At 71.6% G+C, this 109,922-nt stretch carries 112 protein-coding genes and 1 pseudogene (1 of these 113 running past the window's edge); 87 read left to right on the forward strand and 26 right to left on the reverse strand.

The window, feature by feature from the left end; genetic code table 11:
* Window positions 1–213, forward strand: the end of a protein-coding gene (gene fusA, locus ACFYOV_RS12080; RefSeq protein WP_389086114.1) for an elongation factor G. 1,914 nt of this gene lie to the left of the window's left edge; only the last 213 of its 2,127 coding nucleotides appear in the window; its start codon lies beyond the left edge, outside the window; the stop codon is at window positions 211–213.
* A gap of 170 nt (window positions 214–383) precedes the next feature.
* Window positions 384–1,577, forward strand: a complete 1,194-nt coding sequence (tuf, locus tag ACFYOV_RS12085) for an elongation factor Tu (RefSeq protein WP_389086117.1) — start codon at window positions 384–386, stop codon at window positions 1,575–1,577.
* Window positions 1,578–1,797: 220 nt separating this feature from the next.
* Here the strand turns inward: tuf and ACFYOV_RS12090 are convergent, their stop codons facing one another.
* Both ACFYOV_RS12090 and ACFYOV_RS12095 read right to left on the reverse strand, forming a co-directional pair.
* A complete protein-coding gene (locus ACFYOV_RS12090) occupies window positions 1,798–2,988 on the reverse strand; it encodes a carbohydrate-binding protein (protein ID WP_389086119.1) in 1,191 nt (396 codons plus the stop codon).
* A 306-nt stretch (window positions 2,989–3,294) separates the two neighbouring features.
* The gene (locus ACFYOV_RS12095) at window positions 3,295–4,332 is read right to left on the reverse strand and encodes a LysR substrate-binding domain-containing protein (protein ID WP_389086122.1); all 1,038 of its coding nucleotides are present in this window, start codon (window positions 4,330–4,332) and stop codon (window positions 3,295–3,297) included.
* A 207-nt stretch (window positions 4,333–4,539) separates the two neighbouring features.
* Here ACFYOV_RS12095 and ACFYOV_RS12100 point away from each other — a divergent pair.
* A pseudogene (locus tag ACFYOV_RS12100) lies at window positions 4,540–4,884 on the forward strand (endo-1,4-beta-xylanase); the annotation flags it as partial.
* Between the two features lie 295 nt (window positions 4,885–5,179).
* On the opposite strand, the gene ACFYOV_RS12105 reads toward ACFYOV_RS12100, so the two are convergent.
* Window positions 5,180–5,980, reverse strand: coding sequence for an SAM-dependent methyltransferase (locus ACFYOV_RS12105; protein ID WP_389087063.1), 801 nt, complete (start codon window positions 5,978–5,980; stop codon window positions 5,180–5,182).
* Between the two features lie 138 nt (window positions 5,981–6,118).
* Here ACFYOV_RS12105 and ACFYOV_RS12110 point away from each other — a divergent pair, with 138 nt between their 5' ends.
* The gene (locus ACFYOV_RS12110; RefSeq protein WP_389086124.1) at window positions 6,119–6,283 is read left to right on the forward strand and encodes a hypothetical protein; all 165 of its coding nucleotides are present in this window, start codon (window positions 6,119–6,121) and stop codon (window positions 6,281–6,283) included.
* Window positions 6,284–6,509: 226 nt separating this feature from the next.
* Window positions 6,510–7,868 carry an NADP-specific glutamate dehydrogenase gene (gdhA, locus tag ACFYOV_RS12115; protein WP_389086127.1) on the forward strand — a complete coding sequence of 453 codons (1,359 nt, stop codon included), beginning with the start codon at window positions 6,510–6,512 and terminating at the stop codon, window positions 7,866–7,868.
* 204 nt (window positions 7,869–8,072) lie between these two features.
* On the opposite strand, the gene ACFYOV_RS12120 is transcribed toward gdhA, so the two are convergent.
* Window positions 8,073–8,831 carry a YqjF family protein gene (locus ACFYOV_RS12120; protein ID WP_389086129.1) on the reverse strand — a complete coding sequence of 253 codons (759 nt, stop codon included), beginning with the start codon at window positions 8,829–8,831 and terminating at the stop codon, window positions 8,073–8,075.
* A 353-nt stretch (window positions 8,832–9,184) separates the two neighbouring features.
* On the opposite strand from ACFYOV_RS12120, the gene ACFYOV_RS12125 reads away from it, so the two are divergent.
* The 33 genes from ACFYOV_RS12125 to truA all read left to right on the forward strand — a co-directional run bounded on the left by ACFYOV_RS12125 (window position 9,185) and on the right by truA (window position 28,416).
* A complete protein-coding gene (locus tag ACFYOV_RS12125) occupies window positions 9,185–9,514 on the forward strand; it encodes a cupin domain-containing protein (RefSeq protein WP_389086131.1) in 330 nt (109 codons plus the stop codon).
* Between the two features lie 164 nt (window positions 9,515–9,678).
* The gene (locus ACFYOV_RS12130; protein ID WP_389086133.1) at window positions 9,679–10,653 is read left to right on the forward strand and encodes an SUKH-3 domain-containing protein; all 975 of its coding nucleotides are present in this window, start codon (window positions 9,679–9,681) and stop codon (window positions 10,651–10,653) included.
* Window positions 10,654–11,081: 428 nt separating this feature from the next.
* Window positions 11,082–11,390 (forward strand): 30S ribosomal protein S10, encoded by a 309-nt coding sequence (rpsJ, locus tag ACFYOV_RS12135; RefSeq protein ID WP_003948644.1) that lies wholly within the window; start codon window positions 11,082–11,084, stop codon window positions 11,388–11,390.
* 18 nt (window positions 11,391–11,408) lie between these two features.
* Window positions 11,409–12,053, forward strand: a complete 645-nt coding sequence (gene rplC / locus ACFYOV_RS12140) for a 50S ribosomal protein L3 (protein WP_030571197.1) — start codon at window positions 11,409–11,411, stop codon at window positions 12,051–12,053.
* Window positions 12,054–12,061: 8 nt separating this feature from the next.
* On the forward strand, window positions 12,062–12,721 hold the full coding sequence (gene rplD / locus ACFYOV_RS12145) for a 50S ribosomal protein L4 (RefSeq protein ID WP_149551596.1): 660 nt from the start codon (window positions 12,062–12,064) through the stop codon (window positions 12,719–12,721).
* The gene (gene rplW / locus ACFYOV_RS12150) at window positions 12,721–13,140 is read left to right on the forward strand and encodes a 50S ribosomal protein L23 (protein ID WP_389086137.1); all 420 of its coding nucleotides are present in this window, start codon (window positions 12,721–12,723) and stop codon (window positions 13,138–13,140) included. Before rplD ends, rplW begins: the two co-directional genes overlap by 1 nt.
* Before the next feature lie 38 nt (window positions 13,141–13,178).
* Entirely contained in the window at window positions 13,179–14,015 is an 837-nt protein-coding gene (rplB, locus tag ACFYOV_RS12155) for a 50S ribosomal protein L2 (RefSeq protein WP_006130778.1), read from the forward strand.
* A gap of 12 nt (window positions 14,016–14,027) precedes the next feature.
* On the forward strand, window positions 14,028–14,309 hold the full coding sequence (gene rpsS / locus ACFYOV_RS12160; protein WP_108954814.1) for a 30S ribosomal protein S19: 282 nt from the start codon (window positions 14,028–14,030) through the stop codon (window positions 14,307–14,309).
* A 44-nt stretch (window positions 14,310–14,353) separates the two neighbouring features.
* Window positions 14,354–14,701, forward strand: coding sequence for a 50S ribosomal protein L22 (gene rplV / locus ACFYOV_RS12165; RefSeq protein WP_006130776.1), 348 nt, complete (start codon window positions 14,354–14,356; stop codon window positions 14,699–14,701).
* Window positions 14,701–15,522, forward strand: a complete 822-nt coding sequence (rpsC, locus tag ACFYOV_RS12170; RefSeq protein ID WP_043443029.1) for a 30S ribosomal protein S3 — start codon at window positions 14,701–14,703, stop codon at window positions 15,520–15,522. The genes rplV and rpsC overlap by 1 nt, the downstream gene beginning before the upstream one ends.
* 5 nt (window positions 15,523–15,527) lie before the next feature.
* Window positions 15,528–15,947: a 50S ribosomal protein L16 gene (gene rplP, locus ACFYOV_RS12175; RefSeq protein WP_009190136.1), complete on the forward strand. Its 420-nt coding sequence runs from the start codon at window positions 15,528–15,530 to the stop codon at window positions 15,945–15,947.
* Window positions 15,947–16,171: a 50S ribosomal protein L29 gene (gene rpmC, locus ACFYOV_RS12180; RefSeq protein ID WP_007494763.1), complete on the forward strand. Its 225-nt coding sequence runs from the start codon at window positions 15,947–15,949 to the stop codon at window positions 16,169–16,171. Before rplP ends, rpmC begins: the two co-directional genes overlap by 1 nt.
* Window positions 16,171–16,458, forward strand: a complete 288-nt coding sequence (rpsQ, locus tag ACFYOV_RS12185; protein ID WP_006130775.1) for a 30S ribosomal protein S17 — start codon at window positions 16,171–16,173, stop codon at window positions 16,456–16,458. The genes rpmC and rpsQ overlap by 1 nt, the downstream gene beginning before the upstream one ends.
* Window positions 16,459–16,552: 94 nt before the next feature.
* Window positions 16,553–16,921: a 50S ribosomal protein L14 gene (gene rplN / locus ACFYOV_RS12190; protein WP_003998823.1), complete on the forward strand. Its 369-nt coding sequence runs from the start codon at window positions 16,553–16,555 to the stop codon at window positions 16,919–16,921.
* 2 nt (window positions 16,922–16,923) lie between these two features.
* Window positions 16,924–17,247 carry a 50S ribosomal protein L24 gene (gene rplX / locus ACFYOV_RS12195; RefSeq protein WP_009327082.1) on the forward strand — a complete coding sequence of 108 codons (324 nt, stop codon included), beginning with the start codon at window positions 16,924–16,926 and terminating at the stop codon, window positions 17,245–17,247.
* Window positions 17,247–17,804, forward strand: coding sequence for a 50S ribosomal protein L5 (rplE, locus tag ACFYOV_RS12200; RefSeq protein WP_389086142.1), 558 nt, complete (start codon window positions 17,247–17,249; stop codon window positions 17,802–17,804). The genes rplX and rplE overlap by 1 nt, the downstream gene beginning before the upstream one ends.
* 5 nt (window positions 17,805–17,809) lie before the next feature.
* Entirely contained in the window at window positions 17,810–17,995 is a 186-nt protein-coding gene (locus ACFYOV_RS12205; RefSeq protein WP_003956452.1) for a type Z 30S ribosomal protein S14, read from the forward strand.
* A gap of 212 nt (window positions 17,996–18,207) precedes the next feature.
* Window positions 18,208–18,606 carry a 30S ribosomal protein S8 gene (gene rpsH / locus ACFYOV_RS12210; protein ID WP_014674378.1) on the forward strand — a complete coding sequence of 133 codons (399 nt, stop codon included), beginning with the start codon at window positions 18,208–18,210 and terminating at the stop codon, window positions 18,604–18,606.
* A gap of 24 nt (window positions 18,607–18,630) precedes the next feature.
* Window positions 18,631–19,170: a 50S ribosomal protein L6 gene (rplF, locus tag ACFYOV_RS12215; RefSeq protein WP_389086145.1), complete on the forward strand. Its 540-nt coding sequence runs from the start codon at window positions 18,631–18,633 to the stop codon at window positions 19,168–19,170.
* A 3-nt stretch (window positions 19,171–19,173) separates the two neighbouring features.
* Complete coding sequence (rplR, locus tag ACFYOV_RS12220) at window positions 19,174–19,557, forward strand: 50S ribosomal protein L18 (protein ID WP_389086147.1); 384 nt, start codon at window positions 19,174–19,176, stop codon at window positions 19,555–19,557.
* A 43-nt stretch (window positions 19,558–19,600) separates the two neighbouring features.
* On the forward strand, window positions 19,601–20,206 hold the full coding sequence (gene rpsE / locus ACFYOV_RS12225) for a 30S ribosomal protein S5 (protein WP_019753099.1): 606 nt from the start codon (window positions 19,601–19,603) through the stop codon (window positions 20,204–20,206).
* Window positions 20,207–20,209: 3 nt separating this feature from the next.
* On the forward strand, window positions 20,210–20,392 hold the full coding sequence (gene rpmD, locus ACFYOV_RS12230) for a 50S ribosomal protein L30 (RefSeq protein ID WP_004984515.1): 183 nt from the start codon (window positions 20,210–20,212) through the stop codon (window positions 20,390–20,392).
* 2 nt (window positions 20,393–20,394) lie between these two features.
* A complete protein-coding gene (gene rplO / locus ACFYOV_RS12235) occupies window positions 20,395–20,850 on the forward strand; it encodes a 50S ribosomal protein L15 (RefSeq protein WP_110629829.1) in 456 nt (151 codons plus the stop codon).
* Window positions 20,851–21,093: 243 nt separating this feature from the next.
* Entirely contained in the window at window positions 21,094–22,407 is a 1,314-nt protein-coding gene (secY, locus tag ACFYOV_RS12240) for a preprotein translocase subunit SecY (RefSeq protein WP_389086150.1), read from the forward strand.
* Window positions 22,407–23,060 (forward strand): adenylate kinase, encoded by a 654-nt coding sequence (locus ACFYOV_RS12245; protein WP_389086153.1) that lies wholly within the window; start codon window positions 22,407–22,409, stop codon window positions 23,058–23,060. The genes secY and ACFYOV_RS12245 overlap by 1 nt, the downstream gene beginning before the upstream one ends.
* 123 nt (window positions 23,061–23,183) lie before the next feature.
* Window positions 23,184–24,020, forward strand: a complete 837-nt coding sequence (map, locus tag ACFYOV_RS12250) for a type I methionyl aminopeptidase (RefSeq protein WP_389086155.1) — start codon at window positions 23,184–23,186, stop codon at window positions 24,018–24,020.
* Between the two features lie 153 nt (window positions 24,021–24,173).
* Window positions 24,174–24,395, forward strand: a complete 222-nt coding sequence (gene infA / locus ACFYOV_RS12255; protein WP_003948620.1) for a translation initiation factor IF-1 — start codon at window positions 24,174–24,176, stop codon at window positions 24,393–24,395.
* Between the two features lie 62 nt (window positions 24,396–24,457).
* Window positions 24,458–24,571: a 50S ribosomal protein L36 gene (rpmJ, locus tag ACFYOV_RS12260; protein ID WP_003998809.1), complete on the forward strand. Its 114-nt coding sequence runs from the start codon at window positions 24,458–24,460 to the stop codon at window positions 24,569–24,571.
* A 191-nt stretch (window positions 24,572–24,762) separates the two neighbouring features.
* The gene (rpsM, locus tag ACFYOV_RS12265) at window positions 24,763–25,143 is read left to right on the forward strand and encodes a 30S ribosomal protein S13 (protein WP_004984507.1); all 381 of its coding nucleotides are present in this window, start codon (window positions 24,763–24,765) and stop codon (window positions 25,141–25,143) included.
* Window positions 25,144–25,207: 64 nt separating this feature from the next.
* Window positions 25,208–25,612: a 30S ribosomal protein S11 gene (rpsK, locus tag ACFYOV_RS12270; RefSeq protein ID WP_003956432.1), complete on the forward strand. Its 405-nt coding sequence runs from the start codon at window positions 25,208–25,210 to the stop codon at window positions 25,610–25,612.
* A gap of 154 nt (window positions 25,613–25,766) precedes the next feature.
* Window positions 25,767–26,789, forward strand: coding sequence for a DNA-directed RNA polymerase subunit alpha (locus ACFYOV_RS12275; protein ID WP_003966937.1), 1,023 nt, complete (start codon window positions 25,767–25,769; stop codon window positions 26,787–26,789).
* A 181-nt stretch (window positions 26,790–26,970) separates the two neighbouring features.
* Window positions 26,971–27,483 carry a 50S ribosomal protein L17 gene (rplQ, locus tag ACFYOV_RS12280; RefSeq protein WP_389086158.1) on the forward strand — a complete coding sequence of 171 codons (513 nt, stop codon included), beginning with the start codon at window positions 26,971–26,973 and terminating at the stop codon, window positions 27,481–27,483.
* 75 nt (window positions 27,484–27,558) lie between these two features.
* Complete coding sequence (truA, locus tag ACFYOV_RS12285) at window positions 27,559–28,416, forward strand: tRNA pseudouridine(38-40) synthase TruA (protein ID WP_389086160.1); 858 nt, start codon at window positions 27,559–27,561, stop codon at window positions 28,414–28,416.
* A 43-nt stretch (window positions 28,417–28,459) separates the two neighbouring features.
* Here truA and ACFYOV_RS12290 read toward each other — a convergent pair whose 3' ends face one another.
* A complete protein-coding gene (locus ACFYOV_RS12290) occupies window positions 28,460–29,341 on the reverse strand; it encodes a hypothetical protein (protein WP_389086162.1) in 882 nt (293 codons plus the stop codon).
* A 539-nt stretch (window positions 29,342–29,880) separates the two neighbouring features.
* Between ACFYOV_RS12290 and rplM the strand changes: the two genes are divergently transcribed.
* From rplM to glmM, 3 genes are all read left to right on the forward strand, one after another.
* Window positions 29,881–30,324, forward strand: coding sequence for a 50S ribosomal protein L13 (gene rplM / locus ACFYOV_RS12295; RefSeq protein ID WP_019526965.1), 444 nt, complete (start codon window positions 29,881–29,883; stop codon window positions 30,322–30,324).
* A gap of 42 nt (window positions 30,325–30,366) precedes the next feature.
* A complete protein-coding gene (gene rpsI / locus ACFYOV_RS12300) occupies window positions 30,367–30,879 on the forward strand; it encodes a 30S ribosomal protein S9 (protein ID WP_164335014.1) in 513 nt (170 codons plus the stop codon).
* 309 nt (window positions 30,880–31,188) lie between these two features.
* Window positions 31,189–32,547, forward strand: coding sequence for a phosphoglucosamine mutase (gene glmM / locus ACFYOV_RS12305; RefSeq protein WP_389086165.1), 1,359 nt, complete (start codon window positions 31,189–31,191; stop codon window positions 32,545–32,547).
* A 451-nt stretch (window positions 32,548–32,998) separates the two neighbouring features.
* On the opposite strand, the gene ACFYOV_RS12310 is transcribed toward glmM, so the two are convergent.
* Both ACFYOV_RS12310 and coaA read right to left on the reverse strand, forming a co-directional pair.
* The gene (locus ACFYOV_RS12310; RefSeq protein WP_389086167.1) at window positions 32,999–33,946 is read right to left on the reverse strand and encodes a DUF389 domain-containing protein; all 948 of its coding nucleotides are present in this window, start codon (window positions 33,944–33,946) and stop codon (window positions 32,999–33,001) included.
* 16 nt (window positions 33,947–33,962) lie between these two features.
* Window positions 33,963–34,952, reverse strand: coding sequence for a type I pantothenate kinase (coaA, locus tag ACFYOV_RS12315; RefSeq protein WP_389086169.1), 990 nt, complete (start codon window positions 34,950–34,952; stop codon window positions 33,963–33,965).
* A gap of 212 nt (window positions 34,953–35,164) precedes the next feature.
* Here coaA and ACFYOV_RS12320 point away from each other — a divergent pair, with 212 nt between their 5' ends.
* From ACFYOV_RS12320 to ACFYOV_RS12345, 6 genes are all read left to right on the forward strand, one after another.
* Window positions 35,165–35,956, forward strand: a complete 792-nt coding sequence (locus ACFYOV_RS12320; protein WP_389086171.1) for a hypothetical protein — start codon at window positions 35,165–35,167, stop codon at window positions 35,954–35,956.
* Window positions 35,957–36,074: 118 nt separating this feature from the next.
* A complete protein-coding gene (glmS, locus tag ACFYOV_RS12325) occupies window positions 36,075–37,922 on the forward strand; it encodes a glutamine--fructose-6-phosphate transaminase (isomerizing) (RefSeq protein ID WP_389086173.1) in 1,848 nt (615 codons plus the stop codon).
* 129 nt (window positions 37,923–38,051) lie between these two features.
* A complete protein-coding gene (locus ACFYOV_RS12330) occupies window positions 38,052–38,222 on the forward strand; it encodes a hydrophobic protein (RefSeq protein WP_201834524.1) in 171 nt (56 codons plus the stop codon).
* 116 nt (window positions 38,223–38,338) lie between these two features.
* A complete protein-coding gene (locus ACFYOV_RS12335; protein ID WP_389086176.1) occupies window positions 38,339–38,710 on the forward strand; it encodes a holo-ACP synthase in 372 nt (123 codons plus the stop codon).
* Between the two features lie 38 nt (window positions 38,711–38,748).
* Window positions 38,749–38,883 (forward strand): hypothetical protein, encoded by a 135-nt coding sequence (locus ACFYOV_RS12340; protein ID WP_389086178.1) that lies wholly within the window; start codon window positions 38,749–38,751, stop codon window positions 38,881–38,883.
* 105 nt (window positions 38,884–38,988) lie between these two features.
* Window positions 38,989–39,825 (forward strand): RNA polymerase sigma factor SigF, encoded by an 837-nt coding sequence (locus tag ACFYOV_RS12345; protein WP_389087065.1) that lies wholly within the window; start codon window positions 38,989–38,991, stop codon window positions 39,823–39,825.
* Between the two features lie 596 nt (window positions 39,826–40,421).
* Here ACFYOV_RS12345 and ACFYOV_RS12350 read toward each other — a convergent pair.
* Window positions 40,422–40,691, reverse strand: a complete 270-nt coding sequence (locus tag ACFYOV_RS12350) for a hypothetical protein (protein ID WP_389087113.1) — start codon at window positions 40,689–40,691, stop codon at window positions 40,422–40,424.
* 161 nt (window positions 40,692–40,852) lie between these two features.
* Between ACFYOV_RS12350 and ACFYOV_RS12355 the strand changes: the two genes are divergently transcribed.
* The 5 genes from ACFYOV_RS12355 to ACFYOV_RS12375 all read left to right on the forward strand — a co-directional run bounded on the left by ACFYOV_RS12355 (window position 40,853) and on the right by ACFYOV_RS12375 (window position 46,903).
* Entirely contained in the window at window positions 40,853–42,409 is a 1,557-nt protein-coding gene (locus ACFYOV_RS12355) for an NAD(P)H-hydrate dehydratase (RefSeq protein WP_389086180.1), read from the forward strand.
* A gap of 996 nt (window positions 42,410–43,405) precedes the next feature.
* Complete coding sequence (gene alr / locus ACFYOV_RS12360; protein WP_389086183.1) at window positions 43,406–44,602, forward strand: alanine racemase; 1,197 nt, start codon at window positions 43,406–43,408, stop codon at window positions 44,600–44,602.
* Between the two features lie 109 nt (window positions 44,603–44,711).
* Window positions 44,712–45,965: an alpha/beta fold hydrolase gene (locus ACFYOV_RS12365; protein ID WP_389086186.1), complete on the forward strand. Its 1,254-nt coding sequence runs from the start codon at window positions 44,712–44,714 to the stop codon at window positions 45,963–45,965.
* Window positions 45,931–46,464 (forward strand): tRNA (adenosine(37)-N6)-threonylcarbamoyltransferase complex ATPase subunit type 1 TsaE, encoded by a 534-nt coding sequence (gene tsaE / locus ACFYOV_RS12370; RefSeq protein WP_389086189.1) that lies wholly within the window; start codon window positions 45,931–45,933, stop codon window positions 46,462–46,464. The genes ACFYOV_RS12365 and tsaE overlap by 35 nt, the downstream gene beginning before the upstream one ends.
* Before the next feature lie 262 nt (window positions 46,465–46,726).
* Window positions 46,727–46,903, forward strand: coding sequence for a hypothetical protein (locus tag ACFYOV_RS12375; RefSeq protein ID WP_389086191.1), 177 nt, complete (start codon window positions 46,727–46,729; stop codon window positions 46,901–46,903).
* A gap of 80 nt (window positions 46,904–46,983) precedes the next feature.
* Here the strand turns inward: ACFYOV_RS12375 and ACFYOV_RS12380 are convergent, their stop codons facing one another.
* Entirely contained in the window at window positions 46,984–47,532 is a 549-nt protein-coding gene (locus ACFYOV_RS12380) for a hypothetical protein (protein ID WP_389086193.1), read from the reverse strand.
* Between the two features lie 119 nt (window positions 47,533–47,651).
* On the opposite strand from ACFYOV_RS12380, the gene tsaB reads away from it, so the two are divergent.
* The 7 genes from tsaB to ACFYOV_RS12415 all read left to right on the forward strand — a co-directional run bounded on the left by tsaB (window position 47,652) and on the right by ACFYOV_RS12415 (window position 53,308).
* Entirely contained in the window at window positions 47,652–48,305 is a 654-nt protein-coding gene (tsaB, locus tag ACFYOV_RS12385; RefSeq protein WP_389086195.1) for a tRNA (adenosine(37)-N6)-threonylcarbamoyltransferase complex dimerization subunit type 1 TsaB, read from the forward strand.
* 35 nt (window positions 48,306–48,340) lie between these two features.
* Window positions 48,341–48,850 carry a ribosomal protein S18-alanine N-acetyltransferase gene (gene rimI, locus ACFYOV_RS12390; RefSeq protein ID WP_389087068.1) on the forward strand — a complete coding sequence of 170 codons (510 nt, stop codon included), beginning with the start codon at window positions 48,341–48,343 and terminating at the stop codon, window positions 48,848–48,850.
* The gene (gene tsaD, locus ACFYOV_RS12395; RefSeq protein ID WP_389086197.1) at window positions 48,843–49,928 is read left to right on the forward strand and encodes a tRNA (adenosine(37)-N6)-threonylcarbamoyltransferase complex transferase subunit TsaD; all 1,086 of its coding nucleotides are present in this window, start codon (window positions 48,843–48,845) and stop codon (window positions 49,926–49,928) included. The genes rimI and tsaD overlap by 8 nt, the downstream gene beginning before the upstream one ends.
* On the forward strand, window positions 49,925–50,188 hold the full coding sequence (locus tag ACFYOV_RS12400; RefSeq protein ID WP_389086200.1) for a hypothetical protein: 264 nt from the start codon (window positions 49,925–49,927) through the stop codon (window positions 50,186–50,188). The genes tsaD and ACFYOV_RS12400 overlap by 4 nt, the downstream gene beginning before the upstream one ends.
* A gap of 108 nt (window positions 50,189–50,296) precedes the next feature.
* Window positions 50,297–51,349, forward strand: coding sequence for a LacI family DNA-binding transcriptional regulator (locus ACFYOV_RS12405; protein ID WP_389086202.1), 1,053 nt, complete (start codon window positions 50,297–50,299; stop codon window positions 51,347–51,349).
* A gap of 168 nt (window positions 51,350–51,517) precedes the next feature.
* On the forward strand, window positions 51,518–51,874 hold the full coding sequence (locus ACFYOV_RS12410) for a YciI family protein (RefSeq protein ID WP_389086205.1): 357 nt from the start codon (window positions 51,518–51,520) through the stop codon (window positions 51,872–51,874).
* 63 nt (window positions 51,875–51,937) lie between these two features.
* Window positions 51,938–53,308, forward strand: a complete 1,371-nt coding sequence (locus ACFYOV_RS12415; RefSeq protein ID WP_389086206.1) for an RNA polymerase sigma factor — start codon at window positions 51,938–51,940, stop codon at window positions 53,306–53,308.
* Window positions 53,309–53,540: 232 nt separating this feature from the next.
* Here ACFYOV_RS12415 and ACFYOV_RS12420 read toward each other — a convergent pair whose 3' ends face one another.
* Window positions 53,541–54,722, reverse strand: a complete 1,182-nt coding sequence (locus ACFYOV_RS12420) for a methyltransferase domain-containing protein (RefSeq protein WP_389086209.1) — start codon at window positions 54,720–54,722, stop codon at window positions 53,541–53,543.
* 110 nt (window positions 54,723–54,832) lie between these two features.
* On the opposite strand from ACFYOV_RS12420, the gene ACFYOV_RS12425 reads away from it, so the two are divergent.
* From ACFYOV_RS12425 to ACFYOV_RS12445, 5 genes are all read left to right on the forward strand, one after another.
* Window positions 54,833–55,756 (forward strand): polysaccharide deacetylase family protein, encoded by a 924-nt coding sequence (locus ACFYOV_RS12425; RefSeq protein WP_389086212.1) that lies wholly within the window; start codon window positions 54,833–54,835, stop codon window positions 55,754–55,756.
* Complete coding sequence (locus tag ACFYOV_RS12430; RefSeq protein ID WP_389086214.1) at window positions 55,753–56,649, forward strand: polysaccharide deacetylase family protein; 897 nt, start codon at window positions 55,753–55,755, stop codon at window positions 56,647–56,649. Before ACFYOV_RS12425 ends, ACFYOV_RS12430 begins: the two co-directional genes overlap by 4 nt.
* A gap of 292 nt (window positions 56,650–56,941) precedes the next feature.
* Window positions 56,942–57,250 (forward strand): co-chaperone GroES, encoded by a 309-nt coding sequence (gene groES / locus ACFYOV_RS12435; RefSeq protein ID WP_235459671.1) that lies wholly within the window; start codon window positions 56,942–56,944, stop codon window positions 57,248–57,250.
* A 162-nt stretch (window positions 57,251–57,412) separates the two neighbouring features.
* The gene (gene groL / locus ACFYOV_RS12440; protein ID WP_389086218.1) at window positions 57,413–59,038 is read left to right on the forward strand and encodes a chaperonin GroEL; all 1,626 of its coding nucleotides are present in this window, start codon (window positions 57,413–57,415) and stop codon (window positions 59,036–59,038) included.
* A 1,169-nt stretch (window positions 59,039–60,207) separates the two neighbouring features.
* A complete protein-coding gene (locus ACFYOV_RS12445) occupies window positions 60,208–61,599 on the forward strand; it encodes a hypothetical protein (protein ID WP_389086220.1) in 1,392 nt (463 codons plus the stop codon).
* A 50-nt stretch (window positions 61,600–61,649) separates the two neighbouring features.
* Here the strand turns inward: ACFYOV_RS12445 and ACFYOV_RS12450 are convergent, their stop codons facing one another.
* Complete coding sequence (locus ACFYOV_RS12450) at window positions 61,650–62,114, reverse strand: hypothetical protein (protein ID WP_389086223.1); 465 nt, start codon at window positions 62,112–62,114, stop codon at window positions 61,650–61,652.
* Window positions 62,115–62,303: 189 nt separating this feature from the next.
* Between ACFYOV_RS12450 and ACFYOV_RS12455 the strand changes: the two genes are divergently transcribed.
* The 3 genes from ACFYOV_RS12455 to ACFYOV_RS12465 are packed head-to-tail and all read left to right on the forward strand — an operon-like array spanning window position 62,304 to window position 62,931.
* Window positions 62,304–62,507, forward strand: coding sequence for a multiprotein-bridging factor 1 family protein (locus ACFYOV_RS12455; RefSeq protein WP_389086225.1), 204 nt, complete (start codon window positions 62,304–62,306; stop codon window positions 62,505–62,507).
* Window positions 62,507–62,734, forward strand: coding sequence for a Scr1 family TA system antitoxin-like transcriptional regulator (locus ACFYOV_RS12460; RefSeq protein ID WP_389087070.1), 228 nt, complete (start codon window positions 62,507–62,509; stop codon window positions 62,732–62,734). The genes ACFYOV_RS12455 and ACFYOV_RS12460 overlap by 1 nt, the downstream gene beginning before the upstream one ends.
* Entirely contained in the window at window positions 62,731–62,931 is a 201-nt protein-coding gene (locus ACFYOV_RS12465; RefSeq protein WP_389086228.1) for a DUF397 domain-containing protein, read from the forward strand. The genes ACFYOV_RS12460 and ACFYOV_RS12465 overlap by 4 nt, the downstream gene beginning before the upstream one ends.
* Before the next feature lie 208 nt (window positions 62,932–63,139).
* Here ACFYOV_RS12465 and ACFYOV_RS12470 read toward each other — a convergent pair whose 3' ends face one another.
* From ACFYOV_RS12470 to ACFYOV_RS12480, 3 genes are all read right to left on the reverse strand, one after another.
* Window positions 63,140–64,354, reverse strand: a complete 1,215-nt coding sequence (locus ACFYOV_RS12470; RefSeq protein WP_389086229.1) for a hypothetical protein — start codon at window positions 64,352–64,354, stop codon at window positions 63,140–63,142.
* Window positions 64,351–65,790, reverse strand: a complete 1,440-nt coding sequence (locus ACFYOV_RS12475) for a hypothetical protein (protein WP_389086231.1) — start codon at window positions 65,788–65,790, stop codon at window positions 64,351–64,353. The genes ACFYOV_RS12470 and ACFYOV_RS12475 overlap by 4 nt, the downstream gene beginning before the upstream one ends.
* Before the next feature lie 241 nt (window positions 65,791–66,031).
* The gene (locus tag ACFYOV_RS12480) at window positions 66,032–66,922 is read right to left on the reverse strand and encodes a septum formation family protein (RefSeq protein ID WP_389086234.1); all 891 of its coding nucleotides are present in this window, start codon (window positions 66,920–66,922) and stop codon (window positions 66,032–66,034) included.
* A gap of 679 nt (window positions 66,923–67,601) precedes the next feature.
* Here ACFYOV_RS12480 and ACFYOV_RS12485 point away from each other — a divergent pair.
* On the forward strand, window positions 67,602–67,898 hold the full coding sequence (locus ACFYOV_RS12485; RefSeq protein WP_389086237.1) for a hypothetical protein: 297 nt from the start codon (window positions 67,602–67,604) through the stop codon (window positions 67,896–67,898).
* Window positions 67,899–68,135: 237 nt separating this feature from the next.
* Here the strand turns inward: ACFYOV_RS12485 and ACFYOV_RS12490 are convergent, their stop codons facing one another.
* The 4 genes from ACFYOV_RS12490 to ACFYOV_RS12505 all read right to left on the reverse strand — a co-directional run bounded on the left by ACFYOV_RS12490 (window position 68,136) and on the right by ACFYOV_RS12505 (window position 72,201).
* Window positions 68,136–68,843, reverse strand: coding sequence for an ester cyclase (locus ACFYOV_RS12490; RefSeq protein WP_389086239.1), 708 nt, complete (start codon window positions 68,841–68,843; stop codon window positions 68,136–68,138).
* Window positions 68,844–68,922: 79 nt separating this feature from the next.
* Window positions 68,923–69,696, reverse strand: coding sequence for an SDR family NAD(P)-dependent oxidoreductase (locus ACFYOV_RS12495; protein WP_389086242.1), 774 nt, complete (start codon window positions 69,694–69,696; stop codon window positions 68,923–68,925).
* Window positions 69,697–69,774: 78 nt separating this feature from the next.
* Entirely contained in the window at window positions 69,775–71,367 is a 1,593-nt protein-coding gene (locus ACFYOV_RS12500) for a multicopper oxidase family protein (protein WP_389086244.1), read from the reverse strand.
* Between the two features lie 153 nt (window positions 71,368–71,520).
* Window positions 71,521–72,201 (reverse strand): MOSC domain-containing protein, encoded by a 681-nt coding sequence (locus ACFYOV_RS12505; RefSeq protein WP_389086247.1) that lies wholly within the window; start codon window positions 72,199–72,201, stop codon window positions 71,521–71,523.
* A gap of 80 nt (window positions 72,202–72,281) precedes the next feature.
* On the opposite strand from ACFYOV_RS12505, the gene ACFYOV_RS12510 reads away from it, so the two are divergent.
* Window positions 72,282–73,178: a LysR family transcriptional regulator gene (locus ACFYOV_RS12510; protein WP_389086249.1), complete on the forward strand. Its 897-nt coding sequence runs from the start codon at window positions 72,282–72,284 to the stop codon at window positions 73,176–73,178.
* A gap of 219 nt (window positions 73,179–73,397) precedes the next feature.
* On the opposite strand, the gene ACFYOV_RS12515 is transcribed toward ACFYOV_RS12510, so the two are convergent.
* A complete protein-coding gene (locus ACFYOV_RS12515) occupies window positions 73,398–73,727 on the reverse strand; it encodes a WhiB family transcriptional regulator (RefSeq protein ID WP_389086251.1) in 330 nt (109 codons plus the stop codon).
* A 380-nt stretch (window positions 73,728–74,107) separates the two neighbouring features.
* Here ACFYOV_RS12515 and ACFYOV_RS12520 point away from each other — a divergent pair, with 380 nt between their 5' ends.
* From ACFYOV_RS12520 to ACFYOV_RS12535, 4 genes are all read left to right on the forward strand, one after another.
* Window positions 74,108–74,719 (forward strand): response regulator transcription factor, encoded by a 612-nt coding sequence (locus ACFYOV_RS12520; RefSeq protein WP_003948568.1) that lies wholly within the window; start codon window positions 74,108–74,110, stop codon window positions 74,717–74,719.
* 480 nt (window positions 74,720–75,199) lie between these two features.
* Window positions 75,200–75,787 carry a sigma-70 family RNA polymerase sigma factor gene (locus ACFYOV_RS12525; protein WP_389086253.1) on the forward strand — a complete coding sequence of 196 codons (588 nt, stop codon included), beginning with the start codon at window positions 75,200–75,202 and terminating at the stop codon, window positions 75,785–75,787.
* Between the two features lie 160 nt (window positions 75,788–75,947).
* Window positions 75,948–77,450 carry an IMP dehydrogenase gene (guaB, locus tag ACFYOV_RS12530; protein WP_389086256.1) on the forward strand — a complete coding sequence of 501 codons (1,503 nt, stop codon included), beginning with the start codon at window positions 75,948–75,950 and terminating at the stop codon, window positions 77,448–77,450.
* 108 nt (window positions 77,451–77,558) lie between these two features.
* The gene (locus ACFYOV_RS12535; RefSeq protein WP_389086258.1) at window positions 77,559–78,683 is read left to right on the forward strand and encodes a GuaB3 family IMP dehydrogenase-related protein; all 1,125 of its coding nucleotides are present in this window, start codon (window positions 77,559–77,561) and stop codon (window positions 78,681–78,683) included.
* 263 nt (window positions 78,684–78,946) lie between these two features.
* On the opposite strand, the gene ACFYOV_RS12540 is transcribed toward ACFYOV_RS12535, so the two are convergent.
* Window positions 78,947–80,155: a nucleotide sugar dehydrogenase gene (locus ACFYOV_RS12540; RefSeq protein ID WP_389086261.1), complete on the reverse strand. Its 1,209-nt coding sequence runs from the start codon at window positions 80,153–80,155 to the stop codon at window positions 78,947–78,949.
* Window positions 80,156–80,428: 273 nt separating this feature from the next.
* Between ACFYOV_RS12540 and ACFYOV_RS12545 the strand changes: the two genes are divergently transcribed.
* Window positions 80,429–82,135 carry a glycerol-3-phosphate dehydrogenase/oxidase gene (locus ACFYOV_RS12545; RefSeq protein ID WP_389086262.1) on the forward strand — a complete coding sequence of 569 codons (1,707 nt, stop codon included), beginning with the start codon at window positions 80,429–80,431 and terminating at the stop codon, window positions 82,133–82,135.
* Window positions 82,136–82,374: 239 nt separating this feature from the next.
* On the opposite strand, the gene ACFYOV_RS12550 is transcribed toward ACFYOV_RS12545, so the two are convergent.
* Complete coding sequence (locus ACFYOV_RS12550; RefSeq protein WP_389086265.1) at window positions 82,375–83,418, reverse strand: serine hydrolase domain-containing protein; 1,044 nt, start codon at window positions 83,416–83,418, stop codon at window positions 82,375–82,377.
* A gap of 171 nt (window positions 83,419–83,589) precedes the next feature.
* Here ACFYOV_RS12550 and ACFYOV_RS12555 point away from each other — a divergent pair, with 171 nt between their 5' ends.
* From ACFYOV_RS12555 to ACFYOV_RS12585, 7 genes are all read left to right on the forward strand, one after another.
* Window positions 83,590–85,659: a serine/threonine-protein kinase gene (locus tag ACFYOV_RS12555; RefSeq protein ID WP_389087072.1), complete on the forward strand. Its 2,070-nt coding sequence runs from the start codon at window positions 83,590–83,592 to the stop codon at window positions 85,657–85,659.
* 153 nt (window positions 85,660–85,812) lie between these two features.
* Window positions 85,813–88,548, forward strand: coding sequence for a protein kinase (locus tag ACFYOV_RS12560; RefSeq protein WP_389086267.1), 2,736 nt, complete (start codon window positions 85,813–85,815; stop codon window positions 88,546–88,548).
* A gap of 221 nt (window positions 88,549–88,769) precedes the next feature.
* A complete protein-coding gene (locus ACFYOV_RS12565; protein WP_389087075.1) occupies window positions 88,770–90,452 on the forward strand; it encodes a serine/threonine-protein kinase in 1,683 nt (560 codons plus the stop codon).
* Window positions 90,453–90,792: 340 nt separating this feature from the next.
* Window positions 90,793–92,043 carry a protein kinase gene (locus ACFYOV_RS12570; RefSeq protein WP_389086270.1) on the forward strand — a complete coding sequence of 417 codons (1,251 nt, stop codon included), beginning with the start codon at window positions 90,793–90,795 and terminating at the stop codon, window positions 92,041–92,043.
* A 109-nt stretch (window positions 92,044–92,152) separates the two neighbouring features.
* On the forward strand, window positions 92,153–93,943 hold the full coding sequence (locus ACFYOV_RS12575; protein ID WP_389086272.1) for a protein kinase: 1,791 nt from the start codon (window positions 92,153–92,155) through the stop codon (window positions 93,941–93,943).
* Between the two features lie 140 nt (window positions 93,944–94,083).
* Complete coding sequence (locus ACFYOV_RS12580; protein WP_389086275.1) at window positions 94,084–95,697, forward strand: succinic semialdehyde dehydrogenase; 1,614 nt, start codon at window positions 94,084–94,086, stop codon at window positions 95,695–95,697.
* A gap of 46 nt (window positions 95,698–95,743) precedes the next feature.
* Window positions 95,744–97,606, forward strand: coding sequence for a GMC family oxidoreductase N-terminal domain-containing protein (locus ACFYOV_RS12585; protein WP_389086277.1), 1,863 nt, complete (start codon window positions 95,744–95,746; stop codon window positions 97,604–97,606).
* A gap of 150 nt (window positions 97,607–97,756) precedes the next feature.
* Here ACFYOV_RS12585 and ACFYOV_RS12590 read toward each other — a convergent pair whose 3' ends face one another.
* On the reverse strand, window positions 97,757–98,866 hold the full coding sequence (locus tag ACFYOV_RS12590) for an LAETG motif-containing sortase-dependent surface protein (protein WP_389086280.1): 1,110 nt from the start codon (window positions 98,864–98,866) through the stop codon (window positions 97,757–97,759).
* A gap of 635 nt (window positions 98,867–99,501) precedes the next feature.
* Window positions 99,502–99,783 carry a chorismate mutase gene (locus ACFYOV_RS12595; RefSeq protein WP_389086281.1) on the reverse strand — a complete coding sequence of 94 codons (282 nt, stop codon included), beginning with the start codon at window positions 99,781–99,783 and terminating at the stop codon, window positions 99,502–99,504.
* Between the two features lie 341 nt (window positions 99,784–100,124).
* On the opposite strand from ACFYOV_RS12595, the gene guaA reads away from it, so the two are divergent.
* A complete protein-coding gene (guaA, locus tag ACFYOV_RS12600) occupies window positions 100,125–101,705 on the forward strand; it encodes a glutamine-hydrolyzing GMP synthase (protein ID WP_389086284.1) in 1,581 nt (526 codons plus the stop codon).
* Window positions 101,706–101,731: 26 nt separating this feature from the next.
* Here the strand turns inward: guaA and ACFYOV_RS12605 are convergent, their stop codons facing one another.
* On the reverse strand, window positions 101,732–102,205 hold the full coding sequence (locus ACFYOV_RS12605; protein WP_389086286.1) for a pyridoxamine 5'-phosphate oxidase family protein: 474 nt from the start codon (window positions 102,203–102,205) through the stop codon (window positions 101,732–101,734).
* 138 nt (window positions 102,206–102,343) lie between these two features.
* On the opposite strand from ACFYOV_RS12605, the gene ACFYOV_RS12610 reads away from it, so the two are divergent.
* From ACFYOV_RS12610 to ACFYOV_RS12620, 3 genes are all read left to right on the forward strand, one after another.
* Window positions 102,344–103,144, forward strand: coding sequence for a class II aldolase/adducin family protein (locus ACFYOV_RS12610; protein WP_389086289.1), 801 nt, complete (start codon window positions 102,344–102,346; stop codon window positions 103,142–103,144).
* 409 nt (window positions 103,145–103,553) lie between these two features.
* Complete coding sequence (locus ACFYOV_RS12615; RefSeq protein WP_389086291.1) at window positions 103,554–104,834, forward strand: hypothetical protein; 1,281 nt, start codon at window positions 103,554–103,556, stop codon at window positions 104,832–104,834.
* A 184-nt stretch (window positions 104,835–105,018) separates the two neighbouring features.
* Window positions 105,019–105,543: a DoxX family membrane protein gene (locus ACFYOV_RS12620; protein WP_389086294.1), complete on the forward strand. Its 525-nt coding sequence runs from the start codon at window positions 105,019–105,021 to the stop codon at window positions 105,541–105,543.
* A gap of 10 nt (window positions 105,544–105,553) precedes the next feature.
* Here ACFYOV_RS12620 and ACFYOV_RS12625 read toward each other — a convergent pair whose 3' ends face one another.
* Both ACFYOV_RS12625 and ACFYOV_RS12630 read right to left on the reverse strand, forming a co-directional pair.
* Window positions 105,554–105,793, reverse strand: coding sequence for a hypothetical protein (locus tag ACFYOV_RS12625; protein ID WP_389086296.1), 240 nt, complete (start codon window positions 105,791–105,793; stop codon window positions 105,554–105,556).
* Window positions 105,780–107,288, reverse strand: coding sequence for a PspC domain-containing protein (locus ACFYOV_RS12630; protein ID WP_389086299.1), 1,509 nt, complete (start codon window positions 107,286–107,288; stop codon window positions 105,780–105,782). Before ACFYOV_RS12630 ends, ACFYOV_RS12625 begins: the two co-directional genes overlap by 14 nt.
* A gap of 178 nt (window positions 107,289–107,466) precedes the next feature.
* Here ACFYOV_RS12630 and ACFYOV_RS12635 point away from each other — a divergent pair, with 178 nt between their 5' ends.
* Window positions 107,467–108,759 carry a PspC domain-containing protein gene (locus ACFYOV_RS12635; protein WP_389086301.1) on the forward strand — a complete coding sequence of 431 codons (1,293 nt, stop codon included), beginning with the start codon at window positions 107,467–107,469 and terminating at the stop codon, window positions 108,757–108,759.
* Window positions 108,756–109,499, forward strand: coding sequence for a LuxR C-terminal-related transcriptional regulator (locus ACFYOV_RS12640; RefSeq protein ID WP_389086304.1), 744 nt, complete (start codon window positions 108,756–108,758; stop codon window positions 109,497–109,499). Before ACFYOV_RS12635 ends, ACFYOV_RS12640 begins: the two co-directional genes overlap by 4 nt.
* Window positions 109,500–109,922 lie beyond the last annotated feature (423 nt).

The raw sequence follows: 109,922 nt of genomic DNA on the forward strand, positions 1-109,922 counted from the left end.
AACTCCCGCCGTGGCCAGATCCAGGCCATGGAGGAGCGGGCGGGTGCCCGCGTCGTGAAGGGCCTCGTGCCCCTGTCGGAGATGTTCGGCTACGTCGGAGACCTCCGCAGCAAGACGTCGGGTCGCGCAAGCTACTCGATGCAGTTCGACTCCTACGCCGAGGTTCCGCGGAACGTCGCCGAGGAGATCATCGCGAAGGCCAAGGGCGAGTAACGGACTCCGTTCAACGGACCCCGTTCACACGCTTTAGGCTTGACCCCGGAGCCTGCATGGGGCATTCCGCCGTGAACCCGGCGGAATGCCCCCGGCACCCGGGCTTTCCAGCAAAGATCACCTGGCGCCGATGAGTAAGGCGTACAGAACCACTCCACAGGAGGACCCCAGTGGCGAAGGCGAAGTTCGAGCGGACTAAGCCGCACGTCAACATCGGCACCATCGGTCACATCGACCACGGTAAGACGACCCTCACGGCCGCCATTACCAAGGTGCTGCACGACGCGTACCCGGACCTGAACGAGGCCTCGGCCTTCGACCAGATCGACAAGGCTCCCGAGGAGCGCCAGCGCGGTATCACCATCTCCATCGCGCACGTCGAGTACCAGACCGAGACGCGTCACTACGCCCACGTCGACTGCCCCGGTCACGCGGACTACATCAAGAACATGATCACGGGTGCGGCGCAGATGGACGGCGCCATCCTCGTGGTCGCCGCCACCGACGGCCCGATGCCGCAGACCAAGGAGCACGTGCTCCTGGCCCGCCAGGTCGGCGTTCCGTACATCGTCGTCGCCCTGAACAAGGCCGACATGGTGGACGACGAGGAGATCCTGGAGCTCGTCGAGCTCGAGGTGCGTGAGCTCCTCTCCGAGTACGAGTTCCCGGGCGACGACGTTCCGGTCGTCAAGGTCTCGGCGCTCAAGGCGCTCGAGGGCGACAAGGAGTGGGGCCAGTCGGTCCTGGACCTCATGGCCGCCGTCGACGAGGCGATCCCGCAGCCCGAGCGTGACGTCGACAAGCCGTTCCTGATGCCGATCGAGGACGTCTTCACCATCACCGGTCGCGGTACGGTCGTCACCGGCCGCATCGAGCGTGGTGTCCTCAAGGTCAACGAGACCGTCGACATCATCGGCATCAAGACCGAGAAGACCACCACCACGGTCACCGGCATCGAGATGTTCCGCAAGCTGCTCGACGAGGGTCAGGCCGGTGAGAACGTCGGTCTGCTGCTCCGCGGCATCAAGCGCGAGGACGTCGAGCGCGGCCAGGTCATCATCAAGCCGGGCTCGGTCACCCCGCACACCGAGTTCGAGGCCCAGGCCTACATCCTGTCGAAGGACGAGGGTGGTCGCCACACCCCGTTCTTCAACAACTACCGCCCGCAGTTCTACTTCCGTACGACGGACGTGACCGGCGTCGTGACCCTCCCCGAGGGCACCGAGATGGTCATGCCGGGTGACAACACCGAGATGAAGGTGGAGCTCATCCAGCCCGTCGCCATGGAAGAGGGCCTGAAGTTCGCCATCCGTGAGGGTGGCCGGACCGTGGGCGCCGGCCAGGTCACCAAGATCACCAAGTGAGCTTGCTGATCTGACCCGGTAGCTCCAGCGAGCACCAGAGGGGCCCGCACGACTTCGGTCGTGCGGGCCCCTTCGCCGTGCGGGCCTTCCTCCGATCCCGGGGCCCCTTCGGGGGCGGGCCCTCGCCGAGCAGGACGGACATGACCGGGCCCGGGTGCAGACGTTGCACCCGGGCCCGGTCTCCCGCGCACCCGTCAGGGCGGTTCAGGGGGTCAGCGGCTCACCCCCGCTGCCACAGCGCCGGTGTGTTCGGGGGCTCCCATCCCGGCTGGGCCTGGTGGGTCTGGAGGCAGCGGTAGGTGGCGCCGCCGTAGGTGACCGTGGCGCCCGCCTGGTAGACGGTGCCGGCGGCCCAGGTGCCGCCACCCGGCGGGGGCTCCTGGGGGCCGCCGTCGCCCGTCGTCCTCAGGGTGAGGCCGTAGGTCTGGAGCAGCGGGTTGATCGGCTGGAAGTACGTCGTGCCGCCGCTGCTGCAGGTGCCCGAGCCGCCTGAGGTGACGCCCTGGGCCTGGCTGCCGGAGACGTACGCGCCGCCCGAGTCGCCGGGCTCGGCGCAGACGCTGGTGCGGGTCACGCCGGAGACGGTGCCCTCGGGGTAGGTCACGCTGGTGTCGAGCTGCTGCACGGTGCCGCAGTGCCAGCCGGTCGTCGAGCCCGAGCGGCAGATCGACGAGCCGACCGGCGCCTGCGTGGACCCGGCGACCTGCACGTTCGCGCCGCCCGCGCCCTTGACGTATGGCGTCGCGGTCCAGCTGGAGTTGGTGGCCACCCACGCCATGTCGCGGCCGGGGAAGGACGAGCCCTGGAAGGAGCCCTGCGCGACCTGGTTGTAGCCGCTGGTGCCGGTGCCGGCCCGGCCGCAGTGGCCGGCGGTGGCGAAGCCCTGCTGGGTGCCGCGGGTGACCGGGAAGCCGACCGAGCAGCGGCCGCCGCCGCCCATGTAGTACGCGTCCCCGCCCCGCAGGTCGTACAGCGCGCGGGGCCGTTCGGCCGTCCTCGCGACGCGCGCCATGTCGCCGTCGACACCGGCCGCCTTCAGCAGCAGGCGGGCCGCGGCGGAGCGTACCGCCTCCACCACGACGGTGTTGCTGCGGATGTCGACGTACCGGACCGGTGCGTCGGCGGTGCCGGTGCGGTCGGCCGCCCGGTCCAGGCGGGCCTTGGCCGCCTCCAGCTCGGCGAGGGAGTGGGACACCACGGTGGCCTCGGCGCCCCGCGCCTCGATCGCGGGGACGTCGGCGGCGTCGGTGGTCGCCACGGTGAGCGTGCCGGACTCGGCGCCGCGCACCCAGGTGCCCGCGAAGTCGGAGCCGAGGGCGGCCCGCAGACGTCCGGCGACGGCACCGGCCTCCGCCTCGTTCACCAGTCGGCGCTCCGCCTGCTCCCGGTCCAGCCCGAGGTCGCGCTCCATGGCGCGCAGCAGCGCGGGGTGAGCCGCGTCGGTGCGCAGCGTCTCGGCGGCGGAGGGCGCCGTGGACGTGGGGGAGGCGGTCCCGGCGCTCGCGGAGCCGCTGAGCCCGGCCGCGAGCAGGGCCGCCGTCGCCGCGACGGCGGCGCCCGCGGCTCTGACCCTGGTGTGTGTCGCTGGAGCATGGGGGATTCTCCTCGGTTTCGGTGGGGAGGTGCCGAAACCGTAGGAGTCGTCAATCGGCCGTCGTAAGACGTCGGTCGACCCTCTCCCCGGTGTTATGGAACGGGCGGAGCGCGCGGTGGCGGCTCAGGGAACGGCTTTCGTCCCGGTGAGGGGCGTCCCGCCGTCCACCGTCCCGTCGTCAGCCGTACCGCCGCGGGCGGCGGGCCAATCGGCGTGCCGGTCGCCGCGGTCCGTCAGCCACTCGGTGTAGCTGTCGCTGCGCGCGGCCACGCCCGCGTGGGCGAGGCGCGCCTGGGCGAGGACGGTGGCCGCGGTGTCGGCCCGCTGCGTCCCCGTGTGCCAGCCGAGCAGATGGCGCCAGGCCAGCGGCGTACCGGTGAGAGGCCGGGTGGCGACACCGGGCGTGGCCGGGAAGGTCGCCCGGCACAGTCCCACCGCCCGGCCCACCTGCACCAGGTGGACGAGGGACGCGGTGTCCGTCTCGTACATGCGGCGTGGGGTGAACCCGGCGCGGGCGCAGGCTGCGGTGAAGCAGTCGCCGAAGCAGCCGTCGCCGGGGACGCACGCCCACTCCGCACCGGCCAGCTCGGTCAGGTCCACCTCCGCCCGGCTGGCCAGTGGATGGCCGTCGGGCACCATCACGAAGACGGGATCGACGGCGACCTCACGCCAGAGCAGGACCTCCGCGCCGGGTGGGGCGGCGGAGCCGCAGGTCCCGGCGAGGGCGAAGTCCAGCCGCCCCTCGGCCAGGAGGTCGGCGAGCCGGCGCTCGGACCAGGAGGTGCAGGTGGTGACCCGGGCGGCGGGTGCCATGTCCACGAGCCGGTCCACCAGGGCGCCGAGCAGGGGACCGTGGGTGCCGCCGAGGCGGAGGCACGCCGTCGTGTGCGGGCTGCGGGCGAACCGTGCGGCCTCCTGCTGGAGTTCGGTCACCGCGGGCAGTACGACGCGGGTGCGCTCCAGCACCAGCTCGCCGAGCGCGGTGGCCCGTACGCCGTGCCGACCGCGCTCGAACAGCTCACCACCCAGGGCGCGTTCGATCCGCTTGAGCTGTGCGCTCAGCGCGGGCTGGGCGAGACCGAGGTCGGTCGCCGCCTTGGTGAGGCTGCCCGCGTCCGCGATCGCCCGGATCGTTCTCAGATGCCGCAACTCGAGCTCCATGAGGGGAGCTTGCGGTGTCGGTGGGGCGGGGGCAAGGGGTTGGTACGGACCTGTTGAAGCAGGAACGTTGCGCCGGCGGCGGGGCGAACGCGGTGCGGGTTCGGCGGCCACCACCTGTCGCAGGACTACCCGGCCCCGTTCACGCACGACAAGGAGTACCGGAAGATCCTGGCGCGCCAGTTCAGCCCGGTCCCCCCCGAGAACCGGATGAAGTGGGACTTCATCCACCCCGAGAAGGACCGCTGTGTCCTGCGCGACCACATCAAGACCGTCGTCGGCCACTACGCCGACCGCATCCAGCAGTGGGACGTCGCCAACGAGATCTTGGACGACCAGGGCAGGCTGCGGACGACGGACAGCACGCGCTACGGCTTCCCGGGCGACCTGGAGCAGAACCTGCGCCGCTTCGACGCGCTGGGACTGGAGACCGCCGTCACCGAGCTGGACGTCCGCATGAACCTGCCGGCCGAGGGCGTGCCCACGCCGGAGATGGAGCGCAAGCAGGCCGACTCCCACCGGCGCACGCTGGATGCCTGCCTTGGCCGTGGACGGCTGCACTCCTTCACCGTCTGGGGCTTCACCGACAAGTACTCCTGGGTGCCGGTGTTTCGAGGGCGAGGGCCACGCCAACGTCATGACCGAGGACTTCGCCCGCAGGCCCGCCTTCTACGCGCTGCGGAACACCCTCAAGGCGGCGCGGTAGGACGACGGCGAACGGGCCGGACGGGAGGCGGGGGGTGCCGTCCCCGGATCGGCAAGGACACGGCGGCCGGGGGCGGACCGGGGGTCCGGGACCGCCGTCCCCGTCGCCCGGCGGGACGCCGGAAGGCGCCCCGTTGGGCGGGACTCACAGCTTGCGGGCCACCGCCACGTACGCCCCGCTGTGCACACCTTCCTGCCCCGGCACCGGTTCCCCGAGCGCCGGGTGCCACTCCTCGGCCGCCACGATGCCGGGGTCGACGATCTCCAGCCCCTCGAAGAACCGGGCGAACCGGTCCCTGCTGCGCATGTCCATGGTGAGCCCGCCCGCCCGGTAGAGGTCGATCACCTTCCGGGACGCCTCCTCCGGGTGGAAGTCGGGGGTGAGGTGGGACATGACCAGGTAACTGCCGGGCGCCAGAGCCTCCTTGAGCCGCTCCACCAGCTCGTACGCCCCGTCCTCGTCGCTGAAGAAGTGCAGCAGTGCGATCAGGGACAGTGCGACCGGCCGGTCGAAATCCAGAGTCTTCCGGGCCTGCTCGACGATGACGGCGGTGTCCCGCGCGTCCGCCTGCACGTAGTCGACGACCCCTTCGGGAGTACCCCGCAGCAGTGCCTCGGCGTGGACGAGGACGATCGGGTCGTTGTCGCAGTACACCACCCGTGCGTCGGTGGCGATGCCCTGGGCCACCTGGTGCAGGTTCGGCTCGGTCGGGATGCCGGTCCCGATGTCGAGGAACTGGCGCACGCCCCGGTCCGCCACCCAGCGGATGGCACGGTGCATGAACGCCCTGTTCATCCGCGCCATGACCGGGATGACCGGCGCGAACTCCACGAGCTGCCTGCCCAGCTCCTCGTCCACCGGGTAGTTGTCCTTGCCGCCGAGGAACCAGTCGTACATCCGCGCGGGATGCGGCTTGCTGGTGTCGATCCGTACGGGAGCGTCCATGCCGAAGTCTGGCCGATTCACGCCGTTTCCCCTTGTCGCGCCGGGCAGTTGACCTGTTCGGTCGTGCTCGCCACGATAGCCAGCCGCGGGTCGACACGAGGCGCGGGGCGGTGGAGCGGGGAGTGAAAGGGGCTTGTGGTGGCCGAACTCGTCAAGCGCGTGGCGGGTCCGGCGTACTGCACGGGTCGTGCCGGGGCCGCTGCCCTGTCGGAGGGCGAGGGCACGGGGCACGCCGTGGAGACGTATCTCATGCAGTTCCGGCCTGTCGACCGTGATCACGGCACGCCCGGGACGGTCGGATGACGTTCCGCCCGTCGTGCCTGACCTCGCCGTCCGGACTCCGTACAGTGCATCCGGATAACGGACGATCCGGCGGTTTTCTGATATCGCGTTAACACAGGAGTAACACTGAGCAGGTCGGCCGGCCTGTCGTATACGAACGGGGCGGCCGCTGTCCCGCGCGCGGCGATGGCGCCGAGCGCTCATCGCCGATTGCGTACCGGCGTCAGCCGTGCCAGAAAGGGACCCCGTGGCCACACGACCCGACCCCAGGATCTCGCTCGACCGGCTGCGCGCCGAGGTGGAGCGCCGCAACCCGGCGGAGCCCGAGTTCCACCAGGCCGCGCGCGAGGTGCTGGAGACGCTGGCCCCGGTGCTCGCGGCCCGGTCCGAATACGCCGACCCCGGACTCGTGGAGCGGCTCGTGGAGCCGGAGCGGCAGATCATGTTCCGCGTGCCGTGGCAGGACGACCACGGCCGGGTCCACGTCAACCGGGGCTTCCGGATCGAGTTCAACAGCGCCCTCGGCCCGTACAAGGGCGGCCTGCGCTTCCACCCCTCGGTGAACCTCGGGATCATCAAGTTCCTCGGCTTCGAGCAGATCTTCAAGAACGCGCTCACCGGACTCGGCATCGGCGGCGGCAAGGGCGGCAGCGACTTCGACCCGCGAGGGCGCAGTGACGCCGAGGTCATGCGCTTCTGCCAGTCCTTCATGACCGAGCTGTACCGGCACATCGGCGAGTACACCGACATCCCGGCCGGTGACATCGGCGTCGGTGCCCGCGAGATCGGCTACCTGTTCGGCCAGTACCGGCGGATCACCAACCGCTGGGAGGGCGGCGTGCTCACCGGCAAGAGCGTCGGCTGGGGCGGCTCGCTGATCCGCCCGGAGGCGACGGGGTACGGCAACGTGCTGTTCGCGGAGGCCATGCTGCGCGCCCGCGGCGAGGACCTCGAGGGGCAGACCGCGGTCGTCTCCGGCTCCGGCAACGTGGCGATCTACACCGTCCAGAAGCTGGCCGCCCTCGGCGCCAACCCGGTGACCTGCTCGGACTCCAGTGGCTACGTGGTCGACGAGAAAGGCATCGACGTGGAGCTGCTGCGGCAGGTCAAGGAGGTCGAGCGCGGGCGGGTGAGCACCTACGCCGAGCGCCGGGGCGCCTCCGCGCGGTTCGTGCCCGGCGGGCGGGTATGGGAGGTCCCGGCGGACGTCGCCCTGCCGTCGGCCACACAGAACGAGCTGAATGCCGAGGACGCCGCCACCCTGATCCGCAACGGCGTGAAGGCGGTCTCCGAGGGCGCGAACATGCCCACGACGCCCGAGGCCGTCGACCTGCTCCAGCAGGCCGGCGTCGCCTTCGGGCCCGGCAAGGCGGCCAACGCGGGTGGCGTCGCGGTCAGTGCGCTGGAGATGACGCAGAACGCGTCGCGCACCTCGTGGAAGGCGGACCAGGTCGAGCGGGAGCTGGCCCGGATCATGACCGACATCCACGCCACCTGCGCCGAGACCGCGGAGCGCTACGGCGCCCCCGGCGACTACGTGACCGGCGCGAACATCGCCGGGTTCGAACGGGTGGCGGACGCGATGCTGGCGCAGGGCGTCATCTGACGCGGACGCCCCGCGTCGGGCGGCGGCGTGTGAGGGCGCGGGCGCCCCGGGGCGGTCGGCGGTACGTGATGACGCGGGCGTTCTGGGGCGGTCGGGTGCGCGAGCGCTCACGGCGTCGCGCCGTCGAGGACGTGGCGCCCTCGGCCCGTGACGGTGCCGCGCCGCGCCGTCCCGCTCGCCCGTCGAGCCGAGGGAACGCCGCCGTCACGGAGTGGGAATACCGCCCGGCCGGGCCGGGCGGCCGAAGCGGGCAGGGACGCCCGGTGAGTACAGCACGCTCACCGGCTCCCCGGCCGGCCCCGGCAGCCCGGCCGCCGCGACCAGATCCTCCTCGCACTCCAGCAGCTCGGCCCGGTACAGGGGCCAGCGCGGATGTGCGTTCGGCAGGTACATCGACCGTCCGAAGAACGCACCGTGCATGCCCCAGCGGGCGGTGAGGAAGTGCTCCAGCTCCGTCGGCTCGGCGATCGGCTCGCCCCTGCGCACGGTGAGGCGCGTACCGGCGCCGCGCGGCCCGGGCCAGCGCCGGGAACCGGTGTAGGTGACGGTGTTGTCGTCGACGTGCTCGACGCGCATGCGGGACCAGACGTACGGCATCCCGAATCCCAGGCGGCCGACCGCCACCGGGATCAGCCGGGAGGCGTCCAGGGACAGAAACACCACACCGCGCCGCCCGTGGGCGTCCACCGAGTACAGGCGGACGTTCGTCTCCGGGAAGTTCCCGAGGTAGGGGACACCCGGCAGCCGCAGCCACCCCACCCGGTGCATCCGGAACGCGACGAGACCGACGTAGGTGACCCCGTCCAGGGCGTCGGGCACGGTGCCCGGTGGCAGCAGCCCCGCCACGTCGGCCGGGTCCACCGCCCAGTGCACGAACGTCAGGTCGAGCCAGGACTGGGTGAGCAGCGGACGCGCGATCGTCCCCGGCGGGTCGGGCGTCACGGGCTGCGGTGTCGGCGGCACGGGGCCAGTATCGCGGAGGGCACGGACGGCGGTGGGGCCGCGCACGAGACCGGCAGACGGGGGTACGGCCGCACACGCGACGGGCGGACGGCGGTACGGCGGCACACGCGACGGGCGGACGGCGGTACGGCCGCACACGCGACGGGCGGACGGCGGTACGGCTGCGCACGCGACGGGCAGATTGCGGTACGGCTGCGCACGCGATCGGCAGATTGCGGTACGGCCGCGCACACGACCGGCAGGCAGGGGTCAGGCAGTCCACCCGAACCGCGGCGCAGCACCCCACGAGGCCCCGGGACGTGCCCCCACATGGCCCTGGTAGCCGCAAGGCGCGCTCGGGAAGGCTTGCTGCCATGCAGAAACTCTCCCTCGATGCCCTCGCCCGCGAACACCTGGAACGCGCCGCCGCCACCTCCAACGGCCGCAGCGCCACCACCGTCTACGGCGGTCACGAGCACACCCTGCGCCAGACCCTGCTCGCGCTGACCTCCGGCACGGACCTCGCCGAGCACGACAGCCCCGGCGAGGCCACCCTGCTCGTCCTGCGCGGCCGCGTCCGCCTCACCAGCGGTGACGCGGAGTGGGAGGGTCGCACCGGCGACCTCATCGCCGTCCCCCCGGCCCGCCACAGTCTGGAGGCCCTGGAGGACGCGGCGGTGCTGCTGACGGTTGCCAAGGTCTGATGCGACCGCCGCGGACGCCGCCCGACCGCGCTACGCCGGCGACCCGTGGCACGATGTCGGGGCGGGTGACCGGGGCGAGTGACCGGGGCGAGTGACCGGGGCGGGTGACCGGGGCGGATGACGGCGACGACCGGGGCACCGCGATCATCGGGGTGGTGGTGTGAGTGAGCGACGAACCGGCACGTGGGTGGTCCCAGCAGACCGAACAGGTGCTGCGCCGCGCGGGCTGGTGGCCCGACCGCTCGGTGCCCACGGACACCTGGGAGACGGTGCTGCGTGAGCGCGGGGGCTTCACGGCTCACGACGCCGCCCGCGCCTTCCTCGCCGAGTTCGGCGGCCTGGTGACATACGGCTGGCCCGCCGATTCGATCACCACCTCGTCGGCCGTCCGGTTCGACCCCCTGCAGGCCGCCTGGCAGGACGAGCGCTTCGCCACGGCGGGACGGGAGGCGGAAACGTCCCTGTGCCCCGTGGGCACGGCGGACGAGGGGACCAGCGTCCTGGGAATGAGCGAGAACGGTGTCCTCCACCTTGTGCGCGACCATGCGGAACCGCTGGGAACGACGACCGAGCGGGCGCTGGACCGCCTGGTGGAGGCGCAGCGGGCGCGGTCCGCGCTCTGGACGCCGGGCACGCCGCCGGAGGAGCACCCGTTCTGGCGGCGGCTCGACACTCCGCGGCCCGGCCCGGACGCAGGGCCGTGCCGGCCCGAGGAGACGGACCGTGTGCTGAGGGCGGGCGGCTGGTTCCCGGGCCGTTCGGTGGCCACGGACACGTGGGAGAGCATCCTGCTGCAGACCGGCGAGTTCGAGCTGCACGAGGCGGCGCGGCGTTTCCTGGCGGAGTTCGGCGCCCTGGGAGTGCCCCACCGGGACCCGTGGCACTCGATGCCGTGGAGGGAGTTCTCGCTCGACCCCCTGGCGGCGATGTGGGACGCGGAGATCATCGACGACCTCGCCGAGCAGGCGGACACGGAGCTGTACCCGATCGGGACGTGTGACCGGAGGAACCAGTACCTGGCCATGGCGCCGGACGGGGCGGTGTACACGGGGATGGACAGCGTCGACCTGCTGGCCCCGACGCCCGACGAGGCGCTGCGCCGGCTCACCACCCGGATCCGGCCGGAGGCCGCCTTCTGATCATCAGGAGCGTGGACGCGCCCCTCGTGGGTTTGCTCCCGCCCGCCCCCGGGGTAATCTCTTCCGCTCGATTGGCCAGCCGCCTGCCCCATATGGCAGACTGTCCGAGTTGCTCGGTCGAGCGTTGATGCTGCGCGCCTCCCGCCGGGAGGACCGGAAGCGAGTCCCACAGTACTCGTCGCCCCTGATCAGGGGCGGACGTACGGGAATCTTCCGGGAAGCGTGGGCGCGGCGCCGACCAGGCACCCGGTGGGTCTTTCGCCCCCGGCTCGCGGTTCCGGTAGGGCCGTGTGCAATCCCGCAGGGATGTTCGAACAAGGGACATTCATGTCAGCGGGAGCGCGACACGCCCGACCGCGTGGGTCGGAGAACGAGGGAAGCAGCTCCGGGTTCCAGAGCGTAATGAGAGACAGGACTACGAAGTAGCCATGGCGGGACAGAAGATCCGCATCCGGCTCAAGGCCTACGACCACGAGGTCATCGACAGCTCGGCGAAGAAGATCGTCGAGACGGTGACCCGCACTGGTGCGTCGGTCGCGGGCCCGGTGCCGCTGCCCACTGAGAAGAACGTGTACTGCGTCATCAAGTCGCCGCACAAGTACAAGGACTCGCGCGAGCACTTCGAGATGCGCACGCACAAGCGCCTGATCGACATCCTCGACCCGACCCCCAAGACCGTTGACTCTCTGATGCGACTCGACCTCCCGGCCGGTGTCGACATCGAGATCAAGCTCTGAGGCCGGTGATCTGAAGAGATGGCAAAGCAGATCAAGGGCATCCTGGGCGAGAAGCTCGGCATGACGCAGGTGTGGGACGAGAACAACCGTGTTGTTCCGGTCACCGTCGTCAAGGCCGGCCCCAACGTCGTCACCCAGGTCCGTACGAACGACGTCGACGGCTACGAGTCGGTCCAGATCGCCTTCGGCGAGATCGACCCGCGCAAGGTGAACAAGCCCCTCAAGGGCCACTTCGCCAAGGCCGACGTCACCCCCCGTCGTCACCTCGTCGAGATCCGCACCGCGGACGCCTCCGAGTACACGCTGGGCCAGGAAGTCACCGCCGAGGTGTTCGAGGCCGGCGTGAAGGTCGACGTGACCGGCAAGAGCAAGGGCAAGGGCTTCGCCGGTGTCATGAAGCGCCACAACTTCCGTGGCCTCGGCGCCGGACACGGTACCCAGCGCAAGCACCGCTCGCCCGGTTCCATCGGTGGCTGCGCCACCCCGGGCCGCGTGTTCAAGGGCCTCCGCATGGCGGGCCGCATGGGCAACGAGCGGGTCACCACCCAGAACCTGACCGTCCACGCCGTTGACGCGGAGAAGGGTCTGCTGCTCATCAAGGGCGCGGTTCCCGGTCCGAACGGCGGCCTCGTCCTGGTCCGCACCGCGGCCAAGGGGGCCTGAGGTAACCGATGAGCACTGTTGACATCCTTTCGCCGGCGGGCGACAAGGCCGGTACCGTCGAGCTCCCCGCGGAGATCTTCGACGTCGAGAAGGTCAGCATCCCGCTGATCCACCAGGTCGTCGTCGCGCAGCTGGCCGCTGCCCGCCAGGGCACCCACAAGACCAAGACCCGCGGTGAAGTCCGTGGTGGTGGCCGCAAGCCGTACCGCCAGAAGGGCACCGGCCGCGCCCGTCAGGGCTCGACCCGCGCGCCGCAGTTCGCCGGTGGTGGCGTCGTCCACGGCCCGCAGCCGCGCGACTACTCGCAGCGGACCCCGAAGAAGATGAAGGCTGCCGCTCTGCGTCACGCCCTCACCGACCGGGCCCGCCACAACCGCATTCACGTCGTCACCGGCGTGATCGAGGGTGAGACGCCCTCCACGAAGGCCGCCAGGACGCTGTTCGGCAAGATCTCGGAGCGCAAGAACCTGCTCCTGGTCGTCGACCGCGCCGACGAGGCCGCGTGGCTGTCCGCCCGCAACCTGCCCCAGGTCCACATCCTGGAGCCGGGCCAGCTGAACACGTACGACGTTCTCGTCTCGGACGACGTGGTCTTCACCAAGGCCGCTTTCGAGTCCTTCGTCGCCGGCCCGAACAAGGCCAATGACAACGAAGGGAGCGAGGTCTGATGGCTGCCCGTCACCCCTCGATCGCCTCGAAGGCCGCCAAGGCGGCCAAGGCTGCGCGCGTCGCCAAGGCGCGTCGTCACGCCGCCGAGGGCAAGAACACCGTCGTCACCCCGGCGAGCAAGGCGTACACGGACCCCCGTGACGTTCTGCTCAAGCCGGTCGTGTCGGAGAAGAGCTACGCGCTGATCGACGAGAACAAGTACACGTTCCTCGTCGACCCCAACGCGAACAAGACCCAGATCAAGCAGGCCGTCCAGGCGGTCTTCGAGGTCAAGGTCACCGGGGTCAACACGATCAACCGTGTCGGCAAGCGCAAGCGCACCCGCACCGGCTTCGGCCAGCGTGCGGCGACCAAGCGCGCGATCGTGACCCTCGCCGAGGGCGACCGTATCGACATCTTCGGCGGTCCGACCGCGTAAGCGGTCAGGATCGTTCGATATCGGACGAGGACTGAGAAATGGGTATCCGCAAGTACAAGCCGACGACTCCGGGCCGTCGTGGCTCCAGCGTCGCCGACTTCGTCGAGGTCACGCGGTCCACGCCGGAGAAGTCGCTGGTCCGTCCCCTGCACAGCAAGGGCGGCCGTAACAATTCCGGTCGTGTGACCGTCCGCCACCAGGGCGGTGGCCACAAGCGCGCCTACCGCGTGATCGACTTCCGTCGTCACGACAAGGACGGCGTGCCGGCGAAGGTCGCGCACATCGAGTACGACCCCAACCGCACCGCGCGCATCGCGCTCCTGCACTACGCGGACGGCGAGAAGCGCTACATCCTCGCGCCGCGTGGCCTGAGCCAGGGCGACCGCGTCGAGAACGGTCCCGGGGCCGACATCAAGCCGGGCAACAACCTTGCCCTGCGCAACATCCCGGTCGGTACGACGCTGCACGCCATCGAGCTGCGTCCCGGCGGCGGCGCCAAGTTCGCCCGCTCCGCCGGCGCCTCGGTGCAGCTGCTCGCCAAGGAGGGCCAGATGGCCCACCTGCGCATGCCGTCCGGTGAGATCCGCCTGGTCGACGTCCGCTGCCGCGCCACTGTGGGCGAGGTCGGCAACGCCGAGCAGAGCAACATCAACTGGGGTAAGGCCGGCCGTAAGCGGTGGCTGGGCGTCCGCCCGACCGTCCGTGGTGTCGTCATGAACCCGGTTGACCACCCGCACGGTGGTGGTGAGGGCCGTACCTCCGGTGGCCGCCACCCCGTGTCCCCGTGGGGCAAGAAGGAAGGCCGTACTCGTTCGCCCAAGAAGGCGTCGAACAAGTACATCGTCCGCCGCCGCAAGACGAACAAGAAGCGCTAAGGACGGGTTGAGATGCCTCGTAGCTTGAAGAAGGGACCCTTCGTCGACGACCACCTGATGAAGAAGGTGGACGTCCAGAACGAAGCCGGTACCAAGAACGTCATCAAGACCTGGTCCCGCCGCTCGATGATCGTCCCGGCGATGCTGGGCCACACGATCGCGGTGCACAACGGCAAGACCCACATCCCGGTGTTTGTCACCGAGTCGATGGTCGGCCACAAGCTCGGCGAGTTCTCGCCGACCCGCACCTTCCGGGGCCACGTCAAGGACGACCGGAAGTCGAAGCGCCGCTAGTCGGCGGGGTGCAATCGACCATGACAGACACTGAAGGGACAACCATGGAAGCCAGGGCCCAGGCGCGGTACATCCGCGTCACGCCCATGAAGGCCCGCCGCGTGGTGGACCTCATCCGTGGCATGGACGCCACGGAGGCTCAGGCGGTCCTGCGTTTCGCCCCGCAGGCCGCGAGCGTGCCGGTCGGCAAGGTGCTGGACAGCGCCATCGCCAACGCCGCGCACAACTACGACCACACCGATGTCGACAGCCTCTTCATTTCCGAGGCCTACGTCGACGAGGGCCCGACCCTGAAGCGGTTCCGGCCGCGTGCCCAGGGCCGTGCCTACCGGATCCGCAAGCGGACCAGCCACATCACCGTGGTCGTCAGCAGCAAGGAAGGAACCCGGTAATGGGCCAGAAGGTAAACCCGCACGGGTTCCGGCTCGGTGTCACGACCGACTTCAAGTCGCGTTGGTACGCCGACAAGCTGTACAAGGACTACGTCAAGGAAGACGTCGCCATCCGTCGGATGATGACGTCCGGCATGGAGCGCGCCGGCATCTCCAAGGTCGAGATCGAGCGCACCCGTGACCGCGTGCGTGTGGACATCCACACCGCTCGTCCGGGCATCGTCATCGGCCGCCGCGGCGCCGAGGCCGACCGCATCCGCGGCGACCTCGAGAAGCTCACCGGCAAGCAGGTCCAGCTGAACATCCTCGAGGTCAAGAACCCCGAGACGGACGCTCAGCTCGTGGCCCAGGCCGTCGCCGAGCAGCTCTCCTCCCGCGTCTCCTTCCGTCGCGCCATGCGCAAGAGCATGCAGTCGGCGATGAAGGCGGGCGCCAAGGGCATCAAGATCCAGTGCGGTGGCCGCCTCGGCGGCGCCGAGATGTCCCGCTCGGAGTTCTACCGCGAGGGCCGCGTGCCCCTGCACACCCTCCGCGCGAACGTGGACTACGGCTTCTTCGAGGCCAAGACGACCTTCGGCCGCATCGGCGTGAAGGTCTGGATCTACAAGGGCGACGTCAAGAACATCGCCGAGGTCCGCGCCGAGAACGCCGCTGCCCGTGCGGGTAACCGCCCGGCGCGCGGCGGTGCCGACCGCCCGGCCCGTGGTGGCCGCGGTGGCGAGCGGCGCGGTCGCAAGCCGCAGCAGGCTCCGGCTGCCGAGGCCCCCAAGGCCGAGGCTCCCGCCGCCGCTCCGGCTGAGAGCACCGGAACGGAGGCCTGACCACCATGCTGATCCCCCGTAGGGTCAAGCACCGCAAGCAGCACCACCCCAAGCGCAACGGCATGTCCAAGGGTGGCACGCAGGTTGCGTTCGGCGAGTACGGCATCCAGGCGCTGACCCCGGCGTACGTCACGAACCGCCAGATCGAGGCGGCTCGTATCGCCATGACCCGTCACATCAAGCGTGGCGGCAAGGTCTGGATCAACATCTACCCGGACCGCCCGCTCACGAAGAAGCCGGCCGAGACCCGCATGGGTTCCGGTAAGGGTTCTCCGGAGTGGTGGATCGCCAACGTCAAGCCCGGACGCGTGATGTTCGAGCTGTCGTACCCCAACGAGAAGATCGCCCGTGAGGCGCTGACTCGCGCGGCCCACAAGCTGCCGATGAAGTGCCGGATCGTCAAGCGCGAGGCAGGTGAAGCGTGATGTCGGCCGGTACCAAGGCGTCCGAGCTGCGCGAGCTGGGCAACGAGGAGCTTCTGGCGAAGCTCCGCGAGGCCAAGGAAGAGCTGTTCAACCTCCGTTTCCAGGCGGCGACCGGACAGCTCGAGAACCACGGCCGTCTGAAGGCGGTCCGCAAGGACATCGCGCGGATCTACACCCTGATGCGCGAGCGTGAGCTGGGCATCGAAACGGTGGAGAACGCCTGATGAGCGAGAACAACGTGACTGAGACGAACACTGAGGCTCGGGGCTTCCGCAAGACCCGTGAGGGCATCGTCGTCAGCGACAAGATGGACAAGACCGTCGTCGTCGCTGTCGAGGACCGCAAGAAGCACGCGCTGTACGGCAAGGTCATCCGCAGCACGAGCAAGCTCAAGGCCCACGACGAGCAGAACGCCGCCGGCGTCGGTGACCGCGTCCTCCTGATGGAGACCCGGCCGCTGTCCGCGACGAAGCACTGGCGCGTCGTCGAGATCCTCGAGAAGGCCAAGTAATTCCTGCGGCAAACCGCAGGGTAGTTCCGCCAGGCTCCAACGGGGCTGAGACATCAGCCCCGTTGGGGAACCGGCAGACGATCAGGAGATAGACGTGATCCAGCAGGAGTCGCGACTGCGCGTCGCCGACAACACGGGTGCGAAGGAGATCCTTTGCATCCGTGTGCTCGGCGGCTCCGGTCGCCGCTACGCGGGCATCGGTGACGTCATCGTCGCCACCGTCAAGGACGCGATCCCCGGTGGCAACGTGAAGAAGGGTGACGTCGTCAAGGCGGTCATCGTTCGCACCGTCAAGGAGCGCCGCCGTCCGGACGGCTCGTACATTCGCTTCGACGAGAACGCCGCCGTCATTCTCAAGAACGACGGCGACCCTCGTGGCACCCGTATCTTCGGCCCGGTCGGCCGTGAGCTGCGCGAGAAGAAGTTCATGAAGATCATCTCCCTCGCGCCGGAGGTGCTGTGAGCATGAAGATCAAGAAGGGCGACCTGGTCCAGGTCATCACCGGTAAGGACAAGGGCAAGCAGGGCAAGGTCATCGCGGCCTTCCCCCGCGAGGACCGCGTCCTGGTCGAGGGTGTCAACCGGGTCAAGAAGCACACCAAGGCCGGTCCGACGGCTCGTGGTTCGCAGGCCGGTGGCATCGTGACCACCGAGGCCCCGATCCACGTGTCCAACGTCCAGCTCGTCGTCGAGAAGGACGGCAAGAAGGTCGTGACCCGCGTCGGCTACCGCTTCGACGAAGAGGGCAACAAGATCCGCGTTGCCAAGCGGACGGGTGAGGACATCTGATGACGACCACCACCACTCCGCGTCTGAAGACGAAGTACCGCGAGGAGATCATCGGCAAGCTGCGTGAGCAGTTCTCGTACGAGAACGTCATGCAGGTTCCGGGCCTCGTCAAGATCGTGGTCAACATGGGTGTGGGCGACGCCGCCCGCGACTCCAAGCTGATCGAGGGCGCCATCCGCGACCTCACCACGATCACCGGTCAGAAGCCGGCCGTCACCAAGGCCCGCAAGTCCATCGCGCAGTTCAAGCTGCGTGAGGGCCAGCCGATCGGTGCCCACGTCACGCTCCGTGGCGACCGCATGTGGGAGTTCCTGGACCGCACCCTGTCGCTCGCGCTGCCGCGCATCCGCGACTTCCGCGGTCTGTCCCCCAAGCAGTTCGACGGCCGTGGCAACTACACCTTCGGTCTCACGGAGCAGGTCATGTTCCACGAGATCGACCAGGACAAGATCGACCGTGTCCGGGGTATGGACATCACCGTGGTCACCACGGCGACCAACGACGAAGAGGGCCGCGCCCTTCTCCGTCACCTCGGCTTCCCGTTCAAGGAGGCGTGAGCGAGATGGCGAAGAAGGCTCTCATCGCGAAGGCTGCTCGCAAGCCCAAGTTCGGCGTGCGCGCGTACACCCGCTGCCAGCGCTGCGGTCGTCCGCACTCCGTCTACCGCAAGTTCGGCCTGTGCCGCGTGTGCCTTCGTGAGATGGCTCACCGTGGCGAGCTGCCGGGCGTGACCAAGAGCTCCTGGTAATCCGGGTCATCCCGGATCCCCAGGACTCTCGGTAAGCAACTGGGGCGGCAGGAGCCCCACTCCGCATGGCTTAGGCTTGTGGGGTTGGGCACCTGCCGTGCCCGTACGACTTACTACGCCGTAGGTCCACCGCGCCGCACCCGTCCCGTCTCGGATCGGGGAGAGGGATGGCGCACCAGGAAACCCCGGCGAGAGAGGCCGAAGGCCAATTCATGACCATGACTGATCCGATCGCAGACATGCTTACGCGTCTGCGGAACGCGAACTCGGCGTACCACGACTCGGTGTCGATGCCGCACTCCAAGATCAAGTCGCACATCGCGGAGATCCTCCAGCAGGAGGGCTTCATCACGGGCTGGAAGGTCGAGGACGCCGAGGTCGGCAAGAACCTCGTCCTCGAGCTGAAGTTCGGCCCGAACCGTGAGCGCTCCATCGCGGGCATCAAGCGGATCTCCAAGCCCGGTCTCCGGGTGTACGCGAAGTCCACCAACCTGCCGAAGGTGCTGGGCGGCCTCGGCGTGGCGATCATCTCCACGTCGCACGGGCTCCTCACCGACAAGCAGGCCGGCAAGAAGGGCGTGGGTGGGGAAGTCCTCGCCTACGTCTGGTAGCAGAAGGGAACGGAGGAAACAGCTATGTCGCGCATCGGCAAGCTCCCCATCGCGGTTCCCGCCGGCGTGGACGTCACCATCGACGGCCGTACGGTCTCGGTCAAGGGCCCCAAGGGCACGCTGACCCACACCGTCGTGGCGCCGATCGAGATCGCCAAGGGTGAGGACGGCGTGCTGAACGTCACCCGCCCCAACGACGAGCGTCAGAACAAGGCCCTGCACGGCCTGTCCCGCACGCTGGTGGCGAACATGATCACCGGCGTGACCCAGGGTTACGTGAAGAAGCTCGAGATCAGCGGTGTCGGTTACCGCGTCCAGGCCAAGGGCTCCAACCTGGAGTTCTCCCTGGGCTACAGCCACCCGATCACGGTCGAGGCCCCCGAGGGGATCACCTTCAAGGTGGAGACCCCGACCCGTTTCTCGGTCGAGGGCATCGACAAGCAGAAGGTCGGCGAGGTTGCGGCCAACATCCGCAAGCTGCGCAAGCCCGACCCGTACAAGGCCAAGGGCGTCAAGTACGAGGGCGAAGTCATCCGCCGCAAGGTCGGAAAGGCGGGTAAGTAAGCCATGGCATACGGGCAGAAGATCCTCAAGGGCGACGCCTACAAGCGTGCTGCTATCAAGCGTCGTCACATCCGGATCCGCAAGAAGGTCTCCGGTACCGCCGAGCGTCCTCGCCTGGTCGTGACCCGCTCCAACCGCCACATCGTGGCGCAGGTGATCGACGACCTGAAGGGCCACACCCTGGCGTCGGCGTCCACCCTGGACGTGTCGATCCGCGGTGGCGAGGGCGACAAGTCCTCGCAGGCCAAGCAGGTCGGCGCCCTGGTCGCCGAGCGTGCCAAGGCCGCCGGTGTCGAGGCCGTCGTGTTCGACCGTGGTGGCAACCAGTACGCCGGGCGCATCGCCGCCCTGGCCGACGCCGCCCGCGAGGCCGGGCTCAAGTTCTGAGCCACGGTTCCGTAGCTAGCGGAAACAGAGAGAGGTAATTCCAATGGCTGGACCCCAGCGCCGCGGAAGCGGTGCCGGTGGCGGCGAGCGGCGGGACCGGAAGGGCCGTGACGGCGGCGCTGCTGCCGCCGAGAAGACCGCGTACGTTGAGCGCGTCGTCGCGATCAACCGCGTCGCCAAGGTTGTGAAGGGTGGTCGTCGCTTCAGCTTCACCGCGCTGGTCGTGGTGGGCGACGGTGACGGCACCGTGGGTGTCGGATACGGCAAGGCCAAGGAGGTGCCGGCCGCCATCGCCAAGGGCGTTGAGGAGGCCAAGAAGCACTTCTTCAAGGTCCCCCGGATCCAGGGCACCATCCCGCACCCGATCCAGGGTGAGAAGGCTGCCGGCGTCGTGCTGCTCAAGCCCGCGTCGCCCGGTACCGGTGTGATCGCCGGTGGTCCGGTGCGTGCCGTGCTCGAGTGCGCCGGTATCCACGACGTGCTGTCGAAGTCGCTGGGCTCCGACAACGCGATCAACATCGTGCACGCGACCGTGGAGGCCCTGAAGGGCCTGCAGCGTCCCGAGGAGATCGCGGCCCGCCGTGGTCTGCCGCTCGAGGACGTCGCTCCCGCGGCCCTGCTGCGTGCGCGTGCCGGGGCGGGTGCGTAAGTCATGGCGCAGCTCAAGATTACGCAGGTCAAGTCCTACATCGGCAGCAAGCAGAACCACCGTGACACCCTGCGTTCGCTTGGCCTGAAGAAGGTCAACGACGTGGTCGTCAAGGAGGACCGCCCCGAGTTCCGCGGCATGGTGCACACCGTCCGCCACCTCGTGACGGTCGAGGAGGTCGACTGATCATGGCGGAGAACAACCCGCTCAAGATCCACAACCTCCGTCCCGCCCCGGGCGCCAAGACCGCCAAGACCCGTGTCGGTCGTGGTGAGGCGTCGAAGGGTAAGACGGCCGGTCGTGGTACGAAGGGCACCAAGGCCCGTTACCAGGTTCCGGAGCGCTTCGAGGGTGGCCAGATGCCGCTGCACATGCGCCTCCCGAAGCTGAAGGGCTTCAAGAACCCGTTCAAGACCGAGTACCAGGTCGTGAACCTCGACAAGCTGGCTGCGCTCTACCCCGAGGGTGGCGAGGTCACCGTCGAGGGTCTGGTGGCCAAGGGTGCCGTTCGCAAGAACGCGCTCGTCAAGGTGCTCGGCCAGGGCGAGATCTCCGTGGCGCTCCAGGTGACGGTCGACGCCGTCTCCGGCTCCGCCAAGGAGAAGATCACCGCCGCCGGCGGTACCGTCACCGAGCTCGTCTGAACCACTCAGGCGTCTTGATGACTTGAGCGATCCCGACCGGGGATGCCCCACAAATGGGGCATCCCCGGTTGGTCGTTCCTAGGGCGGCAGTCTCGCCGGTAAGGTGGCCTGCACTGCCCACTTCTACCGGGCTCCCCCACGTGGGGCACTCGGAGCGGCAGTTGACCGTTACGTATTCGTCCATCATCGGAATCTCAAGACCGTCACCCTTGACGCAGTTGCGCGGGGGTCGCAGGAGGCACCGTGCTCACCGCGTTCGCCCGGGCGTTCAAGACGCCCGACCTGCGCAAGAAGCTGCTCTTCACGCTCGGCATCATCGTGGTGTACCGGCTCGGCACGCATATCCCGATCCCGGGTGTCGACTACCGGAACGTCCAGATCTGTATCGACGAGGCCCAGACGAACCAGGGCCTGTTCGGTCTGGTCAACATGTTCAGTGGCGGCGCGCTGCTCCAGATCACGGTCTTCGCGCTGGGCATCATGCCGTACATCACGGCGAGCATCATCCTGCAGCTGCTGACCGTGGTGATCCCGCGTCTGGAAGCCCTGAAGAAGGAGGGCCAGGCCGGCACGGCGAAGATCACGCAGTACACGCGTTACCTCACTGTCGCGCTCGCCGTCCTCCAGGGCACCGGCCTGGTGGCCACCGCCCGCAGCGGCACCCTGTTCCAGGGCTGCCCGGTGGCCGGCGAGATCGTCCCCGACCAGTCGATCTTCGTCACCGTCACCATGGTCATCACCATGACCGCCGGTACGGCCGTCGTGATGTGGCTCGGTGAGCTCATCACGGACCGCGGCGTCGGCAACGGCATGTCCATCCTGATGTTCATCTCGATCGCCGCGACCTTCCCCGCCTCCCTGTGGGCCATCAAGCAGCAGGGCAGCCTGGCCGGCGGCTGGATCGAGTTCGGCGTCGTCCTGATCGTCGGGTTCGTCATGGTGGGCCTCGTCGTCTTCGTCGAGCAGGCCCAGCGCCGGATCCCGGTGCAGTACGCGAAGCGCATGATCGGCCGCCGCTCCTACGGCGGTACGTCCACGTACATCCCGCTCAAGGTGAACCAGGCCGGTGTGATCCCGGTCATCTTCGCGTCGTCGCTGCTCTACATCCCGGCACTGATCGCGCAGTTCTCCAGCGGCAACCCCGGATGGAAGACCTGGGTCACGAAGAACCTGGTCGACACGGGGGCCCCGATCCACGTCGCGCTGTACTTCCTCCTGATCGTCTTCTTCGCCTTCTTCTACGTGGCCATCTCCTTCAACCCCGAAGAAGTCGCCGACAACATGAAGAAGTATGGTGGCTTCATCCCGGGCATCCGGGCTGGCCGACCGACCGCTGAGTACCTCAGCTACGTACTCAACCGGATCACCTGGCCGGGTTCGCTGTATCTGGGCCTGATCGCTCTCGTGCCGACAATGGCGTTGGCTGGTTTCGGGGCAGACCAAAACTTCGTGTTCGGCGGGACCAGCATCCTGATCATCGTGGGTGTCGGTCTCGAGACCGTGAAGCAGATCGAGAGCCAGCTCCAGCAGCGCAATTACGAAGGGTTCCTCCGCTGATGCGAATCGTCCTCGTCGGGCCGCCGGGTGCTGGAAAGGGTACGCAGGCCACCCGCCTTGCCGAGAAACTGCGCATCCCGCACATCTCCACCGGCGATCTGTTCCGTGCGAACATCAGCCGGCAGACCGAGCTGGGCAAGCTCGCGAAGTCGTACATGGACGCGGGCAACCTCGTACCCGACGAGGTCACCATCGCCATGGCCAAGGACCGTATGGAGCAGCCCGACGCCGAGGGCGGCTTCCTGCTGGACGGGTTCCCGCGCAACGTGTCCCAGGCCGAGGCGTTGGACGAACTGCTGAACACCGAGGGCATCAAGCTGGACGCGGTGCTCGACCTCGAGGCCCCCGAGGCCGAGGTGGTCAAGCGCATCGCCGGCCGACGGATCTGCCGCAAGGACTCGAGCCACGTCTTCCACGTGTCGTACAGCCCGGCGAAGCAGGACGGCGTCTGCGACGTGTGCGGCGGCGAGCTGTACCAGCGCGACGACGACTCCGAGGAGACGGTGCGCACGCGGCTGGAGGTCTACCACACGCAGACCGAGCCGATCATCGACTACTACAAGGCGCAGGGCCTGGTGGTGACGATCTCGGCGATGGGTCCGGTGGACGAGGTCACCGGCCGCGCGCTGGAAGCCCTCAAGCGCGACAAGTAGTCACGCCCGCTCGGCCGCGGTTCCCTCCGGGGGCCGCGGCCGTCGTGCGTGCCGGGGCGGCAGGTCGCCCCCCGTATCGTTGGTGGTGTCCGTCTTCTCCGGTCCAGAAAGGCCGTAGTCCTCATGGTGCAGATCAAGACCCCCGAGCAGATCGCCAAGATGCGTGAGGCGGGGCTGGTCGTGGCCGCCATTCACGCGGCCACCCGTGAGGCCGCCGTACCGGGGGCCACGACGAAGGACCTGGACCAGGTCGCCCGCAAGGTGCTCGCGGAGCACAACGCGAAGCCGAACTTCCTCGGCTACGGCGGTTTCCCCGCGACGATCTGCACCTCGGTGAACGAGGTCGTCGTCCACGGCATCCCCTCCGACGACGTCGTCCTGAAGGACGGCGACGTCATCTCCATCGACTGCGGCGCGATCATCGACGGGTGGCACGGTGACGCCGCCTACACGGCGTTCGTCGGCTCCGGCCACTCCCCGGAGCTGGTGGAGCTCTCCCGGGTGACCGAGGAGTCGATGTGGGCCGGCATCGCGGCCATGAAGTTGGGCAACCGGCTGGTCGACGTCTCGCGCGCGATCGAGACCTACATCCGCCGCCAGCCCAAGCCCGGCGGCGGCCGTTACGGGATCATCGAGGACTACGGCGGCCACGGCATCGGTACCGAGATGCACATGGACCCGCACCTGCTGAACTACGTCGACCGCCGCCGCGGCAAGGGCCCCAGGCTGGTGCCCGGCTTCTGCCTCGCGATCGAGCCGATGGTGTCCCTCGGCACCCCGAAGACCGAGGTCCTCGAGGACGACTGGACGGTCGTCACCACCGACGGCACCTGGTCCTCGCACTGGGAGCACTCGGTCGCCCTCACCGAACAGGGGCCCCTGGTCCTCACCGCCCCGGACGGCGGCCGGGCCAAGCTGGCGGAGTACGGGATCACGGCCGCGCCGGACCCGCTCGGTTAAGGATCGTCCGGACGGGGCAGACTTCCCGATTCGTCTTTCGGGGTGCGCTGACGTAGACTGACTCGTCGGCTCTTGTGCACCCGCATGTCCGCATGCATCCGTAAGGAAGGCGCACGCGGAGTCGATCAAGGTAGTCGATTCGAAGGGCGAAGCGTGGCCAAGAAGCAAGGTGCCATCGAGATCGAGGGCACTGTCGTCGAGTCTCTTCCGAACGCCATGTTCAAGGTCGAGCTCCAGAACGGCCACCAGGTCCTGGCACACATCAGCGGCAAGATGCGCATGCACTACATCCGCATCCTCCCTGACGACCGGGTCGTGGTGGAGCTGTCTCCGTACGACCTGACGCGTGGCCGGATCGTCTACCGGTACAAGTAGATCTTGCCCACGTCCCGCGTGAGCGGGACCGCCGGCAACTGACCCGGAGAACCTCACATCCCATGAAGGTCAAGCCGAGCGTCAAGAAGATCTGCGACAAGTGCAGGGTGATCCGCCGTCACGGCCGGGTCATGGTCATCTGCGAGAACCCGCGCCACAAGCAGCGCCAGGGCTGACCGCAGCACGATCCACCCTCTGCGCCTTCCGCAGAACTTCGCGCGACGCGAGCAACACACGTTCATACGCAGGACCCGAGCCGCACGGCTCGACACCCCCGGTTCGGAGGCCGGGGACCCAGTTCGTACCTGGTACGGCGGCTGGGATCCGGTTCTGTGGAAGACCTCCGAAGATCAACTGGAGCCATTGAATGGCACGCGTTTCCGGTGTTGACATTCCGCGCGAAAAGCGCGTGGAGATCGCCCTCACCTACGTGTTCGGCATCGGCCGGACCCTTTCGCAGCAGACGCTGGCCGCCACCGGCGTCGACCCGAACACCCGCGTTCGCGACCTCTCCGAGGAGCAGCTCGTCGCGATCCGCGAGTACGTCGACAACAACATCAAGACCGAGGGTGACCTCCGTCGCGAGATCCAGGCCGACATCCGCCGCAAGGTCGAGATCGGCACCTACCAGGGTCTGCGTCACCGTCGCGGTCTGCCCGTCCGCGGTCAGCGCACCAGCACCAACGCGCGTACCCGCAAGGGCCCGCGTCGCGCCATCGCCGGCAAGAAGAAGCCGGGCAAGAAGTAGTCCGCAGCGGACCTCCGTCCACGGTCTTCGCTGTAGGACCGACCACCTCCCGTAGGAGTAACAGATGCCCCCCAAGGGTCGTCAGGGCGCTGCCAAGAAGGTGCGCCGCAAGGAAAAGAAGAACGTCGCTCACGGCCACGCGCACATCAAGAGCACGTTCAACAACACGATCGTCTCCATCACGGACCCGTCCGGCAACGTGATCTCCTGGGCCTCCGCCGGCCACGTCGGCTTCAAGGGCTCCCGTAAGTCCACGCCGTTCGCCGCGCAGATGGCCGCCGAGTCGGCTGCCCGCCGCGCCCAGGAGCACGGCATGCGCAAGGTCGACGTCTTCGTCAAGGGCCCGGGTTCCGGTCGTGAGACCGCCATCCGTTCGCTCCAGGCGACGGGTCTCGAGGTCGGCTCCATCCAGGACGTCACCCCGACCCCGCACAACGGCTGCCGTCCGCCGAAGCGCCGCCGCGTCTGACGCACGGCCGCTTCGTTCGGCTTCGGGTTCCGGGCGGTACGGCTCGTAAGGGCCGTACCGCCCGTACCCTTGCAGTACCCGCACTTTTCATCGGGTGCGGTTTCCGTCGGACGTCAAATAGCGGGCGTCCACGAAAGAAGGATCTGATCCACACATGCTGATCGCTCAGCGTCCCTCGTTGACCGAAGAGGTCGTCGACGAGTTCCGCTCCCGGTTCGTGATCGAGCCGCTGGAGCCGGGCTTCGGCTACACCCTCGGCAACTCCCTCCGCCGCACCCTCCTGTCGTCGATCCCCGGTGCCGCTGTCACCAGCATCCGCATCGACGGCGTCCTGCACGAGTTCACCACCGTGCCGGGCGTCAAGGAGGACGTCACCGACCTGATCCTCAACATCAAGCAGCTGGTCGTCTCCTCGGAGCACGACGAGCCGGTCGTGATGTACCTGCGCAAGCAGGGCCCGGGTCTGGTCACCGCCGCCGACATCGCGCCCCCGGCCGGTGTCGAGGTGCACAACCCCGACCTCGTCCTCGCCACGCTCAACGGCAAGGGCAAGCTGGAGATGGAGCTGACCGTCGAGCGCGGTCGCGGCTACGTCTCCGCCGTGCAGAACAAGCAGGTGGGCCAGGAGATCGGCCGCATCCCGGTCGACTCCATCTACTCGCCGGTTCTGAAGGTCACCTACAAGGTCGAGGCGACCCGTGTCGAGCAGCGCACCGACTTCGACAAGCTGATCGTCGACGTCGAGACCAAGCAGGCGATGCGTCCGCGCGATGCCATGGCCTCCGCCGGCAAGACCCTGGTCGAGCTGTTCGGTCTGGCGCGCGAGCTCAACATCGACGCCGAGGGCATCGACATGGGCCCGTCCCCGACGGACGCCGCGCTCGCCGCCGACCTGGCGCTGCCGATCGAGGAGCTGGAGCTCACCGTTCGGTCGTACAACTGCCTCAAGCGCGAGGGCATCCACTCCGTGGGTGAGCTCGTGGCCCGTTCCGAGGCCGACCTGCTCGACATCCGCAACTTCGGTGCGAAGTCGATCGACGAGGTCAAGGCGAAGCTGGCCGGCATGGGCCTGGCCCTGAAGGACAGCCCGCCCGGATTCGACCCGACCGCTGCCGCGGACGCCTTCGGCGCGGACGACGACGCGGACGCCGGCTTCGTGGAGACCGAACAGTACTGAGGGCTCGGGCCTTCCGGTCCGTGCCCGGGTGCGGGTGCGCTGTGCTCGACCGCGCAGCTCCCCGCGCCCTTTCCGAGCGTGGCCCTCCGGGGCCCCGCCCGGATCTCCGACGGGCAACCGCCCGCTCGGATACTGACCCCGGTACCTGATACGGCCGGGGCAGACACACAGGAGAAGAACCATGCCGAAGCCCACCAAGGGTGCCCGTCTGGGCGGCAGCGCCGCGCACGAGAAGCTGATGCTCGCGAACCTCGCGAAGTCGCTCTTCGAGCACGGCCGCATCACCACCACCGAGGCGAAGGCCCGCCGCCTGCGCCCGTACGCCGAGCGTCTGGTCACCAAGGCGAAGAAGGGCGACCTTCACAACCGCCGTCAGGTGCTCCAGGTCATCACGGACAAGAGCATCGTCCACACGCTCTTCACCGAGATCGGCCCGCGGTACGAGAACCGTCCGGGTGGCTACACCCGCATCACCAAGATCGGTAACCGCCGTGGCGACAACGCGCCCATGGCCGTCATCGAGCTGGTCGAGGCGCTGACGGTGCAGCAGTCGGCGGTCGGCGAGGCCGAAGCCGCGACCAAGCGCGCGGTCAAGGAAGACGCCCTCAAGAAGGACGAGGCCGTCGAGGCCAAGGCCGAGGAGACCAAGGACGAGGCCGCCGAGGCCCCGGCCGAGGAGTCCAAGGACGCCTGAGGCAACTGCCTCGCGCCGAGCGGGTCCGCCCCCTGCGGGGCGGGCCCGCTTTCGCGTGGCTGAGAGGATCTGGACGTGAGTGACGAAGTACAGCCCGGGTTCGTACGCATCCGCCTCGACCTCTCCTACGACGGCACCGACTTCCACGGCTGGGCCAAGCAGGCCGGGGGCCGGCGGACGGTGCAGGGGGAGATCGAGGACGCCCTGCGGACCGTCACGCGGTCCGGGGGGACGACGTACGAGCTGACCGTGGCCGGCCGGACGGACGCCGGGGTGCACGCGCGCGGGCAGGTGGCGCACGTGGATCTGCCCGCCGGGGTGTGGGCGGAGCACAGCGCGAAGCTGCTGAAGCGGCTCGCCGGGCGGCTGCCGAAGGACGTCCGGGTGTGGGCCCTGCGGGAGGCCCCGGCCGGCTTCAACGCGCGGTTCTCCGCCGTCTGGCGGCGCTACGCCTATCGCGTCACCGACAACCCCGGCGGGGTGGACCCGCTGCTGCGCAACCACGTGCTGTGGCACGACTGGCCGCTCGACGTGGACGCCATGAACGAGGCTGCGCGGGGGCTGCTGGGGGAGCACGACTTCGCCGCGTACTGCAAGCGGCGGGAGGGCGCGACGACGATCCGCACGCTCCAGGAGCTGAGCCTGGTGCGCGGGGAGGACGGGATCGTCACGGCGACGGTCCGGGCCGACGCCTTCTGCCACAACATGGTGCGCTCGCTGATCGGGGCGCTGCTGTTCGTCGGTGACGGCCACCGTCCTGCGGACTGGCCCGCGAAGGTGCTGGCGGCGGGGGTACGGGACTCCGCGGTGCACGTCGTACGGCCGCACGGGCTGACGCTGGAGGAGGTCGGCTATCCGGCCGACGAACTGCTGGCCGCCCGCAGCAAGGAGGCACGCAACCGGCGGACACTGCCCGGCGCCGGCTGCTGCTGAGGCGCGGGGGCCGGTCGCGTGCCCGGCCGGCCCCTGGGCTGCGCTACTGATTCGCCGCGGCCGACGCCTGGGCCTCGCCCCTGCGGCGGATCTGGCGGAACGCGAACTCCGCGAGGTCGTCGCCCGCGGCGAAGACGGCCGTGTCCTTGGTGGTCACGTCCTTGCCGTTGGTGAAGCCGGCGAGGGTGAAGTAGGCGTAGCGGCCGTAGGAGTTGGTCGTCGAGCGGCAGACCGCGCCGTCGCAGAAGGACGCCACGCCGCCGCCCGCGAGCGACTTGATGATGCTCTTGTCGTCGGCCTGCTGCTTCGCCTTGAGCGCCTGCGCCTCGGTGCCGAACACGGCCACGCCGACCGTCACCGCCACGTTGTCCTTGGTGTAGGTGACGCGCATCAGGCGGGTGCAGGCGTTGGCGGTGAGCACCTTGGGGAGTGTGGCCTTCGCGGCGGAGGCGCAGTCGCGGGTGTCCGCGGTGGGGCCCTTCTTGTACACCGTGTCGCCCATGGTCAGCTGGGTGCCCGGGAAGAGGATGTCCGGGCTGAGCGGTGCCTTGTCCTTCTTGGCGCTGGCGATGAAGTCCTTCGGGTCCAGCGGGGGCGGGGCGCTCGTCGGGGCGAAGGACGGGACGGTGGCCGTCGCGCTCGGGATGTCGGCGGTCCCGGGCAGCTGGGAGGACGGGTTGTCGGAGGCCTGGCCGTTGCCGTTCGCGGAGACGACGGCGACCGCCACGGCCGTGCCTATCGCGACGGTGGCGAGTGCGCCACCGCCGATGAACAGCAGCCGGCGCCGCTTGTTGCGGGCCTCGGACGCCTCAGCGAGCGCGGCCCAGTCCGGTGACTGGCCTGCGCCCCCGCTGTTCCAGGGCTGCTGAGAATGCGGTTTCCAGGGATCCCACTGTGACTGAGGTCCCCCCTGCCCATAACTCATGGGGCGCATCTTAGACGGGCCGAGCCGTGCCCCGGTCCGCGCCAACCTGCCCTGGACACCCCGCTGTTGCGGCGCGGACCGGGCACAAATGCGGCATCTCCGGGTGCTTCGTGCGCGGCTGAGCGGTGCTCAGGGGGCGCGGGGCAAGGGGATATTGGGCCACGGAGGGTTCGTCCGGGCCTCTGACCTCGTACGGCGCCCTCTCCGATCATCCGGGTCACGGTGCGTGAGGGGCCGGGCGTGGTGGGTCACCGGAGTCGGTCGGCGACCGCCGGATGGCGGGGGAGCGCCGTAGAATGGGGGGAGCCCCACCGTCGGCGGGCTCGTTTTGACCCGTCCGGCTGAGCGTGGGTATCCTGCATGTTCGTTATGTGTATTGGCTTGCTCATTCTCACGTGAGGGGCCCTTACACCGGTCCACCGGGCCGATGACCAGCGACCAGCACGCGGTTTGCGTCACCGCAGTGCGGTCAGGGCTGTCGTGATCGTCTTCGGTGACCTTGTCAGGACCATTCACTGAAGAAGCGAAGGCTACGAACCGTGCGTACGTACAGCCCCAAGCCCGGCGATGTGACGCGCCAGTGGCACGTCATCGACGCTCAGGACGTCGTCCTGGGCCGTCTGGCCTCCACTGCGGCATCCATCCTGCGCGGCAAGCACAAGCCCATCTACGCGCCGCACGTTGACACCGGTGACTTCGTCATCATCATCAACGCCGACAAGGTGCACCTCTCCGGCAACAAGCGGACCCAGAAGATGGCGTACCGCCACTCGGGCTACCCGGGTGGTCTGCGCTCCGTCCGGTACGACGAGCTGCTGGCGAAGAACCCCGAGAAGGCCATCGAGAAGGCCGTCAAGGGCATGCTCCCCAAGAACACCCTGGGCCGTCAGATGCTCTCGAAGCTGAAGGTCTACTCGGGCGACCAGCACCCGCACGCTGCCCAGCAGCCGGTGCCGTTCGAGATCACCCAGGTCGCGCAGTAAGTCCGGCCACCCCCTAAGACTGAACAGAATCTGAGGAGAATCGTGGCCGAGACCACTGCCGAGCAGCCGCTCGAAGAGCTTGACATCGACAGCTACACCACCGAGTCCGAGGCCCCCGTCGAGGGCGAGTACACCTCGGAGTCCATGGCCTCCCGCTTCGGCGAGCCGCAGCCGGCCGCCGGCCTGGGCCGCCGCAAGAACGCCATCGCCCGCGTCCGGATCGTCCCGGGCTCCGGCAAGTGGAAGATCAACGGTCGCACCCTCGAGGACTACTTCCCGAACAAGGTGCACCAGCAGGAAGTGAACGAGCCCTTCAAGGTGCTCGAGCTCGAGGGCCGTTACGACGTCATCGCCCGCATCGCGGGTGGCGGTGTCTCCGGTCAGGCCGGTGCGCTCCGTCTCGGTGTCGCCCGCGCGCTGAACGAGGCCGACGTCGACAACAACCGCGGCCCGCTCAAGAAGGCCGGCTTCCTGCGCCGCGACGACCGTGCGGTCGAGCGGAAGAAGGCCGGTCTGAAGAAGGCCCGCAAGGCCCCGCAGTACAGCAAGCGCTAATCGCAGCTGCCTCTGCTCGTACTCCGAACGCCCCGGCGGCACGCCACTGTGCCACCGGGGCGTTCGTTTATTCCATGCCGTGGGCCTATAACGAGACAAGGCGCTCAAAGGCTAATGTGATCGGATGGTCGGGCCGTGGGTGCCCTGGGACGCGTGAGCCGCAGACGCGTCCCGCATCACGACCTGGAACACAACACCGCCTTCGCCGGCGGCACAACCGTCGCATGCGCGGGCAGGTCCAACGCCTCGGCACGGACCCCGCGTCGCCATGGCACGGCTTTCGACACTGAAGCGTTTTCAGGAGGACAAGTGGGACGACTCTTCGGCACGGACGGCGTGCGCGGTGTCGCCAACGCGGACCTGACGGCGGAGATGGCGCTCGGCCTCTCCGTCGCCGCCGCGCACGTACTGGCCGAGGCGGGCACGTTCGAGGGCCACCGGCCCACTGCGGTGGTCGGGCGTGATCCGCGCGCGTCCGGGGAGTTCCTGGAGGCCGCCGTCGTCGCGGGCCTGGCGAGCGCGGGCGTGGACGTGCTCCGGGTCGGCGTGCTGCCGACGCCGGCGGTGGCGTACCTCACCGGGGCGCTGGGCGCCGACCTCGGCGTGATGCTCTCCGCGAGCCACAACGCCATGCCGGACAACGGCATCAAGTTCTTCGCGCGCGGCGGTCACAAACTCGCCGACGAGCTGGAGGACCGGATCGAGACCGTGTACGAGGAGCACCGCACCGGCGCGCCCTGGGACCGGCCGACCGGCGCGGGTGTCGGGCGGGTGCGGGACTACGAGGAGGGGCTCGACAAGTACGTCGCCCATCTCGTCGGTGTCCTGCCGAACCGGCTGGACGGGCTGCGGATCGTCCTCGACGAGGCGCACGGCGCTGCCGCGCGGGTCTCGCCGGAGGCGTTCACGCGGGCCGGGGCCGAGGTCGTCACGATCGGCGCCGAGCCGGACGGGCTCAACATCAACGACGGCTGCGGATCGACCCACCTCGACCGGCTCAAGGCGGCCGTCGTCGAGCACGGGGCGGCCCTCGGCATCGCGCACGACGGGGACGCCGACCGGTGCCTGGCCGTGGACCACACCGGCGAGGAGGTGGACGGCGACCAGATCCTCGCGGTGCTGGCGCTGGCCATGCGGGAGCGTTCCGCGCTGCGGTCGGACACCGTCGTCGCCACGGTGATGTCCAACCTGGGCTTCAAGCTGGCCATGGAACGCGAGGGCATCCAGCTCGTGCAGACCGCGGTGGGCGACCGGTACGTCCTGGAGGAGATGAAGGACAAGGGCTACGCCCTCGGCGGCGAGCAGTCCGGCCACGTCATCATCCTGGACCACGCGACGACCGGTGACGGCACGCTGACCGGCCTGCTGCTGGCGGCACGGGTCGCCGAGACGGGCCGCACGCTGCGGGACCTGGCGTCGGTGATGGAGCGGCTGCCGCAGGTGCTGATCAACGTGCCGGACGTCGACAGGTCCCGGGTGAGGACCTCGGCCGAGCTGGCGGCGGCGGTGACGGAGGCGGAGCGCGAGCTGGGCGAGACCGGCCGCGTCCTGCTCCGCCCCTCGGGCACGGAGCCGCTGGTCCGCGTCATGGTCGAGGCCGCCGACATCGACCAGGCCCGCTCGGTCGCGGGCCGCCTGGCGGACGCGGTGAAGTCGGCCCTCGGATAGGGCGCGGACGGCCACCGGCGGTGTGACGGGACCAGGGGGCGGGGCCCGCGGTGACGCGGGGTTCGCCCTCCGCAGGGGCGGGCCAGGAGGCCCGTGGGGCTCGCCGAGCGGGCTGCCTGCCTGCCGGTGTCCCGGCGGGTACCCGCCCGGGCGAGGGGCGTACGGCGCTGCCGCCCGGGGTGGGTGCCGACGGTGTCGGTGCGTGCCGGGGTGGGGCCCGCCCTCTCGGCCGTGCCCCGTCGGCCGGCTCCGGAAGCGTCGGTGGCCCGTCGGCCGGCTCCGGAAGCGTCGGTGCCCCGTCGGCCGGCTCCGGTTGCGCCGGTGCCCCGTCGGCCGGGTCGGCCCCCTGGGTGCGGTGCGGGGCACCGCGCCGCGGACCGGGCGGGACGCCGGGCCGGTTGCCATGTCGGCCGGGGGCTCGCCTACGACCCTTTCGTGCCTCCGCCGGGTGTCACCGCCGTGGGGTGCGGTGCAGGCGGGCCTGCTGCCGGGCCCAGAAGTGCTTCTGGGTCAGCAGGGTGAGCGTGCCGGCCAGGATGATGCCCACCAGGTTGAGCAGCAGCTGCTCGGTGGAGCCCCAGGTCTGGACCGTGTCGCCGTAGCTCAGGGCGACGGCGGCGTTCGCGGCGGCCGGGACGGTGGTCACCGAGATGGCCACGCCGACCAGGGCGCCGGACTTCGCGGACGTCAGGGAGAGCGTGCCGGCGGCGCCCGCCAGGACCGCCACCACGAAGGAGAACCAGTCGGGGGCGTAGACGAACCCGGTCTGCGGGCGTTTCGCGTTCAGCTGCTCCTGGCTGAACAGACCCACCGCGTCCATGAAGAAGCTGAAGCCCACCGTCACCGACATCGCCGCCGCGAAGCCCACCAGCAGGGCGATCACCGAGCGCAGGGCGAGCCGCGGCTTGCGCTGGACGACCGCGGTGGAGATGCCGGCCAGCGGCCCGAACTCCGGGCCCACCGCCATCGCACCGACGATCAGGATCGCGTTGTCGAGCACCACACCGCAGGCGGCGATCATCGTGGCCAGCGTGATGAACGCGAGGTAGGTGACCGACAGGGTGGACTCCTCGTGGGTCGCGTCGGTCAGGTGCTCCCACAGCACCGCGTCCGCGGGCTCACCCGGTGCCTCCTCCTCCGCCCGTTCGGCCCGCTGCGACAGCGACAGGTCGATGTTCTCCACGGCGATCGAGCCGGACGCGTCGATCCCCAGCCGCTGCAACCCGCTGAGCAGGTCGTCCCCCGCCTCCCGGGCCACGTCGCACAGCACGACGTCCCCGGCCGGGTCACGGGCGGCGCCCGGCAGGACGACGAGGTGCGTGGTGCCGACGGTCTCCCGGATCAGCCCGACCGCCTCGTCGGTCTTCTCGGCCGGCGTGATCAGGCGCAGGTGCAGCATGGGCGCAGCGTAGCGGTCACAGCTTGCGCAGGCTGAGGCGCTGCACCTTGTGGTCGGGGCCCTTGCGCACGACGAGGGTGGCACGGCCCCGCGTGGGGGCGATGTTCTCCACCAGATTGGGCTTGTTGATCGTCCGCCACATCGTGCGGGCGTAGTCCAGGGCCTCTTCCTCCGAGACCTGGGTGTACCGGCGGAAGTACGAGGACGGGTTCTGGAACGCGGTCTCGCGCAGCCGCTTGAAGCGGTTGAGGTACCAGCGCTCGATGTCCTCGGTGCGGGCGTCCACGTAGACGCTGAAGTCGAAGTAGTCGGCGAGTCCCACGCGGGTGCGGCCGTCCTTGCCGGGCAGTGCGGGCTGGAGGACGTTGAGCCCCTCGACGATCAGGATGTCAGGGCGGCGCACGACCAGCTTCTCGCCGGGCACGATGTCGTAGATCAGGTGGGAGTAGACGGGGGCGGTCACCTCGTCCTTGCCCGCCTTGATGTCGGCGACGAAGCGGGTGAGCGCGCGGCGGTCGTACGACTCGGGGAAACCCTTCCGCGACATCAGTCCGCGTGCCTGGAGCTCCTTCGTCGGCAGCAGGAAGCCGTCCGTCGTGACCAGTTCCACGCGCGGGTGCTCGGGCCAGCGCGACAGCAGGGCCCGGAGCAGGCGGGCGACCGTGGACTTGCCGACGGCGACGGACCCTGCGACGCCTATGACGAACGGGGTGCCGGACTGGGAACCCTGCTCGCCGAGGAAGGTGTTCAGCGCCCCGCGCAGTCCGTCGGTGGCGCCGATGTAGAGGTTGAGCAGCCGGGACAGCGGGAGGTAGACGTCCCGTACCTCGTCGAGGTCGATGACGTCGCCGAGGCCGCGCAGCTTCTCCACCTCCGCGGCCGAGAGCGGCAGCGGCGTCTTGTCCCGCAGCGCGCTCCACTCGGCACGGGTGAGGTCCACGTAGGGAGTCGCCTCCGGCCGCTGCCGGTGGGCGCTCCGGGGCGTCGAGGAGACCGGAGAGATCACAGTCCATTGTTAACGGAGTTTGAACGCGATGGCGGGTGTGCTGTGTCACGCCCGGCGCACGCCCTTGCGCGGGGCCCCGGCTTCCAAGATCACGTCGGCGTCACGGTCGCGTACCGGGTGGTCGCACCGATGATCAACTGGGGCGGTGCTGTGCGTACAGTGCGCGCACAGCGTTGCGGAGTCCTCCGCAGATTCGAAGAAAGAGTTCCCACGTGAGAACCCACGCCGTTCGCCGTACCGCGCTCGCCGCGTCCGCCGCCGCGCTCGCCCTGCTCGTCACCGCGTGCGGTGGGTCGGGGGACAAGGACAAGGCGGACGAGGGCAAGGGCAAGGACAAGGGCTCGTCGAGCGCCTCCGCGGCGCCGGCCGCCAAGGCGCTGACCGCCGCCGAGCTGGAGAAGGCCGCGCTGGCCCAGGCCGACGTCAAGAGCGGCAAGGTCGCCACCAGGATCGCGGCGACCGACGACATCACCAAGGACCAGGTGACGTCCGACGACGCCGCCTGCCTGCCGCTCGCCCGCGCGCAGGCCGGTGTGGCGCAGGGCGAGCCCGCTGCGACGGTCAAGCGCTCCTGGACGGGCGAGCCGAAGAAGCCCTCCGCCGACACCAAGCCCGAGGAGGCCCTGCTGGCCGCCCTCGACCTGGAGAAGATGCTGATCACCCTCGCCTCGTACGACGGCGGCGGCGCCGAGCAGGCGATGAAGGACCTGAACGCCGCGGCAGGCCAGTGCGCCGGCGGTTTCACGGCCACCATGGGCGGCGAGAAGCTCGAGGTCGTCAAGGTCGCGAAGACGGCCGCGCCGCAGGGCGGGGACGAGGGCGCGGCCGTCACCCTGACCGTGGCCGCCGAGGAGGGCGTGAAGGCGCCGAGCAAGATCGTCATCGTGCGCAAGGGCGCCACCCTGGTGTCGTTCAGCGTGGTGAACCTCGGCGCGTTCGCCACCGGCGAGGACTTCGACGTCCCGGCGGACATCGTCGGCGCCCAGGTCGCCAAGCTCGGCTGAGCCCGTCCGACCCTCGTTTCCCTTCCTGTTCCCACCGGTGCCGGGCACCGGTGGGAATTTCCGATTTCGGGCAGGACGCGACCTGTTCTGGCCTCTGACGGACCGTAGGCTGCCGTTCATGTGCGGAATCGTGGGATACGTGGGGCCGCAGTCGGCGCTCGAAGTCGTGATGGCCGGGCTGAAGCGGCTGGAATACCGGGGATACGACTCGGCGGGCGTCGCCGTGCTCGCGGACGGCGGGCTGGCGACGGCGAAGAAGGCCGGGAAACTGGTCAACCTGGAGAAGGAGTTGGGCGCCCGGCCGCTGCCGACCGGCGCCACCGGCATCGGGCACACCCGGTGGGCCACGCACGGCGGTCCCACCGACGCCAACGCCCACCCGCACCTCGACAACGCGGGCCGGGTCGCCGTCGTCCACAACGGCATCATCGAGAACTTCGCCGCCCTGCGCGCGGAGCTGGCCGAGCGCGGGCACGACCTGCTCTCGGAGACCGACACCGAGGTCGTCGCCCACCTGCTCGCCGAGGAGTTCTCCTCCTGCGCGGACCTCGCCGAGGCGATGCGGCTGGTGTGCCGGCGCCTCGAAGGGGCGTTCACGCTGGTCGCGGTGCACGCCGACCAGCCGGACGTGGTCGTCGGAGCGCGCCGCAACTCGCCGCTGGTCGTGGGTGTCGGGGAGAGCGAGGCGTTCCTCGCCTCGGACGTTGCCGCGTTCATCGCGCACACCCGTTCCGCGATCGAGCTGGGCCAGGACCAGGTGGTGGAGCTGCGCCGCGACGGCGTGACGGTCACCGGGTTCGACGGCGCGCCGGCCGAGGTGCGTTCGTACCACGTCGACTGGGACGCGTCGGCGGCGGAGAAGGGCGGCTACGACTACTTCATGCTCAAGGAGATCGCCGAGCAGCCGAAGGCGGTCGCCGACACGCTGCTGGGCCGGATCGACGGGGCGGGCTCGCTGACCCTGGACGAGGTGCGCATCCCCACGTCGGTGCTGCGCGAGGTCGACAAGGTCGTCATCGTTGCCTGCGGCACGGCGTTCCACGCCGGGCTGATCGCCAAGTACGCGATCGAGCACTGGACGCGGATCCCGTGCGAGGTGGAGCTCGCGAGCGAGTTCCGGTACCGGGACCCGATCCTCGACCAGCAGACGCTCGTCATCGCCATCTCCCAGTCCGGCGAGACGATGGACACGCTCATGGCGCTGCGGCACGCGCGCGAGCAGGGTGCCAGGGTCCTCGCGATCTGCAACACCAACGGCTCGACGATCCCGCGCGAGTCCGACGCGGTGCTGTACACGCACGCCGGGCCGGAGGTCGCGGTCGCCTCGACGAAGGCGTTCCTGACGCAGCTGGTGGCGTGCTACCTGGTCGCGCTGTACCTCGGGCAGGTGCGCGGCACCAAGTGGGGCGACGAGATCCGCGCGGTGATCCGGGACCTGTCCTCGATCGCCGGTGAGGTGGAGCGCGTCCTGGAGACGATGGAGCCGGTGCGCGAGCTGGCCCGTACCCTCGCCGACAAGGACACGGTGCTGTTCCTGGGGCGGCACGTGGGCTATCCGGTCGCCCTCGAAGGGGCGCTGAAGCTCAAGGAGCTCGCCTACATGCACGCCGAGGGCTTCGCGGCGGGCGAGCTCAAGCACGGGCCGATCGCGCTGATCGAACAGGACGTGCCGGTCGTCGTGGTAGTCCCGTCGCCGAGCGGGCGGTCCGTCCTCCACGACAAGATCGTCTCCAACATCCAGGAGATCCGCGCCCGGGGCGCGCGGACGATCGTCATCGCCGACGAGACCGACGAGGCGGTGGTCCCCTACGCCGACCACCTCATCCGCATCCCGGCCACGCCGACGCTGCTCCAGCCCCTGGTCGCGACGGTCCCCCTCCAGGTCTTCGCCTGCGAACTGGCAACGGCCCGCGGCAACGAGGTGGACCAGCCGCGCAACCTCGCGAAGTCGGTGACGGTGGAGTAGCCGTCCGGGGCATCCGGGAGGGCGGGGGACGACCTGCGTCTTTTCCCCCAACTCCGGGAAACTAACGCCGTGTCGGCCGGCTTGTGCGGTGGGTCCGGGGGGCACACGGAGGGCCGGAGGTTGATACACATGGTTCCCCTTCTTCTGGTTCTTCTGTTGGCTCTGATCCTTTTCGGTGCGGGCTTCGCACTGAAGGCGCTGTGGTGGATCGCTGTCATCGTGCTGGTGCTGTGGCTGCTGGGCTTCGTGGTCCGCCCGGCGGGCACCGGCGGCCGCCGAGGGCGCTGGTACCGCTGGTAGGAGAGCGGAACGCACGTGAGGGGCTCCGGCCGGTGGCCGGGGCCCCTCACGCGTGGCGGTGCCCGGACGGGGCGAGGGGCGGCGGTGCGGGGGTGCCGCCTCATAAAGTGCTCGCCATGAGCATCATCGGGGTTGGGATCGACGTGGCCGAGATCGAGCGGTTCGCGGCGTCGCTGGAGCGCACGCCCGCGCTCGCCCAGCGACTCTTCCTGGAGAGCGAACTGCTGCTGCCGAGCGGGGAGCGCCGGGGCGTCGCCTCGCTGGCCGCGCGGTTCGCCGCCAAGGAGGCGCTGGCCAAGGCGCTCGGCGCGCCGAGCGGGATGTACTGGACCGACGCCGAGGTGTACGTCGAGGACAGCGGACAGCCGCGGCTGCGGGTCAAGGGCACGGTGGCGGCACGGGCGGCCGAGCTGGGCGTACGGTCGTGGCATGTGTCCCTCAGCCATGACGCCGGGGTGGCGTCGGCGGTCGTGATCGCCGAGGGATGAACGGACGCGGGAAGGTGTGGCACGGGTGGTGAGCACGGATGAGTGAGGTACCGCTGGCCTTTCCCGGGGCCGGCGTCGACCTGCCGGTATGGGGAGAGGCGTTCCTCGTGGTGGCCGCCGTGCTCACCGTGGTCTTCACCCTCGTACGGCTGGTGCGCGGCCGGCGCCGGTGATCCGGAGGGCGGCCAGGCGTACTTCGGATGGACCGGGGTAAGCGCGTGGAGCCGGTGCCCGGAGCGGGGCCGACCGAACAGGGAGGGCGAACAGTGACGTCGACGATGGCGCGGACCGATCGAGCTCACACCGTGACCGAGCTGCCGGAGGTCGCCGATCCCGGCCAGGTCGCGCCGAAGGACGCCCGCGAGCTGTCCAAGCTGTTCTTCGAGGAGCTGGCGGTACGGGAGGAGGGCACGCCCGAGTACCAGTACGCGCGGAACACGCTCATCGAGATGAACATGTCCCTCGTCCGCTTCGCGGCCGGACGGTTCCGCAGCCGGGGGCCCGAGGAGCGCGAGGACATCGTCCAGGTCGGCACGATCGGGCTGATCAAGGCCATCGACCGGTTCGAGCTGTCCCGCGAGGTGGAGTTCACCTCCTTCGCCATTCCGTACATCGTCGGCGAGATCAAGCGGTTCTTCCGGGACACCTCCTGGTCCGTCCACGTCCCGCGCCGGCTCCAGGAGGCCCGGGTCCAGCTCGCCCGCGCCACCGAGGAACTGCGCAGCCGGCTCGGCCGCACGCCCACGGTCAAGGAGCTCGCCCAGTTGATGAGCCTGACCGAGGACGAGGTCATCGAGGCCCGGATCGCCGCCAACGGCTACAACTCCGCCTCGCTGGACGCGGCGATCGGCAGCGAGCCGGACGGTGAGAGCGTGCTGGCGGACTTCATCGGCTCGGAGGACGCCGCGCTGGAACTGGTCGAGGACTTCCACGCCCTCGCCCCGATGATCGCCGAGCTCGACGATCGCGAGCGCAAGATCATCCACTGGCGGTTCGTGGAGGAGCTGACTCAGGCGGAGATCGGTGCCCGGCTCGGCTGCTCCCAGATGCACGTCTCGCGCCTGCTGTCCCGCACCCTGAAGCGACTGCGCGAGGGCATGCTCGCCACGGAGTGATCCGGGCTTCGGCGGATGGCTGTTGCCCGGTGCCGGATGTGACGACCGTGCCACGTGACGCGGTGTTGGATTCGACGCGGTGTTGGATGCGACGCGGATGTGACGGGGTGCCGGTTGTGACGCGGTGCCGGATGTGACGCGGCGTTGTATATACGGGCGTGCGGATCCCGGTGGGTACCGGGATCCGGCGGCACGCGATCCGGCAGGCGCGGGGATCGGACGCCACAGCCGTCCGACGGGCGCACGAGCCGAAACCGTGAGCAGGGCTCGTGGCGATCGCGTCGGTGGCGGGGCGCCGGGGAGCGGCGGGATCGGCGGCCCGGTCCGAGGCCGCGGGGAGGCACGGGGCGGCTCGCCGGCGAGCGGCCCGCTTCGGGCAGGGCATCGTCCCGCGCCCGGCTCGTACCGTGGGCGCTCGCTCCGCCGAGCCGGCGTCCGGGTCCGCACCGCGTGGGCGGGACGCCTGAGCGTCCGGTGTGTGGATCACTCCCCCGGGCGCGGGGGTCCGGAACGCGCATCCGCGGCGTTGTCGTCGGTCGCCGAGGCTCCGCGTCGACGCCGTCCTCCGCCCTGCAGCCGCACGCACTTGACCCCGCTCACGGTGGCGGCAGGGCGTCGTCGCCTCTCCGTGTCCTGACCCGGTCGAAGGCCCAGGCCCGAGCGCGGCCCGTTCCCGAACAGGGCTCGCCCCGAACGCCGCGTGCGGCCGGGCGCTCGGCCACGAGCCGACGCCCGCCGCAGGAGGGTTCGCGGGCGCCGGCCGTGGTGGAGCGCCGGCAGATCGACTGGGTGCTGTTCACCAGGCGGTTGTTGCGGAACGTCGTGTTCTCCCCGCAGGGGTTCTCGCGGATCGCGGAGTCCGTCACCGAGGCTCTGGAGGGCGACGTCCCGGTTGTCCGGGACCTCCGAGCGGGCGGCGGCCAGGGCGTGGCACCGAGTCAATGGCTGCGGCGGACTGCGGACTTCGGGACGCCGTCGGTTCCCGCGCTACGGGAGCGGGGACGTCTCGTGCGGGACACTCGGACGCATGCGGACTGCGTACAGCGTGGAGACGGTCAGGACGGCGGAACGGGAACTGATGGCGCGGCTGCCGGAGGGGGCGCTGATGCAGCGCGCCGCCGCCGGGCTCGCCGCGGCCTGCGCGGACGTGCTGGGGCGGGTGTACGGCAGCCGGGTCGTCCTGCTGGTCGGCAGCGGCGACAACGGCGGTGACGCCCTGTACGCCGGTGCCCGGCTGGCCCGCCGCGGCGCGGGTGTCACGGCGCTGCTGCTCACGCCGGAACGCGCGCACCCGGGCGGGCTCGCGGCACTGCGCCGGGCCGGCGGGCGGGTACGGGCGGCGCACGGCGGCAGCGGTGGCGATGGGATGGACGGGCACGACCGCGCTGAAGGGGGGGAGGGGGCACACCGAGCCGGCCTGACCCACCCGGCGGACGCGGCTGCCGGTGCCGCAGTGTCGGCCGGTGCGGCGGCCGAGGAACTGATCGCGCGGGCGGATCTCGTCGTGGACGGCGTCGTCGGGATCGGCGGCAAGGGCGGGTTGCGTCCGGAGGCGGTACCGCTCGCCGCGGCGGCCGAGCGGTCGCGGGCCGCGGTGGTCGCGGTCGACCTGCCGAGCGGCGTCGACGTGGACACCGGCGAGGTGCACGGGACGGCACTCCGGGCCGACCTCACGGTGACGTTCGGGGCGCACAAGCCGGGGCTGCTGATCGACCCGGCGCGGGAGTACGCCGGCTCCGTGCGCCTGGTCGGCATCGGGCTGGAGCTCCCGGCCGAACCGGAACTGGAGGCGCTCCAGCACGCGGACGTGGCCCGGCTGCTGCCCGTGCCGCGCGCGGAGAGCGACAAGTACCGGCGCGGTGTGGTCGGCGTGGCGGCGGGCTCGGCGCGTTATCCCGGGGCCGCGGTGCTGGCGGTCGCCGGCGCGCTGCGGGGCGGTGCGGGTGCCGTGCGGTACGTCGGTCCCGCCGGGCAGGCGGTGATCGCCCGGTTCCCCGAGACGCTGGTGTCGGACCGGGGACCGAAACACGCGGGCCGGGTGCAGGCGTGGGTGGTCGGCCCGGGCGCCGGGGACGACGCGGCGACGGTGGGCGAGGTGCTGGCGGCGGACGTGCCGGTGCTGATCGACGCGGACGGGCTGCGGCTGGCGGAGGCCGCGGCGGTACGGGCCCGCCGGGCGCCCACGCTGATGACCCCGCACGCCGGGGAGGCCGCCGCGTTGCTCGGCGTGGAACGCGAGGAGGTCGAGGGCGGCCGGCTGGCGGCTGTGCGGGAACTGGCGGGGCGGTACGGCGCGACCGTGCTGCTCAAGGGCTCCACGACCCTGATTGCCGACGCGGCCGGCGGCCCCGTCAGGGTGAACCCGACGGGCACGTCCTGGCTGGCCACAGCCGGCAGCGGTGACGTCCTGTCCGGCCTGGCGGGCTCCCTGCTGGCGGCGGGCCTGCCACCCGTGGACGCGGCGAGCGCCGCAGCCTACCTCCACGGCCTCGCGGGCCGCCTCGCCGCGACGGGGGCACCGGTGGGGGCGCAGGACGTGGCGGAGGCGATCACGCGGGCGTGGCGGGACGTGGTGCGTGGCTGAGGGGCGGGCTCAGCGGGGGCCGTGCGGCGGGGATCGGCCGGGGCGTCCGTGGGAGCGGGTCCCGGCCGGCGTCGGACGCCGGCGCGCCCCCGCCGGCGTCCAGCGTGCCCTGCTGGGGCCTGCGCCACCCGCTGGGGCCTGTGCCCGCCGGTGCGAACCGCCTCGCCTGTGGCCCGCCTCGCCTGTGGCCCGCCCCTCCTGTGGACGGTCGCGGCTGCGGCCAGGTCCTGTGCCCGCCGCTGTGGCCTGTCGCGCCTGAGGCCGGGTGCTGCGTCCGTGGCCTGCCGCGCCTGTCCTGTGCCCGTGGTCTGGCGCCTGTGGCTGGGTCCTGCGTCCGTGGTCCGCCATCGCCTGAGGCTGGGCCCTGCGCGCGCTGCTGTGGCCTGTCGCGCCTGTGGCCGGAACCAGCCGTCGCCGCTGCGGCCCGCGGCCGGGTCCTGGGCCCGTGGTCCGGCGCCTGTGGCTGGGTGCTGCGTCCGTCGTCTGTCGCGGGTGTGGCTGGGCCCTGTGGCCGCCGCTGTGGCCTGTCGCGCCTGAGGCCGGGTGCTGCGTCCGTGGTCCGCCATCGCCTGTAACTGGGACCTGTGCCCGCCGCTGTGGCTCGCCGCGCCGCGGCCGGGTCCTGGGCCCGGAGTCCGCCGCTCCCGCGGCCGGGACCTCCGCCTGCGGCTCGCCCCGCCTCGGCCGGGTCTCACGCCCCGCGGCCCGCGGCCCGCCACCCCGGGGCTGCAGCCCGCGCCCCGCGGCCCGCGGCCCGCCACCCCGGGGCGGCGGCCCACCACCCCCGCTGCTGCGTGCCACCCTCCCGAACGTCGGCGTGGCTCGCCCTCCCGCCGGCAGGGCCCGCCGCCCCGATCGCGCGAGGAGCCCGGGTGGGCCCGGTCGACGGCGAGCCCCGCGGGGACGGGACGGCAAGCAGGGTCCTGGGCCTGGGTGGCGCGATGAGTTCGACCGGCCCCCACGGGACCGCGGGGGCGCTCTGAGACACTGGGCGGGATGAACGAGACAGTTGCCCCCGGGACCGCTGCCCAGCGGGCCCGTGCCGAGATCGATCTGGCCGCGTTGCGGGCCAATGTACGGACCCTGCACGCCCGGGCGGCCGGGGCGGCCCTCATGGCCGTCGTCAAGGCCGACGCGTACGGGCACGGGGCGATCGCGTGCGCGCGGGCGGCTGTCGCGGCCGGGGCGACCTGGCTGGGCACCGCCACGCCGCAGGAGGCGCTGGCGCTGCGCGCGCCCGGCGCCGGGGTGCCGGCCGACGTGCGGATCATGTGCTGGCTGTGGACCCCCGGCGGGCCCTGGCGGGAGGCGATCGAGGCGGACCTCGACGTGTCCCTCAGCGGCACGTGGGCGCTGGAGGAGGTCACCGGTGCCGCCCGCCTCGCCGGTCGGCCCGCGCGGGTCCAGCTCAAGGCCGACACCGGGCTCGGTCGCGGCGGCTGCCAGCCCGGGGACTGGGCCGACCTGGTTGCGGGCGCGCTGCGCGCGGAGGCCGAGGGGCTGGTGCGCATCACCGGGCTGTGGTCCCACTTCGCCTGCGCCGACGAGCCCGGACACCCCTCCATCGCCGCCCAGCTCACCCGCTTCCGGGAGATGGTGGCGTACGCGGAGCAGCGGGGGGTGCGCCCCGAGGTGCGGCACATGGCGAACTCGCCCGCCACCCTCACCCTGCCCGAGAGCCACTTCGACCTCGTCCGACCGGGCATCGCGATGTACGGCGTCTCACCCAGCCCCGAGATCGGCACCCCGGCCGACTTCGGGCTGCGCCCGGTGATGACCCTCTCCGCCTCCCTCGCCCTGGTGAAACACGTGCCCGGCGGCCACGGCGTGAGCTACGGCCACCACTACGTCACCCCGGGCGCCACCACCCTCGGCCTCGTCCCCCTCGGTTACGCCGACGGTGTCCCGCGTCACGCCTCCTCCGCCGGGCCCGTCCTGGTCGACGGCAAGTGGCGCACGGTCGCCGGGCGGATCGCCATGGACCAGTTCGTCGTCGACCTCGGAGGCGACGAGCCCGCCCCGGGCACCCGGGCGGTCCTCTTCGGCCCCGGCGACCGCGGCGAGCCCACCGCCGAGGACTGGGCGCAGGCGGCCGGAACCATCGCGTACGAAATCGTCACCCGGATCGGAACGCGCGTTCCCCGCGTCTATGTGAACGAGCAGAACGACCGGCACGGGGAACAGAACGGGTAAGCGTTCGGAGATCCGGCGAACACGAGAACCCTCGCGTGCGCCGGTCCCCGTGTGAACCGTCCGGCCCCACCCCACTGAGCGTCGGCAGCCCGGCGAAGAGGAGCGGTACGTGAGCGAGAGCAGTGCGGAGGCCGTCGCGGACGCCGCCACGGCGGCCGTCGCCTCCGCCGCCGGGGCGCCCGGCGGCTGGCGCCGGGCCACCGGCCTCGCGGGCGTGGCGATAGGCGTGCTCGCCACGGGCGCCGCCGCCGGGGTCGCCATAGAGCGGATGACCGTCGGCCGGGACATGCGCAGGAAGGCCCGGCTCGCCCTCGACTCCGCGGGACCGTACGGGGCGCTGCGCGGCACACCCGGCAAGGCGTACGCCGACGACGGCACCGAGCTCTACTACGAGGTCGACGACCTCGACCCCGACCCGGCGACCACCCCCGCACGCCGCCGCAGGCTGTTCGGGCGCAAGGCGCCTGCCCCCGTCACCGTCGTCTTCAGCCACGGCTACTGCCTGAACCAGGACTCCTGGCACTTCCAGCGGGCCGCGCTGCGGGGCGTCGTACGGACCGTGCACTGGGACCAGCGCAGCCACGGCCGCTCCGGGCGAGGCGCGGCCCAGGTGGAGCGGGGCGAGCCGGTCACCATCGACCAGCTGGGGCAGGACCTCAAGACGGTCATCGACGCGACCGTGCCCGAGGGGCCGATCGTGCTCGTCGGGCACTCCATGGGCGGCATGACGGTGATGGCCCTCGCCGACCAGTATCCCGAGCTGGTCCGCGAGCGGGTCGTCGGCGTCGCCCTCGTCGGCACCTCGTCGGGCAATCTCGGCGAGGTGAACTTCGGGCTGCCCGTGGCCGGGGTCAACGCGGTGCGGCGGGTCCTGCCGGGGGTGCTGAAGGCGCTGGGGCAGCGGGCGGACCTGGTGGAGAAGGGGCGCCGGGCCACCGCGGACCTGTTCGCCGGGGTCATCAAGCGGTACTCGTTCGCGTCCCGGGACGTCGACCCGGCCGTCACCCGGTTCGCCGAGCGGATGATCGAGGGCACGCCGATCGACGTGGTCGCCGAGTACTACCCGGCGTTCAACGACCACGACAAGACCGAGGCCCTCGCCCACTTCGCCGGCCTTCCGGTGCTGGTGCTGGCCGGGGTGCAGGACCTCGTCACGCCCAGCGAGCACAGCGAGGCCATTGCCGACCTGCTGCCGGACGCCGAGCTCGTGCTGGTCCCGGACGCCGGGCACCTGGTGATCCTGGAGCACCCCGAAGTGGTCACCGACCGGCTCGCCGACCTGCTCACCCGCGCGGGCGCGGTGCCCGCAGGGGCTACCGTGGGTGGCTATGGAAGCACCAGCAGCGCCGCACAACCCGGCTGATCCGCAGCCCCCCGCGAACACCGTCGAGCTGACCGTCACCTCGCCCGAGCAGATGCGGGAGCTGGGCCGCAGACTCGCCAAGCTGCTGCGCGCCGGCGACCTGGTGATGCTCACCGGCGAACTCGGCGCGGGCAAGACCACGCTGACCCGCGGGCTCGGCGAGGGGCTCGGGGTGCGGGGCGCCGTCACGTCCCCGACGTTCGTGATCGCCCGCGTGCACCCGCCCCTCGGGGACGGTCCGCCGCTGGTCCACGTGGACGCGTACCGCCTGGCGGGCGGGCTGGACGAGATGGAGGACCTCGATCTCGACGTCTCACTGCCGGACTCCGTGGTCGTCGTGGAGTGGGGCGAGGGCAAGGTCGAGGAGCTGACCGACGACCGCCTGCACGTCGTCGTCCACCGCGCCGTCGGTGACACCACGGACGAGGTGCGCCACGTGACCCTGACGGGCCTGGGCGAGCGCTGGTCGGGAGCGGACCTGAGCGTGCTGTCGGCGTGAAGCGCCCCGCCGCCGGCGCGAGCGACCCGCCGCCGTGGGTGCGCCCGCGTCCATGGGATCGGGGTGCAATCGGTTCGTCGGAACCGACGACCGTCGCGCCGCCGGCGGAGCCCGCCCCGGCGGTCCCCGTCCCCGCTGGTCCGTACGTTCCGACAAGACGTCGGCATGATGTTGCGTTCGGCGTCCCGGGCGTGGTCACATGGTATCCAGTCCGTAGTTAGGTCTACCTAACTACGCCCGCCCCCGCACCCAGGAGGCGACCATGTCGGCCACCACCGAACCCGCGTCCCGCACCGCGGCGCAGCCGCAGCCGTTCCCCGGAATTCCCCTGCGCGACCTGCTCCCGGCCTGCGCGGCCGCCGCCGCCATCTCCACGCCGCCGGGCGCCCCCGAACCGCGGATGCCCGAGCCGGTCGAGGAGCGCCGGGACGCCGCGTAGCGCAGGCGGCCCACCGGAGTCACCGGCGGACGACCGCCACTGGAAGCGGCGGCCACCGCACGGCGGCCCGCGCACTGCGGCTAGCGGACGACCACGACCCTCCGGTCGATCGTCGCGAACCGCCACATCGCCGCGCCGTCCGCCCGTGTCTGCCGGATGCCGCCCGTCCGGACCGCCGGATCCCGCTCCGGCATCGAGCCGTCCACCGCCGCGCTGAACCCGATCACCACGCCCTTGGTGCTGGTGAAACGCACCACGTGCTCGACGGGAACGCCGTCCGATCCGGTGACCGACTTGGAGCGCGAGGTGACCCGGTAGGTCCCCGGCGCCGGGTCCACCGTGCTGGGGCTGACCGCGAACGTGCGCCCGACCGTGCCGTCGGCCCGCACCAGCCACACCCGGTCGCCGCCGAGCGAGTACACCACCCGGGCGCCCCTGCCGGACCGGTCGGGCAGCGTCGGCGAGCCCGGTTCGGCCCGGGGCACGTCGGCGGCCGCCTGGGAGGTGGGCGCCCGCGTCCCGGCCGGCTCGGCCGGGGCGGTCGCCGACGCCTGGAAGGCGAGGAAGCCCACCGTGGCCAGGGCCGCCGCAGTGAGCCCCGCGACGATTCCGGAGCTGGAGCCTGCCACCGTCGTCACCTCTGTCCCGAATTATCTGATCGTGTGCGTATGCCGTCGCGACGGTAGCAGTATGTGACCGTCCGACCGGGGCGGCCGTGCCAAGGGCGCGGGAGCCGTAGGCTGTTTGCGTGCTCTTGCTCGCTCTGGATACCGCCACCCCCGCCGTCACCGTCGCGCTCCACGACGGCGACGACGTCATCGCCTCGTCGAGCCAGGTGGACGCCCGCCGCCACGGCGAGCTGCTGCTTCCGGCGATCGACCGGGTGCTCGCCGAGGCCGGTCTGCGGCTGGACGCCGTCACCGGGATCGTCGTCGGCAGCGGCCCCGGGCCGTACACCGGGCTGCGGGTCGGCCTGATGACCGCGGACACGTTCGGCCTCGCCCTCGGCGTCCCCGTGCACGGTGTGTGCACGCTGGACGGCCTGGCCTTCGCCGCCGACCTGGAGGGCCCCTTCGTCGTGGCGACCGACGCCCGCCGCAAGGAGGTGTACTGGGCGCGCTACGCCGACTCCCGCACCCGTCTCACCGACCCCGCCGTGGACCGGCCCGCCGCCATCGCCGAGCAGGTCAAGGGCCTGCCCGCGGTCGGTGCCGGCGCGCTGCTGTACCCGGACACCTTCCCCCAGGCCCACGAACCCGAGCACGTGTCCGCCGCCGCCCTCGCCCGGCTGGCCGCCGAGCGGCTGGCCGCGGGCGAGGAGCTGCCGGCGCCCCGGCCGCTGTACCTGCGCCGCCCCGACGCCCAGGTCCCCAAGAACTACAAGGTGGTCACCCCCAAGTGACCGGAACCGGAACCGACACCGTCGTGCTGCGCGAGATGCGCTGGTGGGACATCGACGCCGTGCTGGAGCTGGAACGCGACCTGTTCCCGGAGGACGCCTGGTCGCGCGGCATGTTCTGGTCCGAGCTGGCGCACGCGCGCGGGCCCGAGTCCACCCGGTGCTACGTGGTGGCTCAGGAGCGCGACCGCGTCGTCGGCTACGCGGGCCTCGCCTCCTCCGGCGACCAGGCCGACGTGCAGACCATCGCCGTCACCCGCGAGCACTGGGGCACCGGCCTCGGCTCCCGGCTGCTGACCGAGCTCCTGCGGGCGGCGACCGCCTTCGAGTGCGCCGAAGTCATGCTGGAGTGCCGGGTGGACAACGTCCACGCGCAGAAGCTCTACGAGCGGTTCGGCTTCGAGACCATCGGTGTCAGGCGCGGCTACTACCAGCCGGGGAACGTGGACGCCCTGGTGATGCGCCTGACCGACCCGTCCACCCCCGTAAGTCCCGCGAACCCCGCGAACCCCGCGAACGGCGTACAAGGAACCGAGACCCATGGCTGACGAACCCCTGGTACTGGGGATCGAGACCTCCTGCGACGAGACCGGCGTCGGCATCGTCCGGGGCACCACCCTGCTCGCGGACGCCGTCGCCTCCAGCGTCGACGAGCACGCCCGCTTCGGTGGCGTCGTCCCGGAGGTCGCCTCCCGGGCGCACCTGGAGGCGATGGTGCCGACGATCGACCGCGCGCTGAAGGAGGCGGGGGTGAGCGCGCGGGACCTCGACGGCATCGCCGTCACCGCCGGTCCCGGCCTCGCGGGCGCGCTGCTGGTGGGCGTCTCCGCGGCGAAGGCGTACGCCTACGCGCTCGGCAAGCCCCTGTACGGCGTCAACCACCTCGCCTCGCACATCTGCGTCGACCAGCTCGAGCACGGGGCGCTGCCCGAGCCGACCATGGCGCTGCTGGTGTCCGGCGGGCACTCCTCGCTGCTGCTGTCCTCGGACATCACCTCCGACGTCCGTCCCATGGGCGCCACCATCGACGACGCGGCGGGTGAGGCGTTCGACAAGATCGCGCGCGTGCTGAACCTCGGCTTCCCCGGCGGCCCCGTCATCGACCGGTACGCGAAGGAGGGCGATCCGGACGCGATCGCCTTCCCGCGCGGGCTGACCGGGCCGCGCGACCCGGCGTACGACTTCTCCTTCTCCGGGCTGAAGACGGCCGTGGCCCGCTGGATCGAGGCCAGGCGGGCGGCGGGGGAGGAGGTGCCGGTGCGCGACGTGGCGGCGTCCTTCCAGGAGGCGGTCGTCGACGTGCTCACCCGCAAGGCGGTGCGGGCCTGCAAGGACGAGGGCGTCGACCACCTGATGATCGGCGGCGGCGTGGCCGCCAACTCACGGCTGCGGATCCTCGCCGAGGAGCGCTGCGCGGCGGTCGGCATCCGGCTGCGCGTACCGCGCCCCAAGCTGTGCACGGACAACGGCGCGATGGTGGCCGCCCTCGGCGCGGAGATGGTCGCCCGCAACCGCCCGCCGTCCGACTGGGACCTCTCGGCGGACTCCTCGCTGCCGGTGACGGACCCCCACGTGCCGGGCCACGACCACGTCCACGAGGTGAGCGGGGAGAACCTGTACTCATGACCCTGGCCCTGATGTGGGAGGCCCGTGCCCAGCCCGGCCGGGCCGCGGACCTCCTGACCTGGTCCCGGGAGAGGCTGCGCGACCTCCCCGGCAACCCCCTGCGCCGTGAGACCCTGCGCGCCCCCGAGGACCGCGTCCTGGTCATCACCTGGTGGGACGCCGCCTACGACGCGGACGTGCCGGAACTCCCGGACCCCGACGAAGCGTTGGTCGCCCGCCCGGTGCACCGCTGGAGGTTCGAGTCGGTCACGGTGGAGTGACGTCGGGGCCGGCGAGGAGAATGTTTCGGTAACGACATCGAATGTTCCGGTGGCTCCGGGCGTGCACGGGTCTTCGTCAACCCGTCCGGCCGGGATACGATCGCCGCCATGACTTCCCCGCAGCCCGCAGAAACCCGGACGCAAGGGCGCGGCACGCAGACCGCGACCCTCGCCGAGATCGCGCGCGAGGCCGGCGTCTCCGCGCCGACTGTTTCGAAGGTGCTCAACGGTCGTGCCGATGTCGCCCCCGCCACTCGCAGCCGGGTCGAGGAACTGCTGCGCGCCCACGGCTACCGGCGCCGCCGGGCCGAGGCCACCCGCTCGCCGCTGATCGACCTGGTCTTCCACGAGTTGGAGAGCGCCTGGGCGATGGAGGTCATCCGGGGCGTGGAGAACGTCGCCCGGGACGCCGGGCTGAGCGTGGTCCTCTCGGAGAGCGCGGGGCGGCTCACCCCGGGGCGGACCTGGGCCGACCAGGTCGCCGCGCGCCGCCCGCACGGTGTGATCCTCGTGCTGTCCGGCCTCGACGAATCCGGCCGGGCTCTCCTGACCAGCCGTTCCATCCCGTTCGTGGTGATGGACCCGGCGGGCGACCCGGGCGCCGACGTCCCCTCCATCGGCGCCACCAACTGGCAGGGCGGTCTCGCCGCCACCCGGCACCTCGTCGAACTGGGCCACACCCGCATCGGGGCGATCAGCGGCCCCTCCCGGATGATGTGCAGCCGCGCCCGCGTCGACGGCTACCGGGCAGCCCTGGAGACCGCAGGACTCCCGGTGGACCCCGGGCTGATCGTCAGCGGTGACTTCCACCACGACGCCGGCTACCGGCAGGGCCTCGCCCTGCTGCGCCGTGAGGACCGGCCCACCGCGGTCTTCGCCGGCAACGACCTCCAGGCGCTCGGCCTGTACGAGGCCGCACGCGAGCTGGGGCTGCGGGTCCCGGAGGACCTGAGCGTGGTCGGGTTCGACGACCTGCCCGTCGCCCGCTGGGTCGGGCCGCCGCTGACGACCGTACGGCAGCCGCTGACCGAGATGGCGGAGGCGGCGGCCAAGCTGGTCCTCGACCTGGGCAAGGGCGCGGACTCGGCGATCGCGACGCGGGTGGAGCTGGCCACCAGCCTCGTCATGCGCAGCAGCACGGCGCCGCCGGCACGGGCGTGACCCGGGAGCGCCGCCCCGGGCGGCGCCCGCCCGGGACCCCGGCCGCGCGGAGACGGCCCGAAAAGATCTCCGGGAAATACAGGTGATCATGTCGATCCCGGTGCCTCCCGATCGACGCAGGGATGAGAGGCCGGGAAGGACCCGGCCCGCACGACACGAGGAGTCACCATGCCGCGCTTCCTCTCCCTGATCCGGATCGACGAGAACAACGCCCCCGCCGAGGGCCCCAGCCCCGAGCTGATGCAGCGCATGGGCGAGCTGATCGAGGAGATGACGAAGGCCGGTGTCCTGCTGGACACCGCCGGGCTCACCCCGACCGCCCAGGGCACCCGGGTGCACTACGAGGGCGGGCAGCTCTCCGTCACCGACGGACCGTTCACCGAGACCAAGGAGGTCATCGGGGGCTATGCGCTGCTGCAGGCCAAGGACATGGCCGAGGCGATCGAGTGGACCAAGCGGTTCCTGAAGGTCCACGAGCCGCACTGGACGGTCACCTGCGAGGTGCGGCAGATCGAGGAGGGCTGAGCCGGCCCGGGACACGGGGATCCTCCTTGGCCCGGCCGCCGCAGGGGTGTCTGATGGTGGGTTGTGACACCGCAGCCCACCGCCCACCCGCACGGCACGGCGGCCACGGCCGCCGCCCGCACCTCCGCCGAGACGTCCGCCGGGACCACCGGCCGGGCCGCCGCGGCGACCGTCGAGACCGTCTTCCGCATGGAGTCCCCGAGGGTCGTCGCCGGCGTGGCCCGCATCGTCCGGGACGTCGGCATCGCCGAGGAACTCGCCCAGGACGCGCTGGTCGCCGCCCTCGAACAGTGGCCGAGGGACGGGGTGCCCGACAACCCGGGCGCCTGGCTCATGTCCACCGCCCGGCACCGCGCCGTCGACCTGATCCGGCGCCGGGAGAACTACGCCCGCAAACTCGCCGAGATCGGCCGGGACCTCTCGGACGCGCCCCCGCCGGACGAGCCCGCCGACCCGGAGGACATCGACGACGACCTGCTCCGCCTCGTCTTCACCGCCTGCCACCCGGTGCTGTCCGCCGAGGCCCGCATCGCCCTCACCCTCCGGCTGCTCGGCGGCCTGACCACGGCCGAGATCGCCCGCGCGTTCCTGGTCCCGGAGCCCACGGTGGCCCAGCGCATCGTGCGCGCGAAACGCACGCTGGCGAAGCGGAACGTCGCCTTCGAAGTGCCGTACGGCCCCGACCGCGAGGCCCGGCTCGGCTCGGTCCTGGACGTCATCTACCTGATCTTCAACGAGGGCTACGCCGCCACCGCCGGCGACGACTGGCTGCGCCCCGGCCTCTGCGAGGACGCGCTGCGGCTGGCCCGCGTGCTGTCCGGGCTGATGCCGCAGGAGCCCGAGGTGCACGGGCTGACCGCGCTGCTGGAGTTCCAGGCGTCCCGCGCCGCCGCCCGCACCGGCCCCGACGGCGAACCGGTCCTGCTGAAGGACCAGAACCGCGCCCGCTGGAACCGCATGCTCATCGCCCGCGGTGTCGCCTCCCTGGCCCGCGCCGACGCCACGTCCCAGAAGACCCCGGCTTCGCCCGAGCGGGGAGGAGCGCGGCGCGGTGGCCCGGGCCCGTACGTCCTCCAGGCCGCGATCGCCGCCTGCCACGCCCACGCGTACCGCTACGAGGAGACCGACTGGGCCCGCATCGCCACCCTCTACGGCCTCCTCGCCGCTCGCGCGCCCTCCCCGGTCGTCGAGCTCAACCGCGCGGTCGCCGTCTCCATGGCCGAGGGCCCCGCCGCCGCGCTGCCCCTCGTCGACGCCCTGACCGACGTACCGGCCCTGCGGGACTACCACCTGCTGCCGAGCGTCCGCGGCGACCTGCTCGCCCGCCTCGGCCGCACGCGGGAGGCGCGGGCGGAGTTCGAACGGGCGGCCTCGCTGGCGCACAACGCGCGCGAGCGGGACATGCTGCTGCGGCGGGCGCAGGAGGTGCCGTAGGGCGGGGTGGGCGCGAGAGGCGCCGGGGGCGGGGCGGGAGGCGGTGCGGCAGTGCGGTGCGGGAGGGGCACGGTGCGGAGGGGGAGCGGGCGCGGGCGCGGGAGGAGGGACGGTGGGGCGCGGGTGCGGGTGCGGGTGCGGGAGGGGACACGGTGGGGGGCGGGCGCGGGTCCGGTGGGCGAGCGGGGTCGCCGTGGGCCGTGCCCTGTCGGGACGGACGGCGGGGACCGCGCTATCCGCGGGACCGGGCCGGGTGGCCGAGGAGCATCGTCGGCGCGCCCGCGACCCGGGTGAGGAACACCGTCACCGCGTGGGTGCCCTGAGGCTTGGGCAGCACCTTGCGGCGCAGTTCCTCCGGCTCGACCGCCGAGCCCCGCTTCTTCACGGTCAGGGTGCCGACCTCCCGCTCCCGCAGCAGGGCCTTGAGCCGCTTGGCGTTGAAGGGCAGCCGGTCGGTGATCTCGTAGGCGGTGGCGTACGGCGTCGGGCGCAGCTCGTCGGCGGTCACGTACGCGATCGTCGGGTCGAGCAGCCCGCCGTCGAGCTGCTCGGCGACCTCGGCGACCAGATGGGCGCGGATGACGGCGCCGTCCGGCTCGTACAGGTACCGGCCGGGGGAGCGCACCTCCGGGTCCGGCAGACCGCGGGAGGGCAGTGAGCGCGGCCCCGGCAGCAGGGTGGCGCGGACCGCGCCCGGCTGCGTCCCGAACCACAGCACCGCCTCCTTGACGTCCCCGCCGTCGGAGATCCACTCCGCCTCGGCGTCGGCGGGGACCGCCTCGTGCGGAACGCCCGGCGCGATCTTCAGCGCGGCGGCGCGGGATGCTGTACGGGCGGCCTCGACGGCCCAGGACAGCGGGGGCGAGTACGTCTCCGGGTCGAAGATGCGGCCGCGTCCGCCGCGCCGGGCCGGGTCGACGAAGACGGCGTCGTAACCGTCCGTGCCGACCTCCGTGACGTCCGCCTCCCGGACCTCGATCAGCGCCGCCAGCCCCAGCGCGTCCGCGTTCGCCCGCGCCGCCGCCGCGGTCAGCGGGTCCCGGTCCACCGCGAGCACCCGGATCCCGGCACGGGCCAGCGCGATCGCGTCCCCGCCGATCCCGCAGCACAGGTCGGCCACGGAGGTCACGCCCAGGTCCGCCATCCGCCGCGCCCGGTACGCGGCCACACTCGCCCGGGTGGACTGCTCGACTCCGTTCGGCGTGAAGAACATCCGCCCGGCGTCCTCCGCCCCGAACTTGGCCACCGCCCGCTGCCGCAGGCGCGCCTGGCCGAGCGCGGCCGACACCAGCTCCGCGGGGTGCTCGCGCCGCAGCCGGGTCGCGACGGCCAGCTCGTGCGCCGGGTCGGTGCCGCGGACCTCGTCGAGGAGGGCGCGGCCTTCGGGGGTGAGGAGGGGGGCAAGGTCGTTCACCGGGTCATTGTCGGCCAGCCGGGGCCGGTGTGGGCCAGTCGGTGGACCGTGCGCCCCCGGCCGCGGTGTCGGACCGGCTCGGCGGCGGACGGCTGCGAGGATCCGGCCCCATGCGAGCAGTAGGACAAAATGACAAAAGGTGGACGCCGAGCGGCGCGCGGATCGTCCTCACCGCGCTGGCCCTCGCCCTCCTCGCCTCGGGCTGCGGTGACGAGGGCAGCACCGAGGTACGGCCGGCCGGTGGCCAGCAGCCCCTCGACGCGCCCCCGGCCCGCGCGCTCGACGCCTACGCCGACAGGCTGCTCGCCGCGCACACCGCCAGGGTCGCCGCCGCGAAGCGCTGGGGGCTGAAGAAGGTGCCCCTGACCGCCCCGCCGGCCCCGGTGCGGAAGCCGGTCATCACCACCCGCAAGGGCTTCGAGGTCGCCGGCCACCGCAGGCTGGGCCTTCCCCCGGTCTTCACCACCGTCCCCACCAAGGAGAAGGTCGTCTTCCTCACCATCGACGACGGCGCCGAGAAGGACCCGGCCTTTCTGCGGATGATGAGCGAACTGAGGGTCCCGTACACCGCCTTCCTCAGCGACTACCTGGTCAAGGAGGACTACGGCTACTTCCGGCGCATGCAGGACCGTGGCACCGGCCTGCACAACCACACCCTGCACCACCCCTACCTCCCCGCCCTGTCCCACGCCCGTCAGCAGCGCGAGATCTGCGGCATGCAGAAGATCATCGAGCAGCGCTACGGCACCCGGCCCACCCTCTTCCGCCCGCCTTTCGGCAACTACGACGGAGCCACCCTGCGCGCCGCCAAGTCCTGCGGCATCACGTATGTCCCGCTGTGGAACGAAGAGGTCTTCGTCGACCGCTGGGAGTACCGCGAGTGGGACCGGCGCCTGCGTCCCGGCGACATCGTCCTCAGCCACTTCCGGGGCCGCGACCACTGGAAGGGCACGATGCCCGACATGGTCCGCCGCTTTCTGAACAAGGTGACGGCGGAGGGATACGCGGTCGGCCGGCTGGAGGACTACCTGTGACCCGCCGGGGCGCGAGGACCGTCGCCGTCCGGGCCGCCGCCGCCCTGCTGGTCGCCGCGATCGGCGGCTGCGGTCCGTCCGGCGCGCCGCTGCGGGCGCCGGGGGAGGTCACCGCCGGGGAGCTGGCGGGGGAGGGCGGTGGTGGCGCCGAGCGGGGCGCGCGGGACGGCGCCGGGCGGTCGCCCGGGAGCGGGCGCGGGCACGGCGGCGCCCGTCCGGCCTCCGGCGCCACGTCGGCCAACGGCGTGCCGGGGGGCGACGACGCGCCGGCCGGGCCCGGGGCGGGGAGCGGTGCCGTGCCGCCCGTCGTCGACCACGTCCCCACCCGCGACAAGATCGTCTTCCTGACCTACGACGACGGCGCGGAACGCGACCCCCGCTTCATCGACCTGGTCCGCGAACGCCGCCTGCCCGTCAGCATGTTCCTCACCGACAGCGTGGTGGGCCCGGGTTACGCCCACTTCGCCCGCCTGCGCGCGGTCGGCGCGAGCCTCCAGAACCACACCCTCGACCACCCCGCCCTGCGCGGCCTGCCCTACCCCGGCCAGCGCGCCGAGATCTGCGGCCAGCAGCGCAAGCTCCACTCCCGCTTCGGCGTCCGCCCCCGCCTCTTCCGCCCGCCCTACGGCGCCTACGACACCACCACCCTGCGCGCCGCCGCCGACTGCGGCATCGAGGCGGTGGTCCTCTGGCGGGCGTCGGTGGACGGCGCCGGCCGCCTCTCGTACACCCGCGGCGCCCCCCGGCCGGTCCCCGGCGACGTCATCTCCGTCCCCTCGACCGACCCGCCGTCCCTGTCGCTGGCGGACAGGACCGTCCGTCTGCTGCGGCAGATCGAGAAGCGGGGCCTGAAGGTGGGACGCCTGGAGGACTACATCGGGCGGCGCGACTGAGGGCACCGCTCACTTCTCGGTGCCCGGGGGCGGCCGGGCAACCACCCCCCAGCCACCCCCGTCGACCCGCACACACGCACGATCACACGGCACCCCCACGGCCGACGCGCCGCGGGCAATTGGCACTCCGCTTGACCGAGTGCTAATCGCGGTCATAGTCTCGGCTCTGGCACTCCCCCTAGGAGAGTGCCAACCACGCGACGGGCAGGTCCGGCACCCGCGACGACGGATCGACCTGGTCGCCACCTCAGACAGTTAACCCCGTGAGATCTCCGAAGGGGGAGGTCGGATCGTGACGACCGCCAGCTCCAAGGTTGCCATCAAGCCGCTCGAGGACCGCATCGTGGTCCAGCCGCTCGACGCCGAGCAGACCACGGCTTCGGGCCTGGTCATTCCGGACACCGCCAAGGAGAAGCCCCAGGAGGGCGTCGTCCTGGCCATCGGCCCGGGCCGCTTCGAGGACGGCAAGCGCATCGAGCTCGACGTGAAGGTCGGCGACGTCGTGCTCTACAGCAAGTACGGCGGCACCGAGGTGAAGTACAACGGCGAGGAGTACCTCGTCCTCTCGGCCCGCGACGTCCTCGCGATCGTCGAGAAGTAAGCCGGGAAGTACGTCGGGGCGCGAGCGCCCCGATCCACTTCACCTCGCTTCACCTCGAAGCACTTTTGCTCGAACTGCGCCCCTGGCCCCCGCGACAGATGACAAGCCGGGCGCCCGGGGCGCAGTGATGTCACCCAGATTTCCGAGAGGGCTCCCGCTGCCATGGCGAAGATCCTGAAGTTCGACGAGGACGCCCGTCGCGCCCTCGAGCGCGGCGTCAACAAGCTTGCCGACACGGTCAAGGTGACGATCGGCCCCAAGGGCCGCAACGTCGTCATCGACAAGAAGTTCGGCGCCCCCACCATTACCAACGACGGTGTCACGATCGCCCGCGAGGTGGAGATCGAGGACCCGTACGAGAACCTCGGCGCCCAGCTGGTGAAGGAGGTGGCGACCAAGACCAACGACATCGCGGGTGACGGCACCACCACCGCCACCGTCCTGGCCCAGGCGCTGGTCCGTGAGGGCCTGAAGAACGTCGCCGCCGGTGCCTCCCCGGCCGCCCTGAAGAAGGGCATCGACGCCGCGGTCAAGGCCGTCTCGGACGACCTGCTCGCCTCCGCCCGGCCGATCGACGAGAAGTCCGACATCGCCGCCGTCGCCGCGCTGTCCGCCCAGGACCAGCAGGTCGGCGAGCTCATCGCCGAGGCCATGGACAAGGTCGGCAAGGACGGTGTCATCACCGTCGAGGAGTCCAACACCTTCGGTCTGGAGCTCGACTTCACCGAGGGCATGGCCTTCGACAAGGGCTACCTGTCGCCGTACTTCGTGACGGACCAGGAGCGCATGGAGGCCGTCCTCGAGGACCCGTACATCCTCATCACCCAGGGCAAGATCTCCGCCATCGCGGACCTGCTGCCGCTGCTGGAGAAGGTCATCCAGGCCAACTCCTCCAAGCCGCTGCTGATCATCGCCGAGGACGTCGAGGGCGAGGCCCTGTCGACCCTGGTCGTCAACAAGATCCGCGGCACCTTCAACGCCGTCGCCGTCAAGGCGCCCGGCTTCGGTGACCGCCGCAAGGCGATGCTCCAGGACATGGCGGTCCTCACCGGCGCCACGGTCGTCTCCGAGGAGGTCGGCCTCAAGCTCGACCAGGTCGGCCTGGACGTCCTGGGTTCCGCCCGCCGCATCACCGTCACCAAGGACGACACCACGATCGTCGACGGCGCCGGCAAGAAGGAGGACGTCGAGGGCCGCGTCGCGCAGATCAAGGCCGAGATCGAGACCACCGACTCCGACTGGGACCGCGAGAAGCTCCAGGAGCGCCTCGCGAAGCTGGCCGGCGGCGTGTGCGTGATCAAGGTCGGCGCCGCCACCGAGGTGGAGCTGAAGGAGAAGAAGCACCGTCTGGAGGACGCCATCTCCGCGACCCGCGCCGCGGTCGAGGAGGGCATCGTCTCCGGTGGTGGCTCCGCCCTGGTCCACGCCGTCAAGGTCCTCGAGGGCAACCTCGACAAGACCGGCGACGAGGCCACCGGTGTCTCCGTGGTCCGCAAGGCGGCCGTCGAGCCGCTGCGCTGGATCGCCGAGAACGCCGGCCTCGAGGGCTACGTCATCGTCTCCAAGGTCGCCGAGCTGGACAAGGGCAACGGCTACAACGCCGCCACCGGCGAGTACGGCGACCTCATCAAGGCGGGTGTCATCGACCCGGTCAAGGTCACCCGCTCCGCCCTGGAGAACGCCGCCTCCATCGCCTCCCTGCTGCTGACGACCGAGACCCTGGTCGTCGAGAAGAAGGAAGAGGAAGAGCCGGCCGCCGCGGGCCACGGCCACGGCCACGCCCACTGAGCGACCCGCTCGCAGAACGCCGCGAGGGCTCGGCGCCGCTGAACAGCAGCGGCGCCGGGCCCTCGCCCGTGCGCGACGCGCCCACCGGTACGCCACGTCGGGGTCCCCATGGGCGCCGCGGGACGTGGTGGGAGCGTCGGGCGGGACGGTGCGGCGCCGCCCCCGTTCCTCCCCTCCGGTCACCCACGCGATGGACGAGGGCGGACGGGCCGACAACGTCGACAGCCACCATCTGAAGGCCGTCAAGCGGATCGTGAGCCGCTCGTGGGGCCGCTGGAGCTCGGCACCGTCCACGGCGGGCCGGGCCGACCTGCCCGACGAGCAGTTCAATCAGGCGGCCGAGCTGGGCGCGGCGCTGGTCGCGAAGCCCTTGCCGCCCTCCTCCCTCGGTTGCGCGCCGCGCCAAGGGCCAGGGCGGCCACCAGCAGCAGGCCCCGGCCCCCGGGTCGCCGCCGCCCGCACGAGGTCTGCGCTCCCCGCGGGTGTCGCTCACCTCCACCCGTACGAGCCCGTCGCCGCGGTCGGCCGTCAGCCGCAGCTCTACGTCCGGGCACCCGCCCGTGGTGGCGCTACGGCACCCCCGCCCCGTCTGGTCGGCGAGGGGGAGCGGGAGCGAGGTCCGTCGCTCCTGACGGGGGGAAGTGGTCATGGCCCGAAGATCTCGCGCCCGCACCCTCGCCCACCAGGTATGACATCCCCACGGCGGCGCTCTGTCGGGGCGGCGGGCGACGCTGTCGGGCTTGTCGAGGTGGTCTCCTGGCAGGCCGACGCGGACCGTGCAGGAAAGGGCTCAGGGAACCTGACGGTGGACCTCGGGGCGGTTATCCACCGTCAACACCCACACGACGAGCCGGCCGTCTTCGGCGGTGTAGACGACCCGGTAGCCACCGACTCCGAGTCGCCACCGGGCGTTGTGCCCTCGGAGGGCTCTCCGCGTTGAGTGAAGAGGTCGACGCCCGCTGTTCGGCCCGCGTTCGGTTCGCCGGACCATGGCGGCCCGGCCAATCACCGCTGTGATCACGTCAACTCGCTCTCCCAGGACCCGGTATCGATCATCCATTCGATAGATCTGGTGATCGACCCGGTGGCGGGCAACCGGCCCGGCACTGTCCGAGAACCGGGGGTTCGACCGGATGCAGCGGGAATCGTTCAGACGTACCGGCATACGAATGCTGGCCGTGACAGCGGCGGCCGCCGTCCTGCCGGTGGCGGCGCCCTCCACGGCCGGCGCGGACACGACGACGGATCTGCGGGTGGACTCCTACGTGCTGCCTGCCGGCGCGGCGAAACCGTCACTGGAGGAACTGCAAAGCGACAAGGGGATGGAGCGTCTTCGCCGGGCCGCCACGGCAGCGGAGCCGGGGGCGGCGCTGGCGCAGGAGACGGTGGGCCCGGCGGCCTCGTCCGCCCCGCTGTCCCGACGTGCGTCCGGATCACCGCCGGCAGATGCCACCACGGGGGCGAAGGCACGCGCCGCACTGGGCCCGACGGCCACGGCACCGGAGCCCGCGCGGACGATGACGTACGACGAATGCGCCAAAGGACTGGGCAGCGACAAGAAGTTCTACGTCAAGTCCCGCTTCGCGGTCTGCAACGGAGCGTCCTTCCTCCAGACGTGGACGCGCAACGGCCAACCTGTCGGCACCAGCATGTTCAACGTGCGCGCGGTCGGCACCATCGCCAAGAACAGCCGCACGATCACCTTCCAGTACTACTTCACGGACTTCACCACCGCCGGCACCACCGGCGCGGCGGCCATGCCGATCACGACGAAGGCCGACATCCCGCAGAGCTGGCCGTCCGGTGCGCGCTACTCCCGCGGCGGAACCCTGCCCGGAACGAAGACGTTCACCCAGCTCAAGGCACAGCGCACGTTCCAGGAAACCGTGACCGCCAAGCCGGGGCAGGGCAGAGGATCCGCCGACCTCCTCTTCGCGGTGTACGAACCGGCCATCACCTACACCCCGCCCGCTCCGTGGAAGCTGAGCGGCGCCCTGGGCGGCAAGCTGTTCATGCTCGCCCCGCGCTGGGACGCCGCGTCGTACCTGGCCAACTCCACGGGCGGCGGCAAGCCGGACAAGAAGGGGGCGGCCACGTTCAGCTACGTACCCACGCTCACCTACAGCGCCAAGCCGGGCGCCGAGGAACGGGGGGTGGCCCAGCACATCAACACGGCGTTCACCGTCCCGCAGGACACCAAGCCGTACATGTCGGCCAAGAAGGTACCGGGCCAGAACGCGAAGGACCCGCTGCACCGGCTGGTGAACAAGACCCGCAAGGACGACAACCGCAAGGCGGCGGTCAAGCAGTGCAAACGCTACTGGGGGGCCAACTACACCCAGGGCGGGAGACTCGAGTGCGATGAATACCCCTTCGCCACCACCTACGAGGGTGCCGCAGAGGTGGACCACGACTCGGAGGCGAAGAAGTTCAACTTCTCCGTGAAGCCGATTCCGGCGGCGGAGAACCTGGCGGGCGGCAACATCCTGCGCAGTTTCTACGCGAAGAACCGCATCATCGACGGGATGGACGACGGATTCCTCGTGAAGATCCGCTCCTGACCCGGCGACGGAGGGCGGGGCGGCATCCGGCCGCCCCGCCCGTGCCGCCGTCACAGCTTGGCAGGCCAGAACTGCACGAGGTACCTCTCCACGTCGTGCCCCGTGCCCTCACCCTCCGACAGGGCGGCGGCCTCGGCACGGCCGGTGCAGTACGCCCGGACGTGCCACGGTCCCGGAGAGCCGAGTGTGAAGGCCTCCTCCGTGCGCCCCAAGCTCCCCGACCAGACCGCCACCTCTCCGCTGGCCGACTCGAACTCGGCCTCGGCCTGCTCGTCCCAGGTTGAGGTGTCCTGCGCGGGAGGTGGCCCGTCCCACACTTCCACGATGACCGTGGCGGTATGTGTGTGGCCACCACTGTGGAAATCGAGGCGCCCTGGAAACCCGTTCAGGAACACGCCCTGCTCATAGTCGTCCGGGAACGGCACTGGCAGGTCACCGTCATCGGATTCCTGAAGCGCGAAGGCGTGATACCCCACATCCGCGTTCACGCGGTGCTGCCGGACAAGCTGTGCCACGAGCACTCCTTCGAGATTTCGATGCCGGCTTCCTTGCCGGAATGGTAGGCCGGTGCGGCGGGGGCGGCTGCGACGAGGGGTTCACCCGTAAGCCGGAACTTGCCTTGTGCCGAGTGTGGTTGGTGTTCCTCTGTCCTACGGTGCGAGCACGGGTGACCGATGGACGGGTGCGCTGAGGGGGCGGGTGCGATGGAGTCGGAAGCGGACTCGGGTGCGGGCGTGGAGGGCGGCGCGAGCACCGATTCCAACGGGGAGTTCCTGCGCTGCTTCGGCCGCCAGATGAAGCTGCTGCGGGAGGCCGCGGGGCTGACCCAGGCGCAGCTGGGCGAGCGGGTCGGGTACGGCGAGGCGCAGATTGCTGCAGGGGAGCAGGGGCGGCGGATTCCCCGGTGATGCCGACCGGACGTGACGAACATGCCGGGGTGGCAGGCCCGTTCACATTGATCCTAACGCGGCAACGACGGAGGATGGCGTATACGGAAGGGCAGAGCAACAGCACCCTGCACACGGCGCCAGCGAAGGTCCAGGGGTTCGAGTCCACGTACGGAGTCCTGCGGGCGCAAGCGATGACTCCTAGGGAGTCGCTGGCCTGGATCGAGAAGCTCTTGGGAGAGTTGTGAACGCCAATGATGATCAGGCAGCTGTACTGACCTGGGTGAAGAGCAGCTACAGCGCTGGTGATGGTGGCCAGTGCGTCGAGGTTGCCGCCTCTGGCTCGGCCGTACTGGTCCGCGACTCGAAGCGACCGGATGAGGCGATGCTCAACGTCTCCGCCGATCAGTGGGCGACGTTCGTGCGGATGGCCGCACGCGACTGAGTCGAACAAGGGGCGGCGGGGAGCCGATCACGTCCCCCGCCCGCCCTTGGCGGAGGACCGGGCGGTGCGCGGCCTGATCGACACGACCACGTGTTGCGACGACCACCGGAAACCGCCTGAACAGCGGCGGCGCCGGGCCCTCGCCCGTGCGTGAGGCTCCTTGACCGTGCCTGCTGGACCCCGCGCCTGCGGCGTGCCGACGACATGGCTAAGAGCTCCTGCTCCGTTCACCGGGACGGGGAGGTCGGGACCAGGTCCGCCCCCGGCTGCGGTATCCGTCCAGGACGTCCTGGCGGAGCAGGTGGCCGAAGTCGGCGGACTCCAGCCGCAGGCCCAACTGGGCCTCGGTGACCCCGAGGTGGGCCGCGGTGTTCGCCAGGTGCCAGTCGTGGGCGGCGAGCCGGTCGAGGAGGTGACCACGGCGGACCTGGGCCTCCGACAGCCGGAACGTCTTGAGGTAGACGATCCGGCCCCGGCCGTCGGTGATGGCCTCGCCGATGTGGTTCTCCTCCTTGGGGCGGAACACCGGAAGGAAGCGGGAGAGGACGAAGCGCCCCGTCCGGTGGACCGTCCGCCAGGTGTACGCGCGGCGCAGCAGGCCACCTGCCATGGCCGTGTCATGGAAACGCGCCCAGGCGTCCTCCTGGTCGGCGACCGCCGTGCGCAGCCCGGCCAGGGAGCGGATCCGCTCGTCGTCGACGCGGGCCCGGAAGTCCGGCACGGGCGGCATCAGCGTGGCGTAGTGGTGGATCAGCTCGCCGAACAGGTCCTGCAGCAGGGTCGGGTGGAGGGCGCGGTAGTCGTCGGGGTGCGGGACCGCGAACGCGGCCGCGAGTGCGTCGGCGACGTAGAGCAGCACGCCGCACTGGCCGGGGTGGATCTCGAAGACGCGCAGCGCGTCGGCGAGCCCGCGCACCTCGGCACCCAGGTACGCCTCCTCGGCGCGCGGGGAGAGACCCTGGCGCACCGCGCGCTGTGACCACTCCTCCCAGACGATCGAGGGGCCGCCGAAGTGCAGGGACAGGTAGCCCTCCAGCGCCAGGTGCAGGGGGAGGAACCGCAGCCGCTGCCTGTCCTCGCGGCGGACCGTCCTGCGGTGGAAGCGCAGGCCCGCCGTGGCGGCGGGGGGCGAGTCGCCGTCGGAGGAGAGGTGGGTGCCGTAGGCGGCGGCCGGCGTGCCGTCACGGGTCCAGGCGGCGACGAATCCGTGCGGGACGTAGGAGACGTAGGCGTGGCGTGGGCGGACCTCGACCAGGCCCGTCGCGTCGCCGTACGGCCGCGCGTGCAGACGGAGGTCCTCGACGGGTTCGTCGCGCACCAGCGGAACCAGGCGGACGGCACCCCAGACCTGGGAGGGGCGGGTGTCCAGTCCGGTCAGGTCCGGTCCGGCCGGGTCCGGTCCGGTCGCATCCGGTGGGGTCATCGCGTCCGCTCCTGATCGTGGCCGTCGAGCATGCGGGCCGCACGGGCGGCCAGGTACGCCGTCAGTTCGGTCGGCCCGGTCCGGCCCTTCGCGAACTGGGCCAGTTCCACCAGGGCGGGAAGGTCCTCGGCGTCGCGGATGCCCGCAGTGGGCACCGACGGGGACAGTCGGCGCACGTCGAAGTCGGCCGCGTCGTAGACGGGGTTGAGGTGCACGATGCTGGTGCGGCGCCCGGGGTCGAGCCGGGCCCGCCAGACCCGCAGCACCTCGGCGGCCAGACCGGGGGGTGCGTTGTCCCATCCGTCGGAGACGATCACCAGCCGCAACGGGGCGGTGTCCAGTGCGTCGAGGATCCGTCGGCCCAGCGGCGTGGGCCCGTACGGGCGGGCCAGCAGTGCGTCGGTCCGCCCGGACGTCCACAGTCCGGTGTAGCGGCCGGCGAGGGCCGCGAGCAGGTGGTGGCAGGCCAGGGCCACGGCCAGCGGCCGACGGCGTTTGTGGACCGAGCCGAAGGCGGAGAAGCTGTCGTCCAGGACGGCGGTGACCTCGCCCCAGCTCCCCCGGTGGGGGCCGGCCACACGGTCGGCGGCCGACCGCAGCGCGCGGGTCAGCTCGTCGCGCCGACGCAGGCGGTCCTCGACCGGCAACGAGAGCACGTAGGACGCCAACCGCGTCAGCGGCATCCCGGCCAGATCCTTCCGCACGCCCGTGGCCCCGAGCCGGTGGGCGGAGCCCTGCAGTCGCAGGGCCTCCAGACGGGTCAGCCGCGGCGCGATGCGCTCCAGGAACACCTTCCGCGGGATGCCGTGCCGGGCGGCGAAGCCCTCGGCGACCGTGTAGGGCAGCTCGTACAGGGCTGCCTGCTCGTGGTGCGCCCGGCGCCATGCCTCCAGCAGGGGCGTGGCGTAGCGCTTGCGGGTCCCGGGTGCGAACAGGAACGCCCCCAGCTCCTCGTCGACGGGGGCCAGGTGCGCGTGACGCACGGCCCGCTTGAGGCCGCCGCGGTACTTCACGGCGTCGAACGTGAGGTCCGGACGGGCGGACAGCCAGTCGCGCATGATCGCCCGGCACCGGCGGTTGTTCACCCCGGCCCGGCGCAGGGCGTCGAACAGCCCGTACACGCGCTGCGGCGGCAGCGTCGCCAGGCGGGACGCGATCAGGCGGCCCTCGCGGCGGCGCTGGTCGGTGGTGGCCTCACCGGCGGTCTCCAGCAGTCGCCGGATGACGAGGACCGCGTTGTGGTCGTTGATGTCGAGCGCGAGGACCCCGGCGTACAGGTCCCGGTAGTTCCCCAGCATGTACCTGTGCAGGAAGTCCAGGGAGAGCCGCTGCTCGTCCGCGTCGCCGTGGAACTCGTGCTGGCCGGTCGACGTGATCGCCGCGTTGACGAAGAGCAGGACGTCGTCGGCCGCGACGAGGTCCGCGTACGCATCCATGCGGTTCTTCCCCCCGGGTGTGGACGCCGGCTGGGGAATGGGGGCGCGAGCTGCGAATCGTTGCTTCAGAGGCAGGTTCCGGAAGTCGCGCCGGAGGCCCGCGGCCGGCCCCAGGACCGTAACAGGGCGGGTCGCGGGCCCTCCACCGACTTGTGCCGTCCCGTCGGCCGGGCCGCGCCCGGGGGATGGGGCCGGGGGGCCGGGTCCCCGGCGGACACGGCCCGGCCGACCCGACGGGACGTCAGCCCGCCCAGACCTCGGCCTCGTCGGCCGGGACGGTGGTGGCCAGGCCCAGTTCCTTGCGGGCGGCGACCGACTTGTTCGGGTCGATGCCGGTGAACGCCGGGTCGTAGGCGAGGTAGAACGCGTCGGCGTCGGCGGCGTTCGCGGCCTGCTTCCAGTTGCCGGCCGCCTTCGTCAGCGTCACGCGGAGCTTGCCGATCTCGGTTCCCTCGATGTCGTCCAGGCCCTGGACGTGTGCGTCGAGGGCGGCCGCGACGGCCTTGGCCTGCGCCTTGTAACCGGCCAGGTCGTCCTCGACGGTGTCCTTCTCGGGCTGGTTCGCCCACAGGGCCTCGTAGACCGCGTTCGAGCCCTCGAGGTATGCGAGCTGTTCGGGCTTGAGGGTCTTCACGGTGTCCAGGGCGCCCTTGAACGTGGCGCCCTTGTCCGTGGTGTACGTGCAGCTCACCGCGCGGTCACCGGTCGTCCAGCTCTCCGCGGTCGGGGTGTAGTGGAGGAGGCTGACGCCCTGGGGGAGCGCCCAGGTGTCCGGGGCGTACTTCTGCGCCTCGACCGGGCAGCGCTCGTCCGCGATCGCCGAGACCGCGTCGTCGCCGGGGTACTTCTTGCCCTCGTCGATCGCGAACTCGCCGACGACCTGGCCTTCGTGCGCCTCGTCGCAGGGCACGATCTCGACGAGGTACGCCTCCCCCTCGGCCTTGCCGTTGGGGTTGTAGCAGTCGCCGACGTTCAGCGAGAACACCGAGCGCTGGCGGGCCACCTTCTTCGCGCCGTCCTTGGCGCCGTCGACGGCGTCGGAGACGTCCGAGCATCCCACCGTGCCGATCGCGAGCAGGGCGGCGACGGCAGGTATGCCGCGGAGGGAACGGTAGGGGGCGCGGACGGCCATGACGTGTACATCCTCTTATCTGATCTTTATGAGGGGCGCGCGCATCGTATGTCATTTCCGTGGTCCGCTGCGCGGGGGGCCTCACCTCGTCGCAGCGTCTCTGACACGCGACGGGTCGCGAAGGTTGTAAGCGGCGGATCGCTCCGGGCGCCGTCCGCGTGCCGACGCGCGCGGACGAGACCGGACGGTGGGGCCACGGGGCACCCAGACCGGGCCTCACCTGCCGCGTCGCCCGCTGCCCGGACCCGCCGCAACGGACGCTCGCGGGTGCGCGGGGGCGTTGCGCCGGACAAGCTGTGCCACGAGCACACCCCTTCGGGATTCCGATGCCGCAGGGCGGTCCGTGCCGAGATGTAAGGCCGGTGCGGCGGTGCGGCGGTGCGGCGGTGCGGCGGTGCGGCGGTGGGGCGGTGCGGCGGTGCGGCGGTGGGGCGGTGCGGCGGTGCGGCTGCAGTGAGGGGTGCGCCCCGGAAGCCCCCTACTCGCTCGATTCAGGGGTGGTTGTCGTGCGTCTGTCCCACGGCGCGAGCGCTCGCGACTGGTGGACGGATGTGCTGAGTGGGGGGGCGGAGGCGATGAAGTCAGCAGCAGCGGACTCGGCTGTAGGGCGTCGCTGGTCTGGGCGACGAGGAAGCCGCGATGCAGCGACAGCCCGTCGTGGCGCTCGTAGGATGCCTGGATGGCCAAGCCGATACGGAAGAGCCGTCGCAAGTGGGTTGCCACGTGGGTGGTGTTGTGCGCGGTCGGCCTCGTTGCCACCGCCGGACTGAATGCCTCCTCGGCACCGGATCCGCAGCACGAGAGGCCCGTCAGCGCTGAGTGCGCCGAGCATGCCGCGGACATCGAGAGGCAACTGGCCAAGGGCGAGCAGGAGGGCGATGGCGACGGAGTGCTGGCTTTCTCCCGAGTCCGGGTCGACACCGGGGCCGACTGCAGCTACGAGCTCCGCGAGCACTTCACCGAGGGTACGGGCTGAGCCCAACGATGATCCGGACCCATTGCGAGCAGTGGAACAGGCTGACAGAGGCGCCCATGAACCCGCTCACGCCGCAACAGGCCCAGAACCGTCACGCCTCCGGCGAGCCGTGCACCGCAGTCGCTCTCAGGGCTGCGGGCAGCGTTCTGCGACCTGGAGGTGGACGACACACACCGACTCCCTGGTGCGCGCGCACCCTCGCCGCCCGCGTCGGGCGACCGGCGGAGCCTCGCCGGGTCACAGCTCCGTGGGTTCCAGTGCCCCCAACTGCGCCATCAGCCCGAGCCGGTCGTACTGCCACCAGCCCTCGACGATCTTGCCGTTCGCGCCGAAGCGGAAGATGGTCGTGCCCGTCATGGACGCCGTCTTCCCGGTGGCCGGGATGCCCAGGAACTCGCCCTTCTGGGTGCCCCGCCAGGACCACCGCGTGCAGACACGGTCGCCCTGGGTGATCTGATCCTCGATGCGGAACGAGAAGTCGAAGCCGTCGCGCCACACGTCCATCTCGCGCCGCAGGTGGTCCAGGCCGAGGACGTCCTGCTCGTTGGCGGGATCATGGTCGTGGTAGTGCTCCTCGACCAGGCCGGTCATCGGCGAGAGGTCGTCCTCCTGGGCCAGCACCTCGAAGAAACGCCGCGCCGTGCCCGCGTTCAGCTGCGCGTCCCGCACCACGTCCAGATCGGTGAAGGTGGGTGTCTCCTCACAGAGCGCCACCATCTCCCGGAAGATCCGGTCCGTCTCCGGAAGCCGCGAGTTCCGCATCGCCTCCTCGTACGAGGGGAACTCCACGATCTCGACGACGTGCGACGCGTCGGAGCGGTCCTTCCCGACCACCGCGTGCGTCGCCGTCCGCTTCCCCTTGGTCTGCTCGACCCACTTCTCCATCAGCCGGTCCATCTCCTCGAACCGGCTCGTCCTGCAGTCGATGAGCTGTACGAAGGTCATGACGCCCGCCTCCGACCCCTGGGTCCGGGTACTGTCGCACCCATTTTCCGGCCCCGGGAGCACAGCCCGCCACCGCTCGCTACTGGGGCCCGTACTTCCTGCCGGTCCGCGAGGAGATCCCGCCCAGCAGCCCCCGCGGCACCAGCTTCGCCGCACCCATCAGCGCCTTGTACCGCGGGTCCGGGATCGAGACCTGCTTGCCGCGGGCCAGATCGGCCAGGGCCGCGGCGGCCACCTTGTCCGCGTCCAGCCACATCCAGTTCGGGATGTTGTCCGTCCCCATCCCGGCCCGGTCGTGGAACTCGGTCCGCACGAAGCCGGGGCACAGAGCCATCAGCCGCACGCCGCTGCCCGCCAGGTCCCGCGCCGCGCCCTGCGTGAACTGCACGACCCACGCCTTGGACGCCCCGTAGGTCCCGCGTGGCACGAAAGCCGCCACCGAGGCCACGTTCACGACACCGCCGCGGCCGCGTTCCCGCATGCTCTCCGTCGCCGCCGAGGTGAGGCGCAGCACCGCCTCGCAGTGGACCTTGAGCATCCGCAGCTCGTCGGCCATGGAGACCTCGAGGTAGCGGCCCTTGTTGCCGAAACCGGCGTTGTTGATCAGCAGGTCGACGGGGCTCTTGCGGTCGCGGAGCCGGTCGGCCACCGCATCGATGCCCTTGTCCTCCGCCAGGTCCGCGGTCAGCACCTCCGCCTCGATGCCGTGGCGGTCGTGCAGCTCGGTCGCCTGTTCCCGCAACCGGCTGGTGTCCCGGGCCACCAGCACCAGGTCATGTCCGTCGGCCGCCAGCCGCCGCGCGAACGCGGCACCGATCCCTGCCGTCGATCCCGTAATCAGAGCCGTTGTCATGGCGCAAGAGTAGTTACCCGGACCGGAGGCGTCCGGTCAGTACCGCCATCCCGCCCGCCTCCACGCTCCCGGCCCGCCTCAGCCGTGTTCATGTCCCCGTCCGTGGCCCGAGCGGCCGGGCGGGGTCCCTGCCGAGTCGCCCTTGTCGACCACGACGAACTGGCCCATCATTCCCTCGTCCTCGTGGTACAGCAGATGACAGTGGTACATGTAGGGCGTGTCCGGATCGGCCGGCCCCGTGAAGCGCAGCGCCAGCTTCATCGTGGTGCCGTGCGGCACGAACACCGTGTCCTTCGGCCCCCGCAGGGACGGCGGCGGAGCCGACCCGTTCACCTCCACCACTCGGAACTGCACGTCGTGCACATGGAAGTTGTGCGGCATGCCGTTCGAGTTGCGTATCGTCCACACCTCCGTCGTCCCGCGCGTGACGGTCTCGTCGACCCGCCCCATGTCCATCGAGCGGCCGTTGATCCCCGACCGCTTCAGGTCGAAGTGCCGTCCGCGCACGGCCTCCTTCGCCACCGGCAGCTCCACATCGCCCAACTCGGCGGGCAGCTCCGCCGACGGACGCAGCCGCTCCGCCGCGCGCAGTTCCAGGACGTCGAAGGAGTCGTCGCCCCCGCCGAACCTCCGCTGCCAGGAATCCCCGTAGTTGTCCTGCGGGAAACTGCGCAGCATCACCCGCTCTCCCGCCTTCATCCGTACGACGATCTCCGCACGCTCGCCCGGTGACAGCTGCACCCGGTCCATGACCGCCGGCCGCTCCAGCAGGCCGCCGTCCGTGCCGATCAGCGAGAAGTCGCGGTCGTCGGGGAAACCGAAGGAGTACGTGCGCGCGGTGGAGGCGTTGAGCAGCCGCAGCCGTACCAGTTCGTCGGCCACCCGGTGGTAGGGCCGCAGGATGCCGTTGACCATCGTCTCGTCGCCCAGGAAGCCCACGTTCTGCATCAGTTTGCGGTCTTCGGCCAGGCGGGCGCCGTCGAAACGGACGTCCTGCACCACGACCGGTAGATCGTCCACGCCGTACCGCTTCGGGAGGGGCAGGCGCTGGGCGTCCTCGTCGTCGAGGAGGAACAGGCCCGCCAGGCCGCGCCGCACGTGCTGCTCCGTCCGTCCGTGCGGATGCGGGTGGTACCAGAGCGTCGCTGCCGGCTGGTCCACCGTCCAGTGCGGCGTCCAGGTGGCACCGGGGTCGATCATCTGGTGCGGGCCCCCGTCCATCCGCGCGGGCAGGTGCATGCCGTGCCAGTGCACGGAGGACGCCTCGTCCAGGCCGTTGCGGATGCGTACGCGCACCTTCTCGCCCCGTTCCGCGCGCAGCGTGGGGCCGAGGTAGGAGCCGTTGAACCCCCACGTCCGGGTCTTCACGCCGCTCCGGAACTCCGTTTCGCCGGCCTGCATGCGCAGGTCGAAGACGCGCGTACCGTCCTTCTCCACGGTCGACTCGGCCAGGGGCGGTATCGCCAGGGCGTTGTCGAACCGGGCCTTGCCCACCGTGCTGACCGTGGCGTCGGTCCACAGCCAGGCGAACAGGGCTCCCACGGTCACGGCGACGACCGTGACCAGCGAACCCAGCACGACGAGCAGGCGCTTCCAGCGGAAGGGGCGGCGCCCGGTGCCGGGCGGGCGGTCGCCGTCCGGCGCGGCGCTGCGTGACATGTGGCGAGACATGTCTCGAGAGTCGTCGATCGGGGTCCCGCCGGGCATCGGGGGACGGCCCCGAACCATCCCCGAGCCGACCCCCGTCCGCGACTCAGGGATGTCCCTGGGAAGTCCCGCGGTGTCCGGCCGGACCCGGTCCGCCGTCGCGGGACCGACGTCCCGTCAGCTCTCCCGCCCGGCCCCGTACTTCTCCACGTACGTCCGTGCCGCCGCCAGTGATTCCGGATGCAGCGCCTCCCCCGCCTCGAGCAGCCGCGGCAGCAGGGTCCGCTCGGTCGTCACCGCCCGGAACTGCAGGGCGACCGTCACCTCGTGGTCGGGCCGGTGCACGATCCGCACCGCGTCGCCCGCCCGTATCTCACCGGGCCGGATCACCCGCAGATAGGCGCCCGGCGCCCCTCGCTCCGTGAACCGCTTCACCCACCCCTTCTCACCCAGGTGGCCCTGGAAGGTGCGGCAGGGGATCCGCCCGCAGGTGACCTCCAGCACCAGGTCGGTCCCGACCGCCCAGCGTTCGCCGATCCGGGCACCGGAGACGTCGATCCCCTCGGTGGTGAGGTTCTCCCCGAACACGCCGTTGGACAGCGCGCGACCCAGGGTGCGTTCCCACTCGTCGAGGTCCTCGCGGGCCATCGCGTAGACGGCCTGGTCGTCACCGCCGTGGTGGCGTGTCTCGCAGACCGCGTCCCCGGCCAGCCCGCTCGCGCCGACGCCCTTCGGGCCCGGGGCCGTCACCAGGACCGGACCGTCCACCGGTCGCTTGTCGATGCCGGTCACGCCCTCGCGCTGGTCCGTGTACGGCACGGCCTTGGGGCGCCCAAGGTTCACAGACAGAAGCTTCATGGCCGCACGGTAGGCGAAGAAGGCCAAAGCGGCGACGCAATATCGGGTACCGAATCAAAGACTGGCTTATCCTTGGAGTCGTGATCGAAGCCCGTCACCTTCGCGTGCTGCGCGCCGTGTCCGCCACCAGCTCCTTCTCGGCCGCGGCCCGCGAGCTGGGCTGCACCCAGCCGGCCGTCAGCCAGCAGATGAAGGCACTCGAGGCGTCCGTCGGCACGCCCCTGCTCATCCGCAGTGGTCGTGAGATGCGCCTGACGCAGGCCGGGCAGGCGCTGGTGCGTCATGCCGCCGGGATTCTCGCCGGGCTCACCGCGGCCGAGGAGGAGGTCGCCGCCATCGCCGGGTTGCGCGCCGGGCGGGTCCGGCTCGTCTCCTTCCCGAGTGGCAGCTCCACCCTCGTGCCGACCGCACTCGCCGCCCTGCGCGACGCCCACCCCGGCACCCGGGTCTCGCTGGAGGAGGCGGAGCCGCCCCGGTCGGTGGAAATGCTGCGCGAGGGCGACTGCGACGTGGCCCTCGCCTTCCGGTACCAAGGGTCGGCGGGCGTCGAGGAGTGGGACGACCTGGTCGTGCGGCCGTTGCTGTCGGACCGACTGGTGGGACTCGTCCCCGAACGCCACCGGCTCGCCCGCGCGGAGTCGCTCGCCATCGGCGAGCTGGCCGGGGAGCCGTGGATCGCGGGCTGCCCGCGCTGCCGGGGGCAGCTGGTCGAGGTCTGCGAGGCGGCCGGCTTCTCGCCGCGCATCGACTTCGCCACCGACGACTACCCGGCGGTGGCCGGGCTGGTCGGCGCCGGTCTCGGTGTGGCCGTGCTGCCCCAGCTGGCCATCGAGTCCGTACGGCCGAGGGGGGTGCGGACCCTCGCCCTGGAACCCGCCGTGCGCCGCGAGATCGTCGCGCTCACCCTGCCGGATCTCGCCCAGGTGCCCGCGGTCGCCGCGACCCTGGACCAACTGACGCGGGCCGCCGCGCGGTAGCCGCCGTCCCGCGCGCGTGGGTGTCCTCCCCCGGGTTCGGTGGCACCTCCCGGTGACGGGCGCCCCACGGGACGCTCCTCCCCGGCACGCGCATCGCCCGGCAGCCGCCCTGCCCGAGCGGCGGAGTCACGCAGGGTGGCCGTCTCGGGGCCGCAGCGGCCACCCCCCGGAGAAAAAACAAGGGCACGCGCGCGTGCCCGGTCTTGAAGAAACGTTCCTTCAGGTGTTCGAAGCGGCGTGCCCGTCGGCCGTCGATGCCGAGACCAGCCGGTTGCGCGCCCGCCCCATCAGCTCTTCGCGCTCGTCCTCGGTCAACCCGCCCCACACGCCGTACGGTTCGCGTACGGCCAGTGCGTGGGCGGCGCACTCGGCGCGCACCGGGCACCGCATGCAGACCTCCTTGGCCGAGTTCTCGCGAGCGCTTCGAGCCGCACCACGCTCGCCCTCGGGATGGAAGAAGAGCGAGCTGTCCACCCCGCGGCAGGCAGCCAGGAGCTGCCAGTCCCACAGGTCCGCGTTCGGTCCGGGAAGGCGGGAGAAATCTGCCATTGCGTGACCCCTTGTAGCCGTTCTGTGCGGATCCGGTGTCCACGACCGTACAACTACGATCCAAGGAGATGAAAATATGACTCATTGAGAATCTAGTCGCAGACACCAACAGAGGGGAAGAAAAAGGGCTGAATGGGGCATGGCTCGTCAGGAAAGACCGAGGGTCTGCCGCGCATATCTGCACCGTGTCCGCCTCCTCACGTAGAGTGCCGAAGATGGCAGACGGCCCCGTAACTCTTTCGAGTGACCGTCGTTGAGAGTGCGAGGCGGTTGAAAGAACAAGCGCTCGGGCGTGCGTCCGAGACGGTCGACCGCTCAGGTGACGATTTCGTACCAGCCTGGAGGCTCAAGGTGACGCGCATCAGCTGCGGAGGGCGGCCATGACTTCCGTCCTCGTCTGCGACGACTCCCCGCTTGCCCGAGAGGCGCTCCGCCGCGCGGTCGCGACCGTGCCCGGTGTCGAGCGCGTGACGACGGCGGCCAACGGCGAGGAAGTCCTCCGCCGCTGGGGCGCCGACCGCTCGGACCTGATTCTGATGGACGTACGCATGCCCGGTCTGGGCGGCGTGGAGACCGTGCGGCGGCTGCTGTCCGCGGACCCCGGGGCACGGATCATCATGCTCACCGTGGCCGAGGACCTCGACGGTGTGGCCCTCGCGGTGGCCGCGGGTGCCCGCGGGTACCTGCACAAGGACGCCTCCCGCGCGGAGCTGCGTGCCACGGTCACCCAGGCCCTCGCCGACCCGACCTGGCGGCTCGCCCCCCGGCGGCTGCGCTCCGCGGAGATGGGCGCCGCGCCCACGCTCACCGCGCGGGAGATCCAGGTCCTCGAAGGCATGAGCCACGGCCGCTCCAACGCCGAGATCGGACGCGAGCTGTTCCTCTCCGAGGACACCGTGAAGACACACGCGCGAAGGCTCTTCAAGAAGCTCGGCGCGTCGGACCGGGCCCACGCGGTGGCGCTCGGCTTCCGGTGGGGCCTCGTGCGCTAGGGCCTGTCCTTCGGATCGGTCCGGCTTCGGCACGTGCCACCGGGCGGACGCCGACGAGCGGGGGCACGCGGATGCCCCCGCACGGCCTCCACGCGCGCGTGGAGAAGCCGGCGGCGGACGACCGCACCGGTGAGGCACCGGGCGGGGAGGCACCGCGCGGGAGACGGCTCGGCAGGATGCCCGTCCGGCCCCGCGGCCCGGGGCCGATCCGGACGACAGGTCCAGGGGCCGGCCGCGCACGCCGTGGCAGGGGTGCGCACACCCTGCCCCACCAGGGCATGAACGGGGACCGCCGGGTGCCCGCTGCTCGTTTCGCCACGGATGCCGCATCCTTGAGGTGTGGAGTTCCTCGGGGACGAGTCGGTCGAGCGGAAGGGGAGGGCGCAGGGGATGACTTCCGGCGCACCTGCTCATAACGCTTCGGTGCACAACAAGGGGCGCGGTGCCGCGGACCCGGCGCCGGCAGGGCACCATGGACCGATGCGCGACGACGAGGTGGGCACCGCCCACGGGGCGATCGGTGCGCTCGTCCATCGTGCCGTCGACGGGGACGAGCAGGCCACGCACGATCTCCTCGCCCGCGTCCATCCTCTGGCGTTGCGCTACTGCCGCACCCGTCTGTCCCGGCTCCCGGGCGACGCCCGGCACTTCGTCGAGGACCTCGCCCAGGAGGTCTGCGTCGCGGTCCTCCTCGCGCTGCCGCGCTACAAGGACACCGGGCGCCCCTTCGAGGCGTTCGTCTTCGCCATCGCCGCCCACAAGGTCGCCGACCTCCAGCGTGCGGCGATGCGCCACCCCGGCTCGACGGCGGTGCCCTCCGACGAGATGCCCGAGCGCCCCGACGACTCCCTCGGCCCGGAGGAGCGCGCCCTGCTCAGCAGCGACGCCGAATGGGCCAAGAAGCTCCTCGCCAACCTGCCGGAGAACCAGCGCGAGCTGCTCCTGCTGCGCATCGCGGTGGGCCTCACGGCGGAGGAGACCGGACAGATGTTGGGAATGTCACCCGGTGCGGTCCGGGTGGCCCAGCACCGCGCACTGAGCCGGCTGCGTGCCCTGGCGGAGCAGTAACCACCGCCGCCCCACCCCGGCTTCGGCGCGTGAACGCACGCCCTGGAGATCACGTAGGAACACACGAAGCGCGGAGCCCGGCGAAACCGTGGAATGAGACAGCCACGCCTGCCGTTAGCATGGACATCCGCACCGATCAAGGCCATTTGGGGAAGGTGTCATGACTGCCAACGTCGACGGAGTGCCCGACAAATTCGCGACACTCGGGCTGACCTACGACGACGTGCTGCTGCTGCCGGGAGCGTCCGAGGTGCTCCCGAACGCGGTCGACACCTCGTCCCGCGTCTCTCGTAATGTCCGGGTCAACATCCCCCTCCTGTCCGCCGCGATGGACAAGGTCACCGAGTCGCGCATGGCGATCGCGATGGCCCGTCTGGGCGGCGTCGGCGTGCTGCACCGCAACCTCTCCATCGAGGACCAGGTCAACCAGGTCGACCTGGTGAAGCGGTCGGAGTCCGGGATGGTCACCGACCCGATCACCGTGCACCCGGACGCCACGCTCGCCGAGGCGGACGCGCTGTGCGCCAAGTTCCGCATCAGCGGTGTGCCGGTCACCGACCCGGCCGGAAAGCTCCTCGGCATCGTCACCAACCGTGACATGGCCTTCGAGACCGACAGCAGCCGCAAGGTGCGCGAGGTCATGACCCCGATGCCCCTGGTCACCGGCAAGGTGGGCATCTCGGGTCCGGAGGCCATGGAGCTGCTGCGGCGCCACAAGATCGAGAAACTGCCGCTCGTCGACGACGAGGGCGTCCTCAAGGGCCTGATCACGGTCAAGGACTTCGTGAAGGCCGAGAAGTACCCCAACGCCGCCAAGGACGCCGAGGGCCGCCTGCTCGTCGGCGCGGCCGTCGGCGCCAGCCCCGAGGCGCTGGAGCGCGCCCAGGCCCTCGCCGCGGCCGGTGTGGACTTCCTGGTCGTCGACACCTCGCACGGCCACAACAGCAACGCCCTCAGCTGGATGGCGAAGATCAAGTCGAGCGTCGGCGTCGACGTGATCGGCGGCAACGTCGCCACCCGGGACGGTGCCCAGGCCCTCATCGACGCCGGTGTCGACGGCATCAAGGTCGGCGTGGGCCCCGGTTCGATCTGCACCACGCGCGTGGTCGCCGGCATCGGCGTTCCCCAGGTCACCGCCATCTACGAGGCCTCCCTCGCGGCCCGTCCCGCCGGCATCCCGCTGATCGGCGACGGCGGCCTGCAGTACTCGGGCGACATCGGCAAGGCGCTGGCGGCCGGCGCCGACACGGTGATGCTGGGCAGCCTCCTCGCGGGCTGCGAGGAGTCGCCGGGCGAGCTGATGTTCATCAACGGCAAGCAGTTCAAGTCGTACCGCGGCATGGGCTCGCTGGGCGCGATGCAGTCCCGTGGCCAGGGCAGGTCGTATTCCAAGGACCGCTACTTCCAGGCCGAGGTGTCCTCCGACGACAAGCTCGTCCCCGAGGGCGTCGAGGGCCAGGTGCCCTACCGCGGCCCGCTGTCCAACGTGCTGCACCAGCTCGTCGGCGGTCTGCGCCAGACCATGGGGTACGTGGGCGCCGCCACCATCGAGGAGATGGAGTCCAAGGGCCGGTTCGTGCGGATCACCTCCGCCGGTCTCAAGGAGAGTCACCCGCACGACATCCAGATGACGGTCGAGGCGCCGAACTACAGCCGTAAGTAGTCGGCGGTCTTCCCAGGGGCGGTCCCGCAGAGCGATCCGGGGCCGCCCTTGCCATGCCCTTCGGGGATACTGGAAGGCGCTGCAACGCATCAGGGAAAGGCCACAGACGTGACTGAGATCGAGATCGGGCGCGGCAAGCGCGGCCGCCGGGCGTACGCCTTCGACGACATCGCCGTCGTCCCCAGCCGCCGTACGCGGGACCCGAAGGAGGTCTCGATCGCCTGGCAGATCGACGCCTACCGCTTCGAGCTGCCCTTCCTGGCCGCCCCCATGGACTCGGTCGTCTCGCCGGCCACGGCGATTCGCATCGGCGAGCTCGGTGGCCTCGGGGTGCTGAACCTCGAGGGCCTGTGGACGCGCTACGAGGACCCGCAGCCGCTGCTGGACGAGATCGTCGAGCTGCCCGCCGAGGCGGCCACCCGCCGCCTCCAGGAGATCTACGCCGCCCCCATCAAGGAGGAGCTGATCGGGCAGCGCATCAAGGAGGTGCGCGACGCCGGCGTCGTCACCGCCGCCGCGCTCTCCCCGCAGCGCACCGCCCAGTTCTCCAAGGCCGTCGTCGACGCGGGCGTGGACATCTTCGTCATCCGCGGCACGACGGTCTCCGCGGAGCACGTCTCGTCCTCGCACGAGCCGCTGAACCTGAAGCAGTTCATCTACGAGCTCGACGTGCCGGTGATCGTCGGCGGCTGCGCCACCTACACCGCGGCCCTGCACCTGATGCGCACCGGTGCGGCGGGCGTCCTGGTCGGCTTCGGCGGCGGTGCCGCGCACACCACGCGCAACGTGCTGGGCATCCAGGTCCCGATGGCCACGGCGGTCGCCGACGTGGCCGCGGCGCGCCGCGACTACATGGACGAGTCCGGCGGTCGGTACGTGCACGTGATCGCGGACGGCGGCGTGGGCTGGTCAGGCGACCTGCCCAAGGCGATCGCCTGCGGCGCCGACGCGGTGATGATGGGCTCGCCGCTCGCCCGCGCGACCGACGGTCCGGGCAAGGGCAACCACTGGGGCATGGAGGCGGTCAACGAGGAGCTTCCGCGCGGCCAGAAGGTCGACCTGGGCACGGTCGGCACTCTCGAGGAGATCCTCACCGGTCCGTCCCACACCCCCGACGGCTCCATGAACCTCTTCGGCGCCCTGCGCCGCGCCATGGCCACCACCGGCTACAGCGAGCTGAAGGAGTTCCAGCGCGTCGAGGTGACGGTGGCGGACTCGCAGCATCGCCGCTAGTCCCTTCGGGACCAAGCGAAGGGGCCCGCCACCCGCGAGGGTGACCGGGCCCCTTCTGCCGCCCAGGCGCATTGATGGGGCGCACGCTTCCGGCGGACGGGGGCACGGTTGCTCCTGGGGCCGGTTTGCTCGGGTGCGGACCACATCGGGACCAGTGGTGTCCGGTGATCTGCATCCTGCCTGCCCCTTCTCCTGGGCGCCGCCCTTTGAGCTCCACGTTCACCCCTGGTATCCGCCGCACGGAGCGTCGCGGTGCGCCCCTCTCACAAGCGGTGCGCCGCCCCCGTCGGGGTGGCCCCCCGCGTGTCCAGCAGGAGCTGGGCCTTCACCGACAGTCCCTGCAGGTCGTACGTGCGGTGCTGCTGGAGCAGCACGGTCAGGTCGGCGTCGGCGGCGGCCTCGTAGAGGGAGTCCGCGCGGGGGACGGGGCGGCCGAGGACGCTCCAGGACGGCACGTGGGGGTCGTGGTAGCTGACGGACGCGCCGAGCTCCATCAGCCGCATCGCGATCTCCTGGGCCGGGGCGCCCTGCTGGTCGGCGAGGTCGGCCTTGTAGGTGACGCCGAGGAGCAGCACTCGCGCTCCCCGGGCCGACTTTCCGTGCTCGTTGAGGAGCGCGGCGGCGCGCTGCACGACGTAGTGGGGCATCCGACTGTTGACCTGCTGGGCCAGTTCCGCCATGCGCAGGGTGCGGCCCGCCCGGGCGGTGAGGTCCTGCGGGACGGAGTGACCGCCGACGCCGGGCCCGGGGCGGAACGCCTCGAATCCGAAGGGCTTGGTCTCCGCGCAGCGGATCACGTCCCACAGGTCGACGCCCAGGTCGTGGCAGAGGACGGCCATCTCGTTGACGAGGGCGATGTTCACGTGCCGGAAGTTGGTCTCCAGGACCTGCACCGTCTCCGCCTCCCGGGGGCCGCGCGCGCGGACGACCTTGTCGGTGAGCCGCCCGTAGAAGGCGGCGGCCGACTCGGTGCAGGCGGGGGTGAGGCCGCCGATGACCTTGGGCGTGTTGGCCGGGGTGAAGTCGCGGTTGCCGGGGTCGACGCGGCTGGGGGAGTAGGCGAGGTGGAAATCGCGCCCCGCGCGGAGCCGCGACCCGTCTTCGAGCAGGGGGAGGAGGAGGTCCTCCGTCGTCCCGGGGGGCACGGGGGACTCCAGGATCACCGTGGTGTGCGGGCGCAGCCGGGCGGCCAGCGTGCGGGCGGCGTCCGCCACCTGGGACAGGTCCAGCCCGCCGTCGGCGCCGCGCGGGGTCGGTGCGCAGATGACCGCGGTGCGGACCCGGCCGAGCTCGGCCGGGCTGGTGGTGGGACGGAAGCCCTGCGCGAGCATGCGCCGCAGTTCGGCGGGGCTCAGGGAGCTCGCCTCGGGGCCGGTGCGGTAGCCGATGGTGGGGATTCCGGCGGCGACCGCGGCCTGGGCCAGGGGCAGGCCGTACGGGCCGAGTCCGATGACGGCGAGATCTGCGGGCATGGCGTGGGCCGTCCTTCCCAGTAGCCGAAGTGGGACAGGTGCGCAAGCCCGGTGGACAGGACGGGCGAGTGCAATGTCAGACTAGGAGTAAATATGACCGATTTGTTGGATTGATCGGTCGGATTTCGGTGAGTCGCTCCGCGGGCGTTGTCCACAGGCTGTGGCCGCGTGGTGGCTGAAGTGGGGCAAGACGGTCAGAATTTGGGCATGAGGGAGGGGAACCGGGCTTCGCCCGAGGGGTGCGGCCGACGCGATCGACAGCGGGAGGCAGCGGTGAGGACAGCGACACTGGGCCCGGCGCAGCGCGCCGAGTCACTGGCAGCCATGGCCGAGCGCGAGCTGGACGTTCTCGTGGTGGGCAGCGGAGTGGTCGGTGCGGGCACCGCCCTCGACGCCGTGACGCGCGGCCTGTCCACGGGCCTGGTGGAGGCGCGCGACTGGGCGTCGGGCACCTCGAGCCGGTCCAGCAAACTGATCCACGGGGGCCTGCGCTATCTCGAGATGCTCGACTTCGCCCTCGTCCGGGAGGCGTTGAAGGAGCGCGGACTGCTGCTGGAGCGCCTCGCCCCGCATCTGGTCAAGCCGGTGCCTTTTCTGTACCCCCTCCAGCACAAGGGCTGGGAGCGTCTGTACGCCGGCTCGGGCGTCGCGCTCTACGACGCCATGTCGATGGCCCGCGGCCATGGACGTGGCCTGCCGGTGCACCGGCACCTGAGCCGCCGTCACGCCCTGCGCGTGGCACCGTGCCTGCGCAAGGACGCGCTCGTCGGGGCGCTGCAGTACTACGACGCGCAGATGGACGACGCCCGGTTCGTGGCCACGCTCGTGCGCACCGCCGCCGCCTACGGCGCCAAGGCGGCCAACCGCGCGCGGGTGACGGCGTTCCTGCGTGAGGGCGAACGGGTCGTCGGCGCCCGCGTGCAGGACGTGGAGGGCGGCGGCGAGTACGAGGTCCGCGCCAAGCAGATCGTCAACGCCACGGGCGTGTGGACGGACGACACGCAGGCGATGGTCGGGGAGCGCGGCCGGTTCCACGTCCGCGCCTCCAAGGGCATCCACCTGGTCGTCCCCAAGGACCGCGTCCACTCCACGACGGGCCTGATCCTGCGCACCGAGAAGTCCGTGCTCTTCGTCATCCCCTGGGGGCGGCACTGGATCATCGGCACCACGGACACCGACTGGGACCTCGACAAGGCGCACCCGGCCGCCTCCAGCGCCGACATCGACTACCTGCTGGAACACGTGAACTCGGTGCTGGCCGTGCCGCTCACCCGCGACGACGTCGAGGGCGTCTACGCAGGGCTGAGGCCGCTGCTCGCCGGTGAGTCCGACGCCACCAGCAAGCTGTCGCGCGAGCACACCGTCGCGCACCCGGTGCCGGGCCTTGTCGTCGTCGCCGGCGGCAAGTACACGACGTACCGGGTCATGGCCAAGGACGCGGTGGACGAGGCCGTGCACGGGCTGGACATGCGTGTCGCCGACTGCGTCACCGAGGACGTTCCGCTGCTGGGTGCCGAGGGATACCGGGCCCTGTGGAACGCCCGGGCGCGGACAGCCGCGCGGACCGGCCTGCACACGGTGCGGGTGGAGCACCTGCTGAACCGCTACGGGACGCTGACAGAGGAGATCCTGGAGCTCATCGCGGCCGACCCCTCACTGGGTGAGCCGCTCCACGCGGCCGACGACTACCTGCGGGCCGAGATCACCTACGCCGCCTCGCACGAGGGGGCACGGCACCTGGACGACGTGCTGACCCGGCGCACCCGCATCTCGATCGAGACGTTCGACCGGGGCACCCGCAGCGCACGGGAGGCCGCCGAGCTGATGGCGCCGGTGCTCGGCTGGGACAAGAACCAGATCGAGCGCGAGGTCCAGCACTACGAGAAGCGGGTGGAGGCGGAACGGGAATCGCAGCGCCAGCCCGACGACCTCACAGCGGACGCCGCACGGTTGGGCGCGCCGGACATCGTGCCGCTGTAGGGGGTCGGCGTTCCGGCACTTCGGGGGTCGGCGGACCTCCTGCCTGCTGCCCGCGGCGATCGGGTCTCGGTCATCGCCGGGTGCTGCGGGCGGGCGACGCCTCGCCGCTCGTCCGCCGCGGCTGCCGTCCCGTCGGGTCGCGGGTCAACGCCGCCGCGTGGTCGATCGCGCCGAAGACCAGCATCCGTTCACTCGAACGAGTGGAGGGAAGCGGGATCTTCGTTCGGAATCCGGTCGTTCTACGAAATGCGAGGGCAGAACTCGGCGGCGAGCACCGCGGGTTCGAGGCGGGGATCTGCTATCGCGTCCGTGTTCACCCGGAAGGTGAGGACGCGTCGGCCGTCGGCGGTGGCCGCGGTGCGCACATAGCTGCCGGCGATGTGTCCGTTGTGTCCCCACACGGTGGTGCCGCACGGAAGCCTCACGGGAAACAGCCCCATGCCGTACGAGCCGTGTGCGGCACGGGTGTCGAGCATCTCGCGCAGCCGGCGCGGGGGCAGCAGCTCACCGCCGAGCAGGGCCGCGTAGAAGCGGTTCAGATCGGCGAGTGTGGTCACCAACTCGCCCGCGGCGCCGGCCACCCGCGGGTCGAGATCGGTGACGTCGGTCCCGTCGGCGGCGTAGGCGCGGCCGTGCGGGGAGGGCAGAGAGGTGCGGGAGCCGGGAAAGGAGGTGCCCGTCAGACGCAGCGGAGCGACGATGCGCCGCTCGGCCTCGGTCGCGTACGGACGGCCGGTGACCTGTTCGACGACCAGGCCGAGCAGGACGTAGTTGGTGTTCGAGTAGGAGAAGCGGCCGGGGTCGGCCGGAGGGTGGGTGACGGCGATGCGTACGGCCTGACGGGCAGTGAGGGGAACCGTGCCGCCGGTCTCCGCGGCGAAGTCGTACAGGCCGCTGGTGTGGGTGAGCAGGGAGCGCAGGGTCAGCGCGCGGCCGTCGTTGCCCGCTCCCCGCACCAGGCCCGGCAGATGCCGCTCCACGGTGTCGGACAGCGAGAGCCGCTGCTCCTCGGCCAGTTGCAGCACGACGGTCGCGATGAACGTCTTCGTCATGCTGCCGGCCCGGAAGTGGTCGGACGGTGCCATGCCAGGGCCGGCGTGGGCGTAGCGGGATCCCTTCTCCCCGGCGGCCAGCAGTGCCGCGGCAGGGGCCTCACCCCGTGTGACCAGCAGCGGGAGCACCGAGTCCGCGGGCGGGAGCGCCGGTGCGGAGGAGGCGGCCGGGGCCCAGCCGAGCAGGGCCAGCGACACGGGCACGGCCAGTAGGGTCCGCAGCGGCGGCATCACGGCTCCTCCCTCGATGGACGCCCATCATGCAGGGCTGCGGAACACGTCCTTCACCCGGACCCCGGGTCCGGGGTGGACGGCGCACCGCCAGGGGCACCCTGGGCGTCGGCCACTTGTCGGGTGAGAGACAATGAAGGCTCTGTCAGGGCGGGTTGCATGAGGGGACGCATGTCGGAGGCGGAGCGGGCGGGGACATCCCGTCAGGACAAGAGCGCACGTCTCCTCGCCGGGCGGTACCGGCTGGGAGATGTGCTCGGCCGCGGCGGCATGGGGACGGTGTGGCGAGCCGAGGACGAAACCCTGGGACGGACCGTCGCCGTCAAGGAGCTGCGCTTCCCCTCGAACATCGACGAGGAGGAGAAGCGGCGGCTGATCACGCGAACGCTGCGTGAGGCCAAGGCGATCGCCCGGATCCGCAACAACAGCGCCGTCACCGTCTTCGACGTCGTCCAGGAGGACGACCGGCCCTGGATCGTGATGGAGCTCGTCGAGGGCAAGTCGCTCGCCGAGGTCATCCGGGAGGACGGCCTGCTCGAGCCCGGGCGAGCCGCGGAGGTCGGGCTCGCCGTGCTCGACGTACTGCGCTCCGCACACCGCGAGGGCATCCTGCACCGTGACGTGAAGCCGTCGAACGTGCTGATCGCCGACGACGGCCGGGTCGTGCTCACCGACTTCGGCATCGCCCAGGTCGAGGGTGACCCCTCCATCACCTCGACCGGCATGCTGGTCGGCGCCCCCTCCTACATCTCCCCGGAGCGGGCTCGCGGGCACAAGCCGGGCCCGGCGGCCGACCTGTGGTCGCTGGGAGGGCTGCTGTACGCGGCGGTGGAGGGAACTCCGCCGTACGACAAGGGCTCCGCGATCGCGACGCTGACGGCGGTGATGACCGAGCCGCTGGAGGAGCCGAAGAACGCCGGACCGCTCAGGGACGTCATCTACGGTCTGCTGAACAAGGACCCGGCCCAGCGGCTCGACGACGCGGGTGCGCGGGCGATGCTCAACGCGGTGATCCACGCGCCGGAGCCCAAGGAGGCGGAGCCGACGGACGCGACGAAGGTCGTACCGCTGCCCGCCCAGCCCGGTGGGCCGGGCGGCGCCGGAAGCAAGCGGGGCGAGGAGGCCGGGGAGCGGCTGCGGGGCGCGCTGCGTTCCGTGCGCAAGGCGGCCGTGGCCGCCGGGTCGGTCGCGGGCGCGGCTCGTGCCCGATCCGGGAGCGGGACATCCGCTTCCGGCACCGCGAACGCGTCGGGTCCCGGTGCGGGCACTGCCGGCGGCGCGGCCGGTCCTGCCGGTGCCGATGCCAAGACGCGGGTGACGGGCGCCTTTGGTGCGGCCGCCGCGGCCGGTGGCGGGGCGCCGTCCTCCGGGGCGGAGGGCTCGGGTGCCGGGGCGCAGGGGGCCGAGGCCGCTTCTCGCGGGCGGAGTTCGGGATGGCCCGTGATGACGCCGCCGGATCTGCCGGCGCGGTCCGTGCCCAGGGCGTCGCTCACCGACGTGGTGCCGCGGCGGACGCTGGTCGTCATCGCGGTGATCGCGGCGCTGGCGGTGCTGGGCACCGTGCTGGCGATCGTGTTCGGCAACGACGACGAGGGAGCGAAGGGGGCCGGTGGCGGCGGCAAGGCCGTGGCCTCCGAGTCGGCCGGGGCGGGATCCGGCGCGGACACCAAGAGCGACGGGGACGGCGGCACACGGACGGACGGCGCGGCGGCCGGGACGCCGGAGGCGGCCGGTTCGGCGGGGAGCAGCCCGGGAGCCGACGCCGGCGAGCCGGCTGACCCCGGTTCGAGCGGCTCCGGCGACGGTGTCCCGGTGCGCAGGACGCACCAGGGGAGCCAGGGGTACGCGATCGGTTTGCCCCAGGGCTGGAAGTACCAGTCGACGAGCGCCGCGGGGGACCGGTTCACCGGGCCCGACGGGCAGAAGCTGCTCGTCGGGTGGACGTCCACGCCGAAGGACGACCCCGTGGCGGACTGGAAGAACCAGGAGCGCGCCATGGTCCGGCCGCAGTACCAGAGGATCCGCATCGAGGCGGTGGGCTACCGGGGCTGGAACACGGCGGACTGGGAATTCACCTACGTGGAGAACGGCACCGAGTACCGGAGCATCGACCGGGGGTTCGTCGTCAACGACCGTCTCGGGTACGGGCTGATGTACACCGCGAAGGCGGACAAGTGGGGCGGCGAGCAGCGCAGGACGACCTGGCGGGCGTTCACGAGGACGTTCGAACCCGCATCCTGAGCATGAGCGGCCCCAGGATTGGGGAGTGAGATGTGGCATCCCCTCTCTGCGGGTTGCCTCCGGCACGTATCGTGAGTGCTTGCGGACCGTACGCAGCCGGAACGGGCCGCGAGCCGAACGGATTTGACCGACCAGGCTGCCGGGGGAGGCATCGTGGACGACTATGCGGGACGGGTGCTCGCCGACCGCTACCGCCTGCCGCTGCCGCCGTCCGACGAGTACGAACTCACCGAGACCCGTGCCTTCGACACCTACAGCGGGCAGGAAGTGCTGGTCAGGCAGGTTCCGTTGCCGGAGGTCGTCGAGGCCGAGGTGCTCGACGCGGAGGGGCTGCCCGAGGGCTTCACGGCGCGTGACGGCGGGGCCGGGCGGCCCTCCGGGCGCGCGTCCGCGCGCACCGCGGGCACACGCCGGCCCACCGACCCCGTCGTACGGCGGGCGGTCGAGGCCGCTCAGGCGGCGGCGGCCATTCCCGACCACCCGCGGCTGGACCAGGTCTTCGACGTGTTCGCCGAGGGCGGTTCGCTGTGGATCGTCAGCGAGCTGGTGGCCGCGCGTCCCCTGGCGGCGCTGCTCGCCGAGAAGCCGTTGACCCCGTACCGGGCGGCGGAGGTGGCCTCCGACGTGCTGACGGCGCTGCGGGTACTGCACTCCCACGGCTGGGTGCACCGGAACGTCACCGCACGCACGGTGCTCGTCTGCGACGACGGCCGCGTGATGCTGACGGGCCTGGCGGTCGGCGCGGCCGAGGAAGCGCTGTGCGGGTACGACCCGGTGCCCGATCCCGATCCCGGTGGGACGGGAGACACGGGGCAAGGGCAAGGGCCTCCCGAGGCGCTGCCTCCCGCCGCCCCCGCCGCCCGGTCGGGTGCGCCCCGCGGCAACCCTTCCCTGCCCCCCGGCTTCGCCGCCGCCCCCGCCTCCGCGCCCGGCCCCCGCTCCGGTCCGGGCAGTGGCCCCGGTGCCGACCCCGACGCCGCGCGGCGGGCCGCGATCGAGGCGCGGGCCGGGCGGTTGCCGCAGGGCGGGGTGGGCACGGCCAACGGTGACCCGGCCGGGGCGGCCCGGCGGGCGCTGGACGGCGCCGGGGACGTACGGGCGGCGCGTGCCGGGGCGATCGCCGCGTACCGGGCCGGGGCCCGTGCCGCGGCCCGGGTCCAGGAGGCCCAGCAGAGCGGCCGGGCGGCCCTGCCCGGCCGCGCACCCGAGGACGGCCCCTCTCCCGCACCGCACGCCAACGGCTCCGCGCAACCGCCGTACCCCTCCGGCCCGGGCGTCCCCGGCGGTGCCGGGACGGCGACCGGTGCGGTTCCCCCCGGGCAGATAGCCGACCCCTACGGCGTGGGCAGGACCGGCTGGCACGGCGCCACACCCCGCAGCGGCACGGGCGGTGCACCTGCGATCGGCGGCAGCGGCCCCGACGGGCGGGGGCGTACGGCGCTTCCCCCCGCCGGTGATGCTCGTGCCGCGCACCCCGGACCGACGGGACCCGGCGGATCCTTTTCCGCTTCCGCCCCGGCGTCCGTGCCCGGCCAGCCGTCCGTGCCCGGCCAGGCGTCCCCCGTGGGCAGCGGCCTCGCGGAGTCCTCCGCCCGCTGGGACGACCTGGTGGCGCACACACCCGTGCGGCGCGGGCCCACCACCGCACTGGCCGCCGAGCGGGCGCGGCAGGCGCGCATGGCCGTCGTCGGACCCGTGACGGAGCGCTGGGCTCCGGAGCAGGCCGGCCCCGTGCACGCGAACTGGCAGCTCGCCGCGCCGATCGGCCCCGCGACCGACCTGTGGGCCCTGGGCGCGCTGCTGTTCCGGGCCGTGCAGGGGCATGCGCCCTACCCGGAGGAGTCGACGGCCGAGCTGGTGCAGATGGTGTGCGCCGAGCCCCCGGCGTTCGCGGAGGAGTGCGGGCCGCTCAGGCCGGTCGTGGAGTCGCTGCTGCGTCAGGACCCCACCGAGCGGATCGACTTCGAGGAACTGCGCGGCTGGCTGCGCTCTCTGGTGCGCTCGGCGCCCGAGCCGGAGGCCGGCGTGCACGTGATAGCGGCACCGCCGGTCGACGTGAGCAGGCTGCCGGTGGTACGGCGCAGGGGTGAGCTGGTGCGCAGGCGGCGCGCCGGGCTGCCCGCGCACCACGGACGGCACAAGCGGGCGAAGCAGGAGGAGCGTTCGCCGCGCCGGCTGGGCCGCACCCTGCTGCTGCTGGTGCTGCTCGCCATGGCGGGGGCGATCGCGTACGCCGTGCTGTTCATGCCGAAGGCCGGCGAGGACACCGGCGGCGCGGGCGCGGCCGACCGCACGGGTTCCGCCGGTGAGGTCGGCGAGGCTCCCCGCTCACCGGACGCCGGGAGCGATCCCCGGCCCGAGCAGACGTCGCCGAAGCCGGAGGGCAGCGCCGAGGAGTCGGCCGGCTCCGCCGAGACGCAGACGACCGGTCCCGAGGTCGCCGAGGGATTCACCCTGCGCACGGACCCGGAGGGCTTCCGGGTGGCGGTCGCCGAGGGCTGGGAGCGCACCGGCAGGAACGGGCGCGGCCAGGTCGTCTACGCCCACGGCGACTTCGAGCTCATCGTCGTGCCGGGACGGGACAGTGCCGGGGAGTACGGCAGCGACCCCATGGCCTACCAGAGGGACGACGAGCAGGAGCTGCAGCCGTACCGCGACTCCAGCTGGGCCACCTCCAGCGGACTCAAGACCATTGAGGTGGGCGGACGCACCATGGCCGAGGGGCAGTTCACCTGGACCCGCGGCGGGGCTGAGCTGTACGTGCGCAACCTCGCCGCACTGATCGACGGCCGCTACCACGTGGTGCAGGTGCGTGGCCCGGAGGCCGAACGGGACGAGGTGACACGGCTGTACGAGCAGGCGGCGGCGACCTACCAGGCCACCCGCTGACGCCGGATCCGTACCGTCCGGTTTCCGGGGGCCCCACCTGCGGTGTCTGCGGGCAGTGATCGGGGGTGAACTGTCCGTCGATGTACGCCTTTTGGTTCCGTGCCGGCCCATTCAGCGACAACCATCACAGTGCGGTCTCCAAGGCCCCTCCTCGGTTCCCAGGATGCGGACCGGTCCTTACCCTGACCCTGTCAAGACCATTGCGGGGCAACGTGAATCAGATGCAGGGCCTGCTCGTCGCGGGCCGCTACCGGCTCGGCGAGTCCATCGGCAGCGGTGGCATGGGCCGGGTGTGGCGTGCGCATGATGAGGTGCTGCACAGGGCGGTAGCCGTCAAGGAGCTGACCGCCGCGCTCTACGTGTCCGACAGCGAGCAGGCCATGCTGCTGGCGCGGACCAGGGCGGAGGCGCGGGCCGCCGCGCGGATCAACCATTCCGCCGTCGTCACGGTGCACGACGTGCTGGAGCACGACGGCCGCCCGTGGATCGTCATGGAGCTGGTCGAGGGTCACTCGCTCGCCGACGCGGTCAAGGAGGAGGGCCGCATCGAGCCCCGGGAGGCCGCCCGTATCGGCATGTGGGTGCTGCGCGCCCTGCGCGCCGCGCACACCGCCGGTGTCCTCCACCGCGACGTCAAGCCCGGCAACGTCCTGCTCGCCCGGGACGGACGTGTCCTGCTCACCGACTTCGGCATCGCGCACATCGAGGGCGACACGGCCATCACCCGCACCGGAGAGGTCGTCGGCTCGGTGGACTACCTCGCGCCCGAGCGGGTCCGCGGTCACGACCCGGGCCCGTCCTCCGACCTCTGGGCGCTCGGCGCCACCCTGTACACGGCGGTGGAGGGCAGGTCGCCGTTCCGTCGGACCTCCCCTTTGACAACGATGCAGGCGGTCGTCGAGGAGGAGGCGACCGAGGCGCAGCACGCCGGACCGCTCGCCCCCGTCATCGGCGCGCTGCTGCGCAAGGATCCGGCCGACCGGCCCGGTGCCGCGGAGGCCGAACAGATGCTGGCCGAGGCGGCCGAGGGCCGCCGCCCGGACGCGGCCCAGGCCTACGTCCCCACCGTGCCGACCACGCCCACCATGCCGGCGCAGGCCGGCGGCCCGCCCGGGCACCGGCCGCTGCCGCACGAGACGCGGCCCGCCGGAGTTCTGCCGCCGCAGTACCCGCCGGGCACCGGCCCGACGGCCCTTCAGCCGCCCCACGGGAGGGTCGCGGGCCCGCGGAGACGCAAGGGACGTCTGATCGCCCTGGTCGTGGTGCTGGCCGCGCTCATCGGTGGGGGGACCGCCGCGGTGCTCCAGCAGTGGAGCGCGGACAAGGGCCGCGGCACCACCCGGGCGACGTCCACGGACACGCCCGCGCCCACTCCGACTCCGACGCCCCGTGCCTCGAAGACCGGTGGGAAAGAAGGGAAGGAGTCGACGGGCGGTCTCCCGGAGGGCTGGGTGCGGCGCACCGACCCCTACGGCTTCACCATCGTCCTGCCCGGTGCGGACTGGGAACGTGTCGTCTTCGACGACGCGACCCGCCAGGTCGACTACACGCCGGACGGCGGCAGGCGCTTCATCCGCGTCGCCGCCGACGACTCGCCCGACTTCGACGCCCCCTACGAGCACCTGAGCGACCTGGACCAGCAGATCGGGCAGCGGCTGGTCGACTACCGGCGGGTGCGGCTGGAGCAGGGCGTCTACCGGGACCGGGAGAGCGCGCAACTGGAATACACGTGGACCGCGCTGGCCAAGGACACCGACTTCCCGGGGCCCTACCGGGCGGTCGACCAGATGTACATCTCCCGTGACGGCGTCGAGTACGCGCTCTACATGGCCGCGCCGGCCGCGGACTGGCCCGAGGCACGCGAGCAGTTCGAAACGGTGCTCCAGGGCTGGCGCGAACCGTAACGGAGCTTGGAACGCAGCGTGGCGGGCACGCCGGCACAACCCGACGGCTCGGCTCCGGCGGGCACACCCGCAGCAGCCGACGGCCCGGGTCCGGCGGACCCGCCGGCCCGCACCCACCAGGAGCCGCCGCCCCGGGGCCCGGCGGGCATGCCCGCAGGAGCCGAAGGCCCGGGGCTGCCCGACGGGCACACCCGGAGGAATCATCGGCCCGGGCCGGCCCGCGGGAGCAACCGCGAGCCCGTACCGCACAGCCCGGATTCGGCCATGCGCGACGTCACCGGCCCCGCTTGGCCGAATCGCCGTACCGGAGCGGACACATCCGGTGGGGCATGATGGGCCCATGGGGACCGAGGGGGAGGCCGGGAACGACTCCGCGCGCGGCAACGGCCGCCTCGTGGCGGGCCGTTACCTGCTGGAGGTGAAGCTCGGGCGCGGTGGCATGGGCGTGGTCTGGCGGGCGACCGACCAGTTGCTCGAGCGAGGGGTCGCCGTCAAGGAGCTTCCCGTGGACGAGACGCTCTCCGCCGCCGAGGCCCGGCGGCAGCGGGACCGCACGCTGCGGGAGGCCCGCGCACTGGCCCAGCTGAGCCACCCGCACATCATCGTCGTGCACGACGTCGTCGAGGACGACGAGCGTCCCTACATCGTCATGGAGTTGGTCGACGGCGTCTCCCTCGCCGACCGCGTCGCCGAGCAGGGACCGGTCGACGCCGCCGAGGCCGCCCGCATCGGCATCGACCTGCTCGGTGCCCTGCGCGCCGCGCACATGGCCGGAGTGCTCCACCGGGACCTCAAACCGGCCAACGTGCTGCTGGAGGACGGCACCGGCCGGGTCGTCCTCACCGACTTCGGCATCGCCCGGGTCGCGGGCGCCAGCACCCTCACCGAGAACGGCTCCTTCGTCGGCTCCCCCGAGTACACCGCCCCGGAGCGGATGTCCGGCCGGCGCAGCGGTCCCGAGTCCGACCTGTGGTCGCTGGGTGCGTTGCTGTGCACGGTGCTCAGCGGCGAGTCGCCGTTCCGCCGCGACTCGCTCGGTGGTGTCCTGCACGCGGTCGTGACCGACGAGATACGGCCGCCCGCACAGGCCGGGCCCCTTCTGCCCGTCGTGCGCGCTCTGCTGGAGCGCGACCCCGACCGGCGGCTGGACGCGGACGGGGCCGAGCGGATGCTGCGGGCCTTCCTCGAGACGGGCCGTACACCGCAGTCACCGCCCCTGGAACACGCCACTGCGGCACGGTCCCTGATCCGCCGTCGGCCCCCGGCGTGGCGCGAGGCGGAGGGTGAGCCGTCGCCGGACCCGTCCGAGGAGCGTCCCGTCCGGCCGCCCACCCGCAGTGTGCTCGTGGCCGCACTGGCCGTCGCCGCGATGGCCGGGGCCGGCGTGTCGGCCGCGGCGCTGCTCATGGACCGCGGTGGTGACGGAGGCGGTGCGCCGACGAGCACGGCACCGGAGACGCCCACCAGCCGGGCGCCCACCTCCCGGACGCCCGCGTCCACGCCCAGGACCGCCGCGACGCCGAAGGCCGAGCCCACGCCGACCGCGCCCGCGGCACCGGCTCCCTCGGCGACCGGCACACCGTTCCCGTGATCGGATGAATCGGAGATAAGCCCCGGACGGTCCCGTCGAGAGTCACGGGTCTGTGACCGGACCGCGTTCGCGGTGGAACCGTGGGTGCCCGGCGCGGTATGGATGGACCATGAGCAACAACGGGGGAGCCCGCTACGGGTCCGACGAGCCCACCAGTTTTGGTCTGCAACCGCCGAACCCGGTCCCCGACCCGAACCCGCCCGCGGCCGTGCCGCACCCCGACAACCCCTATGCGGCGCCCACCCAGGTCGTCCCGCAGCAGGCCCACGACCCGCGGCCGGGTCACGCGCCCGCCCCGGCGCACCCCAACGTCGCCGCGCAGCACAACACCCCTGCCCACCCTGCTCCACAGGGTCAGGGCGCCCAGCCCCGGCCCCGTCCCGAGGCTCCGCCCTCGCAGGAGCCCGGCGCCGGGCGGCTCATCGCGGGCCGGTACCGGCTGCTCTCCAAGCTGGGGTACGGGGGCATGGGCACGGTGTGGCGGGCCAAGGACGAGACGGTGGACCGCGAGGTGGCGGTCAAGGAGCCGCGCGTCCCCGACCACCTTCCCGAACGCGAACAGGCCAACGCCTTCGAACGGATGCGCCGCGAGGCCCGGGCCGCCGCCCGGCTCGACCACCCCGCCGTGGTCGACGTCCATGACGTCGCGATCGTGGACGGCCGGCCGTGGATCGTGATGGAGCTGGTGCAGGGCCGTTCGCTGGGCGGCGTCCTCCAGGAGGAGGGCACCCTGTCCGCACGCGAGGCGGCGCGGGTCGGTCTGGAGGTGCTCGGCGCACTGGAGGCGGCCCACGCGGCGGGCATCCTCCACCGGGACGTCAAGCCGGACAACGTGCTGCTCGGCCGGTACGACCGCGTCGTCCTCACCGACTTCGGGATCGCCCAGATCGAGGGCGAGACCAACCTGACGGACACCGGGGGCTTCGTCGGCTCCCCCGAGTACATCGCCCCGGAACGCGTGCTGGGCCAGCGCCCGGGCCCCGCCTCGGACCTGTGGTCCCTGGGTGTGGTGCTGTACGCGGCGACGGAGGGCGTCTCGCCGTTCCGCCGCAGCAACACCCCGGCCACGCTCCAGTCCGTCCTCAACGCCACGCCCGCGCCGCCCGCCTCCGCGCAGGGGCCGCTGGCCGAGGCCATCAACGGCCTGCTCCAGAAGGACCCGGCGCGCCGGCCGAACGCCGCCCAGGTCCGCGCCCTGCTGGAAGCGGCCGCCAACCCGCCCGCCCCGCAGCCCACGCAGGTCGTCCAGGTTCCCGCGCCCCTGGCGGCCGGACGCAGGGGGATCGTGCTCGGCCCCAGGACGCTGGCCGGGCTGGGAGCGGCGGTCGTGGCGGCGGCGATGACGGCGTACCTGGTGATCGCCGAGCCGTTCGCGGGTCCGCTGCCCGAGGACTGGGAGAAGCACGCCGAGAAGGACCTCGCAGCGACGATCGCGGTCCCTGGCCACTACAAGCCGGCCCGCCCCGATCGCACGACGGACAAGGAGCACTGGGTCAAGTACTCCGACGCGAGCGGCAGCATCTGGATCCAGCTGACCCTCGACAAGCAGGCCGAGGACACCGGCACCATCGCGGGCTCCGCCGACGCCGAGATGTACGAGGACGACGACGGCTTCCGGGAGAGCGGCAAGTACGAGCTCGGCATGCCGGAGAACCCGAAGACCGATCCGAAGCCGAACACCACGTACAAGGGGAAGAAGGCCGCCGAGAACACGGTCGTCTACACCACCGACGACAGCCAGAACCCGCTGCCCCGCGAGCTGCGGATCTTCTACTACAAGACCTCCGCCGGCGACATGTACAAGCTCACCGTCGGCTACCCGGGCAAGGGGGACTTCACGGAGCGCGGGCGCGAGGTGGCGAAGACGGCGATCGCCAACCTGGAGATCGACCGGCTCTGACCGTGGTCCGGGGCGTTTCCCGGACCACAACGCGCTGATCAGGGGCTTTGTTGCCAGTGTTCACTGGCGGTGTGTGAGGTGTCGGTGAATCTGTTACCGACGGGTACACAAAGCGTGCGCTCAGGCATACCCTGCGGCTCATGACGGACGCGCAGACCCGGGAAACGACCGGCACCAATCCCCTCGCCCCCGCCCCGGAGGGCGCCCGCACCGCCGCCGACGTGGTCACACCCGACCTGGTCGCCCGGCTCACCAAGGGCGTCGTCGGGTCCGGGAGCACCGCCAACCACACCCCCTTCACCGGCGAGAAGCTGGCCGACCTTCCCGAGTCGACGCCCGAGGACGTGCGACGGGCCTTCGAAGCGGCCCGCGCCGCCCAGGCCGTGTGGGCGAGGACCCCGGTACGGCAGCGGGCCGCCGTCCTGCTGCGCTTCCACGACCTGGTGCTCCAACGCCAGGCCGAGGTCCTCGACCTGATCCAGCTGGAGACCGGCAAGGCCCGGCTGCACGCCCACGAGGAGGTGCAGGCCGTCGCCGTCGCCGCCCGTCACTACGGCCGCCGCGCCGCCGCCTACCTGAGGCCCAAGCGGCACGCGGGTGCCGTGCCCGGCCTCACGAAGGTCACCGAACTGCGCCACCCGCGCGGTGTGGTCGGCCAGATCGCCCCCTGGAACTACCCGCTGGAGCTGTCCGTCGGCGACGCGCTCCCGGCGTTCGCCGCGGGCAACGCGGTCGTGATGAAGCCCGACACCGAGACCTGCCTCACCGCCCTGTGGGCCCGTGACCTGCTGATCGAGGCGGGACTGCCCGCCGACGTCTTCCAGGTGGTCCTCGGGGAGGGCCCGGTCGTCGGCCCCGAGGTCGTCGGGCACGCCGACTACGTCTCCTTCACCGGCTCCACCCGCACCGGCCGCGAGGTCGCCCAGGGCGCCGCCGCCCGGCTGGTCGGCGTCTCCCTCGAACTCGGCGGGAAGAACGCCATGCTGGTGCTCGAGGACGCCGACCTGGACAAGGCCGCCGCGGGCGCCGTCCGCGCCTGCTTCTCCTCCGCCGGCCAGTTGTGCATCTCCATCGAGCGGCTGTACGTCCACGAGTCCGTCGCCGACGCCTTCCTGGAGCGCTTCGTCGCCCGGACGAAGGCGATACGCCTCGGCACCTCCCTGTCCTACGGCGCCGGCATGGGCTCCCTGGTCGGACAGCGTCAGCTCGACGCCGTGACCCGGCACGTGGACGACGCCGTCGCCAAGGGCGCCAAGGTACTGGCGGGCGGCACGGCGCGCCCGGACATCGGCCCCTACTTCTACGAGCCGACCATCCTCGACGGCGTCGACACCACCATGGCCGTCTGCACCGAGGAGACCTTCGGCCCGGTCGTCTCCGTCTACCGCTTCGAGAACGTCGACGAGGCGATCGCACGCGCCAACTCCACCCCGTACGGACTGAACAGCTCGGTCTGGACCAAGGACGCCCGACGAGGACGCGGGATCGCCGCCCGGCTGCGCACCGGCACGGTCAACATCAACGAGGGTTACGCGCCCGCCTACGGCAGCGTCCAGTCGCCCATGGGCGGCATGAAGGACTCCGGACTCGGCCGCCGGCACGGCTCCGAGGGCATCCTCAAGTACACCGAGGCCCAGACGATCGCCCACCAGCGGCTGCTCCCCATGGCCCCGTCGCTCGGCATGGACGACGAGCAGTACGCGGCGTTCATGAGCCGGAGCCTGCGCCTGATGAAGGCGTTCCGCTTCCGCTAGACCGCCCGGCCACCCCACCAACGGGGGCTTTCAACGAGGAGAGCACGTGTCACTGGAGAACTCCCTCCACCAACCGGACGACGAGTCCCCGGAGGACGAGTCCGCGTACGGCGAGTCGGCGTACGACAAGTCCGCGTACGACTACGACGTCATCGTCGTCGGCTCCGGTTTCGGCGGTTCGGTCTCGGCGCTTCGGCTCACCGAGAAGGGCTACCGCGTCGGTGTCCTGGAGGCGGGCCGCCGCTTCACCCCCGCCACCCTGCCGAAGAACTCCTGGGACCTGAAGAACTACCTGTGGGCGCCCCGGCTCGGCATGTACGGCATCCAACGCATCCATCTGCTGGGCAACGTGATGGTGTTGGCCGGCGCGGGCGTGGGCGGCGGCTCCCTCAACTACGCCAACACGCTGTACGTCCCGCCGGAGCCCTTCTTCGAGGACCCGCAGTGGCGGGACATCACCGACTGGCAGGAGGAGCTCCAGCCGTACTACGACCAGGCCCGGCGCATGCTCGGGGTGCGTCTCAACCCGACGACCACCGCGTCCGACGTGCACCTGAAGGCCGCCGCCGAGCGGATGGGTGTGGGCGACACCTTCCACATGGCGCCGGTCGGTGTCTTCTTCGGCGACGGCAGGGACGCCGACGGGAAGGTGAAGGCGAAGCCGGGGGAGGAGGTGCCCGATCCGTACTTCGGCGGGGCGGGCCCGTCGCGCCGGGCCTGTGCCGAGTGCGGCGAGTGCATGACCGGCTGCCGGCACGGGGCGAAGAACACCCTGAACGAGAACTACCTGCACCTCGCCGAGAAGGCGGGCGCGGTCGTGCACCCGATGACCACCGTCGTGTCGGTGACGGAGGACTCGCGAGGCGGTTACGCCGTCGCCACGCTCCCGACCGACAGGCGCCGCAAGGGCAGCGGGCGGGTCTTCCGGGCCCGTCGAGTGGTCCTGGCCGCCGGTACCTACGGCACGCAGACCCTGCTGCACCGGATGAAGGCCAACGGGCAGCTGCCGCACCTCTCGGACCGCCTGGGCGAGCTGACCCGCACCAACTCCGAGGCCCTCGTCGGCGCCCAGACCGACGACCGCCGCTATCGCCGGATCACCGGGGCGCCGAAGGCCGACTTCACGCACGGCGTGGCCATCACGTCCTCCATCCACCCCGACGAGAACACCCACATCGAGCCCGTGCGTTACGGCCGCGGCTCCAACTCCATGGGCGGCCTGTCGATCCTCCAGGTCCCGTACGCGGGCGGCGGCTCGGGTGCGGCGCGGGTCCTGGGCTGGCTGGGCAACGTCGCCAGGCATCCCCTGCTGCTGCTGCGGTCCCTGTCCAACCGGCGCTGGTCGGAGCGGACCATCATCGGCCTGGTCATGCAGTCGCTCGACAACTCCCTGACGACGTACCTGAAGCCGTCGGGGGTGGGCCGGGGCCTGCTCACCGCGCGCCAGGGCCACGGTTCCCCCAACCCGAAGCAGATCAAGGCGGCCACGGAGGGAGCGTCCGCGCTGGCCGCCGAGATCAACGGCTTCGCCGGCTCCAACATCGGTGAGCTGACCGGGATGCCGCTCACCGCGCACTTCCTCGGCGGCTGCCCGATCGGCGCGTCCGGCGACACCGGGGTGATCGACCCGTATCACCGCCTCTACGGCCACCCCGGCATCTCGGTCGTGGACGGCGCGGCGGTCTCGGCGAACCTGGGCGTGAACCCGTCCCTGACCATCACGGCGCAGGCCGAGCGGGCGATGTCCTACTGGCCCAACAAGGGTGAGGCCGATCCGCGCCCGCGGCAGGACGAGCCCTACCGCCGCCTCCAGCCGGTCGAGCCCAAGTCCCCGGCGGTCCCTGCGGACGCGTTCGGGGCACTGCGGCTGCCGTTCCTGGGGATGCCGACGGTGCCGCCGAAGAGCTGAGCGTGCGGCGCCGGCCGACGTCGGCCGGCGCGGTGCGAGCAAAGGAAGGAAAAGGGAAGAGGACCTGCGCCCCCCTCCGAGCGCAGGTCCTCTTCCCTTTTCCTTGCGTGAAGCGTCACCACGTCCCACGCGAAGCGACGTACGGCGTGCTCACGCCTCCGTACCCGCCTTGCGCCGACGCACGATGAACACCGCACCGGCACCGGCGACGACGGCGACACCGCCGGCGAGACCGATCATCGGCAGCGCCGAGCCGGCACCGGTCTCGGCGAGGTTGCCGGTGACCTTGACATCGCTGACCTGCTCGAGCTCGCCCATGCCACCGGTCTGCGGCTTGGCGTCGTTCGGCTCACCGGGGTCGGAGCCGGCGGCCAGGATGTCGAAGAAGTAGAGCCAGCCGTTCGGGTCGTCGGCCATCCAGCAGCCCTCTTCGTCCGCGTACGACGCGAAACCACCGGTCAGGCCAATGGAGTCGGGCACCTTGCCGCTCACGCCGAGGCGCAGCTGGTACGAGAGCGACTGGCCCGCACCGAGCGAGAACGCGGGGAACGTGGCACCTTCGCCCGCGGCGTCCGCGAGGGTGTTCCACTTGCCGGTGGCCTTGTCGAAGACCTGGAGCGTGATCTGGCCGGAGTAGTCCTCCTCGTTCCAGCCGACGGCGGCGACACCGACCAACGGCTTGATGCCCTTGATCTCCTCGTCACCGCGGTTGGACACGTTGAACGTGAACGGCGTCCAGCCGCTGCCGGCGACGACCGTCTCGGGAAGGCCAGACAGTCCGCTGCGCAGGTCGGCGCTGATCTGGGCCTCGCCCTTCTCGTCGTCGAGGCAGAAGTCGTCCTCCTCGGCGGGCGTGCTCGCGCTGGCCGACGGCGAGGGTGAGGCACCCGGGCTGCTCGGGTCGCCCGACGGGGTGCTCTCGTCGTCCGAGGGCGTGCTCTCGTCGTCGGACGGGCTGCTCTGGTCGTCGGACGGGGTGCTCTGGTCGTCCGAGGGGGTGCTCTGGTCGTCGGACGGGGTGCTCTGGTCGTCCGAGGGGGTGCTCTCGTCGTCGGACGGGCTGCTCCGGTCGTCCGAGGGGGTGCTCTCGGTGTCGTTCGGCTGCGGGTCGCCGGTCTGGGCCGGCGTGCTGTCCGAGGAGGTGGTCGTGCTCTGCTGGGTGTCGTGCCCGTCCGCGAAGGCGGCAGGGGCGGACAGGAGCGCGAGCGGCGCTATGACGGCCGTCGCAGCCGCGGTGACCATGGCGCGGCGAAGCTTCATGAAGACCTCGGTATGTCGGTGTGGCGCGGCGTCGCGGCACTGACGGGGAGACCGCACCCAGGAACGGATGTGGCTCTCGATGCCTATGTGTGACCGGCGGAACCTGTGAAGGGTTGTGCGCCTTTCACGCGACCTTTATGTGATTGACGCCACAGGTCTGACGGCAGGGGCTTCGGCCGCGGTCTCCGGGAGGGCACCGCCTTCGAGCAGCGGCGGCCGGCGAGCGTGGGAGGAGGCGTGGGGGAGGAGGTACGGCGCAGGACTCCTGCCCTGCGCGTGGGGGAGCACGGCGCGGCCGTCCGGGGGTCGGCCGGAACCGGGATGCCCGCCGGCCGGCCCCGGGCGTCCCCGGGACCGGCCGTTTCCATGGTGACCGGGCTGCTGTCCCCTGCCGTCCGGTCACTTCCCCGGAGCGAGGTCCCACGACGCACGGCGCGATCCGCACGTCTCATCGCTCCGGCGAGAGCCACGCGTGGTTCTTCTCGGGCCCGCCCCTGGCTGGCACGGACACCGGTACCAACGAGGCGGCCGGGGAGCGGGTCACGCGTCGATCCGGGTGAGGCGCGGGTGTACGTCCGTACCGCCGGACGCGGATGCCGGACGCGGATGCCGGGCGAGCGGGCCGCGACCGGGCCTCAGATCCTGCCCCGGCACAGCTCCAGCAGCGTCATCGCGAGCGTGGTGCCCGGCTTGCCCAGCGCCTCCCTGTAGTGGCCGAGGACCTCCATCTCGCGGGAGAGGTTCACCCGCCGGCCGCCGGAGGCGATGCGTTCCTTCTGGATGACGGCGGAGACGGCCATCCGTTCCTGGATCAGGCCGATGATCCGGTCGTCCAGCGCGTCGATGCGCGCACGCGCGCCGGTGATCAGGTCCGCGGCCTCGGAGGTACGGGCGCCGGTCACGTCGAGGGTGGTCATGGGGACTCCAGAGGTGTGTGCGCGGCGTCCCGGAACGGCAGGACCCGGGAAACGACAGGCGCCCCGGGCCTTGTCGGCCCGGGGCGCCTGGGAAGTCGCTTGTCAGTTGCTCAAGCAGCACCACCATGGCAGCCGGCGGGCCGGTTGCCATAGGTAAAGACGAAGGTCGGGTGCGTGAGCATGTGGTCAGTATGCCCGGGGAGCGGGAGGTGTCCAAGCCGGTTCGCATCGTGAGACGTGGAGGGGCGGGGCGGCGGCCCCGGGCTCTCGGGACCCGTCCGGCGCCCACCTCGGTAGAATTGGCCTGCACAGAGACCCCGCCCCACCGCCGGAAGGCCCCCGTGTCATCAGCGACTCCCGCTGCCGCCGCCACCGACACCGTCCTGGTCGTCGACTTCGGCGCGCAGTACGCCCAGCTCATCGCCCGTCGCGTCCGCGAGGCGCGGGTCTACAGCGAGATCGTGCCGAGCACCATGCCGGTGGAGGAGATCCTCGCCAAGAACCCCGCGGCGATCATCCTCTCGGGCGGCCCCTCGTCCGTGTACGAGGAGGGCGCCCCCACCGTCGACCGCGCCCTCTTCGAGGCCGGCGTCCCCGTCTTCGGCATGTGCTACGGCTTCCAGCTCATGGCGGAGAGCCTGGGCGGCCGGGTGGACAACACCGGCGCCCGTGAGTACGGCCGTACGGACCTGCACGTCTCCCGGACCTCCTCCACCCTCTTCGAGGGCACCCCGGAGGAGCAGGCCGTGTGGATGTCGCACGGCGACGCCTGCTCCGCCGCCCCCGAGGGCTTCACCGTCACCGCCTCCACGGACGTCGTCCCGGTCGCCGCCTTCGAGGACGACGCGAAGAGGCTCTACGGCGTCCAGTACCACCCCGAGGTGATGCACTCGACGCACGGCCAGCAGGTGCTGGAGCACTTCCTGTACCGGGGCGCGGGTCTCTCCCCGAGCTGGACCACCGGCAATGTGATCGAGGAGCAGGTCGAGGCGATCCGTGAGCTGGTCGGCGACAAGCGGGCCATCTGCGGGCTGTCCGGTGGCGTGGACTCCGCCGTGGCCGCCGCCCTCGTCCAGAAGGCCATCGGCTCCCAGCTGACCTGCGTCTACGTCGACCACGGCCTCATGCGCAAGGGCGAGACCGAGCAGGTCGAGAAGGACTTCGTGGCCGCGACCGGCGTGCAGCTGAAGGTCGTGGACGCCGAGGAGCGGTTCCTCAAGGCGCTCGCCGGGGTCAGCGATCCCGAGGAGAAGCGGAAGATCATCGGCCGGGAGTTCATCCGGGTCTTCGAGCAGGCCCAGGCCGAGATCATCGCGGACGAGGGTCCCGCGGTGGAGTTCCTCGTGCAGGGCACGCTCTACCCGGACGTGGTCGAGTCCGGCGGCGGTACCGGCACCGCCAACATCAAGTCGCACCACAACGTCGGCGGTCTGCCCGAGGACCTCGAGTTCCAGCTGATCGAGCCGCTGCGCAAGCTGTTCAAGGACGAGGTCCGGATGGTCGGCCAGGAGCTCGGCCTGCCCGACGAGATCGTCCACCGCCAGCCCTTCCCCGGCCCCGGCCTCGGGATCCGCATCGTCGGCGAGGTCACCAAGGAGCGGCTCGACCTGCTCCGTGAGGCCGACGCCATCGCCCGCGAGGAACTGACCGCGGCCGGTCTCGACCGGGACATCTGGCAGTGCCCGGTGGTCCTGCTCGCGGACGTCCGGTCGGTCGGCGTCCAGGGCGACGGCCGCACCTACGGCCACCCGATCGTGCTGCGGCCGGTGTCCTCCGAGGACGCCATGACCGCCGACTGGTCGCGGCTGCCGTACGACGTCCTCGCGAAGATCTCCACCCGCATCACCAACGAGGTGCGGGACGTCAACCGCGTCGTCCTCGACGTCACCTCGAAGCCGCCGGGGACCATCGAGTGGGAGTGAGCCGCTTCGGGGGCTGCCCCTAGGACTCAGGTCCGTTTGAGAGTGCGCACCGGCTCTCCGGGCTTCCAGATCTGGACGACGAGGTAGGTGTCGTCCTCGACACAGGTCCGCACGACCTCCGTCAGCTCGGTGCGGAAGAGGTGGAACGGCTCCGGCGGTTCCACCTCTCTCACGTACCGGCTCCTGGTCCCCGCGTCCTCGACCTCGATCGCCCGCCCGCTGATCCGCACGTCGCCGCCGCCCATGCCGGTGCCCTCGCCGGGATTCGCCTGGAGCGCGAAGCGCGGGTCACGGCGCAGGTCGAGCGCCTTCAGCGAGTTCGGCATCATGCCGAGCCACAGTTCGCCGTTCAGAAACCGCACCTCCAGGCCGGTGGTGCGGGGCGAGCCGTCCTTGCGCAGGGTCGCGAGGACATGGTGCGTGTACGCGCCGAAGCGAGCCTCGACGGTCCTCGCGAGTGCGGGCTCGGCTGTGGCGAAGGCCTCCCAGTTCGCGTTCATGGGGCCGAGTCTGCCCCGCATACCGGACATCCGCTGTCCGGTATAGAGGCGTGCCGCATCTTTACGGAACAGATCTGTCGTCCATGCATGCACGGCGGTAACTTCCGCACCACAAGCACACCCCCCGCGGGAGGACTCATGCACGGGCCCGGGCGCACCCCGCCCCTGCCGCTGCCCACCGACAAGCTGCGGTTCCCCATGCCACCCAGGCACGAGTCGGTCGAGGACGAACGCCGGCACCGCAAGGAGCGGCTCGCCGGCGCCCTGCGGATCTTCGGGCGGCTCGGCTTCGAGGACGGTGTCTCCGGACACATCACCGCACGCGATCCCGAGTACAGCGACTGCTTCTGGGTCAATCCGTTCGGCATGCCCTTCCGGCACGTCACCGTCAGCGACCTGGTGCTCGTCAACCGGGACGGGCAGGTCGTGGAAGGCGGTCACCACGTCAACCAGGCCGCGTTCACCGTGCACGCCCAGGTGCACGCCGCCCGCCCCGACGTCGTCGCCGTCGCCCACTGCCACTCCGTGCACGGCCGCGCGCTGGCCGCCCTCGGCGACCTGCTCGACCCGATCACCCAGGAGAGCTGCGCCTTCTACGAGGACCACAGCCTCTACGACTCCTACACCGGCGTCACCGTCGACGCCGGTGAGGGACGGCGCATCGCGACCGCGCTCGGCTCCCACAAGGCACTGGTGCTGCGCAATCACGGGCTGCTGACCGTGGGCGACTCGGTGGACGCGGCGGCCTGGTGGTTCGTGTCGATGGAGCGGTCCTGCCAGGTGCAGCTCACCGCGAAGGCGGCGGGCCGGCCGGTGCTGATCGGCCACCGGCAGGCGGTGGCGACGCGGGAGCAACTGGGCGGGGATCTGGTGGCATGGATCAACTACCAGCCGCTGTGGCAGGACATCAGCCGCAGCGAGCCGGATCTGCTGAATTAGGCCGGATGTGCCGGGCCGGGCGGGGAGCCGTTCCGGAAGCCCGGCAGGACCGCCGCCTTCGTCACCGCGAATTCGTCGTCCGTGAGGACGCCGTCCCGCTGGATGATCTCCCCCATACGGGGATTCTTGCAGCCGGGTCAATACGCCGCCTCGAACTTCACCCGCACTGACTGCCTGCCGGACGCGGAGGGCGTGTAGTAGGGCACAATTCGCTCTCGCCACGGCGAAGTTGTGCGGGGGTTCTGCCGGGGCCGGGCGCCTCCGTGGTGTGCGGTGGAGTGGCACGTGCGGCGGGGCGTGCGGTCGCGTGGTGTGTGCGGCCGCGGGGCTCGTGTTCCCGTGGCGTGAGGTGTCGTGTGTGGTGTCGTGGCGAGTGGCGGCGTGTGGGCGCGGAAGGCGGGCTTCGGGCGTGGCGGTGCAGGAGGCGAGACGGGGTGGCGCGGAGTTCGGCGCGCATGACGGGGGCTGCACCTGCGGGGACTGTCCGCACGGGGCCCGCGAGGGGCATCGGCGTGCGGTCGCGGCGTTCCTGCTGAAGCGCGAGGAGTTCGCCTCCGGACAGGGGCTGCCGGCCGCGGTGGCCCACTCCGCCTCCGCCTCCCGGCAGTGGGTGTCGGAGGAGCTGACGCAGGCCGCGGAAGCCGTCGCCGAGCGCGGGCGCGCCGAGGGCACGGCCTGGCTGTCGCGCCTGTGGCGCCGGACGGCGGCCGTGCTGTGGGCACTGGTCGTCCTGCTGCTCCTGGCCCAGTCCCTCACGGCGATCGGGACCGGGTGGACGGCGGCGCGTTCCGCCGGACTGCTCGCCGCGCTGGTCGTGGCCGGTGCGCTGACGGCCGCGTCCTGGTTCCACCGGGCCCGTGGTGGGGCGCTGGCGCCGGTGATCGGTGAGGACAACCGGCTGTCCACGTCACGTGCGGTGGCCGCGGCCTGGGTGCTGTTGGTCGCCTACGCCGTCCTGGTGCTGGTGGGCCGGCTCGCGGCCGCCTCGGGGCACCGGGAGCGGGACGCGCTGATCTCCGGGCTCGAACTCGCGCGCGGCGCCGGTGTGGTGACCGTGCTCGCCGTGGTGTGCGGGATCGCCGTGCTGGTGCGGCGGGTGGTGGCCCTGCGGGTGCTGGGGCAGCGCCTCCAGAAGGTCCGCGCGGAGCGGCCCAGGGCGGCCGACCTGCTGACCGACGACGCGGGACGGGGCAGCTTCGCGGACATCCAGTACGTCGTGATCAGCGCTGTCGCCCTGGCCTTCGCCGCCGTGCGACTGGCGCGGCGGCCCGACCAGTTGCCGGATCTGCCGTGGGGGCTGGCGGTGGTGGTCCTGGTCTCGGCGGGGACGTATCTCGCCGGGAAGTACGCGGAGGGCGGGCGGCCGGTGATCCTTTCCGTGGTGCGGGCACGGGAGGCCGGCGATCTGGACGCGCCCATCCGTACCGGGGACGACATCGAGATCCGCGGTGCGGGGTTCGTGCCGCCCGGGGCACAGGGGGCGGAGCGGCTGTCCCGGATGGTCGTGCGGGTCGGTGCGGTCCACGTGCATGTGCCGTTGGTGCCGGTGACGGGCGGCTTCGACAATCCGACGGACACGCTGCTGACGGTGCCGGTTCCGGCGGAGGTGGAACCCGGACGGGTGGACGTGCAGGTCGTCACGGCGGCGGGGGTGGAGACGAATCGGTACGCGATCGACGTGACCGACTGAGCGGGCGCGGTGCCTGCGGCGCCGGTGCGGATCCGGTGGGTGCGCGCCGTGCGCCCCCGGTCGGGCATGGGTCGGGACGCGTAGGGGTGGAAAAACCCGGCGGTTCGGGTTGAGCCTTGGTCGATTGCCGTACGTATGGTCGGGTGGGGGGTCTCGGCACGGCGGCGAGAGGCGGCTAGCAGCGATGACTCACAGCATGCGCACGGACACGCACAGGCCCCACCTGGACGGCGAGAGGGACTGGCGGGACACCGCCACCCGGTTCGCCCTCCTGCCGTTGCGGATCTTCCTGGGCGTCACGTTCGTCTACGCCGGTCTGGACAAGCTGACCGACGGCGCGTTCATGCGGGAAGCCGGTGCGGGGTCCGTCGGGGAGATGATGCGGGGGGTGCGCGACTCCGCAGCGGTCCCCGCGCTGGTGGACCTCGCTCTGGAGAACCCCGTGGGGTTCGGTTATGCCATCGCCTTCGGAGAGCTGGCCGTGGGGATCGGCACCCTTCTCGGTCTGCTCGCCCGTCTGGCCGCTCTCGGCGGGGCGCTGATCTCGCTCAGCCTCTGGCTGACCGTGAGCTGGGCGTCGGACCCGTACTACTACGGCAACGACCTTCCGTACCTGATGGCGTGGATCCCTCTCGTGCTGGCGGGGGCTCCTCTGCTGTCCGTGGACGCCGCCCTGCGCGCACGACGACGGCAGCGGTCGGGCGAGTAGCGGCAGGCGGTCAGGGGATGGCGTCCGCCGCCGATTCACCGTGCCCTGGGGTCCGGCGTCTCCGGCGGCGTATGCGGCTGGCCGTGAACGCCGCCGCGCCGGCCAGGAAGAGGCCGCCCGCCAGGAGCGGGATCATCACCGGCCACGGAGTGTCCCAGGCACCGCGCGCGTCTCCGGCGTACAGGACGGCGGCGAGGGTGAGGAACGTGCCGATCACCAGCCGCCCGGGCTGGAACTCATGACGCAGCACGGCTCACCTCCGCCTGGCCCGCGCCGACCCGGAGGTCGAGATCGAGCGTGCCCGCCTTCTTGACGCCCGCGGAGGGATTCAGGGTGATCTCCTTGTGCCTGCCCGGTGCCACGTCCAGGTCCTTCTGCGCGTCGCCCGGCAACTGGATGTCGCCCACACCGACGTCGATGCTCAGCTTCACGGTCACGTCCCTGGGCACGATCACGTGGATGCGGCCCAGGCCCACGTCCGCGCGCGTCGACACGGTCCGGCCCCCGGCCACCGGCACGCCGGACAGGTCCAGCGTGCCGGTGCCGGTGCCCAGGTCGTAGACAGGGCGTATCTGCGCCACGGAGGTGGGCGTCCACGTCGTGCGCGTCCACTCGGTGCCGATGTCCTTGGGCACGGCCGCGGAGCCGGCGAGCAGGCCCGCCGTGAGGACGGCCAGGACGACCGTCCCCGCCCCGGTGCGCCCCAGGAACGCGCTGACCGCGATGCCGAGACCCAGGACGGCGAGCGCGCAGGCCAGACCCGTCTGCAGGCTGGTGCCGAGCGGGCTGCCCTCCCACGTCAGGCCCGTGCCGAGGCCGCCCGCGACCAGGGCGAGCAGGACGACCCAGCCGCCTGTCCGGCGGGGGCCGCGCGGTTTCGGCGGCTGAGGACGCCAGGCGTACGGGTCGTCCTGGGTACGGACGTGCGGAGTGAGGCTGACGTCGGCGACGGCGGCGATGTCCGGCTCGCGGGAGTCGCGAGGACCCCACAGGTAGCCCGTCCCGCCGAAGTGCGTACCGTCCTTGACGATCGGGTCGCGCCACCAGGACGGGAACGCGGTGGGCACCGGCGGGGCCTGCGGCTCCGGCGGGGCGTCGGCCGCGGCCTGGGCGGCCAGCGGGTCCGGGCCGGGCGTGCCGCGCCGCCGCGACCAGTACCCGGCGCCGGCGAGCAGCAGGGACAGTATGACGGCGAAGCTCAGCACGCCGCCGTTGTTGAGCATCGTGAGGAACACGCCGCTGCCGACGAGGGCGAACAGCACCGCCGTGAGCGTGTGGCCGTCGACCCGGCCGGTCAGCAGCCTGCGCACCTCGTTCTCCTCCTCGTCGTCGTACGGGACGAAGAGCCATGCGAAGCCGTAGAAGATGAGGCCGATGCCGCCGGTCGCGGAGAGCACGGCGAGGGTGATCCGGAAGATGACCGGGTCCATGTCGCACTGCCGGCCGAGCCCGGCGCACACCCCGCCGAGCATCTTGTGCCCGCGGTCGCGCCGGAAGGGGGGCAGCTCGGTCGCGTCGGCCCCCGGTTCGCCCGGGGACGCGTCGGCGCCGTGGGACGGAGGCGGGTTTCCGGGGGAAGTGGTCCTGTCCGCCGTGTCCGCTCCTCCCTTCCCGTGCGAGCCCGTGCGCTCGTGCGCGCGAGCGGCGCCCGCGGCGGGTGCGGCATCCCGCGGCCCGGCGCCCTGGGGCGGGCGCGGGCCGGAGCCGGGTCCCTGACCCGTCGCGGCGTGCGTGTGATCGGTCATGAGTCCATGGTGACGGGCGGGCCGCCGTGGCGGCAGTCGGTACGACCCTGGCCGGACCCTGATATCGCCCCCGAGCGGAGTTTCGGGGAAGGGGCGAGGGGCCCGTCCGCGGAGATCAGGGGAGTCTCCGGGACAGACCCTGATGCTCCGGCAGTTCGGGCGTGTGACCATCAATGGCATGTCGGAAGCCGCAGCAGCGCCACTCGCCGAACCGCGGCCGCCGCGCAAGCTCTACCGGAGCAGTGACGGACGCTGGCTCGGAGGGGTGGCGCGGGGGCTCGCCGGGCATCTCGGGCTGCCCGTGATCTGGGTCAGGCTCGTCTTCGTCGGTCTCTTCATGGCCGACGGACTCGGCGCGCTGCTGTACGCCGCGTTCTGGTTCTTCGTCCCGCTCGGCGTCGGGGGCGTGGAGGCCCAGAAGCCGCCCTCGCTCGTGGCGACCGAGACCTCGCCGGACGGCCGGCGCAGACTCGTCACCCGCAGACCGGACAAGGGCCAGATCGTCGCCCTGCTCCTCATGGTCGTCGTGGCCATGATCTTCGTGGGCAATGTGAACCTCGGCAACGGCGCCAGGGCCTATCTCTGGCCGACGGTGCTCGTCGGCGCCGGCGTCGCCCTCGTGTGGCGGCAGGCGGACAACGCGCGGCGGGCCCGCTGGATGGAGGTCGGCCGACGCCGTCGCACGGTGACGCTGCTGCGTGCCGTGGCCGGTGTGCTGCTGGTGACGGCGGGCGTCTCGGGCATCGTCGTGCTCAGGGGCTCCGGCACCCACCTCGGTTCCGTGCTCCAGGCGGCCCTCGCGGTGCTCGTCGGCATCACGCTGCTCGCCGGCCCCTACCTGGTGCGCATGACGCAGGACCTCTCCGAGGAGCGGCTGATGCGCATCCGGGCCCAGGAGCGTGCGGAGGTCGCCGCCCATGTGCACGACTCGGTGCTGCACACGCTCACCCTGATACAACGCAACGCCGAGCATGCCGGTGAGGTGCGCCGCCTCGCCCGCGCCCAAGAGCGTGACCTGCGCGCCTGGCTCTACAAGCCCGAGGGAACCGGCAAGGACGAGGCCGACGAACCCACCACCCTCGCCGACGCCGTGCGGCGCAACGCCGCGGAGGTGGAGGACAAGCACGGCGTCCCCATAGAGGTCGTCGTGGTGGGCGACTGCCCGCTCGACGAGAGGATCGGCGCGCAGATGCAGGCCGCGCGCGAGGCGATGGTGAACGCCGCCAAGTACGGTGGCGAAGGGGGTGCCGTACAGGTCTACGCCGAAGCCGAGGGGAAGACGGTCTTCGTGTCCGTCCGGGACCGCGGGCCCGGTTTCGACCTCGACTCGATACCCGCCGACCGCATGGGTGTCAGAGAATCGATCATCGGCCGCATGGAGCGCAACGGAGGGACCGCGCGGCTGCGCGCGGTGCCCGACGGCGGCACGGAGGTCGAACTGGAGATGGAGAGGGCGGAGAAAACGTCATGAGCGACCCGACCGAGGCGAACGGAACCGCGGGAGCGGCGGACGCGGCCGACACCGCGGAGTCGGCCGGCGGCACCGGCAGGCGTCATGTGCGGGTGGTGCTGGTGGACGACCACCGCATGTTCCGCACCGGCGTCCAGGCGGAGATCGGCCAGACCGAGCAGACGGGCGTCGAAGTGGTCGGCGAGGCCGCGGACGTCGACCAGGCCGTCACGGTCATCACCGCGACCCGGCCCGAGGTGGTCCTCCTCGACGTGCACCTGCCCGGGGGCGGCGGCGTTGAAGTGCTGCGCCGCTGCGCGCCGTTGATGGGCGACACCGAGCGGCCCGTCCGCTTCCTGGCGCTCTCCGTGTCGGACGCGGCGGAGGACGTGATCGGTGTGATCAGGGGCGGTGCCCGCGGATACGTGACCAAGACGATCACCGGAACCGATCTGATCGACTCGATCTTCCGCGTGCAGGAGGGGGACGCCGTGTTCTCCCCCCGTCTGGCCGGGTTCGTGCTCGACGCGTTCGCCTCCACCGACGCGCCTCCGGTCGACGAGGACCTCGACCGCCTCACCCAGCGCGAGCGCGAGGTGCTGCGGCTGATCGCGCGCGGCTACGCCTACAAGGAGATCGCCAAGCAGCTGTTCATTTCCGTGAAGACGGTCGAGTCCCATGTCTCGGCGGTGCTCAGGAAGCTCCAGCTGTCCAACCGCCACGAACTGACCCGGTGGGCGACGGCACGGCGGCTCGTCTGAGTCCCACCGTCACGGCGGGCGTGTCCGGGCATCCGGGGAGCGGACGGGGGACCGCGTGTCCGGCGGCGGGGTGCACAGGGGGAGCAGGTCCGCCGCCGGACCCTTTCGGCGCGGTGCCCGGTAGCCGCCCCTGGTCCGGGCGGCGGTGTGGAGCCGGTCACCTGGTGCAGGACGCTAGCCCTCGCCGTCCGGGGGAGACGAGTGCTTGCGCGCAAGTGACACGAGCGGACCAGGGGTGACCGTATCCGGCCGTGATTTCGTCGCTGTGCCGTCCGCTTCATCCGGTGCGACGACCGATGTGCCGAAGCGGGGACCGGCGAGGGACGAGGCGCGCTATGGGGAGCGCCGGGCAGGTGCCGGCGGCCTCGCCCCGTGGCACCGGCCCGGTGTCGGACGGGGTACGCGGCCCTGACTAGGCTCCGG

Origin of the sequence: Streptomyces sp. NPDC005931 (assembly GCF_042871235.1) — a bacterium.
GTDB lineage: Bacteria > Actinomycetota > Actinomycetes > Streptomycetales > Streptomycetaceae > Streptomyces.

Excerpts from the sequence above, each read along its gene's own strand:
- rplX (WP_009327082.1), top strand. The coding sequence starts at position 16,924 with ATGAAGATCAAGAAGGGCGACCTGGTCCAGGTCATCACCGGTAAGGAC.
- ACFYOV_RS12290 (WP_389086162.1), bottom strand. The coding sequence starts at position 29,341 with ATGAGTTATGGGCAGGGGGGACCTCAGTCACAGTGGGATCCCTGGAAA.
- ACFYOV_RS12205 (WP_003956452.1), top strand. The coding sequence starts at position 17,810 with ATGGCGAAGAAGGCTCTCATCGCGAAGGCTGCTCGCAAGCCCAAGTTC.
- ACFYOV_RS12505 (WP_389086247.1), bottom strand. The coding sequence starts at position 72,201 with ATGAAGCTTCTGTCTGTGAACCTTGGGCGCCCCAAGGCCGTGCCGTAC.
- ACFYOV_RS12470 (WP_389086229.1), bottom strand. The coding sequence starts at position 64,354 with ATGACCCCACCGGATGCGACCGGACCGGACCCGGCCGGACCGGACCTG.
- ACFYOV_RS12340 (WP_389086178.1), top strand. The coding sequence starts at position 38,749 with ATGAGTGAGGTACCGCTGGCCTTTCCCGGGGCCGGCGTCGACCTGCCG.
- glmS (WP_389086173.1), top strand. The coding sequence starts at position 36,075 with ATGTGCGGAATCGTGGGATACGTGGGGCCGCAGTCGGCGCTCGAAGTC.
- ACFYOV_RS12635 (WP_389086301.1), top strand. The coding sequence starts at position 107,467 with ATGTCGGAAGCCGCAGCAGCGCCACTCGCCGAACCGCGGCCGCCGCGC.
- ACFYOV_RS12375 (WP_389086191.1), top strand. The coding sequence starts at position 46,727 with ATGTCGGCCACCACCGAACCCGCGTCCCGCACCGCGGCGCAGCCGCAG.
- ACFYOV_RS12460 (WP_389087070.1), top strand. The coding sequence starts at position 62,507 with ATGCCGACCGGACGTGACGAACATGCCGGGGTGGCAGGCCCGTTCACA.
- rplQ (WP_389086158.1), top strand. The coding sequence starts at position 26,971 with ATGCCGAAGCCCACCAAGGGTGCCCGTCTGGGCGGCAGCGCCGCGCAC.
- ACFYOV_RS12330 (WP_201834524.1), top strand. The coding sequence starts at position 38,052 with ATGGTTCCCCTTCTTCTGGTTCTTCTGTTGGCTCTGATCCTTTTCGGT.
- ACFYOV_RS12355 (WP_389086180.1), top strand. The coding sequence starts at position 40,853 with ATGCGGACTGCGTACAGCGTGGAGACGGTCAGGACGGCGGAACGGGAA.
- ACFYOV_RS12610 (WP_389086289.1), top strand. The coding sequence starts at position 102,344 with ATGCACGGGCCCGGGCGCACCCCGCCCCTGCCGCTGCCCACCGACAAG.
- rplB (WP_006130778.1), top strand. The coding sequence starts at position 13,179 with ATGGGTATCCGCAAGTACAAGCCGACGACTCCGGGCCGTCGTGGCTCC.
- rplO (WP_110629829.1), top strand. The coding sequence starts at position 20,395 with ATGGCGGAGAACAACCCGCTCAAGATCCACAACCTCCGTCCCGCCCCG.
- ACFYOV_RS12125 (WP_389086131.1), top strand. The coding sequence starts at position 9,185 with ATGCAGAAACTCTCCCTCGATGCCCTCGCCCGCGAACACCTGGAACGC.
- ACFYOV_RS12550 (WP_389086265.1), bottom strand. The coding sequence starts at position 83,418 with ATGCCGCCGCTGCGGACCCTACTGGCCGTGCCCGTGTCGCTGGCCCTG.
- rplR (WP_389086147.1), top strand. The coding sequence starts at position 19,174 with ATGGCATACGGGCAGAAGATCCTCAAGGGCGACGCCTACAAGCGTGCT.
- rplV (WP_006130776.1), top strand. The coding sequence starts at position 14,354 with ATGGAAGCCAGGGCCCAGGCGCGGTACATCCGCGTCACGCCCATGAAG.
- ACFYOV_RS12555 (WP_389087072.1), top strand. The coding sequence starts at position 83,590 with ATGTCGGAGGCGGAGCGGGCGGGGACATCCCGTCAGGACAAGAGCGCA.
- ACFYOV_RS12480 (WP_389086234.1), bottom strand. The coding sequence starts at position 66,922 with ATGGCCGTCCGCGCCCCCTACCGTTCCCTCCGCGGCATACCTGCCGTC.
- ACFYOV_RS12540 (WP_389086261.1), bottom strand. The coding sequence starts at position 80,155 with ATGCCCGCAGATCTCGCCGTCATCGGACTCGGCCCGTACGGCCTGCCC.
- ACFYOV_RS12605 (WP_389086286.1), bottom strand. The coding sequence starts at position 102,205 with ATGAACGCGAACTGGGAGGCCTTCGCCACAGCCGAGCCCGCACTCGCG.
- rpsE (WP_019753099.1), top strand. The coding sequence starts at position 19,601 with ATGGCTGGACCCCAGCGCCGCGGAAGCGGTGCCGGTGGCGGCGAGCGG.
- tsaE (WP_389086189.1), top strand. The coding sequence starts at position 45,931 with ATGGAAGCACCAGCAGCGCCGCACAACCCGGCTGATCCGCAGCCCCCC.
- ACFYOV_RS12500 (WP_389086244.1), bottom strand. The coding sequence starts at position 71,367 with ATGTCTCGCCACATGTCACGCAGCGCCGCGCCGGACGGCGACCGCCCG.
- ACFYOV_RS12640 (WP_389086304.1), top strand. The coding sequence starts at position 108,756 with ATGAGCGACCCGACCGAGGCGAACGGAACCGCGGGAGCGGCGGACGCG.
- rplF (WP_389086145.1), top strand. The coding sequence starts at position 18,631 with ATGTCGCGCATCGGCAAGCTCCCCATCGCGGTTCCCGCCGGCGTGGAC.
- ACFYOV_RS12620 (WP_389086294.1), top strand. The coding sequence starts at position 105,019 with ATGACTCACAGCATGCGCACGGACACGCACAGGCCCCACCTGGACGGC.
- rplD (WP_149551596.1), top strand. The coding sequence starts at position 12,062 with ATGAGCACTGTTGACATCCTTTCGCCGGCGGGCGACAAGGCCGGTACC.
- ACFYOV_RS12515 (WP_389086251.1), bottom strand. The coding sequence starts at position 73,727 with ATGGCAGATTTCTCCCGCCTTCCCGGACCGAACGCGGACCTGTGGGAC.
- rpsJ (WP_003948644.1), top strand. The coding sequence starts at position 11,082 with ATGGCGGGACAGAAGATCCGCATCCGGCTCAAGGCCTACGACCACGAG.
- ACFYOV_RS12590 (WP_389086280.1), bottom strand. The coding sequence starts at position 98,866 with ATGAAGCTTCGCCGCGCCATGGTCACCGCGGCTGCGACGGCCGTCATA.
- rpmJ (WP_003998809.1), top strand. The coding sequence starts at position 24,458 with ATGAAGGTCAAGCCGAGCGTCAAGAAGATCTGCGACAAGTGCAGGGTG.
- ACFYOV_RS12595 (WP_389086281.1), bottom strand. The coding sequence starts at position 99,783 with ATGACCACCCTCGACGTGACCGGCGCCCGTACCTCCGAGGCCGCGGAC.
- ACFYOV_RS12425 (WP_389086212.1), top strand. The coding sequence starts at position 54,833 with ATGCGAGCAGTAGGACAAAATGACAAAAGGTGGACGCCGAGCGGCGCG.
- map (WP_389086155.1), top strand. The coding sequence starts at position 23,184 with ATGGTGCAGATCAAGACCCCCGAGCAGATCGCCAAGATGCGTGAGGCG.
- ACFYOV_RS12400 (WP_389086200.1), top strand. The coding sequence starts at position 49,925 with ATGACCCTGGCCCTGATGTGGGAGGCCCGTGCCCAGCCCGGCCGGGCC.
- guaB (WP_389086256.1), top strand. The coding sequence starts at position 75,948 with ATGACTGCCAACGTCGACGGAGTGCCCGACAAATTCGCGACACTCGGG.
- ACFYOV_RS12275 (WP_003966937.1), top strand. The coding sequence starts at position 25,767 with ATGCTGATCGCTCAGCGTCCCTCGTTGACCGAAGAGGTCGTCGACGAG.
- rpsH (WP_014674378.1), top strand. The coding sequence starts at position 18,208 with ATGACCATGACTGATCCGATCGCAGACATGCTTACGCGTCTGCGGAAC.
- alr (WP_389086183.1), top strand. The coding sequence starts at position 43,406 with ATGAACGAGACAGTTGCCCCCGGGACCGCTGCCCAGCGGGCCCGTGCC.
- groL (WP_389086218.1), top strand. The coding sequence starts at position 57,413 with ATGGCGAAGATCCTGAAGTTCGACGAGGACGCCCGTCGCGCCCTCGAG.
- ACFYOV_RS12475 (WP_389086231.1), bottom strand. The coding sequence starts at position 65,790 with ATGGATGCGTACGCGGACCTCGTCGCGGCCGACGACGTCCTGCTCTTC.
- ACFYOV_RS12410 (WP_389086205.1), top strand. The coding sequence starts at position 51,518 with ATGCCGCGCTTCCTCTCCCTGATCCGGATCGACGAGAACAACGCCCCC.
- ACFYOV_RS12525 (WP_389086253.1), top strand. The coding sequence starts at position 75,200 with ATGCGCGACGACGAGGTGGGCACCGCCCACGGGGCGATCGGTGCGCTC.
- rpmC (WP_007494763.1), top strand. The coding sequence starts at position 15,947 with ATGTCGGCCGGTACCAAGGCGTCCGAGCTGCGCGAGCTGGGCAACGAG.
- ACFYOV_RS12580 (WP_389086275.1), top strand. The coding sequence starts at position 94,084 with ATGACGGACGCGCAGACCCGGGAAACGACCGGCACCAATCCCCTCGCC.
- ACFYOV_RS12245 (WP_389086153.1), top strand. The coding sequence starts at position 22,407 with ATGCGAATCGTCCTCGTCGGGCCGCCGGGTGCTGGAAAGGGTACGCAG.
- rpsK (WP_003956432.1), top strand. The coding sequence starts at position 25,208 with ATGCCCCCCAAGGGTCGTCAGGGCGCTGCCAAGAAGGTGCGCCGCAAG.
- rpsQ (WP_006130775.1), top strand. The coding sequence starts at position 16,171 with ATGAGCGAGAACAACGTGACTGAGACGAACACTGAGGCTCGGGGCTTC.
- ACFYOV_RS12090 (WP_389086119.1), bottom strand. The coding sequence starts at position 2,988 with ATGGAGCGCGACCTCGGGCTGGACCGGGAGCAGGCGGAGCGCCGACTG.
- ACFYOV_RS12570 (WP_389086270.1), top strand. The coding sequence starts at position 90,793 with ATGGGGACCGAGGGGGAGGCCGGGAACGACTCCGCGCGCGGCAACGGC.
- rplE (WP_389086142.1), top strand. The coding sequence starts at position 17,247 with ATGACGACCACCACCACTCCGCGTCTGAAGACGAAGTACCGCGAGGAG.
- ACFYOV_RS12565 (WP_389087075.1), top strand. The coding sequence starts at position 88,770 with ATGCAGGGCCTGCTCGTCGCGGGCCGCTACCGGCTCGGCGAGTCCATC.
- ACFYOV_RS12485 (WP_389086237.1), top strand. The coding sequence starts at position 67,602 with ATGGCCAAGCCGATACGGAAGAGCCGTCGCAAGTGGGTTGCCACGTGG.
- rpsS (WP_108954814.1), top strand. The coding sequence starts at position 14,028 with ATGCCTCGTAGCTTGAAGAAGGGACCCTTCGTCGACGACCACCTGATG.
- ACFYOV_RS12405 (WP_389086202.1), top strand. The coding sequence starts at position 50,297 with ATGACTTCCCCGCAGCCCGCAGAAACCCGGACGCAAGGGCGCGGCACG.
- tsaD (WP_389086197.1), top strand. The coding sequence starts at position 48,843 with ATGGCTGACGAACCCCTGGTACTGGGGATCGAGACCTCCTGCGACGAG.
- ACFYOV_RS12490 (WP_389086239.1), bottom strand. The coding sequence starts at position 68,843 with ATGACCTTCGTACAGCTCATCGACTGCAGGACGAGCCGGTTCGAGGAG.
- ACFYOV_RS12455 (WP_389086225.1), top strand. The coding sequence starts at position 62,304 with ATGGAGTCGGAAGCGGACTCGGGTGCGGGCGTGGAGGGCGGCGCGAGC.
- ACFYOV_RS12345 (WP_389087065.1), top strand. The coding sequence starts at position 38,989 with ATGGCGCGGACCGATCGAGCTCACACCGTGACCGAGCTGCCGGAGGTC.
- ACFYOV_RS12310 (WP_389086167.1), bottom strand. The coding sequence starts at position 33,946 with ATGCTGCACCTGCGCCTGATCACGCCGGCCGAGAAGACCGACGAGGCG.
- ACFYOV_RS12495 (WP_389086242.1), bottom strand. The coding sequence starts at position 69,696 with ATGACAACGGCTCTGATTACGGGATCGACGGCAGGGATCGGTGCCGCG.
- rpsM (WP_004984507.1), top strand. The coding sequence starts at position 24,763 with ATGGCACGCGTTTCCGGTGTTGACATTCCGCGCGAAAAGCGCGTGGAG.
- rplP (WP_009190136.1), top strand. The coding sequence starts at position 15,528 with ATGCTGATCCCCCGTAGGGTCAAGCACCGCAAGCAGCACCACCCCAAG.
- ACFYOV_RS12335 (WP_389086176.1), top strand. The coding sequence starts at position 38,339 with ATGAGCATCATCGGGGTTGGGATCGACGTGGCCGAGATCGAGCGGTTC.
- ACFYOV_RS12520 (WP_003948568.1), top strand. The coding sequence starts at position 74,108 with ATGACTTCCGTCCTCGTCTGCGACGACTCCCCGCTTGCCCGAGAGGCG.
- ACFYOV_RS12445 (WP_389086220.1), top strand. The coding sequence starts at position 60,208 with ATGCTGGCCGTGACAGCGGCGGCCGCCGTCCTGCCGGTGGCGGCGCCC.
- rplW (WP_389086137.1), top strand. The coding sequence starts at position 12,721 with ATGGCTGCCCGTCACCCCTCGATCGCCTCGAAGGCCGCCAAGGCGGCC.
- ACFYOV_RS12575 (WP_389086272.1), top strand. The coding sequence starts at position 92,153 with ATGAGCAACAACGGGGGAGCCCGCTACGGGTCCGACGAGCCCACCAGT.
- rpmD (WP_004984515.1), top strand. The coding sequence starts at position 20,210 with ATGGCGCAGCTCAAGATTACGCAGGTCAAGTCCTACATCGGCAGCAAG.
- ACFYOV_RS12630 (WP_389086299.1), bottom strand. The coding sequence starts at position 107,288 with ATGACCGATCACACGCACGCCGCGACGGGTCAGGGACCCGGCTCCGGC.
- ACFYOV_RS12095 (WP_389086122.1), bottom strand. The coding sequence starts at position 4,332 with ATGGAGCTCGAGTTGCGGCATCTGAGAACGATCCGGGCGATCGCGGAC.
- rimI (WP_389087068.1), top strand. The coding sequence starts at position 48,341 with ATGCGCTGGTGGGACATCGACGCCGTGCTGGAGCTGGAACGCGACCTG.
- ACFYOV_RS12105 (WP_389087063.1), bottom strand. The coding sequence starts at position 5,980 with ATGGACGCTCCCGTACGGATCGACACCAGCAAGCCGCATCCCGCGCGG.
- rplC (WP_030571197.1), top strand. The coding sequence starts at position 11,409 with ATGGCAAAGCAGATCAAGGGCATCCTGGGCGAGAAGCTCGGCATGACG.
- rpsC (WP_043443029.1), top strand. The coding sequence starts at position 14,701 with ATGGGCCAGAAGGTAAACCCGCACGGGTTCCGGCTCGGTGTCACGACC.